The organism is bacterium 336/3, from assembly GCA_001281695.1.
Classification (GTDB): Bacteria; Bacteroidota; Bacteroidia; order Cytophagales; family Thermonemataceae; genus Raineya.
In genome coordinates this window covers 2255294-2370636 of record LJIE01000001.1, presented here as the reverse complement: position 1 = coordinate 2370636, position 115343 = coordinate 2255294, and the positions used below count along the sequence as shown (strand labels likewise).

Annotated in this window: 108 protein-coding genes, 2 tRNA genes and 6 pseudogenes (2 of these 116 running past the window's edge); 61 read left to right on the top strand and 55 right to left on the bottom strand. The window is 32.6% G+C overall.

Annotated features, from left to right (window positions below; genetic code table 11):
• The 18 genes and pseudogenes from AD998_10990 to AD998_10905 all read right to left on the bottom strand — a co-directional run.
• Positions 1–191, bottom strand: partial view of a hypothetical protein gene (locus AD998_10990; GenBank protein ID KOY86599.1) — the beginning only. The gene continues 226 nt to the left of window position 1, outside the view; only the first 191 of its 417 coding nucleotides appear in the window; it begins with the start codon at positions 189–191; the stop codon falls past the left edge of the window.
• Positions 192–294: 103 nt separating this feature from the next.
• Positions 295–657 (bottom strand): annotated as a pseudogene (locus AD998_10985) (hypothetical protein).
• A 361-nt stretch (positions 658–1018) separates the two neighbouring features.
• Complete coding sequence (locus tag AD998_10980; protein KOY86598.1) at positions 1019–1519, bottom strand: hypothetical protein; 501 nt, start codon at positions 1517–1519, stop codon at positions 1019–1021.
• 8 nt (positions 1520–1527) lie between these two features.
• A complete protein-coding gene (locus AD998_10975) occupies positions 1528–2406 on the bottom strand; it encodes a hypothetical protein (protein KOY86597.1) in 879 nt (292 codons plus the stop codon).
• Between the two features lie 87 nt (positions 2407–2493).
• A complete protein-coding gene (locus AD998_10970) occupies positions 2494–7920 on the bottom strand; it encodes a hypothetical protein (GenBank protein ID KOY88157.1) in 5427 nt (1808 codons plus the stop codon).
• 152 nt (positions 7921–8072) lie between these two features.
• Positions 8073–9707 carry a hypothetical protein gene (locus AD998_10965; protein ID KOY86596.1) on the bottom strand — a complete coding sequence of 545 codons (1635 nt, stop codon included), beginning with the start codon at positions 9705–9707 and terminating at the stop codon, positions 8073–8075.
• Between the two features lie 236 nt (positions 9708–9943).
• Entirely contained in the window at positions 9944–11947 is a 2004-nt protein-coding gene (locus tag AD998_10960; protein KOY86595.1) for a hypothetical protein, read from the bottom strand.
• A gap of 91 nt (positions 11948–12038) precedes the next feature.
• Positions 12039–12350, bottom strand: coding sequence for a hypothetical protein (locus AD998_10955; protein ID KOY86594.1), 312 nt, complete (start codon positions 12348–12350; stop codon positions 12039–12041).
• Between the two features lie 168 nt (positions 12351–12518).
• Complete coding sequence (locus tag AD998_10950) at positions 12519–12773, bottom strand: hypothetical protein (GenBank protein ID KOY86593.1); 255 nt, start codon at positions 12771–12773, stop codon at positions 12519–12521.
• Between the two features lie 51 nt (positions 12774–12824).
• On the bottom strand, positions 12825–13025 hold the full coding sequence (locus tag AD998_10945; protein ID KOY86592.1) for a hypothetical protein: 201 nt from the start codon (positions 13023–13025) through the stop codon (positions 12825–12827).
• A gap of 87 nt (positions 13026–13112) precedes the next feature.
• On the bottom strand, positions 13113–13685 hold the full coding sequence (locus AD998_10940; GenBank protein ID KOY86591.1) for a para-aminobenzoate synthase: 573 nt from the start codon (positions 13683–13685) through the stop codon (positions 13113–13115).
• Positions 13682–14242, bottom strand: a complete 561-nt coding sequence (locus AD998_10935) for a hypothetical protein (GenBank protein ID KOY86590.1) — start codon at positions 14240–14242, stop codon at positions 13682–13684. The genes AD998_10940 and AD998_10935 overlap by 4 nt, the downstream gene beginning before the upstream one ends.
• 3 nt (positions 14243–14245) lie before the next feature.
• Positions 14246–14605 carry a hypothetical protein gene (locus AD998_10930; GenBank protein KOY88156.1) on the bottom strand — a complete coding sequence of 120 codons (360 nt, stop codon included), beginning with the start codon at positions 14603–14605 and terminating at the stop codon, positions 14246–14248.
• 1412 nt (positions 14606–16017) lie between these two features.
• Positions 16018–17709: a hypothetical protein gene (locus AD998_10925; protein KOY86589.1), complete on the bottom strand. Its 1692-nt coding sequence runs from the start codon at positions 17707–17709 to the stop codon at positions 16018–16020.
• Between the two features lie 41 nt (positions 17710–17750).
• On the bottom strand, positions 17751–18044 hold the full coding sequence (locus tag AD998_10920) for a hypothetical protein (protein KOY88155.1): 294 nt from the start codon (positions 18042–18044) through the stop codon (positions 17751–17753).
• 359 nt (positions 18045–18403) lie between these two features.
• Positions 18404–18853 (bottom strand): glutamyl-tRNA amidotransferase, encoded by a 450-nt coding sequence (locus tag AD998_10915; GenBank protein KOY86588.1) that lies wholly within the window; start codon positions 18851–18853, stop codon positions 18404–18406.
• 169 nt (positions 18854–19022) lie between these two features.
• On the bottom strand, positions 19023–19214 hold the full coding sequence (locus AD998_10910; GenBank protein KOY86587.1) for a hypothetical protein: 192 nt from the start codon (positions 19212–19214) through the stop codon (positions 19023–19025).
• A gap of 73 nt (positions 19215–19287) precedes the next feature.
• Positions 19288–20781, bottom strand: coding sequence for a hypothetical protein (locus AD998_10905; GenBank protein KOY86586.1), 1494 nt, complete (start codon positions 20779–20781; stop codon positions 19288–19290).
• A gap of 83 nt (positions 20782–20864) precedes the next feature.
• Between AD998_10905 and AD998_10900 the strand changes: the two genes are divergently transcribed.
• Positions 20865–21620, top strand: coding sequence for a hypothetical protein (locus AD998_10900; protein ID KOY86585.1), 756 nt, complete (start codon positions 20865–20867; stop codon positions 21618–21620).
• Here AD998_10900 and AD998_10895 read toward each other — a convergent pair.
• The 3 genes from AD998_10895 to AD998_10885 form a co-directional block, all read right to left on the bottom strand.
• Positions 21612–24056, bottom strand: a complete 2445-nt coding sequence (locus AD998_10895) for a hypothetical protein (protein ID KOY86584.1) — start codon at positions 24054–24056, stop codon at positions 21612–21614. The genes AD998_10900 and AD998_10895 overlap by 9 nt on opposite strands.
• Before the next feature lie 104 nt (positions 24057–24160).
• Positions 24161–25513: a hypothetical protein gene (locus AD998_10890; GenBank protein ID KOY86583.1), complete on the bottom strand. Its 1353-nt coding sequence runs from the start codon at positions 25511–25513 to the stop codon at positions 24161–24163.
• Between the two features lie 76 nt (positions 25514–25589).
• Positions 25590–28439: an excinuclease ABC subunit A gene (locus AD998_10885; GenBank protein ID KOY86582.1), complete on the bottom strand. Its 2850-nt coding sequence runs from the start codon at positions 28437–28439 to the stop codon at positions 25590–25592.
• 141 nt (positions 28440–28580) lie between these two features.
• Between AD998_10885 and AD998_10880 the strand changes: the two genes are divergently transcribed.
• From AD998_10880 to AD998_10870, 3 genes are all read left to right on the top strand, one after another.
• Positions 28581–29213, top strand: a complete 633-nt coding sequence (locus AD998_10880) for a hypothetical protein (GenBank protein ID KOY86581.1) — start codon at positions 28581–28583, stop codon at positions 29211–29213.
• 5 nt (positions 29214–29218) lie between these two features.
• The gene (locus AD998_10875) at positions 29219–30241 is read left to right on the top strand and encodes a hypothetical protein (protein KOY86580.1); all 1023 of its coding nucleotides are present in this window, start codon (positions 29219–29221) and stop codon (positions 30239–30241) included.
• A gap of 66 nt (positions 30242–30307) precedes the next feature.
• On the top strand, positions 30308–31333 hold the full coding sequence (locus AD998_10870) for a hypothetical protein (protein KOY86579.1): 1026 nt from the start codon (positions 30308–30310) through the stop codon (positions 31331–31333).
• 48 nt (positions 31334–31381) lie between these two features.
• On the opposite strand, the gene AD998_10865 is transcribed toward AD998_10870, so the two are convergent.
• The 5 genes from AD998_10865 to AD998_10845 form a co-directional block, all read right to left on the bottom strand.
• Complete coding sequence (locus AD998_10865; protein KOY86578.1) at positions 31382–32272, bottom strand: hypothetical protein; 891 nt, start codon at positions 32270–32272, stop codon at positions 31382–31384.
• A 196-nt stretch (positions 32273–32468) separates the two neighbouring features.
• Positions 32469–33107 carry an acetyltransferase gene (locus AD998_10860; GenBank protein ID KOY86577.1) on the bottom strand — a complete coding sequence of 213 codons (639 nt, stop codon included), beginning with the start codon at positions 33105–33107 and terminating at the stop codon, positions 32469–32471.
• A gap of 35 nt (positions 33108–33142) precedes the next feature.
• Positions 33143–34792, bottom strand: a complete 1650-nt coding sequence (locus AD998_10855) for a hypothetical protein (GenBank protein KOY86576.1) — start codon at positions 34790–34792, stop codon at positions 33143–33145.
• A gap of 19 nt (positions 34793–34811) precedes the next feature.
• Positions 34812–35954, bottom strand: a complete 1143-nt coding sequence (locus AD998_10850) for a hypothetical protein (protein KOY86575.1) — start codon at positions 35952–35954, stop codon at positions 34812–34814.
• Between the two features lie 21 nt (positions 35955–35975).
• Positions 35976–36428, bottom strand: coding sequence for a hypothetical protein (locus AD998_10845; GenBank protein KOY86574.1), 453 nt, complete (start codon positions 36426–36428; stop codon positions 35976–35978).
• A 556-nt stretch (positions 36429–36984) separates the two neighbouring features.
• Between AD998_10845 and AD998_10840 the strand changes: the two are divergent.
• A pseudogene (locus AD998_10840) lies at positions 36985–38538 on the top strand (alkaline phosphatase).
• 655 nt (positions 38539–39193) lie between these two features.
• On the opposite strand, the gene AD998_10835 reads toward AD998_10840, so the two are convergent.
• A complete protein-coding gene (locus tag AD998_10835) occupies positions 39194–39748 on the bottom strand; it encodes a hypothetical protein (GenBank protein ID KOY86573.1) in 555 nt (184 codons plus the stop codon).
• Between the two features lie 7 nt (positions 39749–39755).
• Positions 39756–40910: a hypothetical protein gene (locus AD998_10830; protein KOY88154.1), complete on the bottom strand. Its 1155-nt coding sequence runs from the start codon at positions 40908–40910 to the stop codon at positions 39756–39758.
• A gap of 233 nt (positions 40911–41143) precedes the next feature.
• Here AD998_10830 and AD998_10825 point away from each other — a divergent pair, with 233 nt between their 5' ends.
• Both AD998_10825 and AD998_10820 read left to right on the top strand, forming a co-directional pair.
• A complete protein-coding gene (locus AD998_10825) occupies positions 41144–41713 on the top strand; it encodes a hypothetical protein (GenBank protein ID KOY86572.1) in 570 nt (189 codons plus the stop codon).
• Entirely contained in the window at positions 41710–42768 is a 1059-nt protein-coding gene (locus AD998_10820) for a hypothetical protein (protein ID KOY86571.1), read from the top strand. The genes AD998_10825 and AD998_10820 overlap by 4 nt, the downstream gene beginning before the upstream one ends.
• Positions 42769–42819: 51 nt before the next feature.
• Here the strand turns inward: AD998_10820 and AD998_10815 are convergent, their stop codons facing one another.
• Positions 42820–43797, bottom strand: coding sequence for a hypothetical protein (locus AD998_10815; GenBank protein ID KOY86570.1), 978 nt, complete (start codon positions 43795–43797; stop codon positions 42820–42822).
• 109 nt (positions 43798–43906) lie between these two features.
• On the opposite strand from AD998_10815, the gene AD998_10810 reads away from it, so the two are divergent.
• The 5 genes from AD998_10810 (at position 43907) to AD998_10790 (ending at position 50251) form a co-directional block, all read left to right on the top strand.
• The gene (locus AD998_10810) at positions 43907–44596 is read left to right on the top strand and encodes a hypothetical protein (GenBank protein KOY86569.1); all 690 of its coding nucleotides are present in this window, start codon (positions 43907–43909) and stop codon (positions 44594–44596) included.
• Between the two features lie 41 nt (positions 44597–44637).
• On the top strand, positions 44638–46704 hold the full coding sequence (locus AD998_10805) for a methionyl-tRNA synthetase (protein KOY86568.1): 2067 nt from the start codon (positions 44638–44640) through the stop codon (positions 46702–46704).
• A gap of 21 nt (positions 46705–46725) precedes the next feature.
• On the top strand, positions 46726–47490 hold the full coding sequence (locus AD998_10800) for a hypothetical protein (protein ID KOY86567.1): 765 nt from the start codon (positions 46726–46728) through the stop codon (positions 47488–47490).
• Positions 47491–47514: 24 nt separating this feature from the next.
• Positions 47515–48633: an imidazoleglycerol-phosphate dehydratase gene (locus AD998_10795; GenBank protein ID KOY86566.1), complete on the top strand. Its 1119-nt coding sequence runs from the start codon at positions 47515–47517 to the stop codon at positions 48631–48633.
• A gap of 100 nt (positions 48634–48733) precedes the next feature.
• A complete protein-coding gene (locus AD998_10790) occupies positions 48734–50251 on the top strand; it encodes a hypothetical protein (GenBank protein ID KOY88153.1) in 1518 nt (505 codons plus the stop codon).
• Positions 50252–50280: 29 nt separating this feature from the next.
• Here the strand turns inward: AD998_10790 and AD998_10785 are convergent, their stop codons facing one another.
• Both AD998_10785 and AD998_10780 read right to left on the bottom strand, forming a co-directional pair.
• Positions 50281–50802 carry a hypothetical protein gene (locus AD998_10785; GenBank protein ID KOY86565.1) on the bottom strand — a complete coding sequence of 174 codons (522 nt, stop codon included), beginning with the start codon at positions 50800–50802 and terminating at the stop codon, positions 50281–50283.
• Between the two features lie 53 nt (positions 50803–50855).
• Positions 50856–51392, bottom strand: coding sequence for a hypothetical protein (locus AD998_10780; GenBank protein KOY86564.1), 537 nt, complete (start codon positions 51390–51392; stop codon positions 50856–50858).
• A 225-nt stretch (positions 51393–51617) separates the two neighbouring features.
• Here AD998_10780 and AD998_10775 point away from each other — a divergent pair, with 225 nt between their 5' ends.
• Both AD998_10775 and AD998_10770 read left to right on the top strand, forming a co-directional pair.
• Positions 51618–51956, top strand: coding sequence for a hypothetical protein (locus tag AD998_10775; GenBank protein KOY86563.1), 339 nt, complete (start codon positions 51618–51620; stop codon positions 51954–51956).
• A 21-nt stretch (positions 51957–51977) separates the two neighbouring features.
• Positions 51978–52880, top strand: a complete 903-nt coding sequence (locus AD998_10770) for a hypothetical protein (GenBank protein ID KOY86562.1) — start codon at positions 51978–51980, stop codon at positions 52878–52880.
• Positions 52881–53192: 312 nt separating this feature from the next.
• Here AD998_10770 and AD998_10765 read toward each other — a convergent pair.
• A pseudogene (locus AD998_10765) lies at positions 53193–53876 on the bottom strand (hypothetical protein).
• Positions 53877–54946: 1070 nt separating this feature from the next.
• Between AD998_10765 and AD998_10760 the strand changes: the two are divergent.
• From AD998_10760 to AD998_10735, 6 genes are read left to right on the top strand one after another with little or no spacing between them, the layout of a single operon-like run.
• A complete protein-coding gene (locus tag AD998_10760; GenBank protein KOY86561.1) occupies positions 54947–55399 on the top strand; it encodes a hypothetical protein in 453 nt (150 codons plus the stop codon).
• Positions 55400–55427: 28 nt separating this feature from the next.
• The gene (locus AD998_10755; GenBank protein KOY86560.1) at positions 55428–56351 is read left to right on the top strand and encodes a dTDP-4-dehydrorhamnose reductase; all 924 of its coding nucleotides are present in this window, start codon (positions 55428–55430) and stop codon (positions 56349–56351) included.
• A 17-nt stretch (positions 56352–56368) separates the two neighbouring features.
• Entirely contained in the window at positions 56369–58270 is a 1902-nt protein-coding gene (locus AD998_10750; protein ID KOY86559.1) for a hypothetical protein, read from the top strand.
• A 1-nt stretch (position 58271) separates the two neighbouring features.
• Positions 58272–58577, top strand: coding sequence for a hypothetical protein (locus tag AD998_10745; GenBank protein ID KOY86558.1), 306 nt, complete (start codon positions 58272–58274; stop codon positions 58575–58577).
• Positions 58578–58593: 16 nt separating this feature from the next.
• A complete protein-coding gene (locus AD998_10740; GenBank protein ID KOY86557.1) occupies positions 58594–60597 on the top strand; it encodes a urocanate hydratase in 2004 nt (667 codons plus the stop codon).
• Between the two features lie 32 nt (positions 60598–60629).
• On the top strand, positions 60630–61037 hold the full coding sequence (locus AD998_10735) for a hypothetical protein (GenBank protein KOY86556.1): 408 nt from the start codon (positions 60630–60632) through the stop codon (positions 61035–61037).
• Between the two features lie 28 nt (positions 61038–61065).
• Here the strand turns inward: AD998_10735 and AD998_10730 are convergent, their stop codons facing one another.
• Positions 61066–61428: a hypothetical protein gene (locus AD998_10730; GenBank protein ID KOY86555.1), complete on the bottom strand. Its 363-nt coding sequence runs from the start codon at positions 61426–61428 to the stop codon at positions 61066–61068.
• A gap of 164 nt (positions 61429–61592) precedes the next feature.
• Positions 61593–62621, bottom strand: coding sequence for a transcriptional regulator (locus AD998_10725; protein KOY86554.1), 1029 nt, complete (start codon positions 62619–62621; stop codon positions 61593–61595).
• Between the two features lie 96 nt (positions 62622–62717).
• On the opposite strand from AD998_10725, the gene AD998_10720 reads away from it, so the two are divergent.
• The 12 genes and pseudogenes from AD998_10720 to AD998_10665 all read left to right on the top strand — a co-directional run bounded on the left by AD998_10720 (position 62718) and on the right by AD998_10665 (position 70898).
• On the top strand, positions 62718–63620 hold the full coding sequence (locus AD998_10720) for a deacetylase (GenBank protein KOY88152.1): 903 nt from the start codon (positions 62718–62720) through the stop codon (positions 63618–63620).
• A 59-nt stretch (positions 63621–63679) separates the two neighbouring features.
• Positions 63680–64888 (top strand): hypothetical protein, encoded by a 1209-nt coding sequence (locus tag AD998_10715; protein KOY86553.1) that lies wholly within the window; start codon positions 63680–63682, stop codon positions 64886–64888.
• A 54-nt stretch (positions 64889–64942) separates the two neighbouring features.
• Positions 64943–65019, top strand: a tRNA-His gene (locus AD998_10710).
• A 141-nt stretch (positions 65020–65160) separates the two neighbouring features.
• Positions 65161–65895, top strand: coding sequence for a pseudouridine synthase (locus AD998_10705; protein ID KOY86552.1), 735 nt, complete (start codon positions 65161–65163; stop codon positions 65893–65895).
• A 27-nt stretch (positions 65896–65922) separates the two neighbouring features.
• Positions 65923–66129, top strand: a complete 207-nt coding sequence (locus AD998_10700) for a hypothetical protein (GenBank protein KOY86551.1) — start codon at positions 65923–65925, stop codon at positions 66127–66129.
• A gap of 94 nt (positions 66130–66223) precedes the next feature.
• Positions 66224–67306, top strand: coding sequence for a serine hydrolase (locus AD998_10695; protein KOY86550.1), 1083 nt, complete (start codon positions 66224–66226; stop codon positions 67304–67306).
• A 143-nt stretch (positions 67307–67449) separates the two neighbouring features.
• Positions 67450–67806 (top strand): hypothetical protein, encoded by a 357-nt coding sequence (locus AD998_10690; protein ID KOY86549.1) that lies wholly within the window; start codon positions 67450–67452, stop codon positions 67804–67806.
• Between the two features lie 41 nt (positions 67807–67847).
• Entirely contained in the window at positions 67848–68600 is a 753-nt protein-coding gene (locus AD998_10685; protein KOY86548.1) for a hypothetical protein, read from the top strand.
• Positions 68601–68650: 50 nt separating this feature from the next.
• Positions 68651–68965, top strand: a pseudogene (locus AD998_10680) (hypothetical protein).
• Positions 68965–69507 (top strand): hypothetical protein, encoded by a 543-nt coding sequence (locus tag AD998_10675; GenBank protein KOY86547.1) that lies wholly within the window; start codon positions 68965–68967, stop codon positions 69505–69507. The pseudogene AD998_10680 and the gene AD998_10675 overlap by 1 nt, the downstream one beginning before the upstream one ends.
• On the top strand, positions 69500–70312 hold the full coding sequence (locus tag AD998_10670; GenBank protein KOY86546.1) for a hypothetical protein: 813 nt from the start codon (positions 69500–69502) through the stop codon (positions 70310–70312). The genes AD998_10675 and AD998_10670 overlap by 8 nt, the downstream gene beginning before the upstream one ends.
• A 4-nt stretch (positions 70313–70316) precedes the next feature.
• Complete coding sequence (locus AD998_10665) at positions 70317–70898, top strand: cyclic nucleotide-binding protein (protein KOY86545.1); 582 nt, start codon at positions 70317–70319, stop codon at positions 70896–70898.
• On the opposite strand, the gene AD998_10660 is transcribed toward AD998_10665, so the two are convergent.
• Positions 70893–71309, bottom strand: a complete 417-nt coding sequence (locus AD998_10660) for a hypothetical protein (GenBank protein ID KOY86544.1) — start codon at positions 71307–71309, stop codon at positions 70893–70895. The genes AD998_10665 and AD998_10660 overlap by 6 nt on opposite strands.
• Positions 71310–71433: 124 nt before the next feature.
• Between AD998_10660 and AD998_10655 the strand changes: the two genes are divergently transcribed.
• The 7 genes from AD998_10655 (at position 71434) to AD998_10625 (ending at position 76029) form a co-directional block, all read left to right on the top strand.
• On the top strand, positions 71434–72237 hold the full coding sequence (locus AD998_10655; protein KOY86543.1) for a methyltransferase type 12: 804 nt from the start codon (positions 71434–71436) through the stop codon (positions 72235–72237).
• Between the two features lie 5 nt (positions 72238–72242).
• The gene (locus tag AD998_10650; protein ID KOY86542.1) at positions 72243–72599 is read left to right on the top strand and encodes a hypothetical protein; all 357 of its coding nucleotides are present in this window, start codon (positions 72243–72245) and stop codon (positions 72597–72599) included.
• A 5-nt stretch (positions 72600–72604) separates the two neighbouring features.
• Positions 72605–73234 (top strand): methyltransferase type 11, encoded by a 630-nt coding sequence (locus tag AD998_10645; GenBank protein KOY86541.1) that lies wholly within the window; start codon positions 72605–72607, stop codon positions 73232–73234.
• Between the two features lie 25 nt (positions 73235–73259).
• Complete coding sequence (locus tag AD998_10640) at positions 73260–74291, top strand: hypothetical protein (protein KOY86540.1); 1032 nt, start codon at positions 73260–73262, stop codon at positions 74289–74291.
• Positions 74284–74619 carry a hypothetical protein gene (locus tag AD998_10635; protein KOY86539.1) on the top strand — a complete coding sequence of 112 codons (336 nt, stop codon included), beginning with the start codon at positions 74284–74286 and terminating at the stop codon, positions 74617–74619. The genes AD998_10640 and AD998_10635 overlap by 8 nt, the downstream gene beginning before the upstream one ends.
• Before the next feature lie 145 nt (positions 74620–74764).
• Positions 74765–75565 carry an alpha/beta hydrolase gene (locus AD998_10630; GenBank protein KOY86538.1) on the top strand — a complete coding sequence of 267 codons (801 nt, stop codon included), beginning with the start codon at positions 74765–74767 and terminating at the stop codon, positions 75563–75565.
• A gap of 8 nt (positions 75566–75573) precedes the next feature.
• Positions 75574–76029 (top strand): GCN5 family acetyltransferase, encoded by a 456-nt coding sequence (locus AD998_10625; protein KOY86537.1) that lies wholly within the window; start codon positions 75574–75576, stop codon positions 76027–76029.
• Here AD998_10625 and AD998_10620 read toward each other — a convergent pair.
• Positions 76016–76531, bottom strand: coding sequence for a hypothetical protein (locus AD998_10620; protein ID KOY86536.1), 516 nt, complete (start codon positions 76529–76531; stop codon positions 76016–76018). The genes AD998_10625 and AD998_10620 overlap by 14 nt on opposite strands.
• A gap of 18 nt (positions 76532–76549) precedes the next feature.
• Here AD998_10620 and AD998_10615 point away from each other — a divergent pair, with 18 nt between their 5' ends.
• The 4 genes from AD998_10615 to AD998_10600 all read left to right on the top strand — a co-directional run bounded on the left by AD998_10615 (position 76550) and on the right by AD998_10600 (position 79643).
• Positions 76550–77536, top strand: coding sequence for a hypothetical protein (locus tag AD998_10615; GenBank protein ID KOY86535.1), 987 nt, complete (start codon positions 76550–76552; stop codon positions 77534–77536).
• On the top strand, positions 77503–77922 hold the full coding sequence (locus tag AD998_10610) for a hypothetical protein (protein KOY86534.1): 420 nt from the start codon (positions 77503–77505) through the stop codon (positions 77920–77922). Before AD998_10615 ends, AD998_10610 begins: the two co-directional genes overlap by 34 nt.
• Positions 77923–78001: 79 nt before the next feature.
• Complete coding sequence (locus AD998_10605) at positions 78002–78721, top strand: hypothetical protein (GenBank protein KOY88151.1); 720 nt, start codon at positions 78002–78004, stop codon at positions 78719–78721.
• Between the two features lie 19 nt (positions 78722–78740).
• The gene (locus AD998_10600) at positions 78741–79643 is read left to right on the top strand and encodes a hypothetical protein (GenBank protein KOY86533.1); all 903 of its coding nucleotides are present in this window, start codon (positions 78741–78743) and stop codon (positions 79641–79643) included.
• A 3-nt stretch (positions 79644–79646) separates the two neighbouring features.
• Here the strand turns inward: AD998_10600 and AD998_10595 are convergent, their stop codons facing one another.
• Together AD998_10595 and AD998_10590 are read right to left on the bottom strand one after the other, a co-directional pair.
• On the bottom strand, positions 79647–80096 hold the full coding sequence (locus AD998_10595) for a hypothetical protein (GenBank protein ID KOY86532.1): 450 nt from the start codon (positions 80094–80096) through the stop codon (positions 79647–79649).
• Positions 80097–80117: 21 nt separating this feature from the next.
• Positions 80118–80555: a deoxyuridine 5'-triphosphate nucleotidohydrolase gene (locus AD998_10590; protein KOY86531.1), complete on the bottom strand. Its 438-nt coding sequence runs from the start codon at positions 80553–80555 to the stop codon at positions 80118–80120.
• 79 nt (positions 80556–80634) lie between these two features.
• Between AD998_10590 and AD998_10585 the strand changes: the two genes are divergently transcribed.
• From AD998_10585 to AD998_10565, 5 genes are all read left to right on the top strand, one after another.
• Positions 80635–82320, top strand: coding sequence for a hypothetical protein (locus AD998_10585; GenBank protein KOY86530.1), 1686 nt, complete (start codon positions 80635–80637; stop codon positions 82318–82320).
• 6 nt (positions 82321–82326) lie between these two features.
• Positions 82327–83634, top strand: a complete 1308-nt coding sequence (locus tag AD998_10580) for a DEAD/DEAH box helicase (GenBank protein ID KOY86529.1) — start codon at positions 82327–82329, stop codon at positions 83632–83634.
• Positions 83635–83703: 69 nt separating this feature from the next.
• The gene (locus AD998_10575) at positions 83704–84783 is read left to right on the top strand and encodes a chloride transporter (protein KOY86528.1); all 1080 of its coding nucleotides are present in this window, start codon (positions 83704–83706) and stop codon (positions 84781–84783) included.
• 113 nt (positions 84784–84896) lie between these two features.
• Positions 84897–85865 carry a hypothetical protein gene (locus tag AD998_10570; GenBank protein ID KOY88150.1) on the top strand — a complete coding sequence of 323 codons (969 nt, stop codon included), beginning with the start codon at positions 84897–84899 and terminating at the stop codon, positions 85863–85865.
• Positions 85858–86970 carry a hypothetical protein gene (locus AD998_10565; GenBank protein ID KOY86527.1) on the top strand — a complete coding sequence of 371 codons (1113 nt, stop codon included), beginning with the start codon at positions 85858–85860 and terminating at the stop codon, positions 86968–86970. Before AD998_10570 ends, AD998_10565 begins: the two co-directional genes overlap by 8 nt.
• A gap of 61 nt (positions 86971–87031) precedes the next feature.
• Here AD998_10565 and AD998_10560 read toward each other — a convergent pair whose 3' ends face one another.
• Entirely contained in the window at positions 87032–88420 is a 1389-nt protein-coding gene (locus AD998_10560) for a hypothetical protein (protein ID KOY86526.1), read from the bottom strand.
• A 216-nt stretch (positions 88421–88636) separates the two neighbouring features.
• Between AD998_10560 and AD998_10555 the strand changes: the two genes are divergently transcribed.
• Together AD998_10555 and AD998_10550 are read left to right on the top strand one after the other, a co-directional pair.
• Positions 88637–88718: transfer RNA gene (locus tag AD998_10555), tRNA-Leu, on the top strand.
• A gap of 174 nt (positions 88719–88892) precedes the next feature.
• Entirely contained in the window at positions 88893–89498 is a 606-nt protein-coding gene (locus AD998_10550) for a hypothetical protein (protein KOY86525.1), read from the top strand.
• Between the two features lie 69 nt (positions 89499–89567).
• Here the strand turns inward: AD998_10550 and AD998_10545 are convergent, their stop codons facing one another.
• Positions 89568–90740, bottom strand: a complete 1173-nt coding sequence (locus tag AD998_10545; protein KOY86524.1) for a hypothetical protein — start codon at positions 90738–90740, stop codon at positions 89568–89570.
• 73 nt (positions 90741–90813) lie between these two features.
• Between AD998_10545 and AD998_10540 the strand changes: the two genes are divergently transcribed.
• The 6 genes and pseudogenes from AD998_10540 to AD998_10515 all read left to right on the top strand — a co-directional run bounded on the left by AD998_10540 (position 90814) and on the right by AD998_10515 (position 95102).
• Positions 90814–91932 carry a hypothetical protein gene (locus AD998_10540; protein ID KOY86523.1) on the top strand — a complete coding sequence of 373 codons (1119 nt, stop codon included), beginning with the start codon at positions 90814–90816 and terminating at the stop codon, positions 91930–91932.
• A complete protein-coding gene (locus tag AD998_10535) occupies positions 91933–92316 on the top strand; it encodes a hypothetical protein (protein ID KOY86522.1) in 384 nt (127 codons plus the stop codon).
• A 174-nt stretch (positions 92317–92490) separates the two neighbouring features.
• Positions 92491–92778: pseudogene (locus AD998_10530) on the top strand (hypothetical protein).
• Positions 92779–92867: 89 nt separating this feature from the next.
• Positions 92868–93443, top strand: a complete 576-nt coding sequence (locus tag AD998_10525) for a hypothetical protein (GenBank protein KOY86521.1) — start codon at positions 92868–92870, stop codon at positions 93441–93443.
• A 3-nt stretch (positions 93444–93446) separates the two neighbouring features.
• On the top strand, positions 93447–94466 hold the full coding sequence (locus AD998_10520) for a threonine aldolase (protein ID KOY86520.1): 1020 nt from the start codon (positions 93447–93449) through the stop codon (positions 94464–94466).
• The gene (locus AD998_10515; protein KOY86519.1) at positions 94467–95102 is read left to right on the top strand and encodes a hypothetical protein; all 636 of its coding nucleotides are present in this window, start codon (positions 94467–94469) and stop codon (positions 95100–95102) included.
• Positions 95103–95109: 7 nt separating this feature from the next.
• Here the strand turns inward: AD998_10515 and AD998_10510 are convergent, their stop codons facing one another.
• Positions 95110–95796: a hypothetical protein gene (locus tag AD998_10510; GenBank protein ID KOY86518.1), complete on the bottom strand. Its 687-nt coding sequence runs from the start codon at positions 95794–95796 to the stop codon at positions 95110–95112.
• Between the two features lie 197 nt (positions 95797–95993).
• Between AD998_10510 and AD998_10505 the strand changes: the two genes are divergently transcribed.
• Positions 95994–96692, top strand: a complete 699-nt coding sequence (locus tag AD998_10505; protein KOY86517.1) for a hypothetical protein — start codon at positions 95994–95996, stop codon at positions 96690–96692.
• Between the two features lie 64 nt (positions 96693–96756).
• Here the strand turns inward: AD998_10505 and AD998_10500 are convergent, their stop codons facing one another.
• From AD998_10500 to AD998_10445, 12 genes and pseudogenes are all read right to left on the bottom strand, one after another.
• Positions 96757–97701: a hypothetical protein gene (locus AD998_10500; protein ID KOY86516.1), complete on the bottom strand. Its 945-nt coding sequence runs from the start codon at positions 97699–97701 to the stop codon at positions 96757–96759.
• Positions 97702–97928: 227 nt separating this feature from the next.
• Positions 97929–98693: pseudogene (locus AD998_10495) on the bottom strand (hypothetical protein).
• Between the two features lie 120 nt (positions 98694–98813).
• Entirely contained in the window at positions 98814–100724 is a 1911-nt protein-coding gene (locus AD998_10490; GenBank protein ID KOY86515.1) for an acetyl-CoA synthetase, read from the bottom strand.
• A 53-nt stretch (positions 100725–100777) separates the two neighbouring features.
• Positions 100778–101146, bottom strand: a complete 369-nt coding sequence (locus AD998_10485; GenBank protein ID KOY86514.1) for a transcriptional regulator — start codon at positions 101144–101146, stop codon at positions 100778–100780.
• Between the two features lie 10 nt (positions 101147–101156).
• Entirely contained in the window at positions 101157–103796 is a 2640-nt protein-coding gene (locus AD998_10480; protein ID KOY86513.1) for a histidine kinase, read from the bottom strand.
• 5 nt (positions 103797–103801) lie between these two features.
• Positions 103802–104002 carry a hypothetical protein gene (locus tag AD998_10475; protein KOY86512.1) on the bottom strand — a complete coding sequence of 67 codons (201 nt, stop codon included), beginning with the start codon at positions 104000–104002 and terminating at the stop codon, positions 103802–103804.
• Positions 104003–104113: 111 nt separating this feature from the next.
• Positions 104114–104389: a hypothetical protein gene (locus AD998_10470; GenBank protein ID KOY86511.1), complete on the bottom strand. Its 276-nt coding sequence runs from the start codon at positions 104387–104389 to the stop codon at positions 104114–104116.
• A 57-nt stretch (positions 104390–104446) separates the two neighbouring features.
• Entirely contained in the window at positions 104447–106027 is a 1581-nt protein-coding gene (locus tag AD998_10465) for an MFS transporter (protein ID KOY86510.1), read from the bottom strand.
• Between the two features lie 45 nt (positions 106028–106072).
• Positions 106073–107494: a hypothetical protein gene (locus tag AD998_10460; GenBank protein KOY88149.1), complete on the bottom strand. Its 1422-nt coding sequence runs from the start codon at positions 107492–107494 to the stop codon at positions 106073–106075.
• 395 nt (positions 107495–107889) lie between these two features.
• Positions 107890–108678: a hypothetical protein gene (locus AD998_10455; protein ID KOY88148.1), complete on the bottom strand. Its 789-nt coding sequence runs from the start codon at positions 108676–108678 to the stop codon at positions 107890–107892.
• A gap of 46 nt (positions 108679–108724) precedes the next feature.
• On the bottom strand, positions 108725–109642 hold the full coding sequence (locus AD998_10450; GenBank protein ID KOY86509.1) for a gliding motility-associated ABC transporter ATP-binding subunit GldA: 918 nt from the start codon (positions 109640–109642) through the stop codon (positions 108725–108727).
• 34 nt (positions 109643–109676) lie between these two features.
• The gene (locus tag AD998_10445) at positions 109677–110237 is read right to left on the bottom strand and encodes a peptidyl-tRNA hydrolase (protein KOY86508.1); all 561 of its coding nucleotides are present in this window, start codon (positions 110235–110237) and stop codon (positions 109677–109679) included.
• Positions 110238–110458: 221 nt separating this feature from the next.
• On the opposite strand from AD998_10445, the gene AD998_10440 reads away from it, so the two are divergent.
• The 3 genes from AD998_10440 to AD998_10430 all read left to right on the top strand — a co-directional run bounded on the left by AD998_10440 (position 110459) and on the right by AD998_10430 (position 114128).
• Positions 110459–111925, top strand: coding sequence for an amino acid permease (locus AD998_10440; protein ID KOY86507.1), 1467 nt, complete (start codon positions 110459–110461; stop codon positions 111923–111925).
• Between the two features lie 147 nt (positions 111926–112072).
• The gene (locus tag AD998_10435; GenBank protein KOY86506.1) at positions 112073–113599 is read left to right on the top strand and encodes a hypothetical protein; all 1527 of its coding nucleotides are present in this window, start codon (positions 112073–112075) and stop codon (positions 113597–113599) included.
• Positions 113600–113654: 55 nt separating this feature from the next.
• On the top strand, positions 113655–114128 hold the full coding sequence (locus AD998_10430; GenBank protein ID KOY88147.1) for a hypothetical protein: 474 nt from the start codon (positions 113655–113657) through the stop codon (positions 114126–114128).
• A gap of 8 nt (positions 114129–114136) precedes the next feature.
• Here AD998_10430 and AD998_10425 read toward each other — a convergent pair whose 3' ends face one another.
• Together AD998_10425 and AD998_10420 are read right to left on the bottom strand one after the other, a co-directional pair.
• The gene (locus tag AD998_10425; protein KOY86505.1) at positions 114137–114643 is read right to left on the bottom strand and encodes a hypothetical protein; all 507 of its coding nucleotides are present in this window, start codon (positions 114641–114643) and stop codon (positions 114137–114139) included.
• A gap of 8 nt (positions 114644–114651) precedes the next feature.
• Positions 114652–115071 (bottom strand): hypothetical protein, encoded by a 420-nt coding sequence (locus AD998_10420; protein ID KOY86504.1) that lies wholly within the window; start codon positions 115069–115071, stop codon positions 114652–114654.
• Positions 115072–115137: 66 nt separating this feature from the next.
• Between AD998_10420 and AD998_10415 the strand changes: the two genes are divergently transcribed.
• On the top strand, positions 115138–115343 hold the start of the coding sequence (locus tag AD998_10415) for a hypothetical protein (protein ID KOY86503.1). The gene runs 400 nt beyond the window's last position; only the first 206 of its 606 coding nucleotides appear in the window; the start codon lies at positions 115138–115140; its stop codon lies beyond the right edge, outside the window.

Sequence of the window (115343 nt, the reverse complement as noted above, 5' to 3'; positions counted from 1 at the left end):
AAAAACTGTGTACTTGCAGCATAGACCGTACAATTAATATAAATAGCTTCTATTTCTTTGGCTTTAGGCTCTTCTTTCTTCTCTACTATTTTGGTGGTATCTTCTTTCTGAGAAGCTTGATTTGTAGGCTTATTACAAGCTATTAAAAGTACACAGGTCGAAAAAACTAATGTTATTTTTGTTACAGTCATATTATAAACATTTTAAGTGTGAATGTAATAATAAATAATATTATATATATTTCCTATACTATTAAAAAGAAAAACCTTGCTTATATGAGCAAGGTTTTTTTGGCTAAATTTTATTCAAATTTATCACACAGGGCTTTTTCAGTTGCCAACGAAGTCCTTCTTCTACTTCTTTCAATAATGTAAACCCTGACTTTTGAAGAACTTTTTGTGATCCAAAGCCATCTAGAAGTGTGTCCGCAACTATTGCTTCTAAGTTTTCATTTTGAAACATCCATGTTGTGAGCAAACCAACAGCTTCTGTGGCAACACCCTGATTTTCATATTTTTCGTCAATAAAATATCCTATTGAAGTCTCTTTATTCTGGTTTGGCATACCTCCTATGCCTATTCCTCCAATTGTCATTTGAGACTGTTTTTCTATAATAAACCAATGTGTAAACCACTCATAATTTTCAGGATATTTTTGTATATTTGGAAGAATATAATTGTCCAAAGCGGTTTTAAATAGCTCTAAAAAACTATCGTCTGTATTCAGTTTAAAGTCCGAAATAACCAAGTTTAATTGTTTTTCAAGCTCATTTCTACCATTCTGAGAAAGAGTTATTAATTGATTTTCAGAAAGTGCTAAAAGTAATAGCCTTTCAGATTCTAATTGAAATATCATGGGAAAATTTGTTTAAAATGATGAAATAGAATAACATGTACCACTTTTGATGTGGCGTTTCATTTTAAACAATATCAGGCATTTGCGTACGCAGAGGCATTAAGTTTTATCTTGCAAATATATAAATTTACAAGATAAAAGTACACATTTATAAAAAATGATTTTACCTTCCAAAAGGCTTAAATAAATTAATTACACGCAGTGCATTTTCGGCAAATATAAGTTCGATGCCTTGCGAATAATACGTAAATTTACCATCATAGCTTTCCATAGCTATAGTTTTATCAAACTCTCCCATTTGTTTTCTTACAGTTTCCATAGAATCAAAAAAACGGATTCCATTATCTAATACAGTATTTTGATAAACTTCTTCTTTGACGGCATAACTTGTACAAGCAATGTAACAAAGCCTCTCATCTTTGAAAAATAATTTAAAAATAGGATAATTTTCTAATTCTTGATATTGATGAACCTCATCAAAACCAATTTGAAATTGCAGAAAATTTTCTGTTACATAACCATGTTCTCTAAAGACCTCAGCCTCTTGGTCTAAACTTCTTATATAATCAGCTGGAGGCAAATGGACTATCACATCTGTGAGATGATTACCCAAAATAATATTGTCTATTCCTTGTCCTATTTTGATGATTTTTTGTGCTTGCATAGATGATTTTATTTTTTTAACCTATCATATTCCAATAATAATTCTTTAAATTCTTGTTTTGTAAGTCCCTTCTTAGAGTTTAATTGTATTTCTATTAGATAATCATTGGCTTCCCTTTTATAATGCACAACTGAATCTAATAAATGATTTATTGAATAGTCCTTAATTTCTATATCATAAATTTTATTTTCTGTTATACTCATACTAAATTTTTGATTTTTTAGACTACAATACTCTCTATATTCTATTTTTAAATCATAATTAGATGTTTGTTTTGTATAAGGTTCTTGTATTATTGAACTTATTAAAGACAATATCAGAAAAAAACCATTCCATAATGTATGATATAATATCCCAGATAAAAAATTAAACCTAATTCTAAGAAAACTCAAAAAAGCTCCTCCCAACAATTGTGTAAGTACTATAATAGGTGATATACACCAAAAAAAAACACTATTATTCTCATAGTTTGAAATATGAACCATTCCAAATAATATAATTGATATATAAACTAAATATTTGAATATTTTATCCCAAGTATTTCTTATAATAATTTTTTTTATTACTAATTTATACCTTAAAATCAGTCTAAATGTAATTTCTTCTATAATAGGTGCGACTATTACACCTCCTACAATAGCATATATCAAGGTACTTTCTTTATAATTTATTCGTTTAGTTTCTATAATAGGCTCTATCCATTCTAATATTGAAATAATTGGGAAGATTATTATTATTGATATTAATAACTCTATTATGAGTATGTAACCAATGTATTTTACATTTTTCTTAATATTATAATTAATGATTCTACTATCTGTCGGGTGTTTAATAAATTCTAAAAATTCACTTGAGAATATCCAAAAATCATTTATTACTTTTCTCATAAATATTGGTTACATCTTTCAAAAAATATCATGATAAACAACCATTTAGAAAATGTGTTGCTTATCATGATATACTAAACTTTCTTCTTACATATTCTCTTTTCTTACTTTCTGGCTTACAATTACCTTCCTGGCTCCATAATATGAATGATATTCAGAGGCATACATGGCTTCGGCGGAAAGGGCTCCCATTTGAAAATTACCAATTGAAACGGCTCTTGTCATATAATAGAAATTCTTGGTTGTACCACTTGCCTCACAGAAAATATGGATTTTGTCGTCTTTAATATCCACATAGTCTGGTATAGAGGCTTCTTTTATCCAAGGAAGTGAAGCTGTTTGTACAAGTCTTGTATTTTCAATTTCCAAACCCGCAGGCAATAAATCTGTAATTGCCACATTGGGAACACTGCTACCATCTGTTGTCTGAATACTTACTTTTACTACTACCAAATCATTTTGGGTAAATTCACCATTTTTAAGCTCCTGCCCTGCCTGATTATAGAAAGTACGTCTGACTTTCAAATAACTATCTTCTTCTTTGATATTGGGATTTTGAGGCATTCCTTGTATTTCCCAGAAATAATACAATGTTCCTTTACCAGAACTACTGATATTGATGATATTGCCCAAAATATTCTTGGTAAGTGCCAAATCATTGTTTTCATATTTAGCAATTTCTTTGCCTTGTGTCTTAATAGAAGCCTTCATTTCAGATTGGTTTGCCTGACGAGCCAATTTGCCCATTGCAAGCAAAGCAAAAGCATTTTCCTGTGTGTTGAGGTCTTTTTGAGCCCTCATCTGTTCTGATAAATGTTTTGCCATCATGGGTATCTGAACATTACGACTATCTGTTTCCAAAAGAGCATTCAGGGAAATAGCCTCATCACGTATGTAAGAGTAGAAACTACCACTCAAAGCATTTTCAGAGCGTTCACCTGTGAAACTCTTAGGTAACAAAGCATTATAACTATTTTTATCTCCCATCATCAGATAAGTAGCTGCAAGCAAGTATTTTCCATCTATTGCTAGCATAGAACTATTTGCTTTACAGTAATTCATGGTGGCAATATCTCCTCTACGCATCAAACCAAGAACATAGAGTGTATAAGGTACTTCTTTAGAGATAATGGTTCTTGAGAAACGTTTGTTACTCTCATCATAATAGTAATAACGTTCTGTTGCTTTTTCTTTCACTTTTTTCTCTAAATATTGAGCTATTCTCTCCAAAAACTGTTCATTTACGCTATAACCAGCTTTTTTGGCTTCATATAAGAAATGTACACCATACACACTACCCCACCAGCTTTCGTAGTCAGAGCCTTGCCAATAACTCAGAGATCCATTATGAGTTTGCATTGTTTGGAGTTTACTGATAGCTTGTTGTACGTTATAACGCCCTTGATTATCAGATATAACACCTTTATAATCTGCATTTTTAGATTTTAGCTGTTTAGAAAGTTCACTGGCATAAAGTTGCGGGAAAGCCGTTGAAATCGTCTGCTCTACACAACCATAAGGATATTGCAACAGATAATCCAAATTATCAGAAAACTGAGCCATTGTTGAATTAGAAACTATTAAACTGGCTTTGTCTGTACCTAACAAAAACGGGCTTTGTAACGAAATATTCTGATTACTACCTGCTTGCAAGCTTCCAAAGCCTGTTTTCTTTTGTATAGGTGTAGCTGGACGTATGCCTATATCTGTTTTTTCTTCAAATTTCTTGTTTTGAGCACTGAAGCTTACCATAATTTGCGTATTACCTACAAAATCGCCTGTTCTGATTTTAAAGAATACCTGCTTTTCGCTGTTTGCACCTAAATTTACACTCTCTTGATTGGTAGTCAGTACATTCAAGCCTTTTCCAACAGTGATTTGAGCATTACCTTGCATGGCTGTAGCTGTGGTATTGGAAAGTGTAACAGGAATCAAGACTTCATCTTGAGGGCTTAAAAAACGAGGTATTGCAGAACTAATCACCACTGGATCAGCTACTTTCATGTTGGTTGCATTGCCACCAAAAGAGCTTCCTTTGTGAGCTACTGCCATTACACGCAAACTTCCCGAAAACTGTGGAATGTCAATGGTATAATTAGCTTCTCCAGAAGAGTTCGTTTTGAGAACACCACTCCAAAAACTCACCAATTTTACACGCTTATTACCCATAGGGTTGGTAGCATCTTTTTTCTCTAATGCTGAAAAATTTGCACCATCCCCACCCACGCTACTTTTACCAGCAGAAAGTTCAGGAAACAAACGAGGGTACAAATCGTAAGCATTTACCTCCAAAGCTCTTTTTTGGAAAAAGAAATCGTAAGGATTCGGATTTTTAAAATCTTTAATTTGCAAAATACCTTCATCTACTACAGCTACCACTACTTCGGCATTGCTTTCGCTGGTTTTTATTTTGATAGTTTGTTTGGTATTGGAGTAAGAACTGGCTACTGCCTCAATTTTTACATCCATTTTATGTTTTTTAGCTTCTACAGTAAGTGGCAAATACCCATGAGCCACTGTAAGAGGAATTGCCGAATTGGTAAGTGGTTTAATCAGCGTTGCTGAAATATACATATTAGGCAAATGCTCTTCTTTGATTTTCAGGCTCAGAGAAGCTGATTTTTTATCTGTATTCAAATAGAAATGTTCTAAAACTTTGTTTCTTTCCACGCTTACCAGAATTTTGCCCTCAAAAGGAGTTTTGAAAAGTAATTTAGCATTCTCACCTACTTCATATTTATCCTTATCAGAGCTAATATCCACTTGTCCATCTTTATTCACTTCAAAAGAAGAGTAATCTGTCATGCCATAGCCATACGCAAAAAACGACTGGCTTACATAATTTTCAGCATCTGCATTTCTGATACGCAATTCGTACTCTCCTGAACGAGCTACTCTGAAACTATAAGCTGTTTTTCCTGAAATTCTAAGTGTTTGTTCTGAAACAATTTTTTCCTTCTTGTTGGAAACATATCGGATACTTCCTTCATAATCTCTTTCTGCCACATTTTGCCATTCGTGTTGTACGAGTTGCAAAACAGCCCTTGTATCTGCATTTTTACCATCTTTGTCTAAAGCTACCAAACCAACACTGATATTTTGGTCTGTGTCCACATATTCAGATATTCTTTCTACACCAAGCATCACAGATTGAGTAGGAATTTCCACTCTGTTATTTTTATAGACAGGTCTGCCTGTTTCGTCAAAAACAGTGGTGTATAAAGTTCCTTCAAAAATCCCTTGATTACGATAATTGTCTGTTACCTCAAATTCTTGAGAAAATTTTCCATCTTTATCTGTAACACCTTCCCTTGATTCAGCAATAGAACCTGATTCTATTTTTCCAACCATTTGGAAGTTAAATTTCTCAAAACCTTTGGGTGCAAAGTATTTTCGGTTTACAGAAAGCCTAATTTGATAATTTCTGTTTGTGGCAGGTGTTCCATACAAATTAAGAGCTTCACCATTTAAAACTATTTTTTCGCCTGCTGTATAGCTTGTTTTTTCTGTATTTTGTTTGATTTTGATTCTGTCAGGCATAAACTCTTCTACACTGATATAGCTGGTATTGAGCAAAATATCATTTAGTGTATAAATTTCCATCGTATAACTACCTGTCAGTGCCGATTCTGGCAGTTGTAAATTACTTTCCCAAGAGCCTTGCTCGCTTAATGTGCCTTTTAAGGTCATAAATTCTTTTCCATTGGGCAAAATGAATTTCGCTTTCAGAGGCATTTTAGGCTCTGTTTTCCACTGCTCGTTGCGTACTACCACCGAAAAATGTACTTGTTCATTGGGTCTGTATAAATCTCTTTCCAAATGCACAAAAGCCTGATAAGTAGCTTCATTGCGACGCAAACCACCCAATTCAAAACGAGAGTTTTCTACTTTATTTCTTTCAAAATCCAAAAATGTAAAATCGTCTGCTGTGGAGGCAGTAATCATTTTTATTTTAAAATCAGGGTACTTTTTCTTTAAATCTGCAATTTTCACAACACCTTCGTCATTGGTTTTTTCAGTTGCCAAAATTTGATTGTTGCTACTCAAAATATTGATATTAACATCTTTGAGCGGACGTGTATCCAGAATAGAATTTGCAAAAACAGTTATTTCTTCTGTATTCTCTTTAGCTATCAAGCCTACATCCGAAATAGCCACCAGTTTGAAAGCTTTTTGATACAAATCTTCTGTAGAACCTACTGTAATGGCATACGCCCCTTTAAAATCCTGTAATTTTTGAGTACTGATGTTGAGCAGATGAATGCCATTTTTGGTCACTGGCAGTCTTTCAGTTTCGTATTCTTGTGATGAAATGGGTGTTCCATAATCTTCATAACCACCATTATCATAACTATAAACACTTTCGCTTTCAAGATTATAGCTAAAATTCTTTAAAAAACCTTGAATATTGTTTTCATAGATTTTATAGATTTGAACTTTAATTTTAGGGATGTTTGTAATTTTGACACCAATATTTTTATGTCCTTTAGAAGTCAAATACATAGCTTTTTTCTCTGTAAAAGCAATTTGAGGCTGTAGTTTACCAAAAGCTATTTCTTGTGTGTATTCGCTATTCAGTACACCTCCTGCCAAACCTTGTAGAGCCTTTGGTATTTTAAGATTATAGGTTTGCCCACTTGCAAAACTTCCTTTTATTACAAAACCTCTGTTATTTACCTCAAAATTAACTTTTTCATCAGGTTTGGGGTCAATACTCACTTGTTTTTCAATTTCGTCAAGACTGATGGCTTGGTTGGTAGTTACCAAAATATAAGGGTCTAAACCATCATACTCAGCTCTTGTTTCTAGAACTTCTAAATTCTTTCTATCTGGAAGAGTAAATGTATTTTTGATACTTTCAGGCGTTTTGAAATCGCTTTCACCACAAGTAAGCCCTTTTTCAATGGTAATAGTAGCTTTTTGATTGCTCAAGTCTGCATTTTCAAGAGCAATTTCAATATTTCTATCAGGGCTGTTGGAAACCAAACGCAAAGGAATATTTTTCCCATCAACACTCACAGCAATCAGCTTTTTAAGGTCTTGGGGTGTGATTTTATAATTGAAATTAAGATTTAAGTGTATTTCAGCTTTTCCTGCATTGCTAAGTGTCCAAAATGGAGATGATGATGAAAGTGTGAGTAAAGGTGTATGAAAATCTATTTTGTCCTTGGCTACACTTAGTTTGGTATTGGTCTTCTTGACTATGCCCTCTTGCAGTTCGGCTTTGTAGGATGTACTTGCTTTAAAAGAGACTTCTGGTGAGAAAAGTATTTCATTTTTAGCAACCCACTTAAATTTCCCTCGTACAGCAGGCGTAAATTTGATGTATTCAGTTGTATCCCACTTATTGAGCAAACTATCGTGGGCTAATTCCTTACTCATGGTAAAGATTAAGTTCTGTTGCTGATTAATTTCAGCGTCAAAATTTTTGTTTGTAATTTTTACCTGATTGCTATTGCAAGCACTAAGCCCGCAAGCCACAAGCACACAGGACAAGAAGTTATAGGGTTTCATATTTTTGATGGGATTTGTAACAATATCCACAAATTTTAGCCCAAATCCCATATTTTTGATAGAAATATTTTTAGTTTTTTATGAAAATATCATAATGTTTTATGAATGTGTAATGATTCTTTACGAATATATTTTAAACTAATGAAGAAGTGCTAATCTTCCAATTCATTTAACAGATTTTGGCTTTGTCTTACTACTTGATCTAAATGTATGATAGTTTCTTTAATTTTTGAAAAAATGAACTCTCTATCTTCTGTAGTATTATCTAGCCCTAGTATTTCATATAAACCCAAAATAGTAGCAATGGGTGCACGAAGTTTATGAGCATTGAAAAATGCGTATTCATTTAATTTTTGATTCGTTTGAAGAAGTTTTCTCGTCCTCTCCTCTACCAATACTTCTAAATGGTTGTTCAATGTACGTAGCTCTTCTTCATTTTGTCGTAGTTCTTCTTCACTTGCTTGCAGAGCCTCATTTTTGATTTCTGTTTGCTGTTTTTGATAAGATAATTGTTGGTTTAGTATTTTTTGAACTTTATTATTTCGCCAAATAAAGAAAACAATTACAAACATCGTGAACAATACACCTGATATAGTATAATTATAAAATGATTTTTCAGCTAATTTTTTCTCATTTTCCTTGGTAAGTAGTATCATTTCTCTGTCTTTTTTCGCTATTTCCGTTCTATTCTCCAAATCAGCTATAGCTTTTACTTTTTCAATAGTAAAAAGGCTGTCATTTATTTGCTTAAAAATTTCATGATATTCAAGGGCTTTCGTGTTATTTCCATATAATTTGTAAGTATGATACAATGTTTCACTTAGAAGTTTCACCTCAGCCAAAGCTTTTATTTCTTTCGCTATTTCTAAGCCTTTTTGTCCATATTCTATACTTTTATCATATTTTTTTTGTTTTTGATACACTTGTGCTATTCCATTCCAAGAATAGGTAAGTCCCCATTTATCTCCTGTTTCTTCTTGTATTTTGCTAGCTTTTTCATAGTATTGCAAGGCTAAAGCATCCTTATTTTGCTTCTGATACACTATTCCTATATTATCCAAACTTATAGCAATATTTACTTTATCTTGCATCTCTTCTTGCATTTGCAAACTTTTATTGTAATGTTCTAAAGCTAACGAATAATTACCTTGACTCTCATGTATAAGTCCTATGTTACCTGAGGTGTTTGCTACACCTTTCTTATTACTTATTTCTTCAAAAATTTTTAGGGCTTTTTGATAATATTTCAGAGCTAAAGGAGAGTTTTTCTGATTATCATACAACACCCCCATGTTATTGAAATTTTGTGCAAGACCACCTTTATCTTGTATTTGTTCTTGTATTTGGATACTTTTTTGAAAATAATCCAAAGCATTTCGATAATCGCCTTGTTTGTTGTAAATCAAACCTATATTAGTAAGTATTACCCCTATGTTTTTTTTATCTTGCTTTCTTTCAAACATCTGTAGAGATGTTTGTAGATGTTCTAAGGCTAAAATATACTTACTTGTATAGAAATACCTCAGCCAAAGTGCATGAGTACTTTGATTAATCCCATTTGAAAAATCTATTTTTTTGCTCCACTCTAAAGCACGTTTGATAAGGATAATGCTTGTATCTGGATTATTCTTAGCATATTCATTTGCTATTACGATTAAAGTTGAAATTTTAGTAGAATCTTGAGTGGCTGTTTGATAGGTCTGCTTCAAACTGTCCAGTACTCTAAGATTTTGGGCTTGAGCAAACACAAAAAAACTAAATACTAAAAGAGTTAATAAATATTTCATCTTTTATTAGAAACTGACTGTCCTGCAAAAGATTGACAGATGAATAATTGAAACTTGAGTAAAGTTGAGATTTTTTATTAAAACCTAAAAAATTGCTTATAATGTAAAATAGGATATAACACAAATATAATTAATTACCTTGACTATTTTTCTTTGATTAATAATTTTTCTAGAAGTTTATAATTTAAACTTAATATAGAATATTCACTTTTTCAAGAAAAGGTAATCTTGATTATTTATAAAATTACAATTTTTTGTCTTATGATATTCTGAGTGTTTTTATTTACTAGATGGATTGTATAAACACCTTTTTTCAAGTTTTTGGTACTTAGTTTAATGTAATGTATTGTTTCTGCATTTTGTACTAAAAGCCCCATTGCATCATAAATCATGATTTGAAAACTTTCATTCTCCCATAAAATCTCAAAAAAATCGTGGGCTGGATTTGGAAAAACTTGAGCTTTATGAGTAACAATATTGTCAATGCTTGTGGGGGCAGGTGGAGATTCCAACTGATACGCTTCGTCATTGGTAACAGTAGGCACACCAGCTTGTAAAATATTGTTATTAAGCATAGTATATTTCATTTGCGAAAAACCTGCAATATTTCTTGGTTTGTTGGAACTACTGGCGATTTGTGTTGTAAAAGCCCCTTGTGTACCTGTATTGTGCAATACAGTGGAGACATACTGTCCTCCGGCACTCCAAATGTTTTTATTAGCATTTTGAGTGAATTTAACCCAGCTTTTTCTATTGATATACATACCAAATTTGAGTTTGCTCTGAGCTACTGCATAGCTTACAGCACAACTATTGTTTTCATAAAAATTATTATCATCAGGATTGAAAGCATTGGGAAGAATGGTGGTTGTTTTGAGTAAATTTAGACCATTAGAAAATGCCAAATTACCATCATAAGCGTTGTATTGACTGCTTCGATTGTTGTTTACATATATTTTTCCTGCCAATTTACTGTTATCACCTACAAATGCATTTACGATTTGGTTTCTTCGGATATGTTTGTTGAGTAGCTGTCCTGTTTGTCCTGTCAAAAACTGAGAAAACAAGCTATAACTCACAATATTTACAAAAAACACTTTTTTGGATTGCTTGATAGCATTGCGAAGCGTATATTTATCATCTTGGTTATTTGCTGTAATGGCTTGTAGAATCGTAATTTTATTTGCCCCTTCTACTTTCATTTGTTGTTTATATTGGGCTGCAATAGTGGTATCTGTGCCTGTAACAATAATTATTTCATTTGTGGGATTAGAGGCAAGAACAAAGTCTTTGATAAGTGTATTGTTGTCTGTAATTCCTTCTCCTCCACTCAAAAATACTGTATAATTGCCATCTTCTTGATTGATAAGGGGATTAAAGCTTTCCGAACCACCTTGTAAAACATTCAAATTTGTTAAATCTATTTGATGATTGTGAATTAAGATTTTAGCAGTTATATCATCAGAACTTATTTTATTATTAAAAAAGCCAAATCCATTGGTTGCATCATAGATATGTGTTGCTCCAGTACCATAACAAGTGGCTTGTTTGGTGGCATTGATGCAAAGGGCTGTTTGGTCATCTACGCCTATTCCTTTGATGAGATTACCTGTCTGTTGAAACCATTTTGCCATCAAAGCCATGAGCCTTGTATTTCTACCTCTTTCAATAAAATGAGTATCAAAAATAAAGTCAGGAAAAATATCCACAAAATCGTTTTTAAGCGAAAAATAAGGAGAATTGATACTTTCTAAGCCATCGGCTGGGTAGAAAGCTCCGTTTTCTGCACTAAAAAAAACTTTGGAAAGTATTGCCATTCCAGCAGAAGTGCCTCCAATAACACCACCAGCATCAAATTTATTTTCAATGGCTTGTTCTACTTTTGTGCCTTTGTACAAAGTATAATATTGTGTTTGGTCACCACCCTTGAAAAAAATCACATCACAAGCCATTAAATTATCGTAGATAGTTTGTAAATCAGCATCTGTACGAGTAGAAATGGTATAATTGGTTGCTTGTGTTGCTCCAAGGCTTGTAAAATAATTTTTGAGCCAGTCATCTTGGGTCTGATAACTCACAATGGCTACTTTTTTATTTACAGATTGATTTACTGCCCACTGATAAGGTGTATCGCTCCAGCCTCCTTGTTTTTCTGAGCCACCACCCACCAACAAAATTTTTCCTTGAGCAAAAAGACTATGAGAAAAAAGTATAAGAATAAAAGCAGAGATAATACGCATACGATAAGTTTTTGATATAAAAATAGTAATTTGCCTGAAAATAAAAAAACCTTGCGATTTGCAAGGTTTTTTTATATGACTGTAAGAAAAATTATTTCTTAACTTCTTCTTTCTTAGGCTCTTCTACTTTCTTAGCATCTTTAGCGTCAGTTTTTACTTCTTCTTTCTTAGTTGTGTCAGCAGGCTTAGTTTCTTCAGCTTTCACTTCAGGCTTAGTTTCTTCAGCTTTTACTTCTTCTTTAGGTTTAGTAGTGTCAGTACTAGTTTCTTCTTTTTTCTCACCGCCACAAGCAACTAAAGAAAACATACCAACTACAGCGAACATCAAAAATAACTTTTTCATTTTTTTTAGGTTTTTTAGGTTAATAATTATTTTTATTTGACTTTTATACAATTTTTTCAAAAAGGTAACCCAAGTTTTTTTATTTTTTTTAGATTTTTTTATTAAAAATCTGATACTGTGAGTTTTATTATTTCTTTTTGATTTTTATTTGTGATTTTAGCACTTCTTTTTTCAAATCAGGTGCAAATTTCTAAATAAAAAAAGAGACTTCCAAATTTTTATTAAAAATTATTTTTTAGGCTCTTCTTTTTTTGTGTCTGCTTTCTTAGCAGTATCTACTTTGGTAGTATCTTTTTTAGGCTCTTCAGTAGCTTTTTTGTCATCAACAGGATTGCCATTATCATCAAATTTAGGCATATCACCAGCTTCTTCTTTTACTTTTTCTTGAGCTTCCTCTTGTTTCTTTTGAGTTTCTTTATCAGCAGAGCAAGATGCAACAGCAAAAGCACCTACTAAAGCGAACATCATCAATAATTTTTTCATGGTATTTTTTATTTTTAAGTTGATAGAATATTTGTTTTAAGAAATATTTGATTATTTTTTCTTTTCTTCCTCAATAACAGGTTTCTTTTTATCATTGCTTGTGTTTTCTACTTTCTTGGTAGTATCTTTTTTCTCTTCTTCAACAACTACAGGTTTAGTTTCTTCTTTAGCCTCGGTTTTAACTTCTTCTTTTTTCTCTTCTTCTTTTTTACAAGCAGAGAAAGTAACAACAGTTGTAAGAGCAAGTAACATCAAAATCTTTTTCATAAGCAATAAATATTTGTTTTTGGGTTAAATTTGCATTTTATACCACAATCTTAAAAAGGTAACCCAAGTTTTTTAAAAAATATTTACTTTTTTTATCCAATTCTCTAAAATTTCTAAACCATACTCACTCAAAATAGCTTCAGGATGAAACTGAACACCAAAAATGGGAAGTTTTGTATGTTCAATAGCCATAATTTCTGTATAATTATCTTTGGTTTGGGCTGTTATTTTGAGGTCTTGAGGTAAGTTTTTAAGAATAAGCGAATGATACCTCACTACTTTAAATTGCTGAGGCAAATAACTAAAAATACTTTCTTCCAATATTTCTATTTCAGAGATTTTCCCATGCATAGGACGTTGAGCTTTTTCTAAATTTGCTCCAAAGTACTCTCCAATGGCTTGATGCCCCAAACAAACCCCTAAAATGGGTAGTTTATCATGATAATAATCTAAAATTTGCATCAGATTGCCTGCTTGTTTGGGTGTAGAAGGACCTGGTGAAAGCAATACGCCTTTGTACTGTTTTTGTGCTATTTCATCAAGAGTAACATTATTACGAAAAACTTCGCAAGAAACTTGAAGTCTGCCCAAATAATCGAGCAAATTGTAGGTAAAAGAATCAAAATTATCAATAACAAGTATCAAGATTTTGTCTTTTTGGTAGGCTGGTCATTGATTACTTCTTTAGCCTCTTGAATTACATCTTCGCCAAAGGCAATAATACTCGAAACATTCTTAACAGCATAAGGGGCAAGTGGCTCAATTACAGGATAAAACAAACTTCCTTTGGTTAGTTCGTTGTTGTTGGGTGTGATTTGATTGCCTATTTTATGGAAAATCATGAGAAATAAGCTCACAAAAAAAGCAAATTTAAAACCTCCTAAAATCGCTCCCATGAGGTTATCGAAACTGCCTAAAACTGTTGCATCTATGGTATTTTTAAGATATTTAGCAAAACGATTAGCTAAAAAGAATACACCTGCAAAAGTAGCTATAAAAGCCACATAAGGAGCAATGCTATTGGACATATCGCCCAGCATGGGCTTGATAATTTTCAGGGTTACCACCCAAAATTTAAAACCCAATATAATGGCTACCAAAAAGGAAATCAGAGACAAACCTGTCATCAGAAGCCCCGATTTATAGCCTTTATGAGCTCCCCAAAGTATAGGAATGAGTATAAATAAATCTAAACTGTTCATTTTTTATAGTTTGAAATTTACAGGTATCACTTTTTTAACTTTTACAGGTTTTCCATCTTTATTTTGTGCTGGTTTCCAAGGTTTGGTTGTTTTTTTCAGGGCTTGCACCGCTGCCTCCCCACAGCCATCGCCAATATCTTTTATAATTCTAATATCTTCAATATTCCCTTCTTTGTTTACCATAAATTGCAAATAAACATATCCTTCAGTTTTATTGGCTTTTGCTTTTTCGGGATAAATTAGATTCCTAGCAAATTCATTCCAAAAAAAAATGACACCTCCCTCATATTCTGCATTTTGAGCTACTTCAAATTCCTGATAAACTTTGTTCACTTTTTCTTCTTCGCTCTCTACTTTTGGTATTCTCTCAGGTGCTGGAATTTCATATTGTGTTACAAATAATTCTTGGTCTTTATCTTTCTGTTTTTCTGGCTCTGACTCTATGAAAGATTTTTTGGCAGTTTTGTAATTTTCTGGATTGACGAAAAACTTTTCTTTGCCTTTAAAAGCAATCAAATCATACACAAATGTATCATCGCTTCTTTTTTGTACGTTTTTCACGATTTCTATTTTATCATAAAAAGGAGAAATCTCCAAATTAGTATTTTTCAGAAAGGCAAATTTTTTATTCTTTTCTACAACTACCACATTAAAATCGTTGTAAGCATTAGAAAAGGGATAAAGGCAGACAATATTATCAAAGGGTAAATTATACATTTTTCCATGCATAGCTGCGTACAAGAGAAGTGTATCAGCTTTTTTGGCTACCAAAGAATATCCAAAAATTTTTTGGTGAACGAGTGTTTGAATATCATAGCGAGCTGGCAAAATAATTTTTTCGTTGTACAAATCAAAAATCCCCATGAAGTTGACTTTTTTCAGTATGTATAAATCACGAAAGTTTCTAATAATTTCGTCATATTCAATCGGTAAAATTTTTTCTCCATTATAATTTAATAAACCTTTTTTGCCATTTTGCTCCACCTCAAAGAAAATACCACCAGAATCTCTATAAAAATGATTTACTTTTTCATAATTGCCCATATTTTCCAAACTGAGGTCTGAAAGATTGATTTTTTGCAGACTTCCATTTTCCTTGAAACCAATGGCGGTCATTGTACCTATAAGCAAAATGCTTTTATAATTTTCTAAAGGCTCTTTTCCAATCAAATATAGGTTTTCAAATCCATTTTTTTTATACTGATATAAATCATCTTTTATTTCCCTGATAGGCTCTTCGTTGCTTATTTGAATGGGAGTTAGGCGTTTAAGCCTTTCTTTGTCAATACTTTTAACTTGAACGGGCGTGAGTGTAAGTTTTTGATTTTCAATGATATACATATTTTGTGTTGTTTCTGTAAATAGATAAAAACTTTTCTCATCCAAAGACAAAAAGTCTACAAAATCAAGGCTTTGTTTTACTCCATTTTTATCCAAAAAAGCACTATTTTTTGTTTTTTTATTAAAAGCTGTCGCAAAATTTAGTTCGGTGTAAAGGCTGTCATAAATGGGTTCAAGCGTCCATTTACCTTTTTTATCAATCACGCCCCAAAGATTATTTTGTTTGGCAAAAGCAAGGGAGCTATCCAAACCCATTTCACCAAAGCGTTTGGCTTCTTGGAGCTTAGGTTTTATTACCCAGCGTTTGGAATTGGTTTTTTTGTAGCCAAATAAATCTTCTTTGTCTTGTTGAGGTATTAAATTTTGAGCCCCTAAGACATTTGTAAATAAACAAAAAATGATGGTTAAAATATTTTTCACAAAAAAATTCATTTTTAAAGTTTAAATCTTACTATTATTGTTTTACGAACACGAACGGGTTGTCCGTATGCATTTTTAGCTGGTGTCCAGCGTTTTACTTCATTCATTCTTTTAAGAGCTGCTTCAGCTGCTTTCCCACTATCATATCCTATATCTCTCAAAGTCTTTACATACAACATATATCCTTGCTCGTTAATTATAAATTGTAAAACTACTTTCCCCTCTATATGTCTTTCTCTCATGTTTTGAGGATATATTAATTTATCTTGAATAGCCTTTCTAAATGCTATCATACCTCCTTCGTATTGAGCTAGTTCTTTCACTTCATACTCTTCGTACCATGCCTTTACCTGATCAATTAATTCAATTGGTTCTTCTGGTGACCCTATTTCATCTATTATTGAAAAAGGTTTAGAGGAATATAAAAAGGTTTCAGGATTCATATATTGCTTCATACCTGTTTTATATACAACTACTTCATTACGATAATATTTGGGACCATCTTGTCTTCGCTTTTTAGGCTTCTCTATATTTATTTTATCAAAAAAATCAGTAGTTTTTCCATCTATCACATTTTTCAGAACAGCATACTTTTTATCTTTCTGCAATATTATTAATTCTTTTTTCCAGTCTACACTCAAACAAAATACACTATCTATATCTGATGCGATTACTTTTTGTCTATTAACATCATATAATTCCTTCTTATTGTCTTTTGTGGTAAAGCATAAAAATTGATTAAAGTTTTTACATTCCAATATTTGTATATTTTCATAATCTGGAGTAAGAAGCATCCTCTTATTTTTCATACTGAAAAGTCCTTTTTTACCATTTTTTTCTAAGAAATAGATAGAACTGTTTGGAGATATTTTTTCGATTTTACTATACTCTGTTTTCAATAAAGCTGAATATACACTACTATCCTTTAAAAATATGCCTTTCAAATTATTTTTTGTAACAAAGAAAATATCCTCATTTCCTTCTTCATCACTTTTATTTTCTAATGTAATTTCATCATATTCTATAGGAATTTGTATGTTATCCTGATCTGACAAAATACCTTTTTTACCGTTTTGGGTTATTAAGATGTCATTTACTATGTATTTAAAATTGTCAAATGCTCCTATAGGATGAATTGTAAGCATCTCTAAATCAATCCATTCATAGCGACCATTTTTCTTGCCTATTGCAAAATTCCCTCCATTAAAATAGGTATCATATCCTCCTATTATCTGTTTGTCTGGTTTAAAGAAATAAAATTCGTCATTTCTTTCTTTAAAAATATATACATCATATTGCTCAAATATATCTAGATATTTACATTTTTTTAGAGGCGTTTCAATAATTTTTTGATTTTCTACTAAAAATAAGTCTGCATAAAATGGATTATAATTATAAAATATAATGCTTTTCATTTCTTTCAAATGAACAATCTTGTTGAAATCATCGTAAGTAGGCTTCAATGCCCATTCTCCTTTTTTATTGATTATTCCCCATAGATTTTTCTGTTTGGCAAGGGCAAATGAAGTATCCAAACCACTTTCTCCAAATTTCTTTGCTTGTTGGAAAGTCGGTTTGATAATCCAATCTTTAGAATTAGTTTTTTTATAGCCAAATAAGCCTTTTTTATTTTGCTCAGGAATTAGGTTTTGAGCATTGGAGAAGTTTGCAACTATACAAAAGGCTATAATTATAATGTTTTTCATGATTATAGTTTTTTTGAACATTAAATATTGACTAAGTTAATCTAGCGTTTTACAATAATTTTGTTGGTATAAGTTTTTTTTACATCTCCTCTAAAGGTTTCTTTAATAGTTAGTGTAGTTTCTCCTAACTTCTTAGCTCTAAAAGCAAAAGTTTTAGTGGCTTTATCACCTCCAGGTTCTATTTTTCCTTTGTTTTTGTAGCGAATTTCATCATGATCAAATGCAACAACATTGGTATCTCCTATTTCATATTCCACACCAATACCCACAGAACCATGTATATCTGCTTCATAATAGAAGAATTCATCAGGTGTTATTGTTAAATCTTTTTGCAAAAGAGGGTCTAACATTTTAGCACATTTTGTACAATCATCTTTTTTTTCTGAACAAGCAGTAGTTAATATTATCACAAAATTAAAAACAAGAAACGAATATTTGTAATTTTTCATAACTTCTAAATTTAGTTAAATTGCAAATAAAGATGTTCCTTATTTATTTAGTAAAATACGAAGACTTTATGAATAATAGATTTTAACTTGTGAGTTATAAGAACCATTTGATGAAACCTCCTACTATTTCAGTAGCATTGATTTAATAGAACATGATACAAGTTTATTACTTCATTTGTCTATTTCAAAGAAAAACCTTCTAACAGACTTTGTTAGAAGGTTTTGTAATCTTATTAAAATTTTTATTATGCCAAAAGCTTTTTTACAAGTTCAGAAACGAGTTTGTTATCTACTTGTCCAGCCAATTCTTTGGTAGCTTGTCCCATTACTTTTCCCATATCTTTTACAGAAGTTGCTCCTACACTTGCAATAATGGCTTTAATTTTAGCTTCTGCTTCTTCTGCACTCAATTGTTTAGGCAAATATTTTTCCATAATCGCTATAACAGCTTGTTGTTCAGCAGCTTGTTCAGCTCTGCCTTGTGTATGGAACATTTCGTAAGATTCCTTACGTTGTTTGATAGCTTTGGTAATAATTGCCATTTCCTCAGCTTCAGAAAGAACTCCATTGCCACCTTCTTTTGTTTCTTCAAGTAAAATCATAGATTTTAACTCACGTAGTGCAGTAAGAGCCGACTGGTTTTTACTTTTCATTGCGTCTTTGATGTCTTCGTTAATAATGTCTTTGAGAGCCATAGCTTGTTAATTTTCGAGGTGCAAAGATATGAAAATTTGGAAGTAAATACAAAATATTCTGTAAAAACTTGATATACTTTTCTTAAATTTTGAAATTATTTTTTATGTTCTTCTTTTCAGAAGTTTATTTGGAAAATAAAAAAGGGCTAAAAGCCCCTTTCATAAAATCTTAGTTGCCTTGTTTGTTACGCTTTTTTTCGTGGTTTTGTAACCAAAAGCCAATAGCAAAAGATACAGCAAATAAACTAATGAAGAAAGCATAAGCCATTCCTTCTGTCATTTTCAGTTCTATCATATTTGTAATTTTTTGGAGTTCTAACGATTTTGGAGGCAAACAAGTAATTTTTTGGCAAAATACCAAATATTTTTGAATAAAAGAGTATTTATGGCTTTTACTCTTTCTTTATTCTTTCTCGTTTTTAATTATTTAAGTCTTAATTTACTAATTTAAAAGCTTCATATTCTTTAATTAGAGCCTGATATAGCATGTTTCCAACCAAATTTGCTCCTTCTATTTTAAAATGAGTGTAATCCTTACCTGCAAGCCCTTCTTTTACCCAAGTAGGCATTGAGTTTCGCCCACCCATGGCCTCATACAAATCCCAAAAGGCACAACCTGCCCGAAAAGCAGCTCTTTTTTGAGCGTCTCTGAGTTTGATAATCCCTGGGTATGAAGCATATCCATTTTCTTTTTTGTAAGACCTATCTGATGTACCTATCACCAAAAAAGAAGCCTGTGGCATAGCTTTTTTCAGATACATAATCTCTTTATAAAATTGATTTTCATAGAAGTTATAGTCTGAAGAATTGAGCCCTACATTGACTCCAAATTGCAAGATTACAAATCGGATTTTTAAATCTCTGGCTTGTTTTTGGAGATGATTAGATTCAATTTTATGAAACTCAAGTCCTGCACTACCTCTAATAGGAATGTTATCAAATGTAATTCCCTTTTGGCAATCCAAGGCAACTCCATAAATATCAGGACTTTTACGACTATTGAATGAAATTTTCATTTCCTCAAAATTGTTGGGTGTTTCAATTTGTTCTATGGTAAAATTTCGGCTTGGTAACAGTTCCTTTTGGGCTATCAGATTTTCTTTTTCAAAGATTTTGAGTTGAACAGGTGCATTGGGATTTCTGTAAAGAATTTTAATGTTTTCTATTTTCTGATTTTTATAATGTGTTCTATCCGATTTTTTATAAATGACATAACCTGCTGTGTCAGCAAACTGATAAAAATTGGCTAATGCTCCAAAATAATTATGTGGAGCTATGATGTTGCCAAAAACAGAAAATGTTTTCCAACGAGAATCATTTTCTTGTTTAACAGATAGTTTTGCATTGGTATTGTTGTTCATTCCATTGATACCAGCCCCACAACCTCCAAAACGCTCCTGAAATTGTGAACGTAAGATAGATGTCATTCTATCACCTTCTAATTGCGAATCTCCATAATGAAATACTCTAAACAATTCATTGCTTTGGTTTGACTCTAAAGTTTGTAATGTTTGAAAAAAGTTAGCCAACGCCTGTTTACTCTCATCTGGATATTGAATACGGATTTGAAGGGCTATGCTATCAGCTTCTTTTTCAGATGGAAGGCTATCAGTGGTGTTTGATTTTAAAGATGTAGTATTTGCTTTTTCTTGTGAGCTTGTATTATTTTGAGCATTTTTACCAAATTGCTGGCGAATTTTACGAATATCTGTTTGTTTTTCTTTTTTTTCTTCTCTGTTATTTTTAAGCCAATTGGGTATTTTAAGAGAGTATGTAGAATCTGCAAAATATAAAACCCCTTCTTTATTCAAGATTTTTTGATTTGTAAGATAATAGTTTGTTCCTGCATAAATACCCAAAAAAACAGACACATACACAACAAAAGCAACAACTCTCCAAGGAGTAATTTGATGATTTTTTTCCAACATATATGATTTTACAAAATTATTGGTATAAATTTAGGCAAATCTAGCTCATTTTTATCATAAAACCACATTTATTGTGTTACAAAATGCTTATGTACAATTTAGACACTATTTTAGAAACCATGAGGCAAGCCAGCCAAGAAATCATGAATATTTACAATCAAGATTTTCAAATAACTCAAAAGGCAGATAACTCACCTCTCACACAAGCCGACCAAATATCACACCAAATCATTAAAGAGTTTTTGGAAGAACATACTCCAAAAATACCTATTATTTCTGAAGAAGATGATATCCCTGATTACAGTACTCGTAAAAAGTGGAAATATTTTTGGCTTTTAGACCCTTTGGATGGCACCAAAGAGTTTATTGACAAAAATGGTCAATTCACCATTAACTTAGCTCTTATACAAGACTCAACACCTATCTTAGGCATTATTCAGGCTCCTGCCTTAGACAATGTTTATTGGGCAGAAAAAGGTAAAGGAGCTTTTAAGAGAGAGAAGCTTACACAAAAAATACAAGTAAGAAAAAATGTATCTCAAAAAGATTTGGTGGCAGCTATTAGTCGTTCACATTTAGCTTCTGAAGATAAAAAAATGCTCGAAAAATATAAAATCAAACAAACCATAGCAATGGGAAGTGCCTTGAAATTCTGTTTGTTAGCAGAAGGCAAAGCCGATTTCTATTATAGGTTCAACCCAACAATGGAATGGGACACAGCAGCAGGACAAATTTTGGTAGAAGAAGCTGGTGGAGTAGTTTTAGATGAGTATGGTAAGACTTTTAACTACAATAAAACCACCTTGCTCAATGGTTCTTTTCTATGTAAATCATTTTAAAGAATGTATTTCCAACTTTCTATCTTTAATATGAGGGATAGGAAGTTGGATAGTAAATATACTTCCTTGTCCTATTGTACTTTTTACACTAATAGAGCCTTTATTTCTTTCCACAAACTCTTTACACAACATCAAACCTAAACCTGTACCTTTTTCTTTGTTAGTCCCCTTGGTGTAATATTTTCTAGAGAATATTTTTTCTAAATTTGTAGGAGCAATGCCTATACCTGTATCTGCAACTGAAATGCAGCAATAATTTTCATTATAATAAGCATCTATTGTTACTTTACCATACAACGTAAACTTAATAGCATTGGCTATCAAATTTCTGATAGTAAGACTTAAAGTATCTTCATCAATATAACATACTAAATCATCAGGAATTTGGTTTTCAAGCATAATGTTTTTTTGTTCTGCTTGGAGAGCAAGCAAGTCAATAGTCCTGTCACATAAGTTTCTAAGATGAATTTCTTTATTTTTCATCTGAAAATCATTTTGGTATGATTTTGCCCAAAAAAGTATATTTTCAAGCAAAGAACTTGATGAGTTCAAAGAAACTGTTGCCAAACTAAGCAAGTTCTGATAATTTTCTGCTTGAAATGCCCCACTTTGCATCATTTCCAAGAGTGTCTTTACAGATTGAATTGGTCCTTTCAAATCATGTGAGATAATTGTAAGTAAAGTATTATCAAATTCGTGTTTTCTAATGAGTTCTTCATTAGCAATAGCTAACTTATCCGAAAAGTTAAGTAGATCTTTTTCTTGTGCGAGAATCTTGCTGTTTTTTTCTTTGAGTTTTTTTCGATTGAACCACAATACTACTCCTAAAGAAGTTGCTATCAAGAAAGCAAACACTAAAATCACAATAAAGTTCTGATTACGTTTGTTATTGGCTATTTCTTGCTCATTTTGGTTTTTGAGTTTTTGGAATGCTAATTCTTTTTCTTCTAACTCAAATTTTTGTTGGAGTTCTGCAAATCCTCTCAGACGTTCTGTATAATTGAGAGAGTCTGTCAATCTGATGTATTTATTATTCCATTCTAAAGCCTGTAAGTAATTACCTCTAGCTGAGTCGATTTGTTTATGATTTTGGTAGAGTGTCTGCAATATATTTTCATCTGTCAGATCTCTGAGGTTTTCAATATTTTGCAGACTCTTCTCTGCTTCATTCAAACGATTCAGTTTTATAAAATTAGTAGCTTGTATATTATAAAACCCCATAAGAAAGAGTTTCAAATCATTTTTTATAGCAATTTCTATCCCTTTATTCAAAATATTGATAGATTTTTGATATTCCCCCATCTTTTGATAAATATTGGCCAAAACAGATACGGCATCAATAAACATTCCTATATCACCTTTATTTTGGGTGTTCGCTATTACTTCAATCAAAATACTCTCTGCTTTTAGAGCATCTTCACTATCAAAATGAGCTTTGGCTAATCGTATATTTAAGAAATTTTGAAAGTGAATGGATTTTATCTTTTTTGCTAAATCAAAACCTTTTGAAAAGTATGTAGTAGCTACTGGAATATTTTTACTTAATAGTGCTAGAGAGCCCAAACGTTCATATACACTAATTATTTGGGCTGTATCCTTAATTTTTTCAGCTATTTCTAAACTTTTGATATAAGCTTCTTTTGCACTTTTACGGTAAAAAGTATCTTGGGGACGAATAATATAAATATTACCTAAATTGAGATATGTAATAGACAAGTTACGATTCTCAGAATTGATACTTTTATATAGTTTAACAGCCTTGATATAATTTTCGATGCTTAATACATATAAATGCATGTTTTTATATATTAAGCCTTTGTTATTATAGCAACGAGCTAAATATTTGATTTTATTGAATTTAATAAAGATTTTTTCGGCTTTTTCTATAAACTCAACAGATTTATTATAATTTTTTTGACGTAACTGATTGATTGCATATTCTAGATAAATAAACCCAAGTTCCAGATTTATAGGTTGATTTTTAGATAAATGCTTTTCTAATGTTTTGGATGCTTGTAAAGGACTTATAAAGAGACCCTGAATAAGTGTTTGGTGATAAATAAATTTGGATGATGTAGTATCTGTATAATTTTTCGATTTTTCTAAATAAGTGGTTGCTTCTTTTTCGTAACGTTTTCTTGCATAAATTTCTGAAAGCACAAGATAGACATCTCCTTTAAGTTTCTTAGAAATATCGTTATTCTTTTCTATAATTTTGAGAGCTTCTTGAGCATAAAATATGGATTTTTCTATTTGATCATCAGCAAGTTCTTGGCTCAAAGCTATGCTTAATTCTAGTTTTTCTGTTGAATTAAACAACGCCGTATTCCATTTCTCTTCCAAGACTTCCCAAGATTCCGTTTGTGCTTTGGAGGAAAATAGTTTAAAAAATAATATAATAATTAGTATGATGTATCTGTATCCAACAGCTTGCATAAGCTTTATTTTTTGTAAAAATATACTTTTTTAGAGTTTATGCAAATTCAGTCCTTTTTAACAAAGTAAGTTTTTTTCCTATTTTTAATTTTTTCGATTATTTTCTAACGATATTCATAAGCTCCTAAATCTGGAGGTAATGTTCTTAGTTTTCCTAAAATATCTGTAGTAATAGATGTGCCAACACCTTTATTTATTGCTGGTGATATAGAGGGTAATTCATATCTAAATAATCTTGGATTTTTAAACAATGAGTCTGTTCGCTGATTTGTAAGATTAATTAAGTTTTGATTCGTATTGAGAACATCTTTATAAACTTGTGTTCTAAAAATATTATTAGCTGCTGACAAATCGAGTGCTTCTCCTGAAAAAACTATTTCATCTTTCAAATTTCCCCAAAAAATATTATTAAACAACCTGATTGTCATTGTGTTTGCTCCTTGCTGATTGATAAAAACACTACCAGCCTCATCTTGTCTATTGAAGAAAAACTCAAAATTGGCTAAGGTACAGTGTACTATTTCGTATTCACCACCATTGGTTGCTTGCAAAAGCCTGAGTAAACAGTTATTGATAAGTGTATTCCGAAGTAAAACCTTTGATTTGAGTCCTACAAGCCCCACCTCAGACATATTCTGAATTTTTGAACTTTCTAAAAGCACTTCTGAAGTATCTACAAAAATACCCACTTTAGCATTTTCAATTTCAGCAAAACGAATGGTATTACCTATGCTTGTTTTTCTGAATCGAATGCCCTCCCAAGCTCCCAATACATTTTTAAGGGCAGTTTCTTGTCTAAAATATTTAAATTGAACTATTGTGTCGGGGCTACCCTTTACATTTAACGAACCAAAAACTTCTATTTTGGCATCATTGAAAGCATATACTCTTGTACCTTTTTCGATGGTTAGATTACAACCCGTTGGCACTTTTACCTCTCCTTTTAGTAAATAAGGTCTTTGACTATCCCAAACCGTTCCACAAGAAATCTGCCCTGATATAACACGAACGTTATCAGCCCAAGTCAGTAATTTCACATTTTGCTCTCGATTTGAAAGTTCAAACATCAAAGAATCATATGCCTGATAAATCTCATTTTGGTTTCGATTTTCGATATTAGCAGAAACGATTATCAGCAAGCTATCTCCACCTAATAACTCAATATCCGAAAATTGTGTATTTTTTTCACCATTTAATAAAACTGTGTATTCTTTATCGCTTTGGCTACCAATATACACTCTTTTAATTTTAACAGCTCTTTTATTGGGATTATACACTCTCAGGCGTTTGGTAGCTGTTGGGATACTTGCCAGCACTGTATCAAATACAATAGCATCTTCCGAAAACTGAAGAGCATCAGGATTATCTGTAAATAGCTCATTTTTAGATTTACATGAAAAAAATAGCCAAGACCCTAATATACCGTATATAAATACAATCAAAAAATGACGAAACATAAAGTTAAATGCTAAATGGTGAATGCTAAATGATAAAATCAAGTCTTGATTCTTGTATCTAATTTCTTGACTCTTTTCATAAATGTAACTTCAAAAACTTCGCAGTATAATTATTTTTTTGATTGATTAAATCTTCTGGAGTACCTTCAAAACAAACTTCTCCCCCATTTATTCCTCCTTCTGGTCCTAAATCTATCACCCAATCGGCTGTTTTAATGACTTCTAAATTATGTTCAATCACAATAACTGTATTTCCTTGTTCTATTAAGGCATTCAAAGATTTTAATAATTTTTTAATATCTAAAAAATGTAATCCTGTGGTTGGTTCATCAAAAATAAAAATCTTTTTACCTTGTTTTGATAGATTCTTGTCCAAAAAGCAAGCCAATTTTATTCTTTGAGCCTCCCCACCTGAAAGAGTATTGGAAGATTGTCCCAATTTCACATAACCCAAGCCTACTTCCTGCAATGGCTGGAGTTTATCTAAAATTTTAGGTTCTTGTGCAAAAAATGTAATGGCTTCATCAACTGTGAGGTTTAGAATATCATAAATATTTTTATTCTTATATTCTACTTCCAAAACAGTTTCTTTGAATCTTTTTCCTTTACAGCTCTCACATGGCAAATACAAATCAGCCATAAATTGCATTTCAATTTTGACTTCACCCTCTCCCTGACACACTTCACATCTACCACCTTCGATATTAAAAGAAAATATACCTGCTTTGTAGCCTCTACTTTTTGAAAGCTGCTGATTAGCAAATAATTCCCTGATATGGTCATAAGCCTTTACATATGTAACAGGATTTGAACGAGAAGACTTTCCAATAGGATTTTGATCAATGAATTCTATACCAGTTACCAAATTCAATGCACCATCCAAAGCATCATAACGTCCTGTAATATCTCCACTATACACATCAAAATACTTTCCTAAAGCTGGATATAAGATTTTTTTGATAAGCGTTGATTTCCCTGAACCTGAAACGCCTGTAATCACTGTAAAAATTCCTAAAGGGAATTTTACATCAATATCTTTTAAGTTATTTTCTCTTGCTCCTCTAATTTCAATGCTATTTGACCATTTTCTACGCATTTTGGGTGTTTCAATACTATCTTTTCCACTCAAGAAACGCAATGTTTGGGAATTGGGGAATTTTTCTACATCAAAATCTTCTTTATTGCCTTCAAAAACCACTTCTCCACCCAATATACCAGCAAAAGGGCCAATATCAATGATATGGTCAGCTACTTGCATCATTTCTTCTTCATGTTCTACCACAATCACAGTATTACCTAAATCTCTGAGTTTCTCTAATACCTTGATAAGCTGTTGAGTATCTTTGGGATGTAAACCTATACTGGGTTCATCAAGAATATACATTGAGCCTACCAAAGCACTTCCTAATGAAGTTGCTAATTTGATACGTTGAAATTCACCACCTGAAAGTGTAGAGGTTAAACGATTGAGCATTAGATAGCCCAAACCAACTTTTAAGATAAAATCCAAACGGCTTTCTATCTCATTTAAGATTCTCTTGGCAACTTTTTGGTCAAATTCAGAAAGTTTAATATTCTTAAAGAACTCTGCAAGCTCATCAATGGGCATCAATACCAAATCTTGCATGGATTTGTCATCTACTTTTACATAAAAAGCATCTTTACGAAGGCGTGTTCCTTTACAATCAGGACAAACTGTACGTCCTCTATATCGAGAAAGAAGTACTCTGTATTGTATTTTATGGGCTTCTCCTTCAATGTAATCAAAAAACTTGTTGATACCCTTAATCTCTTTATTTCCTTGCCACAAAAAGTCTTTTTCTTTTTCAGAAAGGTCTTTGTAGGCTCTATGAATAGGAAAATCAAACAAAGCAGCCCTTTTGATGAACTGCTCTTTCCATGTACTCATTTTTTCGGTTTTCCAAGGAGCAACTGCATCTTCATAGATTGAAAGGGTTTTGTTAGGAATGACCAAGTCTTCATCTACACCCAATACATTTCCAAAACCCTCACAACGTTTACATGCCCCATAAGGATTGTTAAAACTAAAGAAATTCACACTGGGTTCTTCAAAAATAATTCCATCCAATTCAAATTTATCTGAAAACACTTTTTTTTCTACTCCAATAAAATCAATCATACACTCTCCTATACCTTCAAAAAAAGCTGTTTGCACAGAATCTGCAAAACGAAAACGATTGTCTTCGCTATCATGTTGAACAGTAGCTCTATCAATTAACACATACAAATCTTGCCATTTTTTCTTAGAAAGTCCTTTGTCTTTGGTTTCTAAAAAATCTTCTATAAAAAGTATTTCGCTTTCTTTGTTCGTCTGATTTCTATAAATACGTGTATAACCTTTCTGAAGTAATATTTTTAACTCCGTTTCAAGAGTTCTATCTTTATTGGGCTTGAGAGGGCTTAAAACAGATACTTTTTGTCCTTCAGCAAAAGTATGAATTAAATCCACTACACTTTCTACGGTATCTTTTTTTACCTGATTGCCTGAAACTGGCGAATACGTTTTCCCAATACGAGCAAACAAAAGTTTGAGGTAATCATAAATTTCGGTGGTTGTACCTACTGTAGAACGGGGATTTTTCGTACTTACTTTCTGTTCAATAGCAATAGCAGGAGAAATGCCTTTAATATACTCTACTTCAGGCTTTTGCATACGAGCCAAAAACTGTCTTGCATACGAACTCAAACTTTCTACATACATGCGTTGCCCCTCAGCAAAAAGTGTATCAAAGGCTAAAGATGATTTCCCTGAGCCTGAAACACCTGTAATGACTACTAATTTATTTCGAGGGATGACTACATCTATGTTTTTTAGATTGTTGGCTTTTGCCCCTTTGATTACAATAAACTCTTTGGGAGAAAGATTTTCTATATTTTTAGACTGTTTCGCTGATTGTGTTGCCATAAAATGCTTAAAAAGCTATGAAAACGCAATTTAATAAAAAACTACCAACCTACAATACTTTTTTCTTGGCTTATTTTATGATTTTGGCGTTTTTTTTGATAGATTTGACTATTATGAACTTTCAACTATTCTCTACATTATATGTTCTCATTTTTCAGTAAAAAACCCTCTGTTCCCCTTATAAAATTAGAAGACAAAGTTTGGATGACTACCTCTGCTCATTTGACTGGTTTGTTGCAAGATGCACAAAACTATGCAGAGACAAAGCCTGTTTTGATTGTTTATTTCTTTGAACGTACTGAAAACACTCTTCAAGAAGTATTTAAATTGGGGCAAAAGCCTTATGTATTTGTTAAAGCTGCTGATGATTTGAAAGATAATAAGCAAATTCATATTTTATCAGAGAGTGCATTTCATCAGTATGCTGAAAAAATAAAGTCGTTGTTTGCAAGTAAAGACCTCGTTGTATTGCTTGCAGAGCATTATCCACTCAATCAAAATGAGGATGAGATACTTTTCAAATTGGGTGAAATTAGCCTCAAAACCAAAGCGTATGGCTATATTGATTTTGATGACCCTATTTTAAAACTTTTTGGAGGAGAAAGAATATTAGAACTTCTCAAAAAAATGGGTATTAAAGAATCTGAAAGTATTTCGCATAGTTTGGTCAGCAAATCTATCAAAGAAGCCAAAAAGAAAATTGGTGAAAAAGTAAAACATGAACAGAAAGGCATTTCGATTGAAGACTGGTTTAATAAGAACAAAGTTTCGTAATAATTATGCACAAAAAAAACCTATTTTGGAGGATATGGCTGTTTGTGTATAGCATTGGCTATGCACAAACCTCTGTACCTTTAGGGTTTTGCAATCATTCTACTGTTATTTATCCTGATACTATCTATCAAGATTATAACAACATCAAAAGATTTTTGGGTAAATACGAAGCCAAACTCTCTCATTTTCAAAAAAAGGCTCTTGTCAAAGAATTTAAAAATCAGGCTTGTTGGAATACCACTCCCGCTTATATGGGCTTGCGTAATTACCAACAGCTACTTGAGTTATGGGGAATTTGGATGTCTCAAAAAGAGATAGAAATATGGAATGAAAAATTAAGAAAGGAAAGTAATGATACAGTTTTTCATTACTCTGACGAAATAATTGTGAATCATACACCTGCATATCAATTTTTGGAAAAACCGATGGTTGTAGATTTTGACCAAAACCAAGAGGCTGATGTGATTTGTATTCCACAAGACCTTTTCGGTCCAGCCAGTGGTTATGAGATTTATGCTAAAAAAAATGGTCGCTGGCAATCTATTGCCAATTATGCGGGTAGCTTTGAAGGAGTAAAAAAAACAGAAAATCAAATTGTGATTAGATATTTGGTTGGATATGCAAACTCAAATGCTCAAATATTTTTAAGTATAGTTTTAAAGAAAAAAGGTCATGATTGGGTATTAGAAGATTTTTTAGAACAATACTATGCCTTTCAAACCCAAAAGCCACCAAAATTTCTAAATCAGTTTGAAAATTTCATAGCCAAATCTCGAACGATTCTCAGAACACACACTTTTGTTAAAGATACAGGTGTGGTTGATGAGAAAACTCCAACGCTTATAGGTAACCAAGTAGGTATATTTCCAAAAGGTAGTAAGGCTCTCATTTTAGCAAAAGAAAAAGATTGGGCTTTTGTAGCTTTTTTACCAATTTCCAAACCTGAAAAAATTATTTTTGAATATGACTCACAGCAATATAATGAAGCAAAACCTTATTATTGTGGTTGGATACAATTGACAAAGTAATACTTGTTTTTTATGTTATACTAGATTAAACACCATTATCCCATGAAAAAAAGAACACTATTATTAATGGCTTGGATATTATTGCAAAGCATTGGCTATGCACAAAACTTTGTACCTCTTGGCTTTCATACATTCAGCTTTGATGGATCTGATACCACTAACCAAGATTACACCAATATTGAAAAATTTTTGGGAAAGTATAAAGCCAAGCTTTCTGCATCTGAAAATGAAGCTCTTGTAAATGAATTTAAAACACAAATCTGTGTAAATATTAATCCCTCCTATACAGGATGGCATAATTACAAACATTTAGCTGATGCTCTTGGTGTAGTCACACCTAAAACAGAAAAAGAAGCATGGGTAGCGAAAGTAAAGAAAGAGATGGGAGAAGGTGAAAGCTCTTACATGATAGACAAAATTATGAGTGATCAAAACATTTATCAGCATACAGGTTTTAATGAAAAAGCAATGGTATTAGATTTTGACCAAAACCAAAGACCTGATTTAATCTGTATCCCTCAAGTACATTTCGGTCCAAGTATTGGTTATGAAGTATTTGCAAAAAAAGACAATAAATGGCAATCTGTTTTTGATTATTCGGGTAGTTTTGAAGCACTTGAAAAGACAGAAAATCAGATTGTAGTTCGATATTTGGTAACTATTATTGAACCCACAGAAACTGAGATACTTTTGAGTGTAGTTTTAGAGAAAAAAGGTAATGATTGGGTATTGAAAGATTTTTTGAAACAATATTATGCCTCTCAAACTAAAAAACCTTCAAAATTCTTGAATAAATTTGAATCTTTTACGGTCAAATCAAGTACTATTCTTAGAACCCATCCCCTTATCAAAGATACAGGCATGGCAGGGCATTCTGTAATGATAAGTGCTGAGATGACTAAGACCATCGTAGGCAACCAAGTGGGTGTATTTCCTAAAGGAAGCAAAGCTCTTGTTTTGGCAAAAGAAAAAGGTTGGGCTTTTGTGGCATTTTTACCAAGCTCTAAACCTCTAAAAAACAGTTTAGAACATGGTATGGATGGAGAAAGCAAGGTAAATCCCTATTATTGTGGATGGGTGCAATTGAAGTAATCTTTTAATTAAAATTATCTTCTTTACAGATTAGATTTTTTTTAAGATCTAATCTGTATTCATTTCTTGTTCCAATAAACGATTCATTGCTCGAACAATAGTATCTAACTCTATGGTTGCTATATCCAATTTTTTAAGTATATCTTCTTTTGCAGTAGAATCAGTTTCCATTTTAATTAAAGTTATCAATCCCAATATTCTAGCCAAAGGTCCACGAACTTCATGTGAATTCATTTGGGCGTATTTTAATATCTGATTAAGTTGTGAATCAATCTTTTTGGTACGTTCTTTTACCAATTCCTCTAAATTTTCATTCATTGCCAATAATTCATTGTTAGCATTTAATAACTCCTGTGTTCTTTGGCTTACTAAATTTTCAAGATTTTTATTTGTAAGTTCAAGATGTCTACGAATCTTAATCTGAACTAAATATAATGATGTAATAAGAGAAGTTGTAATCATTTCAAATGCTCCTTCTACAAGCAGAGAATTATATAATTCAATAAAATTTGTGTTAGCTTTTAAACCTACCCAGTCATAAACAAAAATCAGGATTGGATATAAAAATAATATATAGTAAATAACTGTTATCAAGCACCATGCTAAACCAATCTGGATATTTGACATTTTCTTTCTTTCTATCCATTTATATACATACCATAAAATAAATAAAGGAGTTACATGTGTGGCAAATACTGCCATCATTAGATCGCCAGATGACAAACATATAAGTGAAAACAGACATAAAGGAATTACATATAAAGGGTTTGAAATATAAAAAAGACACAATAACAAGCATATTTCTCTTAAATCACTATGGCTTTCTTCAAAGCCAGGTGTATTAAGCATAATCAAACCCATAACTGAAGAAGATATGCCAAAAGAAGTAGTTAAAAGTGTATTTTTAACTACTAAATTATTTTGAATTATACTAATCATCTATTGAGTCAATACAATCTGTTAAAATCAGGATTTTTAATAACTATTTAAAAATGATTAAAAAAAACAATTAAGACAAAGAAAATTGAAAAAATAAAAGATTTAGGGATGTAATATCAAAAGATAGTTTATAAATGAAGCCCTCTACATCATTAAAACGATATAGAGGGCTTTTCTATAAATTTAGGTTAAAGGTTTATCCTTTTACCTTTTGAGCTGGATTACCAAATACTGTTTCATTTTTCGTTACACTGCCAATTACCACAGAACCTGCACCCACACGAGCATTTTTACCAATTTTCACACCCGAAACAATAGTTGCTCCTGCTCCAATAAATGCCCCTTCTTCAATTTCTACATTATCGCCTATGATAGCCCCTGCCCCAATTTGTACAAAATCGGCTATCTTTACATTGTAGTCCAAGATAGCTCCAGAACGAATGATATTATGACTTCCAATTTTCACACCTGAATTCAAAATTGCCTTAGCATCAATCAGATTCCCATGACCCATTTCCAGATTACTAGAAAGAAAAGCTTCTTTATGTGTTGCATTGGTAGGCATTACTTTTCGGCGTTCGTTGAGCATTTCTACCAATCTATTACGAAGTTTGCTATCGTCTGTGGCAACAAAAGCATTGGTTTTTTTACCAATAAGTTTCAGAAAACCATCATCATCCGTGCTACCCAATACCGTTATTCCATTAATTTCTTTACCATGTAAGCTCGTATCATCATCTAAGAAACAATATACATCTATTTTATGACTCTGAAATATCTCCAAAGCTACTGTTCCTAAATTTTTTGCTCCAAATATAATTACTGGATTATCCATAAGTATCTAAATTCTAAATGATTAATTATTTTTTTCTATTTTATTTTTCTCCAAATTTTTACATATTTGGTTTCTTTAAACAATTCATAATCAGATAACAATATATTGATTTTTAAAGTTTTATCTAAAATTAGCCAATTGTACTTTTTATTTTTTTGGCTATAATCTATTGTTAGCTCTTTTTTATCTTGTATGTTATAAAAAGAAAGTAAGTTCTGATAAACCAAATCGTTAGAAAAAATTTGCTCTTTGGATTTAAAGGGTATTTTTGGGTAATTCTCCTCAAAGCTTTCGTAAGAAGCCCAAATAGTGTCCTGTTCCTTTTTCTGATAAATTTGGGTTGCAATTTGCAAACTAATCAGCATTCCTAAAAATATTTTTTGCCAAAATGGACGAAAAACTTTCAAAACACTCAAAAACCAAATTACCCATAAGAAATTAAAACTCATCCAAATTCGTATAGGAAGCAGGCATTGCTGGAAAAGCATGAGTAAAATAGCATTTACCACAATTACAAATTGTATCTGTAAGCCCTTATTTTCTACTTTTTTCCATCTTAAAACAGTGATTATCAAACAAAATATAATGAATAAATAAAATCCCCAATATGAATTCTCTATTCCTATCCAAAAATCTGCAAAATCGAGCCAATACATGCCCAAACCTTCTTGAAATTGCTTTTGAGCCTCTTGTTGCCAGCTTTCTGAAAGTAAGTTGGCTTTTCCATTTAACACATATACAGGCAAATACAACAAAAAAACAATTCCTAAAATCATGCTTGAAAGCCTAAAAGTTATTTTAAAACCTTGTTGCTTCCATAACACAAAGCACATTCCTACAAATACATACAAAAACGTAGGAATAGTATAAAAACCTAATATAGAGAATATTACAAGTATTATTTTTTCTGTTATATTTTTCAATCCTCTCTCCAAACTCCAAAAACAAATAAAATAAGCTAACATTTGAAGAAAATACCCTCTACCACTCACACAGTAACCCTGAACAGGCGAAAGAAAACTAAAGAAAATTACACCCAAAACTGCCAAATCAAATCCGAAACGAACTAATAAATACCGAAATAGCAAAATTTGAATGATACAAAACGCTATGAGTGAAGGAGTTTTCACAGCCCAAAACTTTGATTGCCAAAGTACTTCCCAAAAATCTACTAATTCATTGAAAAATATGTGATTATTGGGATTTGGATAATACAATGCCGAAACAAAGAAACCTTTTGAAGAGAAATGAACATAACTGAAAGCCTCATCAATATGAAGAATACTTGTAGAAAGTTTGTATAAACTGAAAATCAATATAATACAAAATAATATAACAGCGTTTCTTTTCTGAACATTATTTAGTTTAAAGAATGGTTCTTGAAATTTTTTGAAGAGAATTTTTATTTCTGTGTTACTATTTTGCAAAAAGACATAGATTATCTTTCGTTTTTTTGAAATATAAAAAACTATGAATGAGCTACATAAAATAATGACAGATACAAGTATTTGTAATAAAAACCATGTTTGAGGTGTAAATATTTGTTCTTGGAATTTTGTTTTTTGTTCTGTTTGGAGTGGATAAAGTCCAAATAAAAAATGTAGCATCTCTTTGTGGGTAAAGTTCCAAAAAAATGCTACCAATAAAATATTGATTATCAAATAAATAACTCTTATTATCTTCATTGAAAAGTCTAACTGACTGCTAACTACCTACTTTTACAAATTTCTGAAATACTTTTTTGCCTCGTGTTTTACTTTTGAAATAGAAAATATAGACCCCATTTTGCCAATCCCAGACATTGATATATGTTTTTCCACAAATTTCAATGTTTATTTTTTCTTTGAGTGTATATCCTATTAAATTATAAACATACAACTCTCCAGCCTCTGTTGTTGTAAAAACAACTATGTCAGCACTTGGATTGGGGTATATTTGCAACTCAAACTTTTTGGGTATTAAATCTGTGTTTACACTACCACCTATTAGTGGTGGAGAGCATGTACCTGTAAAGGCTTTTATAGGCTGATAAATTCTACCACCATTGAAGATTTTGAAGTGCATATATCTTGTCGAAGAGGCTATCTGCACATATTTTCCTTGAGCGTTTTTTCTCCATTCTCCCACTCTCAAGCCTACATGATAACACCCAATTGAACTGGGTGCATCCCAAATAAATCTATTTTGTTCATCAATTTTTACAGTTCCATTAGGTTTCGTAAATCGTTGTAAATCTAAATATTTCACCAATCCCATTTCGTATTCTAATGCTACTGAAAGACTGTCTTTATCTGGATCTTCTAATATGGGTGTATGAACAATTTTATCTCCTAAATTACTATAGATTACAGATACTTCTTGATAAGTTACAGAATTATTAACTACATCAGCCTCCTCAAAATTGAGAACAGTTTCTATATAAAAATCTTTACTATCTGGATCTCGAGTATTTATTGTACAACCATTCAAATAAGATTCTGAAAATGAAATTGTCATATTTTCATCACATTCTTCACTCTTTGCAAAAGTGTAATTAATCTGATACACACCCAATTGTATATCAGCATTTAAACCCCTTAAATTCACCATTCGAGCTATTATTTGTCCCATCCAGCCACTTTTTGTTCCACGTATATCAATAGCTACTGCATCAGCTAACTCAGCTGTTGCTCCATTTCCAACAAGATTTGTTTTATCTCTATAAAGATATAATTGGATGCAGTATGCTCTTGCTATTGGGTCTATACGTCCAATCTGAAAATTTCCACCCATAAGGTGAGTAGCTTGTAAAGAACTTGTAAACAAGATATTTACAAAAAAGAGCAAAAAAAGATAATAAGCTTTCATATAAAAGTTGGTTTTGTGGTTTTAAAAGGTTTTTCCTTCCAATTCTTCTATTCTTTTCCTGAGAATTTCGGGTGTTGGAGCTTTTTTGAAAATAGAATAATCGTAACTAACAATTTTAGCAACAGCAATGGCAGCTACTCTTTCATGTTTTTTACTGATAATCAACGATTCCATCAGATAACTACATTCGTCAGGCATTGTTATCACTTTTGTACCTAAATACATCCAATCTGGGTATCTTAAGGGCATTTTATACTGTATATTAATTTCTGCTAAAATAGGTCCAATAGTTGTTCCAAAACCCGCAGAACCTTCTTTTTCCAATATATCCAAATAAGCAACCCTTGCAGATTCGGCATAGCGAGCATACATCACATTGTTTACATGATTAGCCAAATCCATATCGCCCCATTGTACAGGCAACTCTATAATGGCATGGTAACCATTAAGCATTTCTTTAATTTTATCAGTCATTTTATGATTAGTTGAAGTTTTAACAAAAATAAGAAAAAATAAAAAATATATCTCATCTATTTATATAGAATTGATATTTTCTTAATCAAATCTTAATCGAACTTACAAGAGTAGGACAATTGCTTTGATATATCTTTACGCAGTTTTAACACAAATAGACATTTATTCTTTCAACATGAAACGTATTTACAAACAATTCAACATTTTTATTGTAGGTTTTATTCTGATGAGTCTTACTCCTCAAATAACCTTTAGCCAAACTGTAAACCTTTCGGTAAGTGGTGTATCAGGCAGAGAAGCTTCCTCTACTATGATTACCGTTACTGCCACAGCATCATCTGCTGTAACAGGCGACCAAACGCTTGATTTAGCCATTTCAGGTACAAATATTACTGCTTCTGATTACACTCTAAGCAATGCTGTTATTACCATTCCTAATGGCTCTATAACAGGTACAGTAACATTTACGGTAAACAATGATACAAGTTTAGAGGGTACAGAAATAGCCATATTGACAATTAATAACCCCTCATCAGGAATTAGTTTAGGTTCTACAATCACAAGACAAATCCTTATTTATGATAACGATTATAACCCTGCTCCTGTTGCCAATAATGAAATACAACTTAGTTTTGTATCCAGCTATCTAAATGTTAGTGCAAATCCTGCAAATTCTGCTGAAATTTCAGCTTATGATGCCTCAAATAAACGTTTGTTCATTGCAAATTCTTTAGGTAAAAAACTAAATATTGTAGATATGAGCAATCCTTCTGCCATTGCTCCCATTGCAACAATAGATATTAGTGCCTATGGTAACATTAATAGCGTAGCTGCAAGAAATGGCATTGTAGCTTTGGCTATAGAAAATACTGACCCACAAGCCAATGGCAGTGTAGTATTTATGAATAGCAGTGGCGTTTTTCAAAAACAAGTAACTGTAGGTGCAATGCCTGATATGATTACTTTTAACCCAAATGGGAATTTGGTGCTTACAGCCAACGAAGGTGAGCCTAATTCAGCATATACCAACGACCCTGAAGGTTCTGTGAGTATCATTGATATATCGGGTGGAATAGCTAATTTATCTCAGACAAATGTAACAACTGCCAATTTTAATACTTTTGATAGTCAAGTGGCTACATTACGCAGTCAAGGTGTTCGTATTTATGGTTTAAATGCTTCTGTATCAAGAGATGTAGAACCAGAGTACATCACATTTTCGGCTGATGGAGCAACTGCTTATGTTACGTTACAGGAAAACAATGCAATTGCTGTTTTGGACATAGCAACCAAGACTATTACAGCTATTCGCCCTTTGGGTCTTGCAGACCATAATCAACTGAATAATGGTTTAGATGCTTCTGACCAAGGTATTGATATCAATATTGCTAATCTCCCTGTAAAAGGTATGTACCAGCCTGATGCTGTTGCAAGTTTTGTAGTGAATGGAACTACTTATTTAGTTACAGCCAATGAAGGTGATTCTCGCTCTTACTCTGGTTTCAATGAAGAAGTTCGTGTAAGTAGTGGTTCATATACATTAGATGCCACAGCATTTCCAAATGCTTCCTTACTTAAAAACAATACTATTTTAGGACGTTTGCAAGTTTCTAATCGTACAGGTGATACAGATGGTGATGGTGATTTTGATGAAATTCATGTGTATGGGTCACGTTCTTATAGCATTTGGCAACCCACTGCCAATGGCATGAGTAAAGTTTTTGATAGTGGAGACCAATTTGAACGTATCATTGCTGGCAATACTACTTATGGTGCTATTTTCAATGCTGGACACGATAACAATACACCAAAAGATAGAAGCGACAACAAAGGTCCTGAACCTGAAGGTGTTGCAACAGCCACACTCAATGGAAAAGTTTATGCATTTGTTTCTTTAGAGAGAATTGGAGGTATTATGGTGTATAATGTAACAAATCCAGCAAGTCCAGTATTTGTTCAGTATATCAACAGTAAAAATCCTAATACTGTAGGTGCTGGCGATTTAGGAGCTGAAGGACTTATTTTTATCTCAGCAAATGATAGTCCCACAGGTATTCCTTTATTGGTAGTATCCAATGAAGTAAGTAGTACCATTTCTGTTTATTCTGTTGGTGGATTGCCTATTCCAAATGCTCCTACTCAACTTAGTGCTAGTTTAAATAACAACGCCAAAGCTATTCTTAATTGGACTGATAATTCTAATAATGAAACCCGTTTTGAAGTTCAAAAATCTACCGAACCCACCAACAATTTTAAAAATCTGACTACTTTAGGTGAAAATGCAACCAATTGCTTGGATGAAGATGTCAATTTAAACCAGACTTACTACTATCGTGTTCGTGCAAGAAACGATTTTGGAGTTTCTCCTTTCAGTAATGTAGCATCTATTATTGTTGCAAATATAGAAAATGAGGCTTTAGAGAATTTTATAAGAGTATTCCCTAACCCTTCTAAAGGAACTATTCATGTAGAAACAACAAATTTTGAAGTTTCTAAAGTGATTGTCCGAAACGCTTTGGGATATCCATTAAATACATTTGAAATGCTCCAAGAAAAGAATTTATCTCTTCATCTTGAAGGCTCCCCAAAAGGTTTGTATATAATTGAAATACAAACTAATCAGGGTAATATCAGAAAAAAAGTTATTATAGATTAAATAAACATACATAAAACAAGCATAAAAGAGTTCTAAGTTTTAGAACTCTTTTATCATTTAAATCATAATATTAAATAGTTTTGTAGTAAATTGTTTTTAAATATCAGATTTAGAAAAAGAAACCTGTTCTGATAACAAATCTGTTTAAACTATAATCAGTGGTTCTTTCTCCAAGCACATTCAATTTTTCTTGAAATTTCTGATAACGATAACCCAAGCTAAAAGTATAGCCAGAACCATTACCTCTATTTACTTTGAAACCTGTCGAAATTTCTCCTGTAAGACCACCTTTGAGGCTATATATATTGTCCACTTGTGTCAAACCGAAAGTTCTACCCCCTGAAACTCCAACATAAGGGCTTATTCGCTTTTCAGGCAAAAAATCCCAACGAGCATGTAGCAACACAGGCAATAACGTTGCATCTCTGTACATATCCAAGCCAGTTGCAAGACCTAAATAGGCGTTTTTGTACACCCGAAAACCGTTAATGGTCTGAAAATGAAACCCATTAGAGAAATAATTTGCATTCCCAACCGAAAAACCTGTCTCGGAATTGTGCCAAAATCGGCTTTTTTTATATTCTGTTTGTTTTTTGAGGCTATCTTGCGAAAAAGCCTGTAGAGAAATAAATAATGTTGAAATTGCAACAAATAAAATTTTCATATTTTTTTTAAAGGTTTGAAATTTGACTAATCAATTGAAAATCATAATTATACTGGTATATTCCACTACGACTGGCTATTAAGAAACTGTTAGGGAGCATAATTACATCAAAACTATAAAGTTCTGAGTTCTTTTTTTGTAAAATGATATTTTTAGGGTCATTCACATCAAATTTTTTGAAACCAAAAGCCCCTTCACAAACAATCAAATCATCACCTTTTACAGCCAATCCATGTGGATTTTGCATTTCATAGCTTTTGATGAGTTGTGGATTTTGTGGGTCAGCAATTGAAACGATATCCAACTGATTCTGAGCATTTGCACATATATTGCCTGAACGAGTGGTAACATAAGCCAAATTATTTTGTACCACCACAGGGTCGCAGGCTATAGGATGCTCAAAAACACCCAAAAATTGAGGATTGATAGGTGTCTGTAGGCTATAAATTCTCATACCTGTCATTGTTCCTAAAAACAGTTTCCCATCAGAGGCAAATACAGTTTCTACGCCCCAATCTAATTTTATGGTGTTGATTAAAGTTGTTTTTTGACCATTTGAGATGTCAAATACATACATTTTATCAGGTTCAACAGTATAAAGATAGTTACCTACTGCAATAAAGGAAGCCATAGAACCTGCCTGATTTTGATTTCCACTTGAAGAAGTTTCAGAAGAACCCCCTTGATTTTGACTCCCACCACTTGAAGATGATGAAAGGGTTGTATTTGCTGTTCCGCCAAAAAAAGGTATCATGTGAGGCTCACTACAATTTCTTGTAGTGGTTATTTGTTTGGTTTCAAAACGAATAGCTATGGAATCTCGCATACCATTTGTAAAGGCTAATCTTTTGTGTTCAAAAACATTTTCATTTTTACCTATTTTTATAGGTTTATTGATGTCTGTAATATCAAAATACAACAAATCTCTGTGGCTGTCCAGATACAAAGTATTGCCTTTTACAGCGATATCTGCATTTCCATAAACTTGCAGGAATCCTATATTTTTAGGAGCATTGCTATTGCTATTATCTATAAAATGAACACCCTTTTCTTTTTCAACTATCAAAATATACTGCCCTCTTACAAATATTTTTCCTGTAGATAATATGAGCTGTGGTTCTTTCCATCGCCCATTTTCTTTTTCATAATCTGCATTAGACAAATAAACAGGTACAGGAATAGTATAAGTGTAAGTTTGTTTACAGGTGTCTTTACAACTCCAAAAAAAGGCTAGTGGAATTAAAATCATTAAAATTCTTTTCATGGTTTTTGAGTTTTAGTTTTGCCACAAAAACGCAAGGTTATATTCATTTGGTTGCTTTGAAAAAAAATTATTTTTTTGAGGCAACCATTTTGTAAATTGATTCGTTTTGTGGAGGAATATTAAAAAGTGTTATGAACTTAGAGGAAAACCCTCAATTATTAGAACTTATAGAAGGTTGCATACGAAAAGACCGGCAAAGCCAAAAAGGCTTGTATAAAGGTTGTTTTCCGTATGCGATGAGTATTTGTTTGCGTTATGCTAATAGTTCGGAGGAAGCTCAAGAAATTTTAAATGATTCATTTTTAAAGGTTTTTAATAAACTTCATTTACTATCTCCTCCTTTCAATTTTAAAGCGTGGTTACGTAGAATACTCATCAACACAGCCATTGATTATCTAAGAAAAAATAAATCTTTTTTGTATTCGGCAGATTATCAAGAAGCTATGAATACAGAAGTGGAGGCTTCGGCACTCGACCATCTTTCAGAACAAGATATTTTGCAGTTGGTACAAGCCCTCCCACCCTCATACAGAACTGTGTTTAACTTATATGCCATAGAAGGATACTCACACGATGAAATTTCAAAAACATTACAAATTAGTGTAGGAACTTCAAAATCGAATTTACATAAAGCCAGACAAATTTTACAAAAGCGTCTTTTAGAAGAAAAAAAAATATACTTTGAAGCGATAATACCATGAAGAAATTTGAAATAGATCATTTTGTTAAAGATAAACTTGCCCATCTACAACCAGAGTTTGATGAGCAAGCATGGGACGATTTAGAAAAAAAATTAGATAAAGAAGACCATAGTCAAAGAGCTTTTATTTGGTGGTGGCAATTGGATAAAATTGCAGCCGTTTTTGTAGTAGGGTTATTTGGTTATTTGGTGTATTATCTTTATACAAACAATTCTGTTGATAACCACATTCCGTTATATGCAGAAAATAGTATAAATTTTTTGAAAAAAGCAGAGAAAAAAACAGATGTTTCTCCTCGTCAAAAAGAACAGAAAAATGATTCTTATGTGTATCAGGAGCCTAAAAAAATCATCAAACCTTTTGTTGAGAAAAAATTAATCGTTCCTGTATCTCAAAAAGAGGAGCAAACTATTGCAATAAATTTTGATAGAAGATTTCAAGATAAATATTTTCATAACGATTTTTCTAAGGATTTGAAACCTGCAAAAGCATTTGTGATTGATTCGAGCTTTGTAGCCAACCAAGTATCTAAGAAAAACAAACGCAAACGTCAATCTTTTGGAGTGGCTTTATCTCCTGTTATCAGTCCTAATGGTTTACAAGCAGGTTTAGGTTATACACATGAAGTAGCTCTTTCAAAGAATGTGAGTGTTTTATCAGGCATCAATTATACTCCTTGGTCATCTAATATGCCTGTAAACGCCATTAATACTCTTTCATCACCAAGTTCTATTAATCCAGATGTAAAAGTAAAATTAAATACGATTGAAATTCCTCTTGAAGCAAAAGTAAAAGTAGCGAAAAATGTGGCTGTGAGTGGTGGGGTTTCTAACACTCTTTTAATCAAAGAAACCATTGGAAATGTAGTCAATAACAACCCAGAATTGAGTATTTCTTCTATCAATTTGGGTGTAAGTTACGATATAAAAATTAGTAAAAATAGCCAAATAAACCTACAACCTTATTACAGGATACCAGTGCAAAGCATTGGTTTGTCGGGCACCCAACTTTCGGGATTTGGCTTACGAACAGGCTTTAGTTATAACACCAGATAATAAAAAAAGCAGATAAATTCTTATCTGCCTTTTTTTTGTTTTAATGTTTTTTTATAAACTCAATACAGTCAAATCGAAACGTCTGTTGGCTGCTCTTCCCTCTTCTGTATCATTAGAAGCCACAGGACGCTCTTTCCCATAGCCTTTCGCTACAAATCGTTGAGCAGGTATTTTTTTGGTAACTAAATAATTAAATACAGATTTTGCTCTCTTTTGAGAAAGTTGTAAGTTATATGAAGCTGAACCTTTATCATCTGTATGGGCTCCGATCTCAATACGAGCTTTAGGGTTATCTTTCAGTAATTTTACAATACGGTCTAACTCTCTTTGAGAATTATCATTTAAGTCCCATTTTGCTGTCTCAAATGTAATGTTATACAAAGGGATTTTAGCTCCAACAGTAAGTGTATGAAGTTTTACAGCTAATTTTGATGTTTTTTTAGAAGAAACTGTATTGGAGTAGAAAATATATTCTTTGGGGTTTTTCACTTCCAATTCATATTCATCATCATCACGTAAACGAACCTTATATTTACCATTGTTACCATCTTTGGGGTCTAAAACAATCACTTCATTTCTATTTTTGTTTGTAAGTGTAACACCAAAAGGCAACCCATCTCCTGTTTCCATATCCGAAACATTGATTTCTATCACACTTCTTTTAGGATTTAATTCTATGACTTGGTCTGTGGATACATCTTTTGCTAAATCTAGTACAATCAGGCTATCCTCAAATTTAGGGGCTGAGAGACGCAGGTTATAAACTTTATTACGTCTTAGTGTAAAATCTGCCTTACCATCAGCAGGCTGGCTTTCATGAACTGTTGTCTTTTCAACTACATCTCTTACCTCAATTTTAGCTTTTAAAGGTGTTTTTTTATCCGCATCTATCACAGACACATTCATTTTTACCTTTAAAATATCCAAATTATAGGTTTCACTTTCACTTTCTAAAGAACCTCTTTGAGCTAATACGCTTGTTTGCAGGCTTATACCTAATCCCAAAGCAATAATAAATATTTTACGCATAGATTTTTGAAGTATATTACATTTTCCAAAAATAAAAAAATATCTTGATATCCAAATATCTTTCTTGCAAGAAATATGTATTTTTGTGGTTTAATTGAATAAATTCATTATGTATGAAAACCCTTTAAATAATTTTATTGATTTATTTTGTTTGGAAGCATATTGTGGTTATGCTGGACACCTTAAAATTAATTGTAGTAAGTTTTCTACAAATTTTGATTTAATTATAAATGGGAATCAAAAACCTGAGTGGAGGTTAGAAACTGAATCAGCGGCATGGCGTTTACAACATAATGGTGTTTTTATGACAGGTTCTTATGAAGATGAAGAACATAATGATGAGTATTTAGCATTTTTGGTAGGAAAGAAGATAACCCAGATTGTTCATATTATAGGAATTGACTATTCTGTTGTATTTGATGATGGCTATCAAATAGATATTTTTAATCAGGGAATAGATTTTCCAGCTTTTAAAGTTTATGATTCCAATAAAGAAAAGCATTTACTTATTTCTCAAGATGGTACATGGCTCCCATATGTTGCTGAAGAATTTACCACACAAGAAGAAATGATGAGTTTGCATTCAGAGCAGGCTCATGAAAGATGGGAGAATATAGTGCCTCAAGAAAGTTTTGATAATCATTGTAGGAATTGTGCTTACTTTTTATCTATAACAGGTAGATTTTATTTTTGGGATTATGGATTATGTAGTAATCATCTATCTTTGTACGATGGAAAAGTAGTGGGTGTAAAGTCTAGTTGTGAAAATTATAGTTTAGATTTAAATTTGGATGAATAAATATTCATCACTTAATATGTAATTTTAAAATAAAAGAAGAAATGTCAAAAAATTTCCAGCGTTATACAGTTACAGCAGCGTTGCCCTATGCCAATGGAGGCGTTCATATAGGTCATTTGGCTGGAGTTTACATCCCTGCCGATATTTATTGTCGTTATTTGAGACTCAAAAATGAAGATGTATTGTTTATTTGTGGCTCAGATGAGCATGGCGTTCCTGTAACCATCAGGGCTGCCAAAGAAGGCATTACAGTACAACAAGTTGTAGATAAATATGACAAAATTATTGGAGATTCTTTCAAAGAGTTTGGGATTAGTTTCGATATTTACTCAAGAACATCAAAACCTATTCATCACGAAACTTCCAGAGAAATTTTCAAAACTTTGTATGATAAAGGTGTTTTTGTAGAAGATACTTCAGAGCAGTATTTTGACCCTATTGCTAATAAATTTTTAGCTGATAGATACATTGTAGGTACTTGTCCTGTTTGTAACAATCCTGATGCCTATGGCGACCAATGTGAGAATTGTGGAACCTCTCTAACTCCAGATAAACTTATCAATCCACGTTCTAAACTCTCCGATGCCACTCCTATCAAAAAAGAAACCAAACACTGGTATTTCCCTTTGGATAAATATGAAGCTTGGCTCAAAGAATGGATTTTAGAGGGTCATAAAGAATGGAAAACCAATGTCTATGGTCAGTGTAAATCGTGGTTGGATGCAGGTTTACAACCTCGACCCATGACAAGAGACTTGGATTGGGGTGTTCCCTTGCCTATTCCAAATACAGAAGGAAAGGTAATGTATGTTTGGTTTGATGCCCCTATTGGCTACATTTCAGCAACCAAAGACTATTTTGCTCAAAAAAATGCTGATGCTGACGCTTGGAAGCCTTACTGGAAAGATGAAAGCACCAAATTGGTACATTTTATTGGAAAAGATAATATTGTATTCCACTGTATTCTTTTTCCTGCTATTTTAAAGGCTGAAGGCTCTTACATTTTGCCAGAAAATGTCCCTGCTAATGAGTTTTTAAATTTAGCTGATGCAAAAATTTCGACTTCAAAGAATAGGGCTGTGTGGTTAGATGAATATTTGAGAGAATTTGAAGGTAAACAGGATGTTTTACGTTATGTGCTCACAGCCAACGCCCCTGAAACCAAAGACAACAATTTCACTTGGAAAGATTTCCAAGATAGAAACAACAACGAATTAGTCTCAAATTTAGGTAATTTCGTAAATAGAGTCCTTACACTTACTCAAAAATACTTTGATGGTGTTGTACCTCCTCTCAACGATTTGGAGAAAGTAGATATTGATTTGGTTGAAAGTTTGAAAACATTCCCCAGTAAAATTGGTGAAAGTATCGAAAATTATCGTTTCCGTGAGGCTTTGGGCTATATTATGGAGCTTTCAAGTATTGGAAACAAATATTTCCAAGAAAATGAGCCTTGGAAACTTGCCAAAGACTTTGAAGGAAACAAAGCCCGTATCGAAAATGTATTGCATTTGGCTTTGCAATTAACAGCTAATCTGGCATTTTTAATAGAGCCATTTTTGCCTTTTACAGCTCAAAAGCTTCAAAAGGCTTTAGGAGTTGGCAAATTTTACTGGAATGAACTCGGAAATCAGGATTTGCTTATTTCAGGACAGAAAATTGAGCAGGCAGGTTTATTATTCGAAAAAATTGAAGATGAAACCATACAGAAACAACTAAACATCTTAGCAGAAAGAGAAAAAATGAATGAATTAGACAGCAAAAAGCCTCAGCCTTTGGCTTCAGAGATTACTTATGACGATTTTGCAAAATTAGATATTCGTGTGGCTACGGTACTAAAAGCCGAAAAAATGCCTAAATCTGATAAATTATTAAAACTTTTACTAGATACGGGCATTGATGAAAGAGTAGTTTTAAGTGGTATTGCCAAACATTTCTCCCCTGAAGAAGTTGTAGGAAAACAGGTTTGTGTACTTTGTAACCTTGCTCCTCGTAAAATGATGGGCGAAATGTCTAATGGGATGATTTTAATGGCTGAAGACAAAGACGGAAGTCTTAAATTTATTGAGCCTTCAGCAGCCATCTGGAATGGAGCAAAAATTAGTTAAAAGATATTTTTTTATAAAATTATGATTTCAACACATAGCATCAACTCTTTAAGTCAATATATTGATTTTATAGTTAATCAAGAACACAGAGATATTTCTCAATGGTTATTTCGTGGACATAGTGATGAAACATATGAATTAACTCCCAGTTTGTTTAGAATTAATATTAAAGATTCATTTAGGGATTGGAATGATGTTGAAAAATATATAATGACACAATTTAAAAAGCAAGCTATTCCATATTTAAAATATTCTCCTTCCAATGAATTGGAGTGGCTTGCTATAGCACAACATTATGGATTACCTACAAGACTACTTGATTGGACAACAAATGCTCTGGTTGCTTTATTTTTTGCTGTTGAAAATCATTATAATGATAAGAATGCAAATGTATGGTTATATGGAATTCCATCATTAAATAACTGTCTTGAAGAAAGCACTTGGATATCAAGAAGGATAGACTTAGACAGTAATCATGAACACATCATTTTTCCAAATCATATAGATTCTCGAATTACTAATCAGTCTGGTTGTTTTACAATTCATGATTTTCCAGAAAAAAATAATGTTTTTATTCCCTTAAATGAACAAAAATATAATTTATCAGATGCTTTCACTTTTGTTAAAATAACTATTGATGCAGATAAGAAGAAAGATATTTTGAATGAATTATATTATGTAGGTATTCATCAGGAGTTTATATATCCTGACTTAGGAGGTTTAACTGCAAAATTAAAATTTGAGTTGAATACTACTCATAAAAGAAATACCATTATAAAATCTTAACAATCAGCTTTTATAAACTTATTTATGCGTAAAATTCTTTTTATAGACCGAGATGGGACGATTATCGTAGAACCTCAAGATAATTTTCAGATTGACTCTTTGGCTAAACTTTCGTTTTTACCGAAAGTATTGCGTAATTTGTACTATTTACAAAATACCTTAGGTTATGAACTCGTCATGGTTACCAATCAGGATGGTTTGGGAACAGAGTCTCTTCCTGAACCTGATTTTTGGGAGCCTCATAACAAAATGATGGAAATTCTTGAAAATGAAGGTATTTATTTCAAAGAAGTATTGATTGATAAATCTTTTGAACACGAAAATGCTCCTACCCGCAAACCCAGAACGGGTCTGGTTACACATTATCTCAATCAAAACGATATTGATTATAGCAAATGTTTTGTCATTGGTGATAGGCTTACAGACATAGAACTTGCCTACAATATGGGTATCAGAGGTATTTTTTTGAACGATGATACCTTTAGCTTGGAAGAAAAACACACCAAGGCTCTTGCTTTACAAAATGCAGATTGGGATGTTGTAACAAAATTCATTGAAAAAGCTCAAGGAAGAGTTGGTACAATTCACAGAACTACCAAAGAAACAGATATTTATGTTCGTGTAGATTTGGATAACAATTTTTCACCTATTTTAGATACTGGTATTGGCTTTTTTGACCACATGCTTGAGCAGATAGCCAAACATGCCCGTATAGGACTGGAAATTAGTGTAAAAGGCGATTTACATATAGATGAGCATCATAGCATAGAAGATACAGGACTTGCTTTGGGCGAGGCTTTTAAAAAAGCTCTTGGAGAAAAACGAGGCATTGCTCGTTATGGACATTTTACGTTGCCCATGGATGAAACCCTTGCACAAACAGCTCTCGATTTTTCGGGAAGACCTTGTTTTGTGTGGGATGCCCCATTCAAGAGAGAAAAAGTAGGTGGTATGCCCACAGAGATGTTTGAACATTTCTTTAAATCGTTTTCAGATACTTCGTTGTGTAATTTGCATATCAAGGCAACAGGCTCAAACGACCACCATATTATTGAAGGTATTTTCAAGGCTTTTGCCAAAGCCATAAAGATGGCTATAACCATTGAGCATAACGATTTACCCTCTACCAAAGGAATTTTATAAAATTTAGATAATACAAACATTTGCAAATAGATTGTAAAAATTTGTATTTTTGCAGTCTATTTGTTTTTTTACACATAAAATTGCGTTATTTGAAGCACTCATGAACTGGCTTAGCCCCATAACACCCATTATCAAGTATTTCTTGCACAGACCTTATCAGCGTATTCAGTATTTTATGAATCATGCAGATAAAGTGCAAGAAAGGCAGTTTGTATCACTTATACAGGCTGCTAAGAATACCGAATGGGGTAACAAGTATGAATACGCTAGTATCAAGAATTTTGAACAATACAGTAAAAAAGTTCCTATTTCCTCTTACGAAGACTTTGTACCTTATATCAGTAGAATGATGAAAGGCGAGCAAAATATTTTATGGAATACGCCCATTCATTGGTTTTCAAAATCTTCTGGTACAACAGACGCTCGTAGCAAATTTATTCCTGTTTCAAGAGAGTCTTTGCATACATGCCATTTTCGAGGTGGTAAAGATTTACTTGCCTTATACATAGAAAATCGTCCAAACACCAAATTTATGCTTGGAAAAGGTTTGGGAATTGGTGGAACTTTTCAAGAAAGCTCTGAAACCAAAGGTATATTTTATGGTGATGTTTCGGCAGTCATAACACAACAACTACCTGTATGGGCTCAAAAGCTCAGAGCTCCCAGCTTAGAAGTTGCTATGCTCTCTAAATGGGAAGATAAAATTGAGAGAATGGCAAAAGAAACTGTTTCTCAAAATATTACCAGTTTATTGGGTGTGCCTACATGGATGATTGTAGTCTTACAAAGAGTTCTTGAAATTACGGGTAAAAAACATATTTTAGAGGTTTGGGAGAACTTAGAAGCATTTTTTCATGGAGCTGTTTCATTCCAACCTTACAGACATTTGTTCAATCAGCTTGCTCCAAACATAGATTACATGGAGGTTTATAATGCTTCTGAGGGCTTTTTTGGTTTGCAAGATGATTTATCAAGAGATGATATGCTCCTAATGCTCGATTATGGTGTATTTTATGAATTTGTAGAGATGGATGAATGGGATAACCCTTATCCTAAAACAAAAACTATTTCGGAAGTAGAGTTAGATACCAATTATGCCATGATTATCTCTACAAATGGAGGATTATGGCGTTATAAAATTGGAGATACAGTGAAATTTACTTCCAAAAATCCTTATCGTATTAAAATTAGTGGAAGAACAAAGCATTTTATCAATGCTTTTGGCGAAGAACTTATGGTGGAAAATGCTGATGTAGCCATCGCCAAAGCCTGTAATGAAACTGGTGCAACCATTGTAGATTTTACAGCCTGCCCTATTTATATTGATGGTTCAAACAAAGGTGGACATGAGTGGGTCATTGAGTTTGAAAAAGAACCTTTGGATTTAGAAACGTTTACACATATTTTAGATAAAACACTCCGAGAAGTCAATTCCGATTATGATGCTAAACGCTATCATGATATTGCCTTACAAATGCCTATTATTCATAGTGTTGTAAGAGATACTTTTCATAATTGGCTCAAAAAGAAGGGTAAACTGGGAGGGCAACACAAGGTTCCTCGTTTGGCAAACACCCGAGAGTATGTAGATGATATTTTAGGATTTAAAATAGTATAAAAAAAGCCCTGATTTTCAGGGCTTTTTAATTATTTTTTCTCTTCTTTTTTATCTCCTTCTTTCTTCGAATCCTCTTTCTTAGTATGTTCAGCTAACATTTTATCATGTTCAGACTTAATTTGAGCATGCTCTTCTTCCATTTTTTTATGTTCAGCAAGCATTTGCTCATGTTCAGTTTTCATAGCTTCATGCTCTTTTTTCAAATCTTCGTCTTTAATTTCACCTTTAGTATGTTTTTCTTCTAATTCTTTATGTTTAGCAATTAAATCTTCATGTTTTTTCATCATTTCAGCATGTTGCTTTAAAACTTCATCATGCTTTGTTTCGATAGCATTATGAAGGCTGTCTGCTTTACCTTCTGTTGCTTTTTGGTGTCCTTCAACCATTGTTTTGTGCTCTTCTTCCATTTTGGTATGAGCATCTTCTATTGTTTTATGCTCAGTTTCCATTTTAGTATGGTCGTCTACCAATTGCTTATGCAATTCTTCATTAGGTTTGTTACAAGCATACAATAAAGTAGCAGAAATGATAACAGCAGCTATTTTTTTCATTTGATTAAAAGGTTTTGATTTTCAGGGTGCAAAGGTAGAAATAATTTTCTTTTTTACAAAATTATTTCTACCTCCATTTGTCCTTCTGAATGGGTAAAATGATGCTTATCAGGGGCTACTTTTTTAATAAGTTCAATAATACCTGTATTGGAATAAAGCATTGTACCATACAATTTAAAAAGTCCATAACGTTTAGCTTCTTCAAAAAGGAGTTGTAACAAATATCTGCCTATTCCTTTTCCTTGAAAACTGTCTTGTAAAACAATCGCAAATTCAGCTTGTGAGTCTGCTTCATCATCTTGCATATAACGAGCTATCCCTGCAAACGATTCGATACCATCCTCATGAGTGTAAGCTACAATTGCCAAACCTTTGTTTTCTAATTTACAGAGCTTTTCAGCATATTCATAGACTTTATTCTCTGGTATTCCGTCTGTTATCATTTGGAATCTCAAATATCTTGTTTCTTGGGAAAGGTGATAGTAAAATTCTACCAGAGGAATTATATCAGCTTCTGTAAGTTTTCTAAAATATATTTTTTCGTTTTGTTTGGTTTTAAACGAAGGAAAGTATTGTCCTAAAATTTTCATAGATGTAAAGTAAAATAGTAACTCTATCAAAAATACATAGAAAAGACCTAAAAAGTTTAGAATAAGGCTATTAATTTACACATTACACATCAAATTCTTTTGTTTTTTGGATTTAAGAAAGGTTATGTTTGTTTTATTCCATGTTTCTTTATTTATTAGACTACATTTTAAATGATTTGTTCTATGAAAAAATTAATTTTAATATTCATAATGAGCTTCGTTTTTATGAATGCCTATGCTCAAGAAGGAACTAATAATTCAGTAGAAGGTAAAATTACAAGCCTTAGTATGCAATCGCTAACTGCAAAATTGACTGTTCCTTATACCAAAAGCTCGTTAAAAGGAAAAACTGTTAAAATCATTAAAAAATTTAATTTGTCAGATACCTTTGGACCTAAAGTATCTGGGCAAGGCACTATGGAATTAGGCGATGGCATTATATCCAGTCATCAAGGCAATGAGATTACTGTAAAAGTAAACAAATACTATTCTACCAAAGTAGAAAATGGAGTAACCAAGCCTTTAGCCAATGTTGGAAATATTGTAGTTTTAAAATGGGAATAATAATATTTTAAATAATTATTTATGCTTTTTCCTCCTCCTTTATCCAAAGGCAGTAAAATAGGTGTTATTTCGCCTGCATCTGTAGTTGAACCTCATAGAATTGAATATGGTATTAAGTTACTCAAAGATTGGGGCTTTGAAGTGATATTGGGCGAACATATATTTGCTGAAAATTATCAGTTTGCGGGAACTCCTAAACAGCGTTTATCAGATTTACAACGTTTTATCAATGATGATTCTATAGATGCTATTATCTGTGCTAGAGGGGGTTATGGTGTTGTACAATTTATTGATGATGTGGATTTTACTAAGTTTTTCCAAAAACCTAAATGGATTGTTGGATATAGTGATGTAACTGTTTTACATTGTGCTTTACAAAAAATACAAGTGGCAAGTTTACATGCTCCTATGCTCAAGGGTATTGAAGATATTTCACAAGAAAGTAGAAAATATTTAAAAAGTATCTTGGTGGGTGAAGCTGTTCATTATGCAGTCATTCCACACACTTTCAATCAGTTAGGAAAAGCTCAAGGAACACTTATAGGTGGGAATATTGCTCTTTTACATAACCAAATTGGTACTTCAACAGATTTTGATACAGAAGGAAAAATTTTGTTTTTAGAAGATGTTCATGAACCTCTCTACAATATAGATCGAATGATGAGGCATTTAGATAGGGCTGGTAAACTAAAAAACTTAGCTGGTTTGCTGATTGGAGATATTTCAAGAATCAGAGTTGAAGACCCTCCTTTTGATAAAAATACTGAAGAAATTATTTTAGATTTGGTTGGAAAATATCATTACCCTATTTGTTTTGGCTTTCCGTGTGGACATGAATCTCAAAATTATCCTCTTATTTATGGTTCAGAAGCATTCTTGGAAATTTCTGAACACACAGTCTCTTTAAAATTTGGTTGTTATTAAACAAAAAGGAGGCGAATGCCTCCTTTTTTATCCTTGATTATTTCTCAATTCCTCAACTGTTTTACGTAAAGTAATGATTTCTTTATCTTTTTCTTGAATAGCAAATGACATGGAAGCTTCTTTATTTTTAAGTTTTTCTAAAGCCCCTCTTACTTCTTCATATTGGCGTTCAAGCTTGCTTTGAGCATCATAAGCAAGATCTAATGCAGATTGTAATTGACTTTTTTGCTCATTAAGCATTCTTTCTTGTCTTGCCATCTCTCCTACTTTTTTCTCATATTCCACTGAAAGCTTTTGATAAGCTTCACTTGCTTCTTTTTCTCTCTTTTCTAATACTTCTTGTGTGGAAGCCAATTCTTCAACATTTTGTCTCATTTCTTCTTCTTGAGATTGCATTCTTTGAGCATACTCTTGAGCATTAGAAAGGAGTTTTTTAGTCTGCTCATTGATACGAATAGTTGCAATTGTAGCTGCCACGCTTTCTGCGATACGCTTAATAAAATCAATTTCATATTCTTTGAGCATTCTAAAAGAAGCCAACTCAATTACTCCATAAATTTTTTGTTCACTAATAAGTGGCACAATCAGTAGGTTTCGTGGTACAGCTTCACCCAAACCTGATGTAATTTGGACATAATTTTCTGGAATATCTGTTAAGTAAATACTTGCTTTTTCTAAAACAGCCTGAGCCAACAATCCATCATCTAAGTCTAAAATATGCTCCTCAAATCTTTGTCTGTCATAGGCATAGGCAGCATCTCGTTTGAGATACATTTTTTCAGAATTTTCTTTTTGGTATAAAGAATAAAATCCTAATTGATTTAACTTTAAATAGTTGATAAGATTATAAGTGATTTGATATGCGAATTCTTCAAAATTATCAAATTGAGTACGCAAAATATCGTTGAATAAAGCTACACCGTTGTTTGTCCAGCTTCTTCGTTCACCATCATCATCTACTCGTTTAAGATTATCTCTCATATTGAGCAATGCAAAAGCTAATTTATCCTGTTCACTTTTCGGTTTTAAAATTACATCTAACTGATAATTTCCAATGGCTGTTGCAAACTCTGTAGACTGTTTGAGACTATCTGCCAAATCGTTGATATCTGTTGCTAAAACACCTAATTCATCTTTTCGTTTAAAGTGTAGTTTAACATAAAAATCTCCTTGTGTAATTTTCCGTATCGCCTTGGCTATCTGTCTGATAGGTTGCACAACTGTTCCTGAAAACTGCCAATATACAAACAAGAAAATAGCTAAGTAACCAATGAAAATAAGTGTTACTTGTGTTGCATTTCTTCTTTTTGTTGTATAGAATTCTTCCCAAAGAAGATCTGCTAGCTCTGTATTTTGTGTAAATAAGCTAATGGCATTATCTTGCACATAATTCATGGAAAGTCTTCTATTTTGATTAGGGACACGTCTTACACTATAAGTTGTTTGTCCTGATGCCACTGTACTATCAATTTGACTTACTTCTTGGGCTTGTGTAAGTACAGCCAAAAGATTTGTTTGGTAAGTTTTCCAAAGTAGTTTAAGTTCATTGAGTTTTGATTGAGGCTTTCCCGAAATAGGTTTTACTTCTATTTTCTTATTTAAAATATCAACTGTTCCGCCCTTTTCAAGTAAATCAATATTAGATTGGTATTCATTGATGGCTATTTCCAGTTCTTTTTTAGAACCTTCATTTCCTTGAAATACTGTAGAAGCCAAAAATCCAAACCTTTGAGCAATAATTTCATTGCGTTGTGCTACTTCTACTCCTGAGGCACTGTTAGCCAAATTATTTTCTTCAATATTAATAAATATGTAATTGACAACTGTGAGCAAAAGGACAATTCCCAAGAAAATCAGCAGTTTGATTTGTAAATTAAGCGATTGAACGCGAGTAATGATATTTCTTTTCTCCATCAGAATATGATTTTCAAACAAAACGTTTTCAATTTAAGACAAAATTCGTAATTTTAGCAACAAAAAAAAGCATCTTTCACAAGTAAATCTTTGATTTTTTATAAGAAATAGGCTTTTTTTAATTGTTTTTCAAATATTTATATCAATTAACTATGTTTTTTATGAAAAAAACAAACTTTCTTTTTTTAAACCTTATTTTATTTTTCTTGAGCTTTTCAAGTTTTGCTCAGCAGTCTAAAGCTCAATGGGTTGTAGGAACTTGGAAAATTGCAAAATTAGAAATCCCTCATTATGAGCAACTCATAGCAAAAGCTACTCCCGAAAAGAAAAAGCAATACGAGGATGAGTTGAAACTCATAGCCCAATCAGGTACATTTCAGTTTAAGGCTGATGGTACTTATTATATACAATTTTCTGGAAATCAGGAATCTGGCAAATGGAAGTTGAATCAGTATGCATCTAAACTCATCAAAGAAGAAAAAATGCCCAACGGACAATTCATGAAACCTGATGAAATAGGTATCGAATCGCTTACCAAAAATACTATGATTCTTTTAAATGATTATGAAGCAGGCGAAATCATCCGATTGACTTTGAAGAAATAACTATTTTATCACTAAAAAAAGAATTCAATTGAACTCACCAGAAACTATTTTAATTACAGGCTCAAATGGATTATTGGGTCAAAAATTAGTTCATTTACTCTCTGAACAAGATATATACAGTTGGGTAGCTACTGCAAGAGGCACAAATCGAATTGACAGTTCCAAGCCTTTTCAGTTTGCCTCTATGGATACGACCAATCCAGCCCAAATCAATGAAATTTTTGAACTCTACAAGCCTACTATTGTCATACATACAGCAGCCATGACACAAGTAGATGACTGCGAAAAAGACCATGAGGCATGTACTCTTCAAAATGTAACAACTGTCAAATATTTGGCAGACGCTTGTGTAAACCATAAAGCCTTTTTCATTCATCTTTCTACTGACTTTATTTTTGATGGAGAGGCAGGTCCTTATGACGAAGAAGCTCAAGCCAATCCGCTTAGTTTTTATGGTCATAGCAAGCTCAAAGCTGAAGAAATCATCAAAAATACTCCTGACTTAGACTGGGCTATTGCCAGAACCGTTTTGGTTTATGGAATAGCTCAAGATATGAGCCGAAGTAATATTATTTTGTGGGTGAAAAAGTCATTAGAGGATGGTAAAAATATCAAAGTAGTAGATGACCAGTGGCGTTCTCCTACCCTTGCCGAAGATCTTGCCATGGGTTGTTTCTTAATAGCTAAACACAAAGCCAAAGGTATTTTCAATATTTCGGGTAAAGACTTACTGACTCCTTATCAAATGGCACTCAAAACAGCTGATTTTTTTGGTTTGGATAAAAATTTGATAGAAAAAGCTGATTCAACTACCTTTACACAACCTGCCAAAAGACCTCCCAAAACAGGTTTTATCATTGATAAGGCAAAGAATGTATTGGGTTACAATCCTTGCAGTTTTGAAGAAGGAATTGCTATTTTGGCAAATCAATTATTGCTTATTGCTCAATAAATCATAACTTTTTTCTGATGCTTGGTCTATCTAATTACTTTAAAATCAATTTATTTGCTCTTTTATGGCTCCCTTGTGTTGCTTTTTCGCAAGTACAAGACTATCTTAAAAGTGGAAAAGCACAGTTTCAAGAGAAAAAATATATTGAAGCCATTGTAGACTTTTCAGAAGCTATCAGATTAGATACACAAAATGATGATGCCTATTATTCAAGAGCTTTGGCATATACCAAAATGCAAAATTATCAGAAAGCACTTTCAGATATTCAGCAGGCCATTAATCTTCAGAAAAATAAAGCTATTTATTTCACAGAAAGAGGCACGCTTTACTTTGAACTCAAAAACTATGAAAAAGCTGTTCAGGATTTGAGTCAAGCTATATTTCTTGAACCCAAAAATGCTCATTCTTATAGTTTTAGAGCTTTAATTCGTTTGGCTCTGCAAGATTATGAAGGAGCTTTACAAGACAGCGAAAAGTCCTTAAAAATTGATAGTAGCTTGACTCAAAGTTATGCAGAACAAGGTATTGCCCTTGCCATGCTCAACTATAAGCAAGAATCGCAAGTATGCTTTGATAAGTTTTTACACAGCAATCAGGCTGAAAAATATTATATTTTGGCTCATAATAGCTTAGATTATGGCTTTAGAAACAAAACATTGCTTGGGAAATCAGAAAATTGGGCTTTGAAAGCAGTTCAATTACAAGACAATTACAAACACAATTATCTGTACGCTTGTATTTTAGATGCTCAAAACAAAAAACTCAATGCTTTGGATGTATGTCAAAAAGCCATTAGTTTAGCAAAAAAAGAAAATATAGACTATTCAGATACTGAAAAATTGCTTGAAAAAATCAATTTAGGCAATGTAGATGATATTCCTCCTGTCATTACACTTGTTTCGCCCGTAGTAGTACGTGGGGGCATTGTAGTTAGCAGACAAGACGAAGTGAGCATTATTGGGCGTGTTACTGACGAAAGTGGTGTAAAAGATGTATTTATCAATGGAAATCCTGCAAGAGTACTTCTAAATGGTGATTTCAATGGTATAGCCATTCTCAAAAAAGATACGAAATTCTTAACCATTGAAGCCACTGACCAGAAAGGCAATACCGAAAAAATTAATTACAATATCATTTGGCAACTTGATAACGCTATTTCTGAAAAAAGATTTAAAAATATAGGGAAATCTTATGCCCTGATTTTTGCAACCAATCAATACGAATATTGGAATAATCTTTCTAACCCTATCCCTGATGCCGAATCAGTTGCCAAAGACCTCAAAGATTTGTATGGTTATGAAATAGATTTGGTGATAAACCCTACTCAAAACCAGACAATTCTGAAACTGAAAGAGTATTTACAAAAGAAATTCCAACCCAATGACCAGCTTCTCATTTTCTTTGCTGGACATGGACAATTTGATGAAACTTTTGGAGAAGGTTATGTAGTTGCCAAAGACTCAAGACTTGATGATGAAGCCAAATCATCATATCTTTCGTATGCAACACTTAGAACATACATCAACAATATGCAATGCAAACATATTTTACTCATGATGGATGTTTGTTTTGGAGGTACTTTCGACCCACAACTTGCCTCTAAAAACCTACGTGGTAACGAAACTCCTGTAAAACCTAATGATGATGAAATTGAGGCTTTTATAAATAGAAAATTGCAATCTAAAACTCGTAGATATATTACTTCTGGTGGGAAAGAATATGTTTCAGATGGTTCACCAGGGCAACACTCTCCTTTTGTACGCAAATTTTTGGAAGCCTTGAGAAGCTATGGCGGAAAAGATAGAGTAATGACCATTGCTGAAATTCTTACATTTCTTGAAACCATTACACCACAACCTCATCATGGCGAATTTGGCTCCAACGAACCTGGTAGCGATTTTTTAATGATTGGGAAGTAGAATGGGCATCAAATCATTATTGTTAAACTTTCTAAATAATTTAGGAAATAACAAAAGAGTTAAGGCTTTATTATTAGATTTTATAAAAAAATCAGAAAATTTAGGTTTATCAAAAAAAGATATTGAAGTAGCTCAAGAATTTTTAGATTATGGAGAATACAGCTTGTGTTTTGATACCATTACTGAGCAATTATATGAGCATCAAATTCATATTGATATAAATTATTATAATTTAGCACAAAAAATTGCCTTAGAAATGAGTCTTGAAGAAGAATCTTATTCTTACTTGAAATATCTCATTCAATAAATTATATATGAAGCATATGAACACATTCAAAGACGCAATTTTACAAGGCATTCCCCAAGAATTGCCATCCATACAAGCCTACGATACACAAGTAAATCATGCACCCAAAAGAAAAGATATTTTAAGTGCTGAAGAAAAAAAATTAGCTCTTAGAAATGCTTTACGTTATTTCCCTACTCATCAGCATGCCATTTTAGCCAAAGAGTTTGCTGAAGAATTAGAAAAATATGGAAGGGTGTATATGTATCGTTTCCGCCCCAGTTATGCAATGTATGCTCGCCCCATTAACGAATACCCTTGCAAAAGTGTACAGGCAGCAGCCATCATGGCAATGATTCAGAATAATTTAGACCCTGCTGTGGCTCAACACCCCCACGAACTCATCACGTATGGCGGAAATGGTGCTGTTTTTCAGAATTGGGGGCAATATTTGCTTACCATGCAATATTTAGCCACCATGACAGACGAGCAGACCCTTGTGATATATTCTGGACACCCTTTGGGGCTATTTCCCTCACATCAAGATGCTCCAAGAGTAGTTGTAACCAATGGCATGATGATTCCAAACTACTCAAAACCAGATGATTGGGAACGTTTCAATGCTTTGGGGGTAACACAATATGGACAAATGACAGCAGGTTCGTATATGTATATTGGTTCTCAAGGAATTGTACATGGAACGACTATTACAGTCCTCAACGCAGGACGCAAAATATCTAAAAATGGAGAAGGTTTAGAAGGTAAAATCTTCATCACAGCAGGTTTGGGAGGCATGAGTGGAGCTCAACCCAAAGCAGCTAAAATTGCAGGTTGTATTTCTGTTACTGCCGAAGTGAATCAGAAAGTAGTAGAAAAAAGGCATTCACAGGGTTGGGTTGATGAAGTATTTGATAATTTAGATGCTTTGGTAAAAAGAGTAAATCAGGCAAAAAATAATAAAGAAGCCGTTTCTATTGCTTATTTAGGAAATATCGTGGATGTTTGGGAAAAGTTTTTGGAGGCAGGAGTTTACATAGATTTAGGCTCTGACCAAACCTCACTCCATAACCCATTTGCAGGTGGTTATTATCCTGTGGGGCTTAGTTTTGAGGAATCCAATGCTTTGATGGCTGAAAATCCAAATCTCTTCAAAGAAAAGGTTTATGAAACGCTCAGAAGACACACCAAAGCCATCAATGCTCATACAGCCAAAGGAACATACTTCTTTGATTATGGAAATGCCTTTTTGCTGGAAGCCTCAAGAGCAGGTGCCGATGTAATGGCAGAAGATAAAATTCATTTCAAGTACCCTTCGTATGTGCAGGATATTATGGGGCCTATGTGTTTCGATTATGGTTTTGGACCGTTTCGTTGGGTGTGTATGAGCCAAGATGAAGTAGATTTGGCAAAATCGGATGCAATAGCTCTGAAAGTGTTGCAAGAACAATACGCCCAAGCCCCTAAAGAAATTCAGCAACAAATAGCTGATAACATTCGTTGGATTAAAGATGCCATGAAAAATAATTTGGTGGTAGGTTCTCAGGCTCGTATTCTGTATGCTGATGCAGAAGGTAGAATGAAAATTGCTAAAGCCTTGAATGATGCTATTTTAAGTGGAGAAATTTCTGCTCCGATTGTACTCGGCAGAGACCACCATGATGTTTCTGGTACAGACTCGCCTTACAGAGAAACCTCTAATATTTATGATGGTTCAAGTTTTACGGCAGATATGGCTGTTCATAACTTTGTAGGAGATGCGTTTAGAGGAGCCACTTGGATTAGCCTCCATAATGGTGGTGGTGTAGGCTGGGGTGAAGTAGTCAATGGTGGTTTTGGAATGGTTTTAGATGGTTCTAAAGATAGTGAAAGAAGGCTTAAAATGATGCTTCATTGGGATGTAAACAACGGCATTGCCAGAAGAAGTTGGGCAAGAAACGAAGAAGCCGTTTTTGCCATCAAAAGAGCTATGGAAGAAGAACCCAAACTCAAAGTAACCTTGCCTAATTTTGTGGAAGATAAGCTTTTAGAAAACTTATTTTAATTTTTTATAAAAGTATTCGTTTTATTTTCATCATGTTTGTCGCCTTTATTTCTTGTAAAAAGAAAGAAACACCACAATCTACACCAGAAGAACTAATTGTTGGAAAATGGAGTATTTTTTCCATTACCCGTTCTGATATGGCAACTCCTGCATGTGAGTTAGATAATCAGTATGAGTTTAAACAAGGTGGCGTATTTATTGATAATCAAGGAAGTAACAAGTGTTCTTATTTCTATCTATCTAATCTTCTTGGATTATGGTATATGAGTGATGATTATAAAAAATTAACTATTTCATATTCAGACGCAAACGAATTGCCTGAAGCCTATGATATATTGGAATTAACTTCTAATCAAATGACCATTAAAACGGATACAGTAGGAGGCTTTCCTTCTGTTCCTAATATTCAAAGGAACATTATCTTGAAAAAAGTGCAATAAAAAAAGGAGTTTAAACTCCTTTTTTGTTTTAAGCTACAGGTTTCTTTTTGATAATTCCCATCACTCCACCAGCCAAAGAAGCTACACCACCCAAAAGCATCACCCAAAGCCCTATTCCCACTTCTCCTCCACTACTTTTTGTGTCTCCTTGATATTTGATAGCAAGCAAAGCTATCATTAGTCCTATCAATATGCTTAGAATATTGAGCCACTTTTTACCCAGAAAGGATACAGCTGCTACAATCAATCCACAAACGATAAAAAAATAGGCAACTCCAGAATTAGACTCCATAAAATTGGTCTTCATCCCCATTACAGATAATGCTGGTAAAAATACGCTAATAGCAGTGAGCAAGCCCCCACCAATGCCTACAAGATTTTTGTCTTTCATAAGATTAAGTAAAAATTTAGTGTAAAAATATATTTACAACTTATACTATTTCTTAATTATAAAAAAACATTATTCTATTTTTTTGCATTTTTTAAAAATATTTTTCAATACAAAACCTATTAAAACCAAATATTATTCTAAAAAATAGTTTTTTGTTTCTTTTATTAATTTTCCTTGTCTTCATTATTTTGATAATTCAACAAGCTTTTTTCAAATCGTTTCTTGATGCGTCTTTGGAGAAAATTAGGAGCTAAAACCTTCATGTGTTCACCAAAACCCATAATTTCACGTTCCAATTCATAATTAACCACCACATCAATACTAATTGTCATACCATTTTCATCTTTTTCTAATACTTTTTGAGATGAGTGAAGTGGTTTGGTGAGTACATAAGGCATATTTTCTTGGTCTATCTGTAAAATAATATTAACTGGCTCCTGCCCTACTGTTTTGGTAACACCTATCACATCATCAAAAAAGTGTATCACATCTACCTCTGCTTCAATGTATTCTGCAAGTAAATTTTCTTCTATGGCTTGCATTCTATCCAAAGCATAAATTGTAATGCCATTTCTATCACCTGTTTTACACAATAAAAACCAGCGATTACGGTATTCTTTGAGCAAATAAGGATGTACAGGAAATTTAGAAGATTCTTTTGCCTTAAAAGACTGATAAAGAATATCCAAACAAGTCTTGTTTTTAATGGCTTTTAGTAGTGGGTCTATCCATTCTAAGCCTTTTAGGAGTTCATTTTTTTCAAAATCTATAAAAGCTTGCGTCTGATTTTTTTGTTGAAGAATTTTCCCCTCCAAACGTCCCACCATAGCCCCGATATCTTCAAAATAATCAAAGCCCTTGAATTGTTTGAGTAGTTTTACAATATCAGAGAGTTTGTCTAAATCTTGTGAAGAAAGACTGTTTTTCATGATACTATACTCTTTATCTTCATAAGTATAATATTTTCTATCCACCACAATAATAGGTGCATTGTAGCCTAATTTATCGCTTCGCATCATTTGCAGGTCAAGTTGGATAGTTCGTTTACTGACACCATCTAACATCCCTTCATATTCATAAAGAGCCTCCGAAACTTTTTCAATGAGGTTTTCAAGTGTCCACCTCCGTCCTCTATTTCTAAGGCATTCATCAATAGTTTTATATCGAATTAGAGCTAATTTATTAAAAGACATTTTTTTAAATTATAAATTATGAGTGATGAGTTTTTTATTCTTTTATTATTTTTAGAACAAAAGTCCGAATCTAATGTTTTTTTAAGAAAAATAGAAATGCTCAAAATAGCTTGGAACACCATTTATAAACATCCATTGCCAGAAGGACATCGCTTCCCTATGGAAAAATATGAACTTATTCCTGAACAACTTTTGTATGAAGGAACAGTTCAACAAGATAATTTTTTCTCGCCAGAACCAGTTTTAGAGCGTTACATCACCAATACACATGAAGAAAGTTATTGGCAGAAACTCAAAAACTTAGCTTTAAGCACTTCAGAAATCAGGAAAACAGGTTTTCCATTATCTCAAACACTTGTCGAAAGAGAAATTATCATTGCACAAGGAACGATTGACTGTGCTTTGTATGCTCAAAAACATGGTGTATCTATGAATATAGCAGGTGGAACACATCATGCTTTTACCAACAAAGGAGAAGGATTTTGCTTACTTAATGATGTAGCCATTGCCAGTAACTATCTTATAGAGAATGATTTATGCAAAAAAATATTAGTTGTGGACTTGGACGTTCATCAGGGCAATGGAACAGCACAAATTTTTGAGAAAAACCCTCAAGTATTTACTTTTAGCATGCATGGCGAAAAAAATTACCCTCTTCAAAAAGAACGTTCCGATTTGGATATTGGCTTGCCTGATGGCATCACAGACAAAGAATATTTGAATATTTTGTATAATACTCTCCCACAACTCATTGAAAAAGAACAACCTGAATTTATTTTTTATATTTCGGGTGTGGATATTTTAGAAACTGATAAACTGGGTAGACTCAAAGTGAGTATGGAGGGCTGCAAACAACGTGATAAATTTGTATTGAATATTTGTAAGAAAAATCAAATTCCTTTGGCTATCAGCATGGGTGGAGGCTATTCTGAACGCCTCTCAGATATTGTGGAGGCTCACAGCAATACGTTCAGACTTGCCCAAGAAATATTTTTTTGAGGGCTAAAATTTTGAGTTAGCCTCGAAAAATCATAATTTTGTTTATTATCCAAAATTCTATGTCTTTACGATTTGCATTTTTTATTCTTTCTTTTCTCATCTATTTGTCTCCTTTTGAGGTTTTTTCTCAAGATAGAAAAAAGCAATTGGAAGAGCAAAAAAATGCCAAACAAAAAAATATTGATGAAATCAATAAAATTTTAAAAGAAGCAAGCTCTAAAAAACAACGTTCTTTAGGTGAGCTTACTGCTCTTAAAGCTCAAATTAACGAAAGAGAAAATATCAAAACAACTATTCAACGTGAAATTGCACTCATTGAAAAAGACATTACAGATGCAGAGAAAATTCTTACTGGTTTAGAACAAGATTTAAAGAATTTGAAAAAAGAATATGCCAAAATGATTTATGAAGCTTCTAAAATCAGTACTGGCTTCAATCAGCTCAATTTTATTATCTCAGCTAAAAATTTCAATGAATTACTTAGACGTACCCAGTTTATCAAACAATACTCCGTTGCTCGAAAAGAGCAACTGGAGCAAATTGAAAAAACAAAACGTTATTTAGAAGAACAAAATATTGCCATCAAAAAGCAACGAGAAGAAAAAGCTTTGGTTTTAAATAGCTTATATTCTGAAAATCAAGAACTTGAAACCCTCAAACAAGAGCAAGATTTAGTAGTAAAAGACCTTTCTAAACGTGAAGCTGAACTCATTGAGCAATATCAAGAAGAGAAAAAATCACTCAAAAATCTTGAAGACCAAGCTGTTTCGGTTATTAGAGCAGAAATGAAAAAAAGCTCTGGTGATGAAAATGCCAAAAATATTGTGCTTACAAGCCCTGAAGAAATCAGATTGGCTGGTTCTTTTTCTAAAAATAAAGGCAGTTTGCCTTGGCCTGTAGATAATGGTTTTATTTCGATGGGGTTTGGCAAACAAAAACACCCTCTGATTAATAACTTTTATTTCGATAATCCTGGCATCAAGATTCAATCTAAACAAGGTACAAAAATTAAAGCTGTTTTTGAAGGTAGAGTCGAAGCCATCAGAGAGCGTATGGGACCAGGTTATAGTGTGATGGTTAATCATGGTGATTTTTTTACAATTTATGAACCTGTCGAAAATATTACCATCAAAGAAAACGAAAAAGTACGACCAAATCAGGTTTTAGGAACAATGGTTTTAAACCTTGAAGGAACGCCAGAGCTCTTATTTTCAATCTATAAGAACGATAAAAAGCTTGACCCTGAAAAATGGTTGTATAAAAAATAATGTTTTTTCTTGACAATTACTTTTAAACACCCTATATTTGCATCACAAAAAACGGAGGTTGTAGCTCAGTCGGTTAGAGCGTCGGTTTGTGGATCCGAAGGTCGTGGGTTCGAGACCCATCATCCTCCCTAAAATATGGCAAAAAAGCAATTCAAACGCTTTTTTGCTTTTTTATTTTAATCCTAAAACCTATAAGGTTTTGAGAAGTCTTGTTTTATAACTATTTCATTTATAATTTTAAACCTTATAGGTTTTATTAAAATTACCTGTTTATGAAGTCCTACCCTTTTGATGTAATTTACGAAGATAATCATTTGCTCATTGTCAATAAACCTGCTGGAATGCTTGTACACGATGACCAAACAGGTGATAAAACACTTGTCGATTATGCCAAAGAGTATATCAAAGAAAAATATCAAAAACCTGGAGAGGTTTTTATGGGCTTGGTACACCGAATAGACCGTCCTGTAAGCGGGCTTGTGGTACTTGCTCGAACTTCTAAAGGTTTAGAACGTATGAATGAGCTTTTTAGAGAAAGAAAAGTACAAAAAGTTTATTGGGCAATTGTTCGTAGAAGACCCGAAAAGAAAAAAGACAAACTTACTCATTGGCTTCTGAAAGATGAGAGAAAGAATACTGTAACAGCTTATGATGCTCCTTATCAAGACGCTCAGAAATCAGAGTTGTATTATCGTGTAATTGGACATCTTAATGGCTATACTCTTTTAGAAATTGAGCCTGTTTCGGGCAGACCACATCAAATCAGGGTGCAACTTGCCAAAATAGGTTGTCCTATTCGTGGCGATTTGAAATATGGCTACCCTACTCCCAACAAAGATAAATCCATCAATCTCCACTCAAGAAAACTCTTTTTTGAGCATCCCATCAAAAAAGAAAAAACACTTTGTATCGCTACACTCCCCAAAGAACCATTCTGGGAAGAATTTCTGGTTTTGGATGATGAAAACATAAAACCCGAAAATTTAGAGTTTAGATATGAGGGGTAGTTAATAAACTTCTTATTACTTTAAATTATGTTTGATAAATTTATAAAGTCTAAAATTAACATTTTGGCTATTATTACCATGTTTGCTGGTCTTTTTGGTATGTTTTTTTGTTTTCCATTTCTTTGGTCATCAAGAATGGAAGATTTAGTAGGTGCAGGATTTCCTTTCGTTGGAGGTTCAATACTATTTGGAGCAGGTTTATTAACACTTGGTTTAATTAATAGAGATAAATAAATTTATATTAATTACAACTTTTAGGACTTGTAACCTTGATAGAGCAAATCTTGTCTAAACCCAAGTTGTGTATCTATTAAATTTACAGCCCTCCATGAAGCATTTCACACGTTTTTACCTCATTTTTGTATTATCTCTTTCCTATCATGTAGCTTTCTCTCAACGATTAAGTTCCAAAATAGATAAACTAATTTTAGCTGAGCTCAAAGACGTAAACGCCCCTGGTGGTGTATTTATGGTTGCTAAAAATGGGAAACCTCTCTACAAAAAAGCCTTTGGGAAAGCTAATTTGGAGTTAAATACTAATTTGGAAACAGATTATGTATTCCAGTTAGGGTCTATCACAAAGCAATTTACAGCCATTGCCATCTTGATACTAGAAGAACAAGGAAAACTCAGTGTCAATGATGTTGTTTCTAAATATATCCCTGATTATCCATCAGGCGATAAAATTACCATTCATCATTTGCTTACACATACCTCTGGCATCAAGGATTTTACAAAAATGAAATCTCTTAAAGAAATTGCTCAGAAAGAAATGACACCTCAGATGATGGTAGATTTTTTTAAAAATGAACCCGCTGAATTCGCCTCTGGCGAGAAATTTGACTATAATAATTCAGGTTATGTATTGCTGGGCTATATTATAGAACTTGTTTCCAAAGAAAAATATGAAGATTTTATAAAAAAATATATCTTTCAGAAAGCAAATATGAGCCACTCACAGTATGCTAATGATAGAAAAATTATTTCGAAAAGAGCCTACGGATACCACAAAAAAGAAACTGAATATGTAAATAAAACCATTATCAATTTTAGTGTACCCTTTTCGTCAGGAGCATTGATGTCTAATTTAGATGATATGCTCAAATGGCAAAATGCTCTCAATCAGAATGTATTGTTAAATGCTGAATCTACGAAAAAAGCCTTCAGTAAATATAAATTGAATAACGATAAAGAATTCAGTTATGGTTATGGATGGCATCTAAGAGATATTGACGGAACACCCTCCAGAGAGCATGGAGGAAGCATTTTTGGATTTAAAACGATGGCTATCTATATTCCTAGTGAAGATATTTATGTAATTGGTTTTACGAATTGCGATTGTAACTCACCTACACAATTGGTACAAAATATTGCTAAATTGATTTTAAAAACTCTAAAAAAACACAAATAATTAACTCAAAATTTAAAACTATTACTTGGTTTTCTGCATTTTTATTAGATTTTTGTAAACAAATATTTGAAAGATAAAAATACATAATATAGCATTATATCCGTTTTAGTCAAGAGGCTAAATGATATAAAAAATCTATCTATATGGATAAACTATTATTACTTTACCCGAATTTTAAAGATGAAAAAATTGACAATTTAGGAATTAGTTATTATTGCCCACATTGTGCAATGATGGAAGGTATCATTCAGTATTATCCTCAACTCAGAGATTTATTAGAAATTATTTATGTGGATTTCAAAAGACCCAGAAAAATTATCATAGATTTAATAGGAGAAGAAAATCAAGGGTGTCCAGTCCTTATTATTGAAAAAAATGCAACAGAAAATATAGATACAAGCTATTTCAAGACTTATCAAAATCTATTATTTGTAAACTCCACAAACCTGATAGCCAAATATCTTTCAGAAAAACATAAAATAGGATTACCTCATCCATAAAATTCAATATAAAATCTTATTACCAAACCAAGAATTCCAATATGGAAAATGAATCTGAAAAACTGGACTCTTTAGAAACAAACATAGAAAATCCTATTCAGGAGAAGAAGAAAACCAAACCTAAAAAATGGTTGTTAAGAAGTAGATGGTATGATTTAGCTATACAAGTAATTGCTATATCTTTAAGTATAACTTTATCTTTTAACTTAAATCAATATCAAGAGCATATCAAGAATCAGAAGCTGGAAAAATTCTACCTTAAACAAATACTTTTTGATTTGGAGAGTGATATTAAAGAATTGGAGGGTGATATTGAGAGTTATGTTTTTGTAAGAAATGGTTTATCCTTTTTTAGAAAGTACAATTGGCAAGAAAATAAATATCCTGACAGTGTTAAAATATATTCTCAGGTATTTTTTAGATCCACATACCCTCTTATCAATAATAATGCTTTTGAAACTCTTAAAAGTACAGGAAAACTGGATATCATATCTAATAAGTTAATTTTAGAACAACTTGTACGTATTCATCAAGAACATGTGCCTTCATTACTCGCTTCTTTAGATTTTTATATAGATTATAAAAAAAACATCGTGATGCCTTATATATACGAAAACTTAGAGGTTACTAAAGAGTACCCTTCAGGCGATTTAATAAAATTGATACAAAAACCCAATTTTAAAATCAAGATTAGATTTACTGATAATATATCTGAGATATTAAACCGTTATCAGTTATTGTATAAAGAATATTTGAACTTAAAAAAGATGATTGAAGTAGAATTAGCAAACTAAATTTTATCCATACTATTAAATAAAAAGAAATGACTATCAAAACTTTAAAAATCGCTTTTTTATTTACAACACTTGCATTTTTTTCTTCTACAAGTGTTTTCGCACAAGAAAAAACAGAAAAAGTAACGGATGAGATTGTCAATAGTTCTGCTGTTGATAAAAAAGGTCATAAACTGGAAATGTCATTCAACAACACCAAAAATACAGTAACACTCAAATTTAAAGGTAAAACGATTGAACTAAAAGGACAAATGCCAGCTTCGGGCATTTGGTACAAAAACGACCGCTACGAATTAAGAGGAAAAGGTGAAAATATTGATTTGACAAAAGATGGTAAAACGATTTTTGTGGCAAAACCTAAAGAATAAAAAAATTATCCATGCTTATTCAAGAATATCAAAGTAGTTGGGCTGATGATTTTCAAAAAATAAAAAATGAGATTCAAAAAGCCCTCACCCATTTACATATCACCATAGAGCATGTAGGAAGTACAGCTGTCCCTCATCTGGCAGCCAAACCCATTATTGATATAGATATTGTTTTCGATAAAAATGTTCTTTTTGATGATATAAAAGAAGTTTTAGAAAATATTGGTTATTATCATAATGGCAATCAGGGTATTGTAGATAGAGAAGTTTTTAAAAGAAATCATACAGTTTCAAATCCTATTTTAGACTCTATTACTCATCATTTGTATGTTTGCCCTACTCACAGTCAAGAATTGAAAAGACACCTTTTATTTAGAGATTATTTGATTGCAAATGAGAAAGAACGCATTGAATATCAAAATCTTAAATATCAGATAGCTGAACAAGCCCATCAGGATAAAAAACTGTATGCTCAACTCAAAGAAGTAAAAGCAAAAGATTTTATTGCTGATATTCTCAAAAAAGCCACAAATGAGTAAAAGAAAATATACAGATCACCAAATTATCAATCAACTCATTAATAATCAAATTAATAAAAATTATTGGGCTAAAATCTCTTTGCTTCGTTCAAAACCAAGTCAAGAGCTATTTGATAAGTGTGTTGAGTTAATAGTCTCGCCAAATGCTAAAAACAGAATGATAGGTATTGATATTGTGGCTCAATTGGGGCTACCCCCTCGCCCATTTTTCAAAGAAACCATAAAAATATTATTCCAAATACTTCATAATGAAAAAGATACAAAAACAATAAGTTCTCTTCTTTTTGCTATTGGGCACAACAATCATAAAATGAATCAAAAGCAAATTAAAACATTATGTTCTTTTGTAGATAACCCTCATCAAGATATTAGAAAAGGGCTTACATTTGCACTACTTGGAGTCGAGGATTCTCAGGCAATAGATGCTTTAATAAAACTATCAGGAGATAAATTTAGTAGAATAAGAAATTGGGCAACTTTTGGACTTGGAGATTTAACAGATTTAGACAATGCAGACATACAAAATGCCTTACGAAAACGTTTGAAAGATAAACATTTAGAAACTCGATATGAAGCTATTTTAGGCTTGGCAAAAAGAAAATATCATAACATATCAGAAATTATTGAATATGAATTATTAAAAAATAATTACAGCACTCTATTATATGAAGCTGTGATAGCTACTCAGAATAGCTTTTTTTTACCTTTGCTGGAAAAACAACTCCATGATGCTCAAAAAGACAACGATATTCCATTAGAATGTATTGAAAAGTTAAAAGAATGTATAAATCTTTTGAATCAATAACTCTATGCCCAACAAACTCATTGACTATTTTTCAAAATTTACTACTTTTTCTGAAGAAGAAAAACAAGTAATTGAAGGAAGTATGCTTGTCAAAACGTTCCAAAAGGACAATTTTATCAGAAAAGAAGGGCAATTCAATGATGATACTTTTTTTGTTTTAGAGGGTTTAGTCAGACAATATAAACTTGTAAATGGAGAAGAAATTACAACCAATTTCTTTTTAGAAGATAACTGGATTATCTCTCTCAATAGTTTTTCAACAGAAAACCCATCTCAAGACTACCTTATGTGCTTAGAAAACACAAGTGTAGTTATTGGAAATGAGTTATCTGCTCAACAAATATTTAAAAAATTCCCACGATTTGAAACTGTTTCGAGAGCCATCATGGAAAATGTTTTTGCTGAACAACAAACTTTTTTAATGGCATTTCTCACAGATACTCCTGAACAACGTTATGTAAAACTCTTACAAAATAAGCCATCTTTGTTCCAAAGAGTGCCACAATATTATATTGCCAGCTATTTGGGTATCAAGCCAGAGTCTTTGAGTCGTATTCGTAAAAGACTATCTGAAAAAGGCTTATAAAGCTATCATTTTCTGACTTCTTTGGATTTCCTGAAACCATTTAAAAGCATATATTATTATAAAAATGGTTGTGGCAATCTCAATACAGGCAAAAAACAGATAATACTTTGTAAAACTGCCTACCAGAAGTGTAAGTATCATCACAAGTGTTTTGATAACACCAGCCAATATATTTGCAACAGCATTTGGTTTAGGGCTTAGTATGCGTGAGAGCAAAATCATGGAAATGGGTATTTCCATCAGAATTCCTGCATAAAGTAGAAAATCTCCATCAATTGTAAAACCCTCAACAGAGCCATTGAGGTACTGTTTGAGTAGTTTTGAGTCCATGAGTCCTATCAAATCGCAATAGAGATAATTAAAGGTAATAAAAATCCAGAGTGTGGAAAGTAGCGTTTTTTGATTTTTCATAATAAAAAGAGTTTATTTCTCGCAAAAATCATAAGAAACTCTCCTTTTTTCATTGACTTTGGTTAAGAAGCATTTGTAAACTTCTTTTCATTTTAATATATTTAAACTCATAAATTTTATCAGAATGACACTCCTAGAACAAAACTATCTTGAAATCAATAGAAATTCGTGGAATAATAGACTCGAATCACATCTTAACTCCGATTTTTATGATCTTACAAGTTTTCTCAATGGAAAATCTTCTTTAAATGATATTGAGATTGATTTACTAGGAAACATTCAAGGAAAAAGCATTTTACATCTACAATGTCATTTTGGACAAGATACACTCTCTTTGGCAAGACTTGGAGCTGAAGTAACAGGTGTAGATTTATCAGATAAAGCAATTAAAAAAGCTCAAGAACTTGCCAGTCAGCTTAATATCAAAGCTGATTTTATTTGTTCTGATATTTATGATTTACCCAAACACCTCGACAAGCATTTTGATATTGTTTTTACAAGTTATGGAACAATTGGTTGGCTACCAGATTTGAACAAATGGGGTAAACTGATTTCTCAATATCTCAAACCCAATGGCAAATTTATTTTTGTAGAGTTCCATCCTGTTGTATGGATGTTTGATGATAATTTTGAAAGAATTGGTTACAATTACTTCAATGATGGTGCTATTATTGAAACAGAAAGTGGTACTTATGCAGATAAAAACGCCCCCATTACACAAGATTATGTTTGTTGGAATCATGGAATGGGTGAAGTCATCAATAATCTTATCAAGAATGGATTAGAGATTCTTTCATTAGACGAATACGATTATTCACCCTACAATTGTTTTAATAAAACCATTGAATTTGAGCCTCAAAAATACAGAATTGAGCATTTAAGTAATAAAATACCCATGGTTTATGCTCTTAGTGCTAAGAAAAAATAAATACTATGATGGAAGAAACCCATATTGATGTTATTTGTCCAAAGTGCTCTAAAAAAGCTGCTTATTATGCTGAACGGGCAGGCACATACATACAATACCCAAAAAAAGAAGGCATTATAAAATGCTCATATTGTGGTCTTAATAAAAACCATGTATTTTCTAATAAAGATTATTTTTATAAAATAAATATTGGTAAAAGGTTTCTCTTTGCTCGAAATATGAGAGGTCTAAATAATATCAAATTTTTTTTTGAAAATAATTTAAAATTTACAGATCCTGATGATGACTTTCCCAAAGAATTTTATAAAAAGAAAAAATTTATTATCAATGAAATTCAGAAAATTATAAATAACTCAAAATAAAAGTCATGGATAAATATCAAGAAACCTTCAGTACATGGAATAAAGTTGCAGATTTGTATCAGGAGAAATTCATGAATTTAGATATTTATAATTCTACTTACGATTATTTTTGTGACCAAATTATAGAACAAAATCCCAAAATACTTGAAGTAGGTACAGGACCTGGCAACATCACACAATATTTATTACAAAAACGCCCTGATTTTCATATTGCAGGCATTGATGTATCAGAAAATATGGTTGCTTTAGCCCAAGAAAACAACCCTAAAGCTAATTTTAAGGTAATGGATGCAAGAGATATCGATACCCTTAATAGTGTATTTGATGGTATTGTATGTGGTTTTTGTCTGCCTTATCTTTCTTCTTCAGATTGTAAAAAATTTATTGAAGATTGTCATCATTTACTTTTAGATGATGGGCTGTTGTATATTAGTTTTGTAGAAGGTGAAGAAGACAAATCTGGTTATCAGTCTAATAGCAAAGGCGATAGAATTTACTTTTATTATCATCTTTTAGAGTCTATTGCTGATAGTTTAAGGATATTGTATTTCAAGGTTTTACGAGTTTTTCATATCAATTATCCTAAAGGTGACGGAACCAATGAAATTCATACTATTATTGTAGCAAAAAAGTAGGTTTCTTATATTCAAAATTCAGTCTATGAAACATTTATTGGTTTTCTTTTTGATTATCATATTTTGTAATCCAGTACTAAGTCAAAACTATCAAAATATCCCCAAAGGTTATGAGCCTTTCTTCTTAGTTTCCTCTCCAGATTCTTCAAAAAGTGTAAGAGATATTCTTTGGCTTCATGAAAATAACAATCAAAATTTATTTATCCGATTTGGTTACTCTTATAACTCTTTAATTCTTTGGCTTGATACACATACATGGGAAATAAAAAAAACAATTCATCTTGATAAAAATGTTGATAGGTTTTATGGTGTTACCCAAGACCATAAAACATTGGTTATGCAAAAAAGAAAAGGTTTTTGGATAGGTCTTACTCCATTTTTTCAAAAAACAGAATTTATCCTAATAGACTTACAATCTGAAGAATCTAAAGTCATTAGTGAAAAAAAGTTTTTAAAAATGATTGAGAAGTATGGTAAACTACATGGAGGAATAAATAGCTTTATTATGAGGGATAATATTTTATCATGGGATAAGAATATTCTTATTGTTGAGCATCTTTATGATTTTGAAGATTTCTTTCTTAAATCACATGAATTGGCTATTTTTAAATATGTAGGGCATAGAAATTATATGAGAGGTTTATGCAACTATAATAACTTATATGCAGTCAATGGTTTTTATGAAGATTCTCATAAAACTATAAAAGAATATCCAGCCCCAGATATTCCTCCTCAATTTCCAAAGATAGAAGATCATTATGGTGTACATGAGTTATTTTATAATAAGCCTTTATTTGATAAAAAAGCGAAGGATGTTTCCTTTGATGTCAAAATCGCCTTTACTATCAATTGTAATGGACAAATGGATAGTTTTTTTGTTATTAGTCAATATAGTAGTTTTTTCTTACATTCTCTAGCACATCAGGTTTTAGATATTGTTAGAGAAATGCATAATAATTGGACACCTGCTAAGAAAAATGGACAAAATGTAGATTGTATTCAAGTACTCAATGTAAGTGTGGTAAACGGTAAAATCAATAAGATTACTCATGAATAATTTTGAAGCCTACATAGCTCATTTCCCAAAGGAAATTCAGGAAAGACTATTACAAATTCAGAATGTTTTTAAAGAAACTTACCCTGATGTAGAAGAAAGTATTCGATATGGTATCCCCTCTTTTAAGGTAGGCAAAGAACATTTGTATATGGCTGCCTACAAAAAACATATTGGTTTGTACCCTATGTATGGTTTAGAACACCTTGAAAATGAGCTTACTTTATACAGAGGTAAAAATACTAAAGACGCTTTACATTTTCCACACTCTCAGGAGTTTCCTTTGGAACTAATCGCAAAAATCATTTTAGCCAAAGCCTCAAAATCATAGAAAACATTTATTATTCTCTCTCCAGAAAACGCTTTTCTGATGATGTAACAACCCAATTACTTGAAATAAACTGAAAATCAAATTATATTAGTAAAATCTGTATATTTAGGGCATACAAAACTATTTACCTTAAACAAATACTTATATGAAATTCTTCTCAGTAATTTTATTGATGATACCCTTTTGTTTGAAAACTTATGGGCAAATGGATGATAAATTTTATTTCCCAAGTAAGAAATGGAATAAAATTGACTCTGTAAAGCATACAGAGCAAACATTTTTTATAGAAAAAGACACTCTACATGGTGTTTGGTTGTACCCAAATATCAAGAAGCCCAAAGCTACAATTCTCTATTTTCATGGAAGTGGAGGAAATGTTTCAAGGTATATTAAGTACGTCAAACCTTTGGTACAAGATGGTTTTCAGGTTTTTATGATTGATTTTAGAGGTTATGGGAAATCAAGTGGCAAACCCACTCATAAAAATATTGCTACTGATGCACAAATAGTTTTAGATGCTATTTTAAAAGATAATAAACTTAAACAACAAAAACTGATTGTTTATGGTGCTTCTATGGGTTCGCAGGTAGCTTGTAACTTAACCAAGAACAATGAAGACAAAATTAGTGCTATTGTATTAGATGGCTGTATTGCCTCTTTTACTGATATTGCTCTCGCCTCCATGCCTGTGGAACAACATGAAATGGCAAGACCATTTTTGGTATTTCCTTATGGAGCTAAAGAGGATATCAAGACTATTACTAAGTCTAAAATATTACTTATACATTCCAAAGAAGATAAAGAAGTGCCTTATTCTCATTATGAAATGGTTTTAGCGAATGCTAAAAAAGACGCTTTATCATGGATATATACAGGTGGGCATTTAGAAGCTCCATTATTACACCCCAAAGAGTTTATCAATCAAATCAATATCCTTATTAAATAGTTTTAATCATGCATTTTAGAGAAGCTACAAAACTAGATATTCCACAAATGCATGTTGTAAGATATGCTGTAAAAGAAAATATTCTTTCAAATCCAGCCTTGATTACGGAGGCAGATTATGAGGCTTTTATCATAACGTATGGAAAAGGTTGGGTTTGCGAAATTAATTCTCAGATTGCTGGCTTTGCAGTTGTCGATTTGCTTAAAAATAATATTTGGGCTTTGTTTATTCATCCCGATTATGAAAAACAAGGTATTGGCAGGAAACTTCACCATACAATGCTAGATTGGTATTTTTCCCAAACACAAGCATTTGTTTGGTTAAGTACAGAAAATAAGACCAGAGCTGAAGCATTTTATCGAAAAGCAGGTTGGAAAGAAGTAGGCAGCTATGGTACTAACGAAATAAAGTTTGAAATGAATTATGAAAATTGGCTGGAACAAACCCATATCAAAAGAATTTAATATTAGTATAACTCTGAAGATATGTTCCTAAACTACCTTCAATATCATTTTTTTTATTAATTTCTGTTTTTATTAAGTGTATAACATAGTCTTTTTCAGTACCATCTAAGTTGTTTAATAAAGTAGCTAGTGCCATAGCAATAGCCCAATGAATATCCCTATAATCTTCTAAATCATAAGCAGATACAAGCAATGGCACACTTTTGTTTGTATCTGTATGAGTGATGATTTCCTTCAATATCATTGCTCCATAGTATTTGGGCGTATTGATAAACTCTTTTGAAATATGTTTCAGTAATAATTCTGCTATTTCAAATGCTTTTTGAGTATCTTGGGCTAATGTTTTGATGGTAAACTCTTTCGTTTGGTAATCAACATTCTTAAAAATAATGAGTAGAAAATCATATAGATTCTGATTTTCAAGTTCAAAGAGTTTTTCTTTTATAATTGCTTTTTGTTGACTACTATCCAGATCTAAGAATTCTTGGATAATATAATTCATTGTTTTATATATTAGAAAATGAAATTGTTTTTATATTTTATTATCAGCCTTTTAGGATTGATGAATTGTACTTCCCAAGATTCTAAATTTCCTCAAGTAAAAAAACTTTCGGAATATAAAGAAACAGTTTTTGTATCAACTTTAGAGAATTCTTTCTCTCAAAAAGAAAATGCCATTTATTGTGTAACGCTTTTGTATGCTTGGGATGAAGTAAGGAAAGTTATCAATGAGCCTCCCAATATAGATAAAAATCTTAAGGATTTGACTTTATTGAATGATTCGAAATCTTTTCAAGATGTTCTTAATCCTGATGAATACAAAATAGAAAGCGAAGTAAATGGTGATTTAATTAGAGCCAAAGCTGAATTTAAAAAATCGCTTCCTTTTGAAGAAAAACTGACACCTATGCCCAACAAACTGAAGTTTATGGGTAAAAATGTGGTTGCTTTTGGGGCTCATGGCAGAAATAAGCAAATTACTAAAAACATTCAGATTGTGTACTACAAAGATGATCATGATTTTATCATCAAGATTTCTCCAAAAGATAGAGAACATGAAATTATTTTATACAAAACGCCTGATAATTATCAAAATATGGCAGAAATAGTAAAAGTAGTAGAAGAGAAAACTAAATTGGGTGAAGAAGAAGCCCCTTTGAACTGGAAATATGAATGGGGTGATAAAGATATTCTAATCATTCCTACCATACAATTCAATATTGAGCATAACTATACTTCTTTAGAAAAACAACAATTTTCAACAAATAAAAATAGAGTGTTTACCGTTGAGAAAGCATGGCAAAGAACAGCTTTTGTACTCAATGAAAATGGAGCTGAAATAGAAAGTGAGAGTGAGGTTACTGTGACAGATGGAGCTCCAAGCGAAAAAGCTAAGCCAAAAAACTTAATATTTGACAAAACTTTTTTTATCATGCTCAAGAAGAAAAACAGTAAAAATCCTTATTTTGGAGCATGGATAACCAATACAGAATTGTTATCACGTTAATAATCTTATATTTTATGAAACATCTTTTTTCAAGCATTTTATTCATCATACTTTTAAACTCTTGTGATAGCCTGAGTACAGGTCGTAAAACAATTGATGTTGAAGTTGAAAACAAGTCAGGAGGCAAAATATCCAATATTAAAATCAGTACAAGTGAAAATTTAGAAAAAACTGATATTGCAGAATTAGCCAATGATGCAAAGGTATCTAAAGAATTAAACCTAAAAGATAATAAAGCAGATGGTAGCTACACCATAGAATTTACAAGAGAAAATGGCAAAACAGACAAAAAACAAGGTGGATATTATTCTAATGGAAAAGCTTTAGAGAAAAGTCTGAGCATTTCTATCCAAAAAGATAGTATAATTTTCAATTTTCAGAAATAGATATAAACAACAAAATTTATTTTCAGACGTTGTATGATTTATATATAACGTCTTTTTTATGAGAAAATCCATTATAATATTGCTATCTGTTTTCGTTTTAAGTGTTTTGATGGCTACAACGCCTTATATCAAATCTCCTAAAATTATCCAAAAAATGCATAAACATTGGGCTGGGAAGTGGTCTAAAAATATGCAGTTTGAACAAAATGTGTATTTGTATAGAAACGATTCGCTGGTAAGGGAAGAAGTTTGGCAAGAAATGCTAAGTTCTCCTAAAAATCTGCATATTCGTTTCAATGGCTTTGAAACGGGTAATGGCGTTATTTTTAGGAATGATTCAATTTATTATTTTTCAGGTGGTAAAGTTACCCAACAAGAAAAAAGGGTGCATCATTTATTGCTCTTGGCATTTGATGTTTATTTCTTGCCTCCAAACCAAACTGAAAAGCAACTTCAGGAATTGGGTTTTAATTTGGAGACCTCTTATGAAAAAGAAATGAATGGTAAAAAAATAATTGTAGTAGGTACAAAAGAACCTTCAGATACCCAGACTTCGCAGTTCTGGGTAGATAAAAAGAATATGTATGTAACAAGAGTTATTCATAATACTGGAGGTGTAGTTTCTGATATTGAATTAAAATCGTATCAGATGATTGATAACTACCCCGTTGCTACTGAAATTTCATTCAAGAACAATGGAAAACTACGCATGGTTGAAAAATATTTCAATATTTCATTTCCAAAAAATGTAAATTCCAATATCTTTGAATTAGGAAAAGTAAAAGAAACAAAGTGGTAAAACCACAAATATCTCTTCTATGGTTATTTCTCTCAAAAAAATTATTTTTCAATCATTTTTATTGATTGCCTTGTGTAGTTTATGGGCTTGTCAGGAACTACCTACTGAGCTTGAAGAAACCCAAGACTTTAAGGCAGTGAATGATTTTTCCAAAACATTTATCAGTAAAATGATTGCTGGTGATGTAGAAGGCTGCTATCAAGATATCATACCTGAAGTTCTGAATGAAGAAACAAAAACTTGGTTTATAAACGCTAGCAAAAACTTAGCAGGAGCCAAAATTAAGAAGATAAAAATATTGGGTCAGTTCTACAACATTCGAACATTTTCATATTCTGATAAAAAAATCATTTCTTATGAGGTGGCTTATGAATTAGCGTTTGAACAGGGAGGATATGGTTTATTTGTATTGGTAATAAAACAATCAGATGGTCAATTTTTAGTAAAACAAGTAGAAGCTAATATTTTCCCTATTCCTATCCAAGAAATAACCAAATTCACTTTTGATAATAAATCTTGGACACACTATATTTTTATTATTGTTGCTACTCTGATTGCAATATTTATAATAGTTACTCTGGTTGTGTTGTTTATTAGCAGAATTTCGGTAGGCAAAAAAGTATTATGGGCATTTTTAATTGTATTACTAAATTATTACAGAATTTCTATCAATTGGAGTACTGGCGATATTGAACATTCATTTTTTATATATGGCAATAATTTTACTACTTTTAGTTTTTTCAATATCCCTAGTGTCAATTATTTTAAAGCCAATCTTATTTCCCCTTGGTTTATATTTTTCCATATTCCTTTTGGGGCTATTTTATTTTGGATAAGACGAAAAAGTCTTCTTAAAAAATCTAAATCCCAAAAAATAGAGTTCGAAAAGTCTGATTTAGAAAACCCTAATAATCAAGACTAATATTTAGGCTATTAAATGATAAATGCCTATTAAAAATGCCACAAATCCCATCAGAGCTATAAAAAAGTACAATGTAATGCCTTCACAGAATATCACAGATTCTTGTGGATTCTGAGGGTTTACATAAATTTTGATGGGGTTTGTAATTCTTTCAGCTATTTTTTTGGCTTGCCATTCTAAAGTGGCAAATCTACCACCAAGCAATTCGGCAAGCATAATTTTATTGTTTGTATAAGTTTTCTGTTCAAATTCGTACTGATATTCAGTTTTTACTGTATATTTTGAGCCTGCTGAAGAGCCTCCTATCAAATTTGCATCATAAATTACTTCTTTAGAAAGATTTTTAGCTTCTACTCTGTTCCATTTTTTTACGCCAAAATACAATCTAATAAGCTTCTGGCTCGCCCAAAAACAGACAATACTTATCAAGAAAGCAAATAATCCTACAAGCATAATTCTTCTTTTTCTAAAAACTTATTTTTTTCCAGTACTACCAAAACCACCCTCTCCCCTTTGGGTTTCGTCCAATACTTCAACATTAAACCACTCTATTTGTGTATATTGAGCTATCACCAATTGAGCTAAACGCTCTCCATCTTCTACAGTATAAGGCTCTTGCGAGAGATTTATGATACCCAATTTAATTTCGCCAGTATAGTCAGAATCTAGTGTTCCTACACAATTAATTAAGGTTATACCTTTCTTGATAGAAAGTCCACTTCTTGGGCGTATTTGCCCTTCATAGCCTTTGGGTAGCTGTACATACAAACCTGTAGGTATCAGCGTTCTTTCAAGGGGTTGTAAAACAACAGGAGTATCTATATTGGCTCTTAAATCCATACCCGCTGAACCTTCTGTTGCGTAATGAGGATTTTCATGTTTAGATTGGTTAATAATTTTGACTTGTAACATTTTGAGTAGGTATAAATATGAGAAGTTTTGTTTTATAAACCAAATTGGCTAATTTTATGCAATTTTATTAAAAAATCTCATGTATTTCAATAAAAATTATAGGTTTTACGGACTTATACTCATTGTACTGAGTTGTATTTTTTATTTTAGCTTTTTGGGTAGAGTTCATTTGTTTGATTGGGACGAAATTAATTTCGCTGAATCAGCTCGTGAAATGATTGCTACTGGCAATTACACTCAAGTACAAGTAAATTATCAGCCTTTTTGGGAGAAACCTCCTCTTTTCTTTTGGATGCAGGTCGTTTCCATGAAAATCTTTGGTGTAAACGAATTTGCAGCTAGATTTCCCAATGCTGTTTTTGGTTTGATCACCCTCATTACATTATTTCAAATAGGTAAAAACCTTTATAACAGGCGTTTTGGGTTTATTTGGGCTCTTGCTTATTTTGGTAGTTTCTTACCTCATTTGTATTTCAAATCGGGTATTATTGACCCTATATTTAACTATTTTATATTTCTAGGTGTTTATTTTTTAGCCAAAAGCATTGAGCATCAATATAATAAATTTGGAACTCGTTTTGCTATTTTGGCAGGACTTTCCACAGGGCTTGCTGTTCTTACCAAAGGTCCAGTTGGTTTTTTATTGGTGTTTTTTAGTTTTTTAGTTTTTTGGGTAAGTGTGCGTTTCAGAAAAGTTACTTCTATCAAAAATGTACTTCTGTTTGCATTAGGAGTAGTGGTTGTTTCTTTTGCTTGGTTTGGCGTAGAGCTTATCAGAGGGGGTTGGTGGTTTTTTGAAATGTTTATTAAATATCAAATCAGGTTATTTTCTACACCTGACGCTGGACATGAACAACCTTTTTATTATCATTTTGTAGTAGTCTTTTTGGGTTGTTTCCCGATGTCTGTGTTTGCTTTCAGAGGTTTCCAAAGAAATCCAGAAGAAACACATCCTATTGTCAGGAAATATATGCTTTATTTATTTTGGGTAGTGATGATTTTGTTTTCGATTGCAAAAACCAAAATTGTTCATTATTCGTCTATGGCGTATTTACCTCTTTCCTTTTTGGCTACTCAAAGCCTTGAGTATTACCTCAAACACAACCAGAAGCCTGCCAAATGGCTAGCATGGGTTGCTGGTATTTTAGGAACTGTTTTTTCCATTTTACTTACAGGGCTTCCTTTATTTGCCTACAACAAAGAACTATTTTATAAATATATCCAAGACCCTTTTGCAGTGGATTGTCTGCGTACTCCTGTTGAGTGGCAAGGTTGGGAGTTCATCATTGGGATTGTATATTGGCTTTTAGTTATTTCTGCTATTTTCTTTTTACGAAAAGATTTATCAAAATCTATTATTGCATTTTTTAGTTCTACAGCTTTGTGTTTGTTTATTTATACGGCTGTGGTTGTACCCAAAATAGAAGCTTATTCACAAGCTCCTGCTATTGAATTTTATCAAAAACTAAGAAAAGAGAACCCCAATAGCTATGCTACAACCGTTTGGTTTAAAAGTTATGCTCAATATTTTTATTTTGAATATCCTAAATATAAAAATCCTGATTTCTATCAAAAAACAACTTATCAAGAGAATACAGATTGGCTTTTAAGAGGAAAAATAGACAGAGATGCCTTTTTTGTCGTAAAATCTAATGATATTGAACGTTTCCAAAAAGAATACCCTGAAATTACACTCATTAAAAAATACGGAGGTTTTGGCTTTTTCAAAAGAAATTTAGTGAATACTCCACGAAGCGAAGATTAAAGATATATGGAAAATTTTGAAAAATTCAAACTCAATAAACAACTCCTCAGTGCTATTGAAGAGCTTGGCTACCAAAATCCTACTGAAATTCAGGAAAAAGCTATTCCGTTGGTTTTGGCAGGACATGATGTATTGGGTATAGCCCAAACAGGTACAGGCAAAACAGCAGCTTATACCCTTCCACTACTCATGAAAGTGAAATATGCTCAAGGTTCAGCCCCAAGAGCCTTGATTCTTGCTCCCACACGAGAACTTTGTATCCAAATTCATAAAAATATTAATGAACTGGGTAAATACACAGATTTACGTATGGTGGCAACCTATGGTGGTGTGGGTATCAAATCTCAGTTAGAAGAAGTCAATAAAGGTGTTGATATTTTGGTAGCTACTCCTGGCAGGTTTATGGATATTTATTTATCTGGAGAACTGATTGTCAAACAAATACAAACACTTGTATTGGATGAAGCTGACAAAATGATGGATATGGGTTTTATGCCTCAAATTCGTAAAATTTTAGAAGTAATCCCTTCTAAAAAACGCCAAAATTTACTTTTTTCAGCTACTATGCCCGAAAAAGTCTTGAAACTTTCTGAAGAGTTTTTAGAGTTTCCTGTTCAGGTAGAAGTAACTCCTCAAGCTACCACTGCTGAAACTATTGAGCAGGCTCTTTATGAAGTCCCTAATTTTAGAACTAAAATTGAGCTTTTAGGCTATTTTCTTTCAAAAACAGAAGAATTTAACAAGGTTATTGTTTTTACCAAAACAAAAGATAATGCCAATAATATCTATAAGTTTATTGAAAGAAAATTTGGTGAAGGTGCTGTTCGGGTGATCCATGCCAACAAAGACCAAAATGCAAGACTTAATGCCATTGATAGTTTCAAAAATGATAATATTCAGATTTTAGTAGCCACTGATGTAGCTGCAAGAGGTATTGATGTGAGTTTGGTAAGCCATGTCATTAATTTTGATGTGCCCATTTTATATGAAGAGTATGTACACCGAATTGGCAGAACAGGAAGAGCTAAAAATCAGGGTTATGCGTTTACTTTTGCTAATGAAGCCGAAATGTATCATGTAGCTAAAATTGAGGAAATTATACGTATGGAAATACCAAGAGTACGTATTCCATCTGCAGTAAATGTTTATGACACTCTATTTGATGAAAGTCAGGCTATTGCCAAAGAAATAGACGACCAGAAAAAGAAAGACAATCCAGAGTTTAAGGGAGCTTTCCATGAGAAAAAAAATCCTAAACTCAAACAAAAACAAAAAAGAGAAAAACAAAAGAAAAGGGTAAATAAGAAGAAGTGATGAATTATAAATGATGAGTGATAAATTATAAGTGGTAAATGCTAAATTATTTATTGATAATTGTAATATATGCAAAATTCTTTAGAAACAGCCTTACAAAATCTTAGAAATCAAATAGATCATATTGATAGCCAACTACTTACTCTCCTAAACGAACGTATGGATGTGGTCAAGCAGATTGGGGAACTCAAAAAATCTAACAATGCCCTCATTTACAGACCTGAACGAGAAAGATCTATTTTAAATCGTTTGGCTTCGCAGAGTGTAGGTTTACTGAATAGTTCTGCTATTGATGCGATTTTTTTAGAAATTTTTGCAGTAGCTCGTACCATCGAAATGCCCGAAAAAGTGGCTTTTTTAGGACCTGAAGGAAGTTTTTCGCATCAGGCTGCCGAAAGCAGATTTGGAGCTATGAGCGAATATATGCCTCTTTCTACCATCAAAGCTGTTTTTGAAAGCGTAGATACACAAAGAGTTCGTTTTGGGGTTGTACCTATAGAAAACAATCAAGAAGGAACAGTGATTGAAACGGTAGATTTGCTCAATAGCTCAGATGTAAAAATCGTGGCTGAAATACCCATGTCTATTCATTTCTCTTTGGCAAGCCATACCGAACAAACCAAAGAAATCAAGAAAATATACTCTCGTGAAATAGCTTTCAGACAATGTCGAAAGTTTTTGAATGATTATTTTAGTCATGCGGAACTGATTCATGTCGAATCTACCTCCAAAGCTGCTGAATTGGCTGCTAATGAGCCTTATTCTGCTGCCTTGTGTTCACATATTGCAGCGAAAATATATGATTTACCTATTTTATTTGAAAATATTGAAGACAATGCTCACAATACTACCCGTTTTCTGATTATTTCAAAAGATTTCAAAAATGCTAAAAGTGGTGATGACAAAACTACTCTTATTGTAGATTTACCTGATAAGGCTGGTAGTTTGGCTGTATTTTTACAAGAATTTGATCGTTTTGGCATCAATTTGAATAAAATAGAAAGTCACCCACGTAAAAACGAAGCCAAGTTCAATTATTGGTTTTATGTAGATTTTGAGGGACACATTGAGGACACTCAGGTACAGCGAATTCTACAAAAATACGAAGGGCAAATTCGTTGTTTGGGTAGTTATGTGAAATTGTGTTAAAACAAACAAAAGATATAAGAGTTCAGACACAAGACTTATAAAAAATGCTTTCCAAATGGCTTCAAAATATTCCTTTTGCTCAAAAACTGAAAGACAGTTTCAAGGATATTTCATTGGCTCATTGGAAACAAATAGAAAATGTTCGTTTGGAAGTATCTTCTAAATGTCAGCTCAAATGCCCTTTGTGCCTCACAGGTACACATTACCATCGCAAGCACTCTTCTGTGGGCTGGGGACATTTGCGTTTAGAAGATTTTATTAATTTTTTAGATAAAAACCCACAAATCAAAAAAATTGAGCTTTCCAATTATGGTGAACTCTTTTTAAACCCTGAAATTGTAGATATTCTGCGAATTTCATACGAAAAAGGTATCAAACTAACTGCCCTTAATGGCACAAATCTCAATCATCTGCCTGATAATGTAGCTGAAGCCCTTGTCAAATATGAGTTCGAAAAAATGAAAGTTTCAATTGATGGGGCTTCGCAAGAAACCTATCAAATTTATCGTATTGGTGGAGATTTCAATAAGGTCATTGAAAATATTGAGAAAATAAATCATTATAAAAGCGTTTATAAAAGTCGTTTCCCTAAACTTAAATGGCAGTTTATTGTATTCGGACACAACGAACACGAGCTTGAAAAAGCCAAAGAATTAGCTCAAAAACTCAGAATGGGCTTTAAAGCCAAACTCAATTATGCCCCCAATAAATTTGCTATCCAGAACCCTGAAAAAGTAGCTGAACAAACAGGTTTGGGCGTGGCCTATATCCAAGATTATGAAGCCAATGAACAAAAATTCTACTCTCCTGCTTGCCTGCAACTCTGGACAGCCCCACAAATCAATTGGGATGGAAAACTGCTGGGTTGTTGTGTAAATCATTTTGGCGATTTTGGAAATGTATTTGAAGAAGGCTTAGAAAATCTTTTAGAGTCTGAAAAATATACTTATGCCAAAAAAATGCTTTTAGGTGAACAACCTGATAGAAAAGACATTCCCTGCTCTGGATGCAAACGCTACAAAAAAATCCTCAAAATGCCTTTTGAAGAAGAATTAAAAAAAGTTCTAAAAAAAGATGAATAGTATATTTACAACTATTACCAAACGTAAACTTTTAAATGATTTAATTGAGAATGTTCAAATTGAAGGACAACTTGATATTATATCCTTTTTAGATAAAATATGGAGTTTAGATTCAATTTCTTCTCAAGATTCTCGTTTTAATACAGCCAGAGGTGATATTTGGCAGCATATGATAAATAATAATGATTTTACTTTACGATATTTATATTTTGAATATTTTGATTTGATTAATTCTTATGATGAGATATTTATTAAGTTCTTAGAAACTTTTATTCATCCAGATGTTCGTTTTGATTTAGAAGATATTAACAAGAATGTGATACGAATTAACAAACATCTTAAAGGTGATAATTATGAAATGGCTATTAGTGAGATGATTTCTGGTTATCCTGTTTATAAAATTCGAAAAATAGCCCAGCAGTTGGGTACTAAATCTCCTAAAAATATCATATTTGCTTCTAATGGATTAAAACCTGAAATTATTTTAACAGACACACTTGATAATGAAATAGAGATTGTAAAAAATGGAGAATTTTGTCTGATATATGATGAGCAAATAAATGATTTTCAAGGATTAACTTGGAAAACTTTAATAGATTGGTGGAAAAACAAAAATCAAGGACTTTTTGATAAAGATATAGACTACGAACGTGATTTATATAAAAGATTAGAAGATTCCCTAAATGAAAATGAGTCAGAAAAATTTCTATTTTTTAACTATTTTAAAGTGTTTAAAGATATCTTACAAGAAAAACTTCCAGCTTTAATCCCACAAGTCTATTTGCATTACGACCCTAAAACAATAAAAGAATTATCTGGTGTTAAAAGGGTTTCTCAGCAAAGAATAGATTTTTTACTTTTATTACCCAATAATATCCGAATCATTCTTGAAATAGATGGTAAACAGCACTATACAATAAATATAAATAGTAATGAAGTTTCTCCTAAAAACTATGCAGAGATGGTTAAAGAAGATAGATTATTGAAATTAAAAGGATATGAGGTTTATAGATTTGGAGGATATGAATTTATGAATAGCGAAAATCCGAAGTTTATGATAGAATCATTTTTCTCCAATTTATTTATAAAATATGGATTAAAGTAACAAAAGCCCTGAATTATTCAGGGCTTTTATATTTTTTATCTCATGTCTAATTTCTGATATTCTATAAGTGAATTACCTCGCCATAGGCATCAGCCACAGCCTCCATAATGGCTTCACTCATGGTTGGGTGTGGGTGAACAGATTTGATGATTTCGTGTCCTGTAGTTTCCAAATTACGAGCTACCACAGCCTCAGCAATCATTTCTGTTACATTAGCTCCAATCATATGGCAACCTAACCACTCACCATATTTAGCATCAAAAATTACTTTCACAAACCCATCTTTTACACCTCCTGCACTTGCCTTACCCGATGCTGTGAAAGGGAATTTACCTACTTTAATCTCATAGCCTTGTTCTTTGGCTTGAGCCTCTGTAAGTCCCACAGAAGCAATCTCTGGCTGGCAATATGTACAACCTGGTATGTTATTGTAATTTAAAGGGTGTGGATGTAGACCTGCAATGTTCTCTACACAAATAATACCCTCAGCAGAAGCTACGTGAGCAAGTGCTTGTCCCTGTGTAATATCTCCAATAGCATAAACACCTTCTATATTAGTTCTGCTATAACCATCTACAATTACTTTACCTTTTTCAGTTTTAACGCCCAACTCTTCTAAACCGATTCCTTCCAAATTAGTTGTTACCCCTACTGCTGAAAGCACCACATCACATTCTATAACTTCTGTACCTGTTGGAGTTTTTACAGTAACCTTACAACCTGCTCCTGAAGTATCTACAGCTTCAACAGAAGAAGATGTCATGATTTTAATACCTGCTTTTTTATAAGATTTTTCCAGTTGTTTAGAAATGTCTTCATCTTCTACAGGTACAATACGAGGCATAAATTCTACAATTGTTACATCCGTACCAATTGAGTTATAGAAATACGCAAATTCTACACCAATTGCTCCAGAACCCATTACAACCATTTTCTTGGGTTGCGTTTCCATCACCATTGCTTTTCTATAACCAATAATTTTTTGGTTATCTATCTTGATATGAGGTAATTCTCTTGCTCTACCGCCTGTTGCTAAAATAATATGTTTTGCTTCGATAACTTTTTTGCTACCATCCTTAGCTGTTACTTCTACTTTTTTATCTTTGGTAAGTTTTCCAAAACCTTCTACCAAATCAATTTTATTTTTCTTAAACAAAAACTGAATTCCTTTGCTCATACCATTGGCCACATCTCTACTACGTCCTATCATTCCTTTAAAATCTATTTGAGCATCACCTACCGAAATACCATAATCTTTTGCATGTTTTACATATTCAAAAACTTGAGCAGATTTTAACAAAGCTTTAGTAGGAATACAACCCCAATTTAAGCAAATACCACCCAATTCGGCAGTCTCTACTACAGCAGTTTTCATACCAAGTTGTGAGGCTCTGATAGCAGCCACATAACCTCCAGGTCCACTCCCTATTACAATAATATCGTAGTTCATATACAGAATGCTTTTTTACGTTGAAAATTTTACAAATAAAACGAAACCCCTAAAAAGAGACAAGAGAAAAGGCAAAAGAAATAAAAATAAAAAAGTAATCTTCTATTTATCAATTTGTTACTTTATAAAGTAATTTTTTTTTCAAAAAAAATAAAAAAATCATTTGCAGGTTTCATTTACAACTCGTAATATTGCAGTCCGAATTGAGTAGTAGATGCCTAAGTGGCGGAACTGGTAGACGCGTACGACTCAAAATCGTATGCCCTCGGGCGTGCCGGTTCGATTCCGGCCTTGGGTACTCTTAAAGGTTGATAATATGTCTTCAAAAGCATTTATCAGCCTTTTTTATTTGTTATTTGCACTAATAAATCTTCTCTTTTTAATAGGATTTCAAGTTATTATTATGTACATTGAGTTGCCTATGGCATTTTTGTTATTTTAATTGAACTCTTGCATTTTAACCAATTGCTGTATGAAAAATCTTATTGTAGGCTTTTTGCTATTGTTTCCTTATGTGTCTAAAAGCCAAACCACAATTAAAGAGTTTTATGAGCTATTTAAGCACACAGAACGTAAATCCACACAAAGCAGTGAAACTAATAAAGTTACAATCGATGAAAAAAATGCTTTCATCAAAATAGAGAACCCTAAAGACACTGATGATGCCATTAGTTTCAAATGTTTTACCAAAAATGATAAAAGTAAGATATTTGGCTTTCAATATTCTGCCTCACAACCTGCTTTGGGTATCATCATGACAAGAACAGAGTTTTATGTTTATCAGAATAATGAATGGAAAGATGTAACAGAACAAGTTTGCCCCAGCCTAAGATTCAAAGATTTTTGGGGTTCACAACCCCTACCTGAAAGGTCATTAAATGAATTTAATTTGCATTTAATTTTGCCACAAATAGGAACTACAGTTTTAGCCAAAAGTACCCCTGCTACAAAAGAACAATTCGTTTATAGCAATCTACCCAAAGACTATACAAAAACTTTTGAAAAAAGGAAGTTTAAGGTCATAGAGTTGATTTGGAATAAAGTTACTGGCAAATTTGATATTGGGAAAAAATCTTAAAATTTACTTGATTTAAGGTATAAAAGATTGGTAAGTGGCTTTGAAAGCATTTATCAATCTTTTGTATTTTTATTGAGCATCTATAAAAAGTATTTCTTGTTCTTTATTACTCTTACTTTTGAGAGCCTCATCAAAAAAAACAGACATGGTTTCAAGGTGTTTTACATATATTTTCAGACTTTTTTCTAATAAAGCTTTATCTGATTGTGGTATTTTGCTATTCAGAAGATATCTCAAATGGAATATAGAAGTATAGGCGTTATGATTAAACTGCTCAATAGTGGAAACGAAATTGATTTTTTTAGCATTTAATATTTTAAAGAAATCAAATGCTTCTTTCTTTCCAGTAGCAGCACATAATAATACAGGAAATGGATAATGAGCTTTTTCTTGTACTATTTTTTGAAAAACCTCTGACCACAATTCTTTTATTTTTTCATGATCTTTTTTAAACTCAATGGTCGTTTCTAAAGATACCATTCCACTAATATTTTTATTTTGGTCTAAAGTTCTAAAGCCCATTTGAGCTCCGAAACTATGCCCTACAAAAAATATAGTGGATGATTTACTCAAAGATTTTGCAAATTCTAATATTGTATGTAAACTTTTCTCTTCTTCATTTTTAACCATCTGACTGAAAGGTCTTAATCCATAACTCATATTTTCGTAAGGCAAATGAAAGTTAGCAGAGACAAAAACAAAGCCTCTGGAAGCAAAATATTCTGCCATTGCAAAGTTTTCAAAAGAATTGCTTTGCGAACCATGATGATAAACAATAACAGGATAATTTAATTTTTTAGAAATTGGGGTTAAAACACTTCTGGTTTGTATATTCCCTATCAGATTAAAAATATCCTCAAAAGTATAATGATCGAATTGGTTGGGATTACCAGTTTCTGTGTTTTCAGAAATGCAATCTCTTATCATGATTTCTTGATGATGTTTTTTGGATTGCTCTTGAACTGATTTAAAAATACTTGTTTTATTTACACTATAAAAATCTTTAAAATACAAGAAAGAGTCTTTTTTTGATATTTGCTTGAGAGGATACCAAACTTGTACAAAGTAGGGTTTCATGCCGTTATAGCCAAAAGCATTATATTGGATGGTTTTATCTAGAATAATGGTATCTGTGAAACCGACTTTAAATTTTCCAAGTTTGAGGTAATCATACAAAGAGTTTTGTCCCCAACTTGTCAGGCAGTAAATAAAGGTAATAATTGTGATAAGTCTTTTTTTCATAAAAAATGGGTAGTGTTGATACAAATATAAATAAAAGGGCTGTTTTTTATGTAGATGTGCTATAAGTAATTTTATGTATTTATTTTTTTCATTTGCAATTAATCATATTAATATACAAGACTTTATGGCAAAAGAAGTTTGGTTACATATACATTATACTGAAAATATAAAAAATAAAGTTCGGGCAAGAGAAATTCTGCCTGAACGTTTTGTCCTGCTTGAAGGCTCATTAATTAGTTTGGAATACGACTTGATTCCTAAAGGTACTATTATGTATGCAAAGAGTATTGATAATGAGAACTATATTACTCATAACAATTATTTAGACATTCTTGAAGAATCTAAAGAGTACACCTATGTTTATGAAATTCTAACAAGCACAATTCCTTATATCTTTGATTTTGAAAAAATGATAGTTCCTGCTCTCAAAAAGCATCATTTTTCTTATGAAATTAAATCTAATAAATATCTACTCATTCATATTTTAGAAGAAGATTATCCAACCATAAACTCCATTTTTGAAAAGTTAAATTATGCTCCAAAAGAAATAGATATGTATGATTTTGGGGCAAAAAAATACGAAGTATCAAAATCTGTGGTATGGGAGAAAGTTAAAGAAATAATTTCTACCTATGGAAAATGGATATTCTTGCCTTCGTTTTCTTTTATATTTATAGGCAGATTTATCCGTAGTGCAAATATCCAATTTTCTTTGGATAAACTACTCCAAATACTTTGGGATAGTTTCACATTTGGAGCTGTTTTTTCTCTGGGATTTTTTTTATTTATTGAGTGGGGATTGTGGAGTCAGGAAGCATTTTTCGAGAAACGGTATATTTCTCCTGCTTATTTAGCTAAAATGAAACAATTAAAGACTTTTGTTAATAAGCATAAATTTCTATTTTTCAGAGACCGATGGAAAGGATATTTTGAGGGCTTTTTGGTAGAAATTAAAATAAGCTATGATTATGTTTATCAAATAGACTATTATGTGCAAGCTCCAGTCACTAAAGATTTATATTATAATTTAGAAAAACTACGCAAAGACTACCATCACTACCACGAATTAAATTATGTGTGTGTCTATACAAATGTATCTCTGGGGATCTCATATCCCAAAGTCAAAGAAATGGAAACACATTTAAGCGAAATGATTACCCAGATTCAGAATATTCAAGTAAAACATTACTAAATGAAATATTATAGATTATATATAAATACAGATGGAACATTTGAAATGTATAGTAAAATCACAGAAGTTTTAGGGGTACAACCAACTACTTTTTCAAAAACTAAATTTAGTCATAATCCTTATGCTTTTTGGGCGTATTGTGTTGATTTTGAAGATGAATATTCTTTTGATTTTATAAATATTTTTTTGGATATTTTAGAACCTAAATTTGATGCTCTTGAAAAAATAGGTATTACCAACAAAGATATTCTCTTTTGGCTGATTTATGAGTATGATCAACAGTGTGCTATGGAGTTTCATCCTCAAGAAATGAAAAGGCTTGGAGAATTAGGAATTTCTTTGAATATAGATTGTCATGAAATAAAAAGCCTATCGATTGATTAAACATTAAACAACATGGACTATACACTCAAAAAAGCATTAGAAGAGCTTATTTCTGCTCCTGTCACACCTGAAAAAATGGCAAAAATGAAAGATTTTGACTGGAGTGAATACCGAGCCGAAGCCGAAATGTATTGGGAGCCTCTTGATTCATTGGAAGGTTTAGAACAAGCCCCGAACCTAAAAAAAATATCTTTAGATGGTAATCATATTGAAGATTTAACACCTTTGGCAAATATGCTCGATTTAGAAGAAATCTGGCTCTATGCCAACAATGTAAAAAGCGTTGAACCTCTTAAAAACCTCACAAAACTCAAAACACTTTTACTGGATACCAACAAAAATCTAACTGATATTTCAGCGTTAGCTCATTGTACAAGTTTGGAGTATCTGAATATCTCACAAACACAAGTAACTGATATTCAAGTATTCCAGAAATTAAAAAATCTGAAAAAACTATCCATTTATCGTACTCCTATTGATATGAACAAAGACGAGAATTTTGAAACACTCAAAATTTTGGCTCAGAGGGGTGTAGAAATTCATCAGTAAAAATTATGGAACTCAAAAATGGTATCATAACCTTTCATGCTGAAACCCAAGAGGCTTGGAGAAAGTGGCTATCAGAAAATCACGACACAGAAAAAGCTGTTTGGCTGATTCTTTACAAAAAAGACAGCTCTACTCCCAGTGTCTATTATTCGGAGGCAGTAGATGAAGCCCTTTGCTTTGGCTGGATTGATAGCACAGTCAGCAAAAGAGATGAAGAAAGTCGTTATCAGTATTTTACCAAACGCAAACCCAAAAGCAATTGGAGCAGAGTAAACAAAGAAAAGGTAGCCAGACTCATAGAAGCAGGTCTGATGATGCCATCTGGACTTAAAATGGTAGAATTAGCGAAGAAAACAGGTACTTGGGATGCCCTCAATGATGTAGAAAATCTGATTTTACCCGAAGATTTAAAAATAGAATTTGAAAAAAATTTAACTGCTTTACAAAATTGGGAGAAGTTTTCACGTTCTTATAAAAGAGGTATTTTGGAGTGGCTTTTTAATGCCAAAACAACTCCCACACGCCAAGCCCGCATCGAAAAAATTATTAATTCAGCTTTTGAAAATAAAAAACTATAAAATATGCTCATAGATTTACGTAGTGATACTGTTACCAAACCTACTCCTGCTATGCTGGAGGCAATGTTTTCGGCTCAGGTGGGTGATGATGTGTATGAAGAAGACCCCACTGTCAAAACTCTTGAAGAAAAAACTGCTTCATTTTTTGGAATGGAGGCTGGTTTATTTTGTACTTCTGGAACAATGACCAATCAAATTGGTATCAGGGCTACTACAGAACCCAATGATGAAATTATTTGCGATAAGCTTTCACATATTTATAATTATGAAGGTGGTGGGCTTGCTTCCAATTCGTTGCTTTCTGTCCGTTTGGTAGAAGGCATGAGAGGCAGAATGACTCCATACCAAATTGAAGAAAATATCAACCAAGATAACATTCATTATCCCAAAACATCTATTGTAGCCCTTGAAAATACTGTAAACAAAGGTGGTGGATGTTTTTATACCCTTCCCCAAATTGAAGAAATTTCAAGTTTTTGTAAAAATAATCATCTTAAACTGCATCTAGATGGGGCAAGAGTTTGGAATAGTCTGGTAGCCACTCAAGAACAACCTTCTGAATATGGAAAGCACTTTGATACAATTTCGGTGTGTTTTTCGAAAGGTTTGGGATGTCCTGTAGGTTCTGTATTACTGGGTTCTAAAACTGTTATCAAAAAAGCCAAACGCATTAGAAAGGTAATGGGTGGCGGCTGGCGACAGGCTGGTTATTTGGCAGCTGCTGCTTTGTATGCTTTGGATAACCATATTGAAAGGCTCTCTGAAGACCATAAAAGAGCCAAAGAGCTTGAAAAAGTCCTTCAAAGTGTAAATTATACAGCAAGTGTAATGCCTGTTGATACCAATATCATTATTTTTGAATTGCCTCCACCTATTGACTCTGCTACCTTCACTCAAAAATTTGCAGAAAAAGGTGTTTTGGTATCTCCTTTTAGTAAAAAACATATCAGACTCGTAACTCATCTCGATTTCACAGACGATATGCTTGAAAAAACGATTCAGGTTATCAAAAACTTAGCTTAAATTATGGACGACTTACAAGAACAAATCAATAGAATCAAAGAAAAACTTGCCACACTCAAAAGTTTAGATACAAACTTATCTTCTTTTGGAGTTCAAAAACATAAGTATGAACTAAACCCTACGATTTCAGAAAGTGAAATTGAGGATTTTGAAAAAACATATCAGATTTCATTGCCTTTGGGTTATAGAGAGTTTTTGAAACAGGTTGGTAACGGTGGTGCAGGACCTTACTATGGCCTTGAAAGCCTTGAAGATAGTAGATATGTAGATTTAGATTATAAAGGAGATAATTTTGTGGACATATCTCAGCCTTTTATGCTCTCAGATTACTGGAATCCTATTCAGGATATTGATAATCAGGAAGAATATGAGGCATATCAGGAAGAGTATATGCATGATAAATGGATTAATGGCATGATAAAGCTCTCCAATTTTGGTTGTGGCGTTTTTATTCATCTGGTAGTCAATGGCAAAGAGTATAATAATATTTGGGTAGATGACAGAGGCAACGATGCAGGCATCTATCCTGATTATTATTTGAGTAAAGACGACCAGAGAATAGATTTTTTGAGTTGGTATGAAGCATGGCTGGATGAGTATATTGCCAATAATTCAAAAAAGAAGAAGAAAAAATAACCATACCCTATACAATCTGATTGAGTTGTTTTCTAATTTCCTTCCAGTTAGGCAAATAATGCGTCATCAAATCGTAAAACCTTTTGTTATGATATTTTTCAAATAAATGTACCATTTCATGAACAACTACATACTCTAGTTGTTCTTTTGTTTTCTTGATAAGTTCTAAATTGAGCCAAATACGTTTTTTAGTGATATTACAAGTCCCCCACTTGGTTTTCATGCTCTTGATACGCCACTCCTCCACTTTTACCTGCATTATATTTTCCCAATGAGCTATCATCTCAGGTAAAATAGCTTCTAATTGCTTACGGTACCATGTATTGAATAGTCTTTGTCTATTTTCTTTTGTAGAATCCTTATTTACAAGCAAGTATAGTATTTCATTTTTCAATTCAACTTTTTGTCTTTTTTCTTGATAAATGACTTCTAAGGGATATAGTTTCCCTAAAAAAGCATGATTTTCTCCTGTTTCAAAATTATAATTTATACGAATCTGATTTTCAGAAATTTGACTATGTTTTTTTATCCAATCCAACTTTGATTTCAAAAAACTTTGTATCATTTTTTCAGATGTTTTTTTGGGTACAGAAAGTCTAATTTTTCCTGTGGATGGATAGATGGTTAGACGTATATTTTTCATTTTTTTTCGGACAACATCTATCCGAATCTCATCAAGCATAACATGGCTCATAAATACAAAATATCATAAAAACACAGAAAACTTACATGGTTTTTTCAATAAAAAAACAACAAAAATCAAAAAAAACAAAGAAAATACATCAATTTTAGTTAAAAAAAATTATTTTATTACACCAATGCAAAATCAGGGATTCCCTGATGCGTGGCATTTTTTTAGTTTGTAAATTTGTGTAGGATATTTATACACAAATGGCTCTCAAACAAGAAATTTTTAAAACCCTTAAAGTCATTACAGACCAAGAGTTTTTCACAGAAAAAGTCAATTATATTCCTTATCACGATGACTTCAAATTCCAAGCCAATACAGGTTTAGAATTTGAAAGCATTACTGTATATATTGATTTACGAAATACATCTGAACTTTTCAATTCATCTGATAAATCTGCTATTCTCAAAACACATCTCTCTTATTTTCAAACTATTAATAAAATAGCAAGTGCTATGGGTGGTGATGTCCGAAATTTTAACAATGGTAATTTAGTTATTTTCTTTAAAAATAATAGCATTAAACAGCTAAACAATGCTATTGAAGCTGCTTTTCTCATGCTTTATATGCTCAAAAGAACAAAACCAAACCCAAGTCCTTATGAACTCGAATTTGGCATTGGCATTGATGTTGGCACAATTTTATGTGTAAAATCTCATTATAATCATGACAAAGACCTGATATGGCTTGGAAATACTATTAAAAGAGCTACTACAATTGGTGAGTTATGTCATTCTCCTCATTATATTGGCATTTCAAAAGATATTTATAAACTATTACGTAATGAAACTAAATATAGTGTTAAGAATGGTATTACAACTGATTTTTGGACAGAAAGTAATTTTATTTTTAACTCAGAACATGAAAAATGCTACTACATGAATAAACATGAGTGGAAATAACTTTTGGATTATATTTAGAAAATTTCTAATATTTTTTTCTACTTTAAAAATCCTTTTTGTACTTCTATATTAATACCATTTTATTTTCTTTGGCAATAGGCAATTCTTTATCTATAGGTACTTCCATAATTTCATAAACATTGCTCTTAATTACATTTGATATATGCAATAAAGGAAGGTCATTAGCATCTGTACCAAAAGGTTGTTCTATTTCTTCTGATATGATTTCTACCCCAGCAAGTGCATAGCTTATCAAAAATACAGCAGGAACAGTGTAATAATGAAATGTATCCACCATTCCTAAAGGTAATATGATACAATACAAAATAATGAAACTTTTGATAAACGAAACATGGGAAAAAGGAATAGGTGAATTTTTGATACGTTCACAAGCTCCCATCACATTAATCATCTGTTCTATTTGTTCTTTGATATTTATTTTATCTACATCTGTAAAAAGTCCTTTTTTGTAAAGCTCTTCCATTTTTACAAATATGTTGGTGGCTATTCGATGTGGAATATGTTTGGCCTTTCGGAGTTCATCTATATAAGTAGCATCTCCTGCTGAGTCAAGATGATCCATATTAACACTATCTCTGAGATGCCCTTGCAAAGCATAGGCAAAATTACCAATTTGAGCTGCTAAATAACGTCTTTCTTGAGGATTGAGAGTTAAAAGAGCATAAAAATTGGATGCCATCGTACGACTTTCATTGATAAGAGCTCCCCAGAGTTTACGCCCTTCCCACCATCTATCATACGAAGAGTTGGTACGAAATACCAGAGTCAAACCCATAATTACCCCAATCAAAGAAAGAAATGTAACATTTAGTTCAATTGGATAATCTTTGACATTATTGAATATATGCAAACGCAAATAAACAACTATCAAGCAATAAACAAGTATAATCGATTGTATTTTAAGTAGTTCTCTAACATTATATGCATAGCCAAACCCAAATATACTTTTTATAACTAGACTCCAATTTTTGGAATTATAAATAATCATTGTTTTTAGGTTTAATTTTTAGAAAAATACCCTATAAGTATTATAGGGTATTATTTTTTATGATGTTTATTCTTATCTCACATCTTTTGCCTTATATCTTATTTCTATTCTTTATCTTTTACCTTACCCTTCAGGTGTTTTACATCCAACTGTTTGCGTGTCATCTCAGAATCTACAAGGTTTGCTTCAGAGGCATTGTCATCTTCTAAATCTTTTACATAACGCATACGTAGCCTGATAGCCTGAGCTTTTCGCATCATACGTAAATTCAAGAGTTCTACCATTAAAGCAAAGAACATAGCAAAGTAGACATACTCTTTTGATACTTCTTTTTCTAAACCTTCCATAATCAAAATTGTACCAATCATCACAAGGAAAGCCAATGCAAGCATTTTTACTGTTGGGTTTTTATTTACAAAATGGTTTACAGGACCTGCAAAGAAAATCATGATAACCATAGAAAAAACCACTGCAAGAATCATAATCCACAAGTTTTCAGGTTTTGCTGCATCCACCATACCAATGGCTGTTAGGATAGAGTCAAAAGAGAAAACAATATTTAGAAGTGCAATTTGTACAATAACACCTCCCATAGAAGAGTTTTTAGCTCTGCCTACTACTTCTTCTTGTCCTTGTAATTTATGATGAATCTCAGTAGTTGCTTTATAAATCAAGAATAAACCACCTGCCAATAAAATCAAATCTCTACCACTTGGGTGAAAGTCAAAATTGGTAATGGGTACTACTAAATGAAATAAAGGTGTTGTAAGCTTGATAATCCAAGAAATTGCAAACAATAATACAACTCTTGGAATAATGGCTATAACTAATCCAATATTTGTAGCTTTCTTTCTTTCTGTTGGTTCCAACTTATTAGCAATTACAGAAATAAAAACAATGTTATCAATACCCAATACAATTTCCATCAAGGTTAGAGATAGAATACTAATAAGAGATTCAACAGTGAATAAATGGTCTAAGACTTCTTTCATAAGTGTAAAAGAGATTTATTTTTATTGCAAATCTAAAAAAAAAATACACAAAATAACTTTCTGTGAAAATTATTTTGTGTATTTTTTGAATACAATGTATTTTTATTTCTAAACAGACACCTATTTTTTAAGTCCTGCCCCTGATACAATTTCGTCTACAATGCTTGGGTCAAGGAGTGTAGAAGTATCTCCTAAATTTGAAACATCGCCTTCTGCCACTTTACGCAATATTCTACGCATAATCTTACCTGAACGAGTTTTAGGTAGCCCCGAAACAATCTGAATCACATCTGGTTTGGCAATGGGTCCAATAACTTTTGTAACTGTTGTCAGCAAACTTTGTTTGATTTTATCTGCTTCATGGTTCTGACTTGCACTATCTAAAATTACATACGCATAAATGCCCTGCCCTTTGATGTCATGGGGGTAGCCTACCACAGCCGATTCGAGTACCAAAGGATGTGAATTGATAGCATTTTCTACTTCAGCTGTTCCCAAACGGTGTCCTGAAACATTGATAACATCATCTACACGTCCTAAAATGCGATAATACCCATCTGCATCACGTTTTACACCATCACCTGTAAAATACAAGTTTTTAAAACTTCTAAAATAAGTATTGATACATCTTTCGTGGTCGCCATAAGTAGTTCGTATCATGGAAGGCCAAGGAAATTTGATACATAAATTACCTTCTACGTTGTTGCCTTTCAGCTCATTACCTTCATTGTCTACAATAATAGGCTGAATTCCAGGAAGTGGAAGTGTAGCATACCCTGGTTTAGTAGGTGTAATGCCAGCTAATGGTGACATCATCATCCCTCCTGTTTCAGTTTGCCACCAAGTATCTACTACAGGGCAATTTCCTTTACCTACATGGTGATAATACCATTGCCAAGCCTCTTCATTAATAGGTTCACCCACAGACCCTAATACTTTTAAACTACTCAAATCATGTTTTTGAATAGGTTCTGTTCCATAAGCCATCAAAGCTCTGATGGCTGTGGGTGCTGTATAAAGATGGGTTACTTTGTGCTTTTCTACTACATCCCAGAATCTATCTACATCAGGATAGGTAGGAACTCCCTCAAACATCACTACCGTTGCACCATTGAGTAATGGTCCATATACAATATAAGAATGTCCTGTTACCCAACCCACATCAGCAGTACACCAAAATATATCTTGTGGTTCATACTGAAATACATTTCGGAAAGTATAAGCTGTATAAACCATATAGCCTCCAGTGGAGTGTACTACTCCTTTGGGCTTTCCCGTAGAGCCTGATGTATAAAGAATGAAAAGCATATCTTCTGAATCCATTTCTTCGGCTTTGTTTTCAGTAGCAACACCCTTAATGGCATCATGCCACCAAATATCTCTGCCTTCTTTCATGGTTACAGGCGTTTTGGTACGTTCCAAAACAATTACTTTCTGAACAGATGAGCAGGTTTCGAGGGCTTCATCTACCACCGATTTAACATCAATCGATTTTGCTCCACGATAATTGCCATCAGAGGTTATCACCATTTTGGCTTCTGCATCATTAATTCTATCAGACAATGAAGAAGCTGAAAAACCTGCAAAAACAACAGAATGAATAGCCCCAATTCTTGCACAAGCAAGCATGGCAATAGCTGCCTCTGGCACCATTGGAATATAAATGGCTACTCTATCTCCTTTTCTGATGCCATTGGCTAAAAGCACATTAGCAAACTGAGAAACCTTTTCATATAGTTGATTATATGTAAGAGTTACAGTAGGTTCTTTGGGGTCATTTGCTTCAAAAATAATAGCTGGTTTATTACCTAACATAAATAGATTTTTCTCAAAGATATTTTCCGTAATATTAAGTTTACCATTGATAAACCATTTCACGTCTAAATTATCAAAATTCCAATCTAACACTTTATCCCATGTTTTTCTCCAGAAAAATTGTTGAGCTACACTGTCCCAAAAGTCTTCGGGATTGGCAATACTTTTTTGATACTCATACAAGTATCCGCTCAAGGTGTTGATTTTAGATAGCATAATTGTAATATTTTTAGTATAAATGATGTAAAATTTATCTCTACTTAGGTTTATTATTCATGGTAGAGTAACAATTCTTTTACTTTACCAATTAAGTTCTTATTAGAAAAGGGTTTTGTCATATAAAAGTCAGCACCCGCTTCATATCCTTTCTGTATATCAGCTTCTTTGGCTTTAGCACTCAAAAAAATCACTTTGCAGTTTTGTAAATTTTCTTGTTTTCGGATGTATTGGCATATTTCATAGCCATCTACATCTGGCATCATAATATCGAGTAAAACCATATCAGGTTCGTTATTTTCAAGGCTTTCAAGAGCTTCTTTTCCATTACGAGCAACCAATACATCATAGCCTTCTTTTCGCATTAAAAAGTCCAAAGACATCAAGATATTAGGTTCGTCATCAACTATTAACACTTTCATATAAAAAAATTTAATTGACTAGAGGTAAAGTAAAATAGAATTTAGTTAAACCATTAGAGGTTTCTACTCCTATTTGTCCTTTATGATATTGAATAATTTTCTTACAAATAGCAAGCCCCAAACCACTTCCTTTAGGTTTTTTGATTGTCTGGTTTTCTGCCTGAAAGAATTTCTCAAAAATAGCTTCTTTCAATTCGGCAGGAACTCCTTTTCCATCATCTGCTACCACTACTCTAACGCTATCTTGTTCTATTTGGCTATCTATTATAATATTTTTTTTCGAAAACTTCACAGCATTAGAAAGAAAATTAAGCACAATTTGCAAGATTCTATCCTTATCAGCCAGAATAAAAATATTTTGTTGTGTTGCATTGACCACAAAATTCAAATTTTTTTCTTGAATAACTGTTTGATAAATACCTATTGCTTCTTTTATAACCTCTTGTATATCAATTTTTTCTAAACTTAGTACTTGTTTTCCTGAATCAAATTTTTCCAAATCTAATACCTGATTAATCAAGCGTTCCATACGCTGAGTTTCATTGATGACTGTTTGTAAAAACTGCTGGCGTTGGTTTTCATCTAAATCAGGATTATCATATAAAATCTCTGAAAAAGAACGAATGGATGTAATGGGTGTACGAAGCTCGTGGGTTACTGTGCCTATAAATTCATTTTTTTGTATATCTGTTTTTTTGAGTTCAAAATTGAGTTTTTTTAGTTCTTGCGATTCTTTTAACATTTGAAGTAACTCTTCTTTACTTATTTCATCTTCTTGTACTACTGAAGCCACCAAAATACGAGCAGATGTAGAACCAATGGTACTTGCTAATATTCTTTCGGCATATTTTACCAATCGAGCATTATTTTCCTGATTGTTCTCAGAAGCTATATTTTGTTCTTTTTCAAAATCTGCAAGTAAGTTCTTCGCTTTTTCAACTCCCAAAAAACTACTTAAAAGTCCTTCTAAATCTTTTTTATGAGCTATTCCTTTCCAAACTACTGCCTCTTCATAAATATTGGAATATTTGAAAACATCTACAAAAAACTCTGCTTGACTACGTTCTTGTGAGGTTTGATTCGTTTGTATGGAAACAAAAACATACATTGCCATATTGAATAATAAGCTCCAAAATAATGAATGTGCCACAGGCTCCAATTCTTTGAGTCCAAATAATTGATAAGGTTTCAACCAATTTACTCCCCATAGTCCTTCACTAAGAATACTTTCAGGAAAAATACCTTTATTAATGAGAGTAGGAAGTATGAGCGTAAAAGTCCATATCAAAAAACCTGTCAGAATACCTGCCATAGCTCCTTTTTGTGTTGCATCTTTCCAATAAAGCCCTCCAATAATGGCTGGTGCAAACTGTGAAACAGCCACAAACGAAATTAGTCCTATTGAAACAAGTGGTGTATCAGCAATTACTTTTAAATACCCATAAGCCAATATCAAGATCAAAACTACACTCAATCTGCGTGTGTAAAGTACCCAACGTCCCCATTGCCTATCTTTTAGGTGTTTAGTAATAGAAAAAGACAAACTGATAGGAATAAATAGGTTATTTGTAAGCATCAAACTAAGTGCAAGTGAAGCTACTATCACCATACTGGTTGCTGCTGCAAATCCTCCCAAATAGGTAATTAAGGCTATTAAATTCTGATTATTGGCTAAAGGTAATGCTAAAATGTAAGTATCTGCATCTATATTACTATCAGGAAAAGAAAGTTTGCCTGCAAGGGCAATAGGCATTACAAAAATATTGATAATGAATAGATATAAAGGAAATAGCCAAATTGCCTTCTGGAGATGTTTTTCCTGTTTGTTTTCAGCCACAAGCATCTGAAATTGACGAGGCAGAAACATAATGGCAAACATGGAAGCTAAGCCTACCAAAAACCACTCCAAAGACTTATAACTTGACTGAGTATTGATGGTAAACAAATGTTGAAGTTCTTTTTGAGCAAATGCCCTTGAAAAAACATCTCCAAAACCATCAAAAATAAAGAATGTCACATAACTACCCACTACCAAAAAAGCACATAGTTTGAATAAAGACTCAAAAGCAATGGCAAATACCATTCCTTCATTTTTTTTATTCAAATCCAGTTGGCGTGTTCCAAAGTATAAAGTAAAAATTGCTAAAACAATCGTTGTATAAAAGGCATAATCTATATAAACTGGTTTAATAACAGAAGCTTCTTGAGTAGCAATCATGATACTAAAACTTTCTCCTATTGCTTTGATTTGCAACGATATATAAGGAACAACCCCTAAAACAGATACGATAGTTACAATAGCTCCTAAAGTAGCACTTTTACCATAACGAGTTGCTATCAAATCAGCAATGTTAGAGATATTTTGTATTTTAGAAATTCTAATAATTTTTCGGATGATAAACCACCATAAAGGTGCTGAAAGTGTGGGGCCTAAGTAAATTAAAAGAAAATCGATACCACTTTTACTGGCTCTGCCTACTGAACCATAATAGGTCCATGCTGTACAATAAACAGCCAATGACAATGCATATATATAAGGAGAATTGATAAGGCTCTGATGGTTTTGAGCCTTTTTATCAGCCAAATAAGCCAATACAAAGAGCAAGGTCAAATATAAAAGAGACGCTATGACAATAATTCCCCAGTTCATTGTATTTAAGATTCTTTTTTATTAAAGATAAAAAATAAAGCCCCTATCACCAAAAACCACACTACAAAGATATATACCACAACACTGGGTAAGCCCATAAAAAAATCTACTTGATTGAAAATAGCCAATATTGGAAAATTAAATAACAACATAGCCACTACAAATACAAGTACAATTTTGGGTGTTATTTTTTGTAGATTCTTCATCTTTAGTTTATATTTTGAAAGTTTGAGAAAGCGATATTCCAATAAAATATCGCTTTACTTTCTTAAAACACAACATTTCTTGTAGGGGCAAATATGCCCCTACAAAGTTTATCATAACTCAGCTGAGGAGGTTGCAATTTGCTTATACTCATTTTTGAGGGCATAATACCCAAATAGGCCTAAGCCTGTTGCAATAGGCACAAAAATGGTAATTGTGATAATCCAAAATATATAAGTACTTTGCATCTCGCTGGCTGGTTTTTTACCATCTGCAATTGCTTTTTCAAGTTCAGGAATTTCTGTTACAAATTGTCGTATCATCATCAATACAAGCGTTGGGGCTAATACAAGCCAAACAACTCCAAGAATTTTTTTAATCGCATCCATGATTTTTTTATTTTAATGTTGAAAAATTATCATTTAATATGAACATCTATCATTCTTTTAGTCCATCACTTCTTTATCTGTACGACTGGGCAAGTAAATCATACCTATGATGAATGTAAGAGCTGCAATACCTATGGGATACCATAAACCTGCCAAAATATCGCCTGAGGGATTTTCTGTAGTTTTGGTAGCTTCAATAACTCTTGTAACTATATAAGGTGTAAGTCCTCCAAATATACCATTTCCAATGTGGTAAGGTAACGACATAGAAGTATAGCGTATTTTAGTTGGGAAAATTTCCACCAAGAATGCAGCTATTGGTCCATATACCATTGTCACAAAGAATATTTGAATAAAAATCAAAAATATCATCATAGTTTTATCACTACTACTTAATCTTACAGCTTTAGATTTCTCTTCTTTAGGTTTTTTATTGGTATCTTCAAATTTGGTTACTTTGGCAATGAGAGTTGCTTTTGTTCCATCTTCAAACACTTTGGTAGTTTTAGTAGTAACCAAAGAGTCTTTTTTACCTTTTACAAGTTCTCCTTGTGTTGTTACTTTGGTTTCTGCTATAATTTCTTTTTTCTGTTTGAGATCAGAAATATCAAACATCGTTTGATAAATTGGTCTGTAAGCAAGCATTGCAGCCAGTAAACCTGCCATCATAATAAATTTGCGTCCAATCCTATCAGATAAAGCTCCAAATACCAAGAAGAAAGGTGTCACAAAAATAATAGCAATCATAATTATTTCGTTGGCTTGGGCAGAGTCAATACCACAAGTTTTATTCATAAACGAAAGAGCATAATACTGACCTGTATACCATACCACACCTTGCCCTGCTGTCGCACCAAACAAAGAAAGCAATACCATTTTTAAGTTGGCTTTGTTTGCAAAACTTTCTTTGAGTGGGTTTTTAGATGTTTTTCCTTCATCTTTTACTTTCTTAAACATAGGTGATTCGTGCATTTTCATACGAATAATAACAGAAACTACAATTAAGAAAATAGATACTAAGAAAGGTATTCTCCAGCCCCATTCTTCAAAGGCTCCATTAGGGTTTACAGCTTTATCATCTCTTAAAAACATTTGTGTAAGAATAATCACCCCAATAGACATCAATAAGCCCAAAGTAGCTGTTGTTTGAATGTATGCTGTAAAATAACCTCTTTTGTTAGACCCTGCATGCTCGGCTACATAAGTAGCTGCTCCGCCATATTCGCCACCTAAAGCCAAGCCTTGTAACAAACGTAGCAAAAGAACCAAAGCTGGGGCAGCAGCTCCCCAAGAAGCATAACTGGGTATCAATCCTATGAAGAAAGTAGAACCACCCATAAGAAGCAGTGTAACCAAAAATGTATATTTCCTGCCTATCAAATCACCCAAACGTCCAAAAAACAAAGCTCCAAAAGGACGAACTATAAAGCCCGCAGCAAAAGTAGCTAGTGAACTTAAAAATGCTGCTGTAGGATTATCACCAGGGAAAAATTGTTTTCCAATAATACCCATTGCTGCCAGACTTCCAAAAATATAGAAGTCGTACCACTCAATCAGCGTTCCTACAGAGGAGGCTGTAATCACACCCCAGATATTCTTATCTGTTTTGGTATGTACGGTTTGTGAGGAAGATGCCATAAAATATAATTTTAAAAAGTTGATTTTTAATATTTGAGCTTTATTTTATAAATAAATCATGGTTTGTATGATTACTTCGCCTAAGCGTTTTCTACCACCTACCAAGTCAGAGTTATCATTTAACGTAGGTTTCTCTCCTGTTGCAGCATTAAATGTTCCTTCATAAATAGATCTGCTTTGATATTTGAGAGATATTTTAGCATGATGTCCATCAATAAAATAGTTAAAACCAGCACCATATGTTAAAGCTGGGTCAGCTAGATACTCCAAATTTTTATAAGTTCCTGTGGCAAATACTTGCAATTTTCCTTTGCTTCCCAAAGTACTTTTTGGTAATAAATATCCAGCTTCACCATATATCAAGCTTCCTGTTCCTATTCTCCAATCTGCATTTCCACCACCTTGTCCAATAGAACCAATAGGTGTTGGTAAGCCTTCATTCATAATACCAATGGAACGTATATAATTTTTTCCAAAATTCATATTTTGATACAATAAATATCCTGTAAAAGCTGTTCCTTTTTCTTTATTGAGAGGTACATCCGCAAAAAAATCTACGCCAAAAAGTTGCATGTCATGCCCTTCAAAACGACTTTCTGTAGCATTCCAGCTTTTAGTAGCTTTGGGGTGTAAATGAAAACCTGCTCCAACATTGATGACTTTCTTTGTACCCACATATGTACCTACAAAGAATGGCAATACATTGCTTTCTTTGTCAGCCAATTCAAAACTAAAATACCCCCCTACAGCTCCTGTATTATTATTTGTGGCATAAGCTCTTTCAGGGGTTGCCTGAATAGTAGCATCAGGGGTTGGTGTGGCAAAGGGTTTATTGAGATAAACTCTGTAATCCAAACTTTTTTTGCCAATTGGCAATTTTCCTTTTGCATAAATTCCAAACTGACGAGCAAATTGGTCTGTTTCTTCAATAAGAGGCCAGTTGAAAATAGGAGCATCCATCGCCAAGAAATTCAATGTACTAGCACTTGCCATACGACTTACACCATTCCAGTAATGCAAACCCGTACCCAAATACAGCTTATCTTTTACTACTTGATATTCATTCCAAAAGTCATGTAGAAATAGTTGTGGTTTTTTACCAACCCCATAACCTCCCACTCCAGTTGTTCCAGAACCACCTCCATTTACAAAAGTCTGGTTATTGATACCAATATGGGCAAGTATTAAATAACGAGGTGAAATCTGTGTGTACCATAAAAAACGAGAGCGACGCAAACCCAAGTCCCAAGTACTTGCTTCAGGAAGTCCGTTTACAGTTGTTCCAGGATTGTTATCAATGTAACGCATCCACACCTGATGCCAAGTAATAAAACGTATATAACGTTTACCTGTTGTATCTAAATTGATACGAATACCTTTGCCATACATTTCAGAACCCTGAGCATTTACCTTAGGGCTTAAACCTATTGCAATCAGCCATGTAAGAAGGAGGAATAGCTTTTTCATAATGGGAATGACTTTAAAATTGATTTTAATTTGCATATCCCAAAATTGAAATTTTATCTTGGAAGAATATAATTTTAAGTATATTTTTGGTAATTTATATATCTATTATAATAAAACAATTACAAGTATTTTTTTAATTATTTTTATAATTTAAGTCATTAAAATAAATAACAAAAATCAGAAAAGAGTCTTATACCTTTATAAAATTTGATTAAAATTTATTATTAACAAATAATTTTGTGTTAAAATTTTAAATATTAGAATATTATTCTTATTAAATATATTATTTTAGCAAAGATATATTATTTTAGCAATAAAATTTAGTTATTAAAAAACAAAAACGCTGTTGAATTAATCTCAACAGCGTTTTTAGTAGTTTTCTAATATTGTTACATTTACCCTTTAAAGAAGGCAATGGTTTCATCTACCAATTCATCTGTGTGAACAGGCAATAAATCATTTGTATAAGGTTCCTTGCCTCCAAAAGTATGGTCAGCATCTTCTAAAAGAATTAGTGTGGCATTTTTAGCCCAATCTTTGAGATTTTCGGAGCTTTTTGGAGAAACAGAAGTATCATTTTTACCATGTATTAGCAATAATGGTACCTGTAGATTAGAAATTTTATGTTTTATATCAAACCTTTGAGAGTTTCTGAGTAAGTCTTCATAAACTTCCCTGTAAATAGGCATATTTTGTTTTGTACGAGCATTTTCAATATAAATTACTCCATTTCTTTCAATTTCTTCAATACGTTCTTTATTGAATAAGAATCCACTCTCACTAATAGAAGCCCAAGTTGTTACTTTCTTCACACGACTATCTTCCGATGCCTTTAGTATGACAAGTCCTCCTCCTCTACTATGCCCAACGAGATACAATTCTTGTAAATTTGTATTCGCCTTGAACAAGTAATCCTCTGAAAAGAAATAATTAATAGCATCATCAATATCATGTAAGTCTTTGGAAAAAGTCTGATGTCCAAAGGCTTCTAAATCTACAAAATTTCGTTTATCCGTAGGTGAAGTGCCATTATGAGAAAGATTAATTTTGGCAAAAATAAATCCGTTGCGAGCAAATTCATCTGCTATCAAATTAAAATGTCCCCAATCTTTAAATCCTTTAAATCCGTGTACAAAAATCACAAGTGGCTTAGTTTCATCATCTAAAACTAAGCGAATATCCATTCCAATAGATTTATGATGGTGTGATGAAGCTATTTGTAGTTCTTGTTTAAAGAGTGGTTCCTGTGAGTTCTCTGAATACATTTTCTAAGTTTTTTTCTTCTTGTTTTATTTCTAGTATCGTCCAGTTTTCTTGCGTTGCTAATTTAAATATTTCTGCTCGAATATCATTATCATGTAAAGTTCTTATTTCCCAAATTGTGGAACTCAAAGCTTTCAAGCTTTTGATTCCTTGTATTTTTTGATTTAAGGTGTCAACATCAATACTTTCTGTAAATTCCACTCGCAAGATACGTTCTTTTTGAGATAATGTTTTAATTTCTTCTACAGGAGCATCCGCTACAATTTTCCCTAGATGGATAATGACTACTTTATCACAAATAGCTTGTACTTCTTGCATGATGTGTGTAGAAAGTATAATTGTTTTATTTTCAGACACTTGTTTAATTAGTTGCCTAATTTCTACAATCTGATTGGGGTCGAGTCCTGTGGTAGGTTCATCTAAAATCAGAACAGGAGGATTATGAATGAGAGCTTGTGCCAAGCCAACCCTTTGTCTATACCCTTTTGAGAGCATTCCTATTTTTTTGTGTTGCTCACGCCCCAAACCACACATTTCTACTACTTCTGCAATCCTTGTATCTAACTTTTGTGATATTTGATGAATTTTACCAATAAAACTCAAATATTCCTTCACATACATATCTAAATACAGCGGATTGTGTTCAGGTAAATACCCAATACACTTTTGAGCCTCTTTGATATGTGTATTTACGTCAAAACCAGCTACTTCTATTGTACCAGATGTTGCAGCAATATAGCCTGTAGCTATTTTCATGGTCGTTGATTTACCTGCTCCATTAGGTCCCAAAAAGCCTACAATTTTCCCTGTTTCAGCCTCAAAACTGATATTATCAACTGCTTTTTGCTTGTTGTATATTTTAGTAAGATTTTTGACGCTTATCATAAGTGAATTTATGTTACTTCCTCTTCCCTCTTTTTTATTTATTAAATTTATTCATGGCATTGCTGACCCCTTCTAAACAAAAACTCAGTACAGCATTAGAGGCAGTTTCTAATATTTTTTCTAAATCTTTTTGTTCATCTTCATTAAACGGGCTTAAAACATAGTCTGCTTGAGCTCCTTTTGGGAAATCGCTTCCTACCCCCATACGTAAACGAGCATAATCTTGGCTATTGATAGTTGCTTGAATGCTTTTTAAGCCGTTATGTCCTCCATCAGAGCCTTTGGCTCTCAAGCGTAATTTTCCAAATGGCAGAGCCAAATCATCTGTAATTACCAAAATTTGCTCTAAAGGTACTTTTAATTCTTGCATCCAATAATTTACAGTCTTGCCACTTAGGTTCATGTATGTGGAGGGTTTCACTAAATAAATATGTTTTCCTTTGTGTTTAAAATCCACCACATCTGCCAAACGTCCAGTCTGAAAAGTAACATCTTTCGTTTTGGCAAGAGCATCCACCACCATAAAGCCTATATTATGCCGTGTATGGGCATATTCAGCACCTATATTTCCCAAACCTACGATTAAATACTTCATAGTTTTTGTATCTCAAAAATCTAAAAAGTTGCAAGCTATGTTTTTCCTGCTTTTATAACAAGTATTGTTCTCAAAAAATTGACGAGAATGAAAAAATCCAAAAAAAGTTTTAAAAAATACTATTATTTTTTCAAAACTCTTTAAATTGCATCCTCAATTGGGAGACATCTCCCAATTTTTATGTTTAATTGTTTTAGTTTTCATAATAAAATTTTGTAGTAATGTCTCAATCGATTTGGAGAAAAAAACCTATCAGTGCTTTTGAAGCTGATATGAAAAAAAGTAACCTCAATAGAGTATTAGGCAAATGGAGTTTAACAGCCATTGGTATCGGTGCTATTATTGGTGGTGGTATCTTTGTACTTACGGGTACGGCTGCTCACTACCATGCAGGACCAGCCTTGGCTTTATCTTTTGTGGTAGCTGGTATAGCTTGTATTTTTGCTGCACTTTGTTATGCTGAGTTTGCTTCCATGTTGCCTGTTGAGGGCTCTGCTTATGCATATGCGTATGGTACTGTTGGAGAGTTGTTTGCTTGGCTGATTGGTTGGGGACTTATTTTGGAGTATGGTATGGGAGCTATGACGGTGGCAGTCAGTTGGTCAGGATATTTTAGTAAACTATTAAAACTATTTAGTATTACTTTACCTCCTTATCTCACCAATGACCCAATGTCATATTCAAAATTAGGAGAGACAGGATTCTCTGTGAATTTACCTGCATTCCTGATTGTTTGGGTTGTTACATCTATTTTAGTAAAGGGTATCAAAGAAGCTGCAAGTGCAAATAATCTTATTGTGGTATTGAAAGTAGCTGCTGTATTATTTGTAATTTTTGTTGGAATGTTTTCTATTGTTCCTGAGAACTGGACTCCTTTCATTCCTGATGCAAAAGAGATTATTGGAGAAGATGGCAAACCACATTCTGCGTATGGTATTGGGGGTATTTTTGGTGGAGCAGCTGCAATTTTCTTTGCTTATATTGGTTTTGATGCCGTTTCTACGCAAGCAGGTGAAGCTATCAATCCTAAGAAAGATATACCCTTTGCAATTATTGCTTCATTACTCATTTGTACAGTATTGTATATTGCTGTTTCTTTGGTGCTTACAGGTATGATGCACTATGAAAAAGACATTGTAGGCGATGCTTTGAAAGCCCCTGTAGCTGCTGCTTTTGATAAGGCTGGTAAACCTTGGGCTATGTATATTGTTACAGCCGCTGCAACAGCAGGTCTTATTTCAGTAATGCTTGTAATGATGCTTGGACAAACAAGAATTTTCTTGGGTATGGCAAAAGATGGTTTATTACCTAATTTTTTCAAAGAAATTCATGAAAAGTTCAAAACACCTTACAAAAGTACACTTTTGGTAGGTTTAGTAGTTTCTGTTGTAGCAGCATTTACTCCAATTTCTGTTTTGGGTGATATGACAAGCTTTGGAACTTTGTTTGCTTTCGCAATGGTTTGTGGTGCTGTATGGTTACTTCGTATACGTGAACCACAATTAGAACGTGGCTTTAAAGTACCTGCCTTACCCGTGATTGCTGTTTTAGGTATTTTAACAAATGTGTTCTTGATTGTAAATCTGAATCCTTTAGCTCAAAAATTAGCTACTGGTTGGCTTGTAGTTGGTGTGTTGGTATATTTTGCTTATGGAAAACGTAATAGCCATTTAGAAAAGAATGTATAGATATAAATTATCATAATAAAAAAGGACTCAAAATTGAGTCCTTTTTTATTTATTACAAACAAATATAAATTCTTGTCAAGAAAATTTTGTATTTTTTGGCTACCTTTTTTATTTGCAGAGTATTTATAATAAATTCAATTGGTTTGCATGAAAATTATATTTTATATCTTCTTATTTTTATTTTCTATTTCATTGTGGGCAACTCCTACTGATACACTATTATTACCTCGTAGAGGAGCTACCCAAGTGCCAACCAATACTCGTTTACAAATTTATTTCAATGAACCTATTCAAAAAGGAATAGGTAATATTTCTGTCTATGATGGCTCAAGTAATAATCTGATTTTTAGTATCCCTGTTAGTTGTACTTGTGTAGAAATTATAAATAATAAGGCTGTGATTATACTGCCTTCTATGTTATCAACCAATCAGGTAATTTTTGTAAAAATTCTTTCTGGTGTATTCAAAAATTTGAGTAGTGAGCCTTTTATTGGTTTTAATTCCAATACAGAATGGCGTTTTACAACAGCTAATGGCCTCATTATGAATCAGTCTTTTAATCCTACAAACAATAGCTCCTGTATATCCATTAAGCAAAGTTCTTTTCAGATAGGTGTATCAGGCAATGTAAGTATCAATTCAAGTTTTGTCGGAAAAATCTCTATCTACGCAAAGAATAATGGTATTTTACATGACAAAATATATGTAAACTCCAATCAAGTTGTTGCCAATAATACCAATACTATTACTTTTACTACTAATAAACCTTTTCTTCCATCCACAGAATACTATATACTTATAGACCCTGTGAGTTTTATAGGTGCAGGAGGAAGCGTTTATGAAGGCATTTATGATGCTAATACTTGGACTTTCAGAACATCCGAAGATAAAGCTTTAGCAAACCATGTAGAAAAATGTGGTTTAGGAAAAGTTACGTTAAAAGCTTCTTACAATAGAGAGCGTGTACAATACCGATGGTACAAAACTGCCACAGGTGGTGAACCTATTTCTAATGAAGCAGGACAACCTGTTGATAGTAGCGAGTTTACTACCAGTATAGAAAATTCTACAACTTATTATGTCTGTGTTTTCTCTAATGGTTGTTTGAGTTATGAGAGAACACCTATCAATATCACTATCAAGCCTACACCCAATAGTACTTTGCCTTTGCCCGAAATGCGTGTTGGTAAGGGTACTTATGTACAATTAGAAGCCAATGGTGGAGAAATATATAGTTGGTTACCTACTGATGGACTTTCAAACCCTAATATAGCAAATCCATTAGTTTATGTAGATAGTGATTCTCTTTGCTATACTGTAACTATCACCAATAATGTGGGTTGTAGCACTCAAAAAACAGTCTGTTTAAAAGCAGATAATGGAGAAAAAGATTTGTTTATTCCATCCCTATTTTCGCCTAATGATGATGGTATTCATGATTTATTGAGAATAAAAGGAAAAAATATTACTGAAGTAGATTGGAGTATTTATGACTCTCAAGGAAAGCTCCTTTATAGAACACAAAACCTTTCGGATGCTCTTAATAGAGGCTGGGATGGTACATTTCAGGGTAAACCCATGCCCAGTGATGTATATGTGTGGACATTGGTGGGCAGATTTTCTGATGGTTCGTCCTTTTCCCAAAAGGCAGGAAGTGTATTACTAATTCGATAAATCTTCAAACATTTTGAGATGAGTATTGTTTAAATTGGAAAGTTTGAATTTTTCCATGACACAATCTCTATTTTTTAAAGCTTTTCTTTGTGCAATTCTTTGTTTAACCTTAGGCATTGCCAGTGGTTTCAGCACCACCGAATCCATCCAAAATTGGTATGTTTTCATCAATAAACCTTCTTGGAATCCACCCAACTGGCTTTTTGGTCCTGTTTGGACAGTCTTATATATTTGTATGGGTATTGCTTTGGGTATTGTTTGGCACAACAAGCACTTTCTTCAAAAAAAGGCTGTTACATTATTTTTAATTCAATTTGTGCTAAATCTTTGTTGGTCTGTTATTTTTTTTAATTTTCATCAAGTTGGATGGGCTTTTGTAGAAATCCTTATCATGCTCATAATGATAGTCGCTACAATTTATCATTTTTACCAAATCAAGAAGGTTGCAGGGATTTTACTCATTCCTTATTTGATTTGGGTAAGTTTTGCAACAGTTCTCAACGGAACTATTTGGCAGTTAAATAGTTAAGTATTAATTTATACATTCTCTTTCTCTAAAATTGCTTGAACAGCCTTTGGAGCAAATAAGGATTCTTTTTGGATTATTTTCTGGAGTTCTAAAAACCCTCCTATCAGGGCTTCGGGACGTGGTGGGCAACCTGGTACATACACATCTACAGGAATAATTCTATCCACGCCCTTAACAACGTGATAGCCATGCTCCCAGTAAGGTCCTCCACAGTTTGAGCAACTTCCCATAGAAATTACATAACGGGGTTCAGGCATTTGTTCATAAAGTCTTTTGATACGGTCTGCCATTTTAAATGTAACTGTTCCAGCCACTATCATCACATCAGACTGACGAGGTGAAACCCTTGGAATAACCCCAAATCTATCCAAATCGTAGTTGGAACTGTACGCTGCCATCATTTCTATGGCACAACAAGCCAGCCCAAAACCCATTGGAAATAAAGATGATAGCCTTGCCCAGTTGAGCAAATCATCTAATTTGGTGATAATGATGCCTCCTTCGCCTGTTTTCATGATACTTTTTACTTGTAAATATACGATTTTTTAACAACACTATAATCAGGATGTGGTTTCATTTGTTTATAAAAATATGTTACAATTTTTTTAACATTCTCGAAATCCATCACTTCACCTTCCAATACTTCTAAGCTTTCTCCTGTATTGGGATAATTATAAATAGTGGCTTTTTTGCTTGTGTCTGTGTCTTTTCTTTGGAATACAGCATTTTTGTTTATCCAACACTCTACCACAAACTGATTGTTTGCTCCAAAAACAGTTACTTTTTTCTCTGTATCTTTATGAAAAAGAACGCAATACAAACATATTTTATCTTTAGGATAAGGCTTATTTAAATAGTTTTCTAATTCTTCTGTAGAGAATTCTGTAACATACATATCATTTTCGCTGGCATAGTCAAATTGCCAGTCTTGAGGGCGATTCATAGGTTTTTATTTTTTTATAAAAATTTATAAATTTGTATTGCCTAAATATACAAGACAAAACATTCTATGAAAAAAGTTATTTATATTTTATTGATTAGCTCACTTTTTTGGGCTGTGGCATGCTATAAATGTGATGAAAGAGTAGAAAAACATCTATTCAGTCAACAAGATTATGAGTGGCAGATTTATGATTTGAATCAAATATACTCCTTTAAAAGTACTAAAACAGGAGAAGTTAAAACGTACAGTGTAATCAAGGCAGAAAAAAAGAC

Excerpts from the sequence above, each read along its gene's own strand:
- AD998_10600 (KOY86533.1), top strand. The coding sequence starts at position 78,741 with ATGGTTATTTCTCTCAAAAAAATTATTTTTCAATCATTTTTATTGATT.
- AD998_10800 (KOY86567.1), top strand. The coding sequence starts at position 46,726 with ATGATTTCAACACATAGCATCAACTCTTTAAGTCAATATATTGATTTT.
- AD998_10550 (KOY86525.1), top strand. The coding sequence starts at position 88,893 with ATGAAAAATCTTATTGTAGGCTTTTTGCTATTGTTTCCTTATGTGTCT.
- AD998_10960 (KOY86595.1), bottom strand. The coding sequence starts at position 11,947 with ATGCGTATTATCTCTGCTTTTATTCTTATACTTTTTTCTCATAGTCTT.
- AD998_10520 (KOY86520.1), top strand. The coding sequence starts at position 93,447 with ATGCTCATAGATTTACGTAGTGATACTGTTACCAAACCTACTCCTGCT.
- AD998_10945 (KOY86592.1), bottom strand. The coding sequence starts at position 13,025 with ATGTTACTTGCTCTTACAACTGTTGTTACTTTCTCTGCTTGTAAAAAA.
- AD998_10615 (KOY86535.1), top strand. The coding sequence starts at position 76,550 with ATGAAATTGTTTTTATATTTTATTATCAGCCTTTTAGGATTGATGAAT.
- AD998_10445 (KOY86508.1), bottom strand. The coding sequence starts at position 110,237 with ATGAAGTATTTAATCGTAGGTTTGGGAAATATAGGTGCTGAATATGCC.
- AD998_10980 (KOY86598.1), bottom strand. The coding sequence starts at position 1,519 with ATGCAAGCACAAAAAATCATCAAAATAGGACAAGGAATAGACAATATT.
- AD998_10505 (KOY86517.1), top strand. The coding sequence starts at position 95,994 with ATGGCTCTCAAACAAGAAATTTTTAAAACCCTTAAAGTCATTACAGAC.
- AD998_10730 (KOY86555.1), bottom strand. The coding sequence starts at position 61,428 with ATGAAAGACAAAAATCTTGTAGGCATTGGTGGGGGCTTGCTCACTGCT.
- AD998_10740 (KOY86557.1), top strand. The coding sequence starts at position 58,594 with ATGAACACATTCAAAGACGCAATTTTACAAGGCATTCCCCAAGAATTG.
- AD998_10770 (KOY86562.1), top strand. The coding sequence starts at position 51,978 with ATGCTTTTTCCTCCTCCTTTATCCAAAGGCAGTAAAATAGGTGTTATT.
- AD998_10480 (KOY86513.1), bottom strand. The coding sequence starts at position 103,796 with ATGAACTGGGGAATTATTGTCATAGCGTCTCTTTTATATTTGACCTTG.
- AD998_10865 (KOY86578.1), bottom strand. The coding sequence starts at position 32,272 with ATGATTAGTATAATTCAAAATAATTTAGTAGTTAAAAATACACTTTTA.
- AD998_10970 (KOY88157.1), bottom strand. The coding sequence starts at position 7,920 with ATGAAACCCTATAACTTCTTGTCCTGTGTGCTTGTGGCTTGCGGGCTT.
- AD998_10705 (KOY86552.1), top strand. The coding sequence starts at position 65,161 with ATGAAGTCCTACCCTTTTGATGTAATTTACGAAGATAATCATTTGCTC.
- AD998_10950 (KOY86593.1), bottom strand. The coding sequence starts at position 12,773 with ATGAAAAAATTATTGATGATGTTCGCTTTAGTAGGTGCTTTTGCTGTT.
- AD998_10535 (KOY86522.1), top strand. The coding sequence starts at position 91,933 with ATGAAATATTATAGATTATATATAAATACAGATGGAACATTTGAAATG.
- AD998_10625 (KOY86537.1), top strand. The coding sequence starts at position 75,574 with ATGCATTTTAGAGAAGCTACAAAACTAGATATTCCACAAATGCATGTT.
- AD998_10880 (KOY86581.1), top strand. The coding sequence starts at position 28,581 with ATGTTCTCATTTTTCAGTAAAAAACCCTCTGTTCCCCTTATAAAATTA.
- AD998_10545 (KOY86524.1), bottom strand. The coding sequence starts at position 90,740 with ATGAAAAAAAGACTTATCACAATTATTACCTTTATTTACTGCCTGACA.
- AD998_10810 (KOY86569.1), top strand. The coding sequence starts at position 43,907 with ATGTATGAAAACCCTTTAAATAATTTTATTGATTTATTTTGTTTGGAA.
- AD998_10485 (KOY86514.1), bottom strand. The coding sequence starts at position 101,146 with ATGAAAGTGTTAATAGTTGATGACGAACCTAATATCTTGATGTCTTTG.
- AD998_10420 (KOY86504.1), bottom strand. The coding sequence starts at position 115,071 with ATGAATCGCCCTCAAGACTGGCAATTTGACTATGCCAGCGAAAATGAT.
- AD998_10650 (KOY86542.1), top strand. The coding sequence starts at position 72,243 with ATGATGGAAGAAACCCATATTGATGTTATTTGTCCAAAGTGCTCTAAA.
- AD998_10430 (KOY88147.1), top strand. The coding sequence starts at position 113,655 with ATGACACAATCTCTATTTTTTAAAGCTTTTCTTTGTGCAATTCTTTGT.
- AD998_10690 (KOY86549.1), top strand. The coding sequence starts at position 67,450 with ATGGATAAACTATTATTACTTTACCCGAATTTTAAAGATGAAAAAATT.
- AD998_10540 (KOY86523.1), top strand. The coding sequence starts at position 90,814 with ATGTATTTATTTTTTTCATTTGCAATTAATCATATTAATATACAAGAC.
- AD998_10655 (KOY86543.1), top strand. The coding sequence starts at position 71,434 with ATGACACTCCTAGAACAAAACTATCTTGAAATCAATAGAAATTCGTGG.
- AD998_10845 (KOY86574.1), bottom strand. The coding sequence starts at position 36,428 with ATGACTGATAAAATTAAAGAAATGCTTAATGGTTACCATGCCATTATA.
- AD998_10500 (KOY86516.1), bottom strand. The coding sequence starts at position 97,701 with ATGATTATTTATAATTCCAAAAATTGGAGTCTAGTTATAAAAAGTATA.
- AD998_10610 (KOY86534.1), top strand. The coding sequence starts at position 77,503 with ATGGATAACCAATACAGAATTGTTATCACGTTAATAATCTTATATTTT.
- AD998_10780 (KOY86564.1), bottom strand. The coding sequence starts at position 51,392 with ATGAAAATTTTAGGACAATACTTTCCTTCGTTTAAAACCAAACAAAAC.
- AD998_10455 (KOY88148.1), bottom strand. The coding sequence starts at position 108,678 with ATGGATATTCGCTTAGTTTTAGATGATGAAACTAAGCCACTTGTGATT.
- AD998_10475 (KOY86512.1), bottom strand. The coding sequence starts at position 104,002 with ATGAAGAATCTACAAAAAATAACACCCAAAATTGTACTTGTATTTGTA.
- AD998_10425 (KOY86505.1), bottom strand. The coding sequence starts at position 114,643 with ATGAAAACAGGCGAAGGAGGCATCATTATCACCAAATTAGATGATTTG.
- AD998_10925 (KOY86589.1), bottom strand. The coding sequence starts at position 17,709 with ATGAAAAACATTATAATTATAGCCTTTTGTATAGTTGCAAACTTCTCC.
- AD998_10665 (KOY86545.1), top strand. The coding sequence starts at position 70,317 with ATGCCCAACAAACTCATTGACTATTTTTCAAAATTTACTACTTTTTCT.
- AD998_10440 (KOY86507.1), top strand. The coding sequence starts at position 110,459 with ATGTCTCAATCGATTTGGAGAAAAAAACCTATCAGTGCTTTTGAAGCT.
- AD998_10860 (KOY86577.1), bottom strand. The coding sequence starts at position 33,107 with ATGGATAATCCAGTAATTATATTTGGAGCAAAAAATTTAGGAACAGTA.
- AD998_10620 (KOY86536.1), bottom strand. The coding sequence starts at position 76,531 with ATGAATTATATTATCCAAGAATTCTTAGATCTGGATAGTAGTCAACAA.
- AD998_10935 (KOY86590.1), bottom strand. The coding sequence starts at position 14,242 with ATGAACAGTTTAGATTTATTTATACTCATTCCTATACTTTGGGGAGCT.
- AD998_10790 (KOY88153.1), top strand. The coding sequence starts at position 48,734 with ATGAACTGGCTTAGCCCCATAACACCCATTATCAAGTATTTCTTGCAC.
- AD998_10490 (KOY86515.1), bottom strand. The coding sequence starts at position 100,724 with ATGCTATCTAAAATCAACACCTTGAGCGGATACTTGTATGAGTATCAA.
- AD998_10875 (KOY86580.1), top strand. The coding sequence starts at position 29,219 with ATGCACAAAAAAAACCTATTTTGGAGGATATGGCTGTTTGTGTATAGC.
- AD998_10720 (KOY88152.1), top strand. The coding sequence starts at position 62,718 with ATGCTCAAAATAGCTTGGAACACCATTTATAAACATCCATTGCCAGAA.
- AD998_10560 (KOY86526.1), bottom strand. The coding sequence starts at position 88,420 with ATGAACTACGATATTATTGTAATAGGGAGTGGACCTGGAGGTTATGTG.
- AD998_10745 (KOY86558.1), top strand. The coding sequence starts at position 58,272 with ATGGGCATCAAATCATTATTGTTAAACTTTCTAAATAATTTAGGAAAT.
- AD998_10580 (KOY86529.1), top strand. The coding sequence starts at position 82,327 with ATGGAAAATTTTGAAAAATTCAAACTCAATAAACAACTCCTCAGTGCT.
- AD998_10695 (KOY86550.1), top strand. The coding sequence starts at position 66,224 with ATGAAGCATTTCACACGTTTTTACCTCATTTTTGTATTATCTCTTTCC.
- AD998_10820 (KOY86571.1), top strand. The coding sequence starts at position 41,710 with ATGAAGAAATTTGAAATAGATCATTTTGTTAAAGATAAACTTGCCCAT.
- AD998_10725 (KOY86554.1), bottom strand. The coding sequence starts at position 62,621 with ATGTCTTTTAATAAATTAGCTCTAATTCGATATAAAACTATTGATGAA.
- AD998_10975 (KOY86597.1), bottom strand. The coding sequence starts at position 2,406 with ATGAGAAAAGTAATAAATGATTTTTGGATATTCTCAAGTGAATTTTTA.
- AD998_10795 (KOY86566.1), top strand. The coding sequence starts at position 47,515 with ATGCGTAAAATTCTTTTTATAGACCGAGATGGGACGATTATCGTAGAA.
- AD998_10815 (KOY86570.1), bottom strand. The coding sequence starts at position 43,797 with ATGCGTAAAATATTTATTATTGCTTTGGGATTAGGTATAAGCCTGCAA.
- AD998_10805 (KOY86568.1), top strand. The coding sequence starts at position 44,638 with ATGTCAAAAAATTTCCAGCGTTATACAGTTACAGCAGCGTTGCCCTAT.
- AD998_10685 (KOY86548.1), top strand. The coding sequence starts at position 67,848 with ATGGAAAATGAATCTGAAAAACTGGACTCTTTAGAAACAAACATAGAA.
- AD998_10470 (KOY86511.1), bottom strand. The coding sequence starts at position 104,389 with ATGGATGCGATTAAAAAAATTCTTGGAGTTGTTTGGCTTGTATTAGCC.
- AD998_10965 (KOY86596.1), bottom strand. The coding sequence starts at position 9,707 with ATGAAATATTTATTAACTCTTTTAGTATTTAGTTTTTTTGTGTTTGCT.
- AD998_10885 (KOY86582.1), bottom strand. The coding sequence starts at position 28,439 with ATGGCAACACAATCAGCGAAACAGTCTAAAAATATAGAAAATCTTTCT.
- AD998_10895 (KOY86584.1), bottom strand. The coding sequence starts at position 24,056 with ATGCAAGCTGTTGGATACAGATACATCATACTAATTATTATATTATTT.
- AD998_10465 (KOY86510.1), bottom strand. The coding sequence starts at position 106,027 with ATGGCATCTTCCTCACAAACCGTACATACCAAAACAGATAAGAATATC.
- AD998_10905 (KOY86586.1), bottom strand. The coding sequence starts at position 20,781 with ATGTTGGAAAAAAATCATCAAATTACTCCTTGGAGAGTTGTTGCTTTT.
- AD998_10785 (KOY86565.1), bottom strand. The coding sequence starts at position 50,802 with ATGAAAAAAATAGCTGCTGTTATCATTTCTGCTACTTTATTGTATGCT.
- AD998_10565 (KOY86527.1), top strand. The coding sequence starts at position 85,858 with ATGAATAGTATATTTACAACTATTACCAAACGTAAACTTTTAAATGAT.
- AD998_10450 (KOY86509.1), bottom strand. The coding sequence starts at position 109,642 with ATGATAAGCGTCAAAAATCTTACTAAAATATACAACAAGCAAAAAGCA.
- AD998_10700 (KOY86551.1), top strand. The coding sequence starts at position 65,923 with ATGTTTGATAAATTTATAAAGTCTAAAATTAACATTTTGGCTATTATT.
- AD998_10435 (KOY86506.1), top strand. The coding sequence starts at position 112,073 with ATGAAAATTATATTTTATATCTTCTTATTTTTATTTTCTATTTCATTG.
- AD998_10630 (KOY86538.1), top strand. The coding sequence starts at position 74,765 with ATGAAATTCTTCTCAGTAATTTTATTGATGATACCCTTTTGTTTGAAA.
- AD998_10715 (KOY86553.1), top strand. The coding sequence starts at position 63,680 with ATGTCTTTACGATTTGCATTTTTTATTCTTTCTTTTCTCATCTATTTG.
- AD998_10915 (KOY86588.1), bottom strand. The coding sequence starts at position 18,853 with ATGGCTCTCAAAGACATTATTAACGAAGACATCAAAGACGCAATGAAA.
- AD998_10825 (KOY86572.1), top strand. The coding sequence starts at position 41,144 with ATGAACTTAGAGGAAAACCCTCAATTATTAGAACTTATAGAAGGTTGC.
- AD998_10890 (KOY86583.1), bottom strand. The coding sequence starts at position 25,513 with ATGTTTCGTCATTTTTTGATTGTATTTATATACGGTATATTAGGGTCT.
- AD998_10870 (KOY86579.1), top strand. The coding sequence starts at position 30,308 with ATGGCTTGGATATTATTGCAAAGCATTGGCTATGCACAAAACTTTGTA.
- AD998_10645 (KOY86541.1), top strand. The coding sequence starts at position 72,605 with ATGGATAAATATCAAGAAACCTTCAGTACATGGAATAAAGTTGCAGAT.
- AD998_10835 (KOY86573.1), bottom strand. The coding sequence starts at position 39,748 with ATGAAAATTTTATTTGTTGCAATTTCAACATTATTTATTTCTCTACAG.
- AD998_10595 (KOY86532.1), bottom strand. The coding sequence starts at position 80,096 with ATGCTTGTAGGATTATTTGCTTTCTTGATAAGTATTGTCTGTTTTTGG.
- AD998_10900 (KOY86585.1), top strand. The coding sequence starts at position 20,865 with ATGCTTATGTACAATTTAGACACTATTTTAGAAACCATGAGGCAAGCC.
- AD998_10660 (KOY86544.1), bottom strand. The coding sequence starts at position 71,309 with ATGAAAAATCAAAAAACGCTACTTTCCACACTCTGGATTTTTATTACC.
- AD998_10635 (KOY86539.1), top strand. The coding sequence starts at position 74,284 with ATGAATAATTTTGAAGCCTACATAGCTCATTTCCCAAAGGAAATTCAG.
- AD998_10575 (KOY86528.1), top strand. The coding sequence starts at position 83,704 with ATGCAAAATTCTTTAGAAACAGCCTTACAAAATCTTAGAAATCAAATA.
- AD998_10640 (KOY86540.1), top strand. The coding sequence starts at position 73,260 with ATGAAACATTTATTGGTTTTCTTTTTGATTATCATATTTTGTAATCCA.
- AD998_10590 (KOY86531.1), bottom strand. The coding sequence starts at position 80,555 with ATGTTACAAGTCAAAATTATTAACCAATCTAAACATGAAAATCCTCAT.
- AD998_10855 (KOY86576.1), bottom strand. The coding sequence starts at position 34,792 with ATGAAGATAATAAGAGTTATTTATTTGATAATCAATATTTTATTGGTA.
- AD998_10585 (KOY86530.1), top strand. The coding sequence starts at position 80,635 with ATGTATTTCAATAAAAATTATAGGTTTTACGGACTTATACTCATTGTA.
- AD998_10850 (KOY86575.1), bottom strand. The coding sequence starts at position 35,954 with ATGAAAGCTTATTATCTTTTTTTGCTCTTTTTTGTAAATATCTTGTTT.
- AD998_10760 (KOY86561.1), top strand. The coding sequence starts at position 54,947 with ATGTTTTTTATGAAAAAAACAAACTTTCTTTTTTTAAACCTTATTTTA.
- AD998_10775 (KOY86563.1), top strand. The coding sequence starts at position 51,618 with ATGAATGCCTATGCTCAAGAAGGAACTAATAATTCAGTAGAAGGTAAA.
- AD998_10750 (KOY86559.1), top strand. The coding sequence starts at position 56,369 with ATGCTTGGTCTATCTAATTACTTTAAAATCAATTTATTTGCTCTTTTA.
- AD998_10460 (KOY88149.1), bottom strand. The coding sequence starts at position 107,494 with ATGAAAAAGCTATTCCTCCTTCTTACATGGCTGATTGCAATAGGTTTA.
- AD998_10735 (KOY86556.1), top strand. The coding sequence starts at position 60,630 with ATGTTTGTCGCCTTTATTTCTTGTAAAAAGAAAGAAACACCACAATCT.
- AD998_10670 (KOY86546.1), top strand. The coding sequence starts at position 69,500 with ATGAGTAAAAGAAAATATACAGATCACCAAATTATCAATCAACTCATT.
- AD998_10510 (KOY86518.1), bottom strand. The coding sequence starts at position 95,796 with ATGAGCCATGTTATGCTTGATGAGATTCGGATAGATGTTGTCCGAAAA.